This window comes from Streptomyces sp. NBC_01381 (assembly GCF_026340305.1).
Lineage (GTDB): Bacteria > Actinomycetota > Actinomycetes > Streptomycetales > Streptomycetaceae > Streptomyces.
The window spans coordinates 393,653-488,430 of the sequence record NZ_JAPEPI010000004.1 but is presented as its reverse complement, the minus strand read 5'-3'; the positions used below and the strand labels follow the sequence as shown (position 1 = coordinate 488,430).

The 94,778-nt window shown below is 70.0% G+C and carries 95 protein-coding genes, 4 pseudogenes and 1 riboswitch (1 of these 100 cut by a window edge); of the genes and pseudogenes, 31 read left to right on the top strand and 68 right to left on the bottom strand.

Annotation, left to right across the window (positions count from 1 at the left end; genetic code table 11):
- Positions 1 to 362: zinc-binding dehydrogenase (locus OG453_RS43600; protein ID WP_266874354.1), on the top strand; the 362-nt coding region annotated here is incomplete at its 5' end.
- Between the two features lie 129 nt (positions 363 to 491).
- On the opposite strand, the gene OG453_RS43595 is transcribed toward OG453_RS43600, so the two are convergent.
- Positions 492 to 1,136, bottom strand: coding sequence for a hemerythrin domain-containing protein (locus OG453_RS43595; protein ID WP_266874353.1), 645 nt, complete (start codon positions 1,134 to 1,136; stop codon positions 492 to 494).
- A gap of 69 nt (positions 1,137 to 1,205) precedes the next feature.
- On the bottom strand, positions 1,206 to 2,777 hold the full coding sequence (locus OG453_RS43590; RefSeq protein WP_266873289.1) for a DHA2 family efflux MFS transporter permease subunit: 1,572 nt from the start codon (positions 2,775 to 2,777) through the stop codon (positions 1,206 to 1,208).
- 304 nt (positions 2,778 to 3,081) lie between these two features.
- On the opposite strand from OG453_RS43590, the gene OG453_RS43585 reads away from it, so the two are divergent.
- Entirely contained in the window at positions 3,082 to 4,032 is a 951-nt protein-coding gene (locus tag OG453_RS43585; protein ID WP_266873290.1) for an MBL fold metallo-hydrolase, read from the top strand.
- 73 nt (positions 4,033 to 4,105) lie between these two features.
- Here the strand turns inward: OG453_RS43585 and OG453_RS43580 are convergent, their stop codons facing one another.
- From OG453_RS43580 to OG453_RS43565, 4 genes are all read right to left on the bottom strand, one after another.
- Positions 4,106 to 5,047 (bottom strand): aromatase/cyclase, encoded by a 942-nt coding sequence (locus tag OG453_RS43580; RefSeq protein WP_266873291.1) that lies wholly within the window; start codon positions 5,045 to 5,047, stop codon positions 4,106 to 4,108.
- A 38-nt stretch (positions 5,048 to 5,085) separates the two neighbouring features.
- Positions 5,086 to 5,883 (bottom strand): SDR family NAD(P)-dependent oxidoreductase, encoded by a 798-nt coding sequence (locus tag OG453_RS43575; protein ID WP_266873292.1) that lies wholly within the window; start codon positions 5,881 to 5,883, stop codon positions 5,086 to 5,088.
- A gap of 1,166 nt (positions 5,884 to 7,049) precedes the next feature.
- Positions 7,050 to 7,460, bottom strand: a complete 411-nt coding sequence (locus OG453_RS43570; RefSeq protein ID WP_266873293.1) for a transposase — start codon at positions 7,458 to 7,460, stop codon at positions 7,050 to 7,052.
- A 740-nt stretch (positions 7,461 to 8,200) separates the two neighbouring features.
- Positions 8,201 to 8,389: a hypothetical protein gene (locus OG453_RS43565; RefSeq protein ID WP_266873294.1), complete on the bottom strand. Its 189-nt coding sequence runs from the start codon at positions 8,387 to 8,389 to the stop codon at positions 8,201 to 8,203.
- A gap of 978 nt (positions 8,390 to 9,367) precedes the next feature.
- On the opposite strand from OG453_RS43565, the gene OG453_RS43560 reads away from it, so the two are divergent.
- Complete coding sequence (locus OG453_RS43560; RefSeq protein WP_266873295.1) at positions 9,368 to 10,648, top strand: S9 family peptidase; 1,281 nt, start codon at positions 9,368 to 9,370, stop codon at positions 10,646 to 10,648.
- A gap of 228 nt (positions 10,649 to 10,876) precedes the next feature.
- Here the strand turns inward: OG453_RS43560 and OG453_RS43555 are convergent, their stop codons facing one another.
- From OG453_RS43555 to OG453_RS43545, 3 genes are all read right to left on the bottom strand, one after another.
- A complete protein-coding gene (locus OG453_RS43555; protein ID WP_266874352.1) occupies positions 10,877 to 11,467 on the bottom strand; it encodes a DUF6461 domain-containing protein in 591 nt (196 codons plus the stop codon).
- Between the two features lie 340 nt (positions 11,468 to 11,807).
- On the bottom strand, positions 11,808 to 12,068 hold the full coding sequence (locus OG453_RS43550; RefSeq protein WP_266874351.1) for a hypothetical protein: 261 nt from the start codon (positions 12,066 to 12,068) through the stop codon (positions 11,808 to 11,810).
- 296 nt (positions 12,069 to 12,364) lie between these two features.
- On the bottom strand, positions 12,365 to 12,592 hold the full coding sequence (locus tag OG453_RS43545) for a hypothetical protein (protein WP_266874374.1): 228 nt from the start codon (positions 12,590 to 12,592) through the stop codon (positions 12,365 to 12,367).
- Positions 12,593 to 12,712: 120 nt separating this feature from the next.
- Here OG453_RS43545 and OG453_RS43540 point away from each other — a divergent pair, with 120 nt between their 5' ends.
- Complete coding sequence (locus OG453_RS43540) at positions 12,713 to 13,297, top strand: TIGR03086 family metal-binding protein (protein WP_266874350.1); 585 nt, start codon at positions 12,713 to 12,715, stop codon at positions 13,295 to 13,297.
- A gap of 235 nt (positions 13,298 to 13,532) precedes the next feature.
- On the opposite strand, the gene OG453_RS43535 is transcribed toward OG453_RS43540, so the two are convergent.
- Entirely contained in the window at positions 13,533 to 14,771 is a 1,239-nt protein-coding gene (locus tag OG453_RS43535) for an NAD(P)/FAD-dependent oxidoreductase (protein WP_266874349.1), read from the bottom strand.
- Positions 14,772 to 14,869: 98 nt separating this feature from the next.
- On the opposite strand from OG453_RS43535, the gene OG453_RS43530 reads away from it, so the two are divergent.
- Positions 14,870 to 15,874 carry a YafY family protein gene (locus OG453_RS43530; protein WP_266874348.1) on the top strand — a complete coding sequence of 335 codons (1,005 nt, stop codon included), beginning with the start codon at positions 14,870 to 14,872 and terminating at the stop codon, positions 15,872 to 15,874.
- A 585-nt stretch (positions 15,875 to 16,459) separates the two neighbouring features.
- Here the strand turns inward: OG453_RS43530 and OG453_RS43525 are convergent.
- Both OG453_RS43525 and OG453_RS43520 read right to left on the bottom strand, forming a co-directional pair.
- Positions 16,460 to 16,641 (bottom strand): annotated as a pseudogene (locus OG453_RS43525) (iron ABC transporter substrate-binding protein); the annotation flags it as partial.
- 101 nt (positions 16,642 to 16,742) lie between these two features.
- Positions 16,743 to 18,848, bottom strand: a complete 2,106-nt coding sequence (locus OG453_RS43520) for a multicopper oxidase family protein (RefSeq protein ID WP_266874347.1) — start codon at positions 18,846 to 18,848, stop codon at positions 16,743 to 16,745.
- A gap of 294 nt (positions 18,849 to 19,142) precedes the next feature.
- On the opposite strand from OG453_RS43520, the gene OG453_RS43515 reads away from it, so the two are divergent.
- Both OG453_RS43515 and OG453_RS43510 read left to right on the top strand, forming a co-directional pair.
- Complete coding sequence (locus tag OG453_RS43515; protein ID WP_266874346.1) at positions 19,143 to 20,333, top strand: sensor histidine kinase; 1,191 nt, start codon at positions 19,143 to 19,145, stop codon at positions 20,331 to 20,333.
- Positions 20,330 to 21,013: a response regulator transcription factor gene (locus tag OG453_RS43510; RefSeq protein ID WP_266874345.1), complete on the top strand. Its 684-nt coding sequence runs from the start codon at positions 20,330 to 20,332 to the stop codon at positions 21,011 to 21,013. The genes OG453_RS43515 and OG453_RS43510 overlap by 4 nt, the downstream gene beginning before the upstream one ends.
- Before the next feature lie 56 nt (positions 21,014 to 21,069).
- On the opposite strand, the gene OG453_RS43505 is transcribed toward OG453_RS43510, so the two are convergent.
- The 3 genes from OG453_RS43505 to OG453_RS43495 form a co-directional block, all read right to left on the bottom strand.
- A complete protein-coding gene (locus tag OG453_RS43505) occupies positions 21,070 to 23,661 on the bottom strand; it encodes a tetratricopeptide repeat protein (protein ID WP_266874344.1) in 2,592 nt (863 codons plus the stop codon).
- 128 nt (positions 23,662 to 23,789) lie between these two features.
- A complete protein-coding gene (locus OG453_RS43500; protein WP_266874343.1) occupies positions 23,790 to 24,206 on the bottom strand; it encodes a hypothetical protein in 417 nt (138 codons plus the stop codon).
- Positions 24,207 to 24,648: 442 nt separating this feature from the next.
- The gene (locus OG453_RS43495) at positions 24,649 to 26,121 is read right to left on the bottom strand and encodes a toll/interleukin-1 receptor domain-containing protein (RefSeq protein WP_266874342.1); all 1,473 of its coding nucleotides are present in this window, start codon (positions 26,119 to 26,121) and stop codon (positions 24,649 to 24,651) included.
- 90 nt (positions 26,122 to 26,211) lie between these two features.
- Here OG453_RS43495 and OG453_RS43490 point away from each other — a divergent pair, with 90 nt between their 5' ends.
- The gene (locus OG453_RS43490) at positions 26,212 to 26,754 is read left to right on the top strand and encodes an HIT family protein (protein WP_266874341.1); all 543 of its coding nucleotides are present in this window, start codon (positions 26,212 to 26,214) and stop codon (positions 26,752 to 26,754) included.
- Here OG453_RS43490 and OG453_RS43485 read toward each other — a convergent pair.
- From OG453_RS43485 to OG453_RS43440, 10 genes and pseudogenes are all read right to left on the bottom strand, one after another.
- Entirely contained in the window at positions 26,703 to 27,152 is a 450-nt protein-coding gene (locus tag OG453_RS43485) for a hypothetical protein (protein WP_266874340.1), read from the bottom strand. The genes OG453_RS43490 and OG453_RS43485 overlap by 52 nt on opposite strands.
- 103 nt (positions 27,153 to 27,255) lie before the next feature.
- Complete coding sequence (locus OG453_RS43480; RefSeq protein ID WP_266874339.1) at positions 27,256 to 27,465, bottom strand: hypothetical protein; 210 nt, start codon at positions 27,463 to 27,465, stop codon at positions 27,256 to 27,258.
- Entirely contained in the window at positions 27,437 to 27,640 is a 204-nt protein-coding gene (locus OG453_RS43475; RefSeq protein WP_266874338.1) for a class I SAM-dependent methyltransferase, read from the bottom strand. Before OG453_RS43475 ends, OG453_RS43480 begins: the two co-directional genes overlap by 29 nt.
- A 52-nt stretch (positions 27,641 to 27,692) precedes the next feature.
- Positions 27,693 to 28,136: a transcriptional regulator gene (locus OG453_RS43470; RefSeq protein WP_266874372.1), complete on the bottom strand. Its 444-nt coding sequence runs from the start codon at positions 28,134 to 28,136 to the stop codon at positions 27,693 to 27,695.
- Between the two features lie 64 nt (positions 28,137 to 28,200).
- Positions 28,201 to 29,799: pseudogene (locus OG453_RS43465) on the bottom strand (helix-turn-helix domain-containing protein).
- The gene (locus OG453_RS43460; RefSeq protein WP_266874337.1) at positions 29,796 to 30,080 is read right to left on the bottom strand and encodes a helix-turn-helix transcriptional regulator; all 285 of its coding nucleotides are present in this window, start codon (positions 30,078 to 30,080) and stop codon (positions 29,796 to 29,798) included. The pseudogene OG453_RS43465 and the gene OG453_RS43460 overlap by 4 nt, the downstream one beginning before the upstream one ends.
- A gap of 291 nt (positions 30,081 to 30,371) precedes the next feature.
- The gene (locus tag OG453_RS43455) at positions 30,372 to 31,412 is read right to left on the bottom strand and encodes an MASE1 domain-containing protein (RefSeq protein WP_266874336.1); all 1,041 of its coding nucleotides are present in this window, start codon (positions 31,410 to 31,412) and stop codon (positions 30,372 to 30,374) included.
- A gap of 126 nt (positions 31,413 to 31,538) precedes the next feature.
- Positions 31,539 to 32,363: a PP2C family protein-serine/threonine phosphatase gene (locus tag OG453_RS43450; protein ID WP_266874335.1), complete on the bottom strand. Its 825-nt coding sequence runs from the start codon at positions 32,361 to 32,363 to the stop codon at positions 31,539 to 31,541.
- A gap of 170 nt (positions 32,364 to 32,533) precedes the next feature.
- Positions 32,534 to 33,253, bottom strand: coding sequence for a DUF4232 domain-containing protein (locus OG453_RS43445; protein ID WP_266874334.1), 720 nt, complete (start codon positions 33,251 to 33,253; stop codon positions 32,534 to 32,536).
- A 168-nt stretch (positions 33,254 to 33,421) separates the two neighbouring features.
- Positions 33,422 to 33,988 carry a hypothetical protein gene (locus tag OG453_RS43440; protein WP_266874333.1) on the bottom strand — a complete coding sequence of 189 codons (567 nt, stop codon included), beginning with the start codon at positions 33,986 to 33,988 and terminating at the stop codon, positions 33,422 to 33,424.
- Between the two features lie 146 nt (positions 33,989 to 34,134).
- Between OG453_RS43440 and OG453_RS43435 the strand changes: the two genes are divergently transcribed.
- Complete coding sequence (locus OG453_RS43435; RefSeq protein ID WP_266874332.1) at positions 34,135 to 35,412, top strand: MFS transporter; 1,278 nt, start codon at positions 34,135 to 34,137, stop codon at positions 35,410 to 35,412.
- 8 nt (positions 35,413 to 35,420) lie between these two features.
- Here OG453_RS43435 and OG453_RS43430 read toward each other — a convergent pair whose 3' ends face one another.
- From OG453_RS43430 to OG453_RS43415, 4 genes are all read right to left on the bottom strand, one after another.
- Positions 35,421 to 35,783 carry a hypothetical protein gene (locus OG453_RS43430; protein ID WP_266874331.1) on the bottom strand — a complete coding sequence of 121 codons (363 nt, stop codon included), beginning with the start codon at positions 35,781 to 35,783 and terminating at the stop codon, positions 35,421 to 35,423.
- A 15-nt stretch (positions 35,784 to 35,798) separates the two neighbouring features.
- The gene (locus OG453_RS43425; protein ID WP_266874330.1) at positions 35,799 to 36,053 is read right to left on the bottom strand and encodes a hypothetical protein; all 255 of its coding nucleotides are present in this window, start codon (positions 36,051 to 36,053) and stop codon (positions 35,799 to 35,801) included.
- Between the two features lie 42 nt (positions 36,054 to 36,095).
- Positions 36,096 to 37,808 (bottom strand): S8 family serine peptidase, encoded by a 1,713-nt coding sequence (locus OG453_RS43420; protein ID WP_266874329.1) that lies wholly within the window; start codon positions 37,806 to 37,808, stop codon positions 36,096 to 36,098.
- Positions 37,809 to 37,914: 106 nt separating this feature from the next.
- A complete protein-coding gene (locus OG453_RS43415; RefSeq protein ID WP_266874328.1) occupies positions 37,915 to 38,268 on the bottom strand; it encodes a hypothetical protein in 354 nt (117 codons plus the stop codon).
- Between the two features lie 455 nt (positions 38,269 to 38,723).
- Positions 38,724 to 38,918, top strand: a riboswitch (cyclic di-AMP (ydaO/yuaA leader).
- A 4-nt stretch (positions 38,919 to 38,922) separates the two neighbouring features.
- Between OG453_RS43415 and OG453_RS43410 the strand changes: the two genes are divergently transcribed.
- Complete coding sequence (locus OG453_RS43410; RefSeq protein WP_266874327.1) at positions 38,923 to 39,684, top strand: LysM peptidoglycan-binding domain-containing protein; 762 nt, start codon at positions 38,923 to 38,925, stop codon at positions 39,682 to 39,684.
- Positions 39,685 to 39,792: 108 nt separating this feature from the next.
- On the opposite strand, the gene OG453_RS43405 is transcribed toward OG453_RS43410, so the two are convergent.
- From OG453_RS43405 to OG453_RS43355, 11 genes are all read right to left on the bottom strand, one after another.
- Positions 39,793 to 40,785, bottom strand: a complete 993-nt coding sequence (locus tag OG453_RS43405) for a DUF3500 domain-containing protein (RefSeq protein ID WP_266874326.1) — start codon at positions 40,783 to 40,785, stop codon at positions 39,793 to 39,795.
- A gap of 151 nt (positions 40,786 to 40,936) precedes the next feature.
- Complete coding sequence (locus OG453_RS43400) at positions 40,937 to 41,371, bottom strand: type II toxin-antitoxin system Phd/YefM family antitoxin (RefSeq protein ID WP_266874325.1); 435 nt, start codon at positions 41,369 to 41,371, stop codon at positions 40,937 to 40,939.
- A gap of 102 nt (positions 41,372 to 41,473) precedes the next feature.
- Positions 41,474 to 41,782 (bottom strand): hypothetical protein, encoded by a 309-nt coding sequence (locus OG453_RS43395; protein ID WP_266874324.1) that lies wholly within the window; start codon positions 41,780 to 41,782, stop codon positions 41,474 to 41,476.
- A 2-nt stretch (positions 41,783 to 41,784) separates the two neighbouring features.
- Entirely contained in the window at positions 41,785 to 42,903 is a 1,119-nt protein-coding gene (locus OG453_RS43390) for a hypothetical protein (RefSeq protein WP_266874323.1), read from the bottom strand.
- A gap of 120 nt (positions 42,904 to 43,023) precedes the next feature.
- On the bottom strand, positions 43,024 to 44,718 hold the full coding sequence (locus tag OG453_RS43385) for an ABC-F family ATP-binding cassette domain-containing protein (protein ID WP_266874322.1): 1,695 nt from the start codon (positions 44,716 to 44,718) through the stop codon (positions 43,024 to 43,026).
- Between the two features lie 120 nt (positions 44,719 to 44,838).
- Positions 44,839 to 45,465, bottom strand: coding sequence for a HutD family protein (locus tag OG453_RS43380; RefSeq protein ID WP_266874321.1), 627 nt, complete (start codon positions 45,463 to 45,465; stop codon positions 44,839 to 44,841).
- A 111-nt stretch (positions 45,466 to 45,576) separates the two neighbouring features.
- Positions 45,577 to 46,512, bottom strand: coding sequence for a pentapeptide repeat-containing protein (locus OG453_RS43375; RefSeq protein ID WP_266874320.1), 936 nt, complete (start codon positions 46,510 to 46,512; stop codon positions 45,577 to 45,579).
- 74 nt (positions 46,513 to 46,586) lie between these two features.
- Positions 46,587 to 47,699 (bottom strand): ABC transporter substrate-binding protein, encoded by a 1,113-nt coding sequence (locus OG453_RS43370; protein ID WP_266874319.1) that lies wholly within the window; start codon positions 47,697 to 47,699, stop codon positions 46,587 to 46,589.
- Positions 47,700 to 47,799: 100 nt separating this feature from the next.
- A complete protein-coding gene (locus OG453_RS43365) occupies positions 47,800 to 48,582 on the bottom strand; it encodes a class I SAM-dependent methyltransferase (protein WP_266874318.1) in 783 nt (260 codons plus the stop codon).
- A 52-nt stretch (positions 48,583 to 48,634) separates the two neighbouring features.
- Positions 48,635 to 49,141, bottom strand: a complete 507-nt coding sequence (locus OG453_RS43360; RefSeq protein ID WP_266874317.1) for a hypothetical protein — start codon at positions 49,139 to 49,141, stop codon at positions 48,635 to 48,637.
- A 27-nt stretch (positions 49,142 to 49,168) separates the two neighbouring features.
- Positions 49,169 to 49,738 carry a helix-turn-helix domain-containing protein gene (locus OG453_RS43355; protein WP_266874316.1) on the bottom strand — a complete coding sequence of 190 codons (570 nt, stop codon included), beginning with the start codon at positions 49,736 to 49,738 and terminating at the stop codon, positions 49,169 to 49,171.
- A 91-nt stretch (positions 49,739 to 49,829) separates the two neighbouring features.
- Between OG453_RS43355 and OG453_RS43350 the strand changes: the two genes are divergently transcribed.
- Entirely contained in the window at positions 49,830 to 50,456 is a 627-nt protein-coding gene (locus tag OG453_RS43350) for a bifunctional 2-polyprenyl-6-hydroxyphenol methylase/3-demethylubiquinol 3-O-methyltransferase UbiG (protein ID WP_266874315.1), read from the top strand.
- An 89-nt stretch (positions 50,457 to 50,545) separates the two neighbouring features.
- Positions 50,546 to 51,040 carry a DinB family protein gene (locus OG453_RS43345; RefSeq protein ID WP_266874314.1) on the top strand — a complete coding sequence of 165 codons (495 nt, stop codon included), beginning with the start codon at positions 50,546 to 50,548 and terminating at the stop codon, positions 51,038 to 51,040.
- A gap of 14 nt (positions 51,041 to 51,054) precedes the next feature.
- Here the strand turns inward: OG453_RS43345 and OG453_RS43340 are convergent, their stop codons facing one another.
- Positions 51,055 to 51,675, bottom strand: coding sequence for a hypothetical protein (locus OG453_RS43340; RefSeq protein ID WP_266874313.1), 621 nt, complete (start codon positions 51,673 to 51,675; stop codon positions 51,055 to 51,057).
- A gap of 74 nt (positions 51,676 to 51,749) precedes the next feature.
- On the opposite strand from OG453_RS43340, the pseudogene OG453_RS43335 reads away from it, so the two are divergent.
- Positions 51,750 to 52,018, top strand: a pseudogene (locus OG453_RS43335) (hypothetical protein).
- Here OG453_RS43335 and OG453_RS43330 read toward each other — a convergent pair.
- Complete coding sequence (locus OG453_RS43330) at positions 52,015 to 52,977, bottom strand: LysR family transcriptional regulator (RefSeq protein ID WP_266874312.1); 963 nt, start codon at positions 52,975 to 52,977, stop codon at positions 52,015 to 52,017. The pseudogene OG453_RS43335 and the gene OG453_RS43330 sit on opposite strands and share 4 nt — an antisense overlap.
- Positions 52,978 to 53,237: 260 nt before the next feature.
- On the opposite strand from OG453_RS43330, the gene OG453_RS43325 reads away from it, so the two are divergent.
- From OG453_RS43325 to OG453_RS43295, 7 genes and pseudogenes are all read left to right on the top strand, one after another.
- Positions 53,238 to 54,368 carry an iron-containing alcohol dehydrogenase gene (locus OG453_RS43325; RefSeq protein ID WP_266874311.1) on the top strand — a complete coding sequence of 377 codons (1,131 nt, stop codon included), beginning with the start codon at positions 53,238 to 53,240 and terminating at the stop codon, positions 54,366 to 54,368.
- Positions 54,369 to 54,431: 63 nt separating this feature from the next.
- Complete coding sequence (locus OG453_RS43320) at positions 54,432 to 54,875, top strand: Rrf2 family transcriptional regulator (RefSeq protein ID WP_266874310.1); 444 nt, start codon at positions 54,432 to 54,434, stop codon at positions 54,873 to 54,875.
- Between the two features lie 85 nt (positions 54,876 to 54,960).
- A pseudogene (locus OG453_RS43315) lies at positions 54,961 to 55,995 on the top strand (globin domain-containing protein); the annotation flags it as partial.
- 218 nt (positions 55,996 to 56,213) lie between these two features.
- On the top strand, positions 56,214 to 56,990 hold the full coding sequence (locus OG453_RS43310) for a hypothetical protein (protein WP_266874308.1): 777 nt from the start codon (positions 56,214 to 56,216) through the stop codon (positions 56,988 to 56,990).
- A gap of 9 nt (positions 56,991 to 56,999) precedes the next feature.
- Complete coding sequence (locus OG453_RS43305) at positions 57,000 to 57,638, top strand: hypothetical protein (RefSeq protein WP_266874307.1); 639 nt, start codon at positions 57,000 to 57,002, stop codon at positions 57,636 to 57,638.
- A 111-nt stretch (positions 57,639 to 57,749) separates the two neighbouring features.
- A complete protein-coding gene (locus OG453_RS43300) occupies positions 57,750 to 57,842 on the top strand; it encodes a LysR family transcriptional regulator (RefSeq protein WP_266874306.1) in 93 nt (30 codons plus the stop codon).
- A gap of 89 nt (positions 57,843 to 57,931) precedes the next feature.
- Positions 57,932 to 58,189, top strand: coding sequence for a LysR substrate-binding domain-containing protein (locus tag OG453_RS43295; protein ID WP_266874305.1), 258 nt, complete (start codon positions 57,932 to 57,934; stop codon positions 58,187 to 58,189).
- Positions 58,190 to 58,491: 302 nt separating this feature from the next.
- On the opposite strand, the gene OG453_RS43290 is transcribed toward OG453_RS43295, so the two are convergent.
- Entirely contained in the window at positions 58,492 to 59,667 is a 1,176-nt protein-coding gene (locus OG453_RS43290) for a serine hydrolase (protein WP_266874304.1), read from the bottom strand.
- A gap of 176 nt (positions 59,668 to 59,843) precedes the next feature.
- The gene (locus tag OG453_RS43285; RefSeq protein WP_266874303.1) at positions 59,844 to 60,599 is read right to left on the bottom strand and encodes an RDD family protein; all 756 of its coding nucleotides are present in this window, start codon (positions 60,597 to 60,599) and stop codon (positions 59,844 to 59,846) included.
- 166 nt (positions 60,600 to 60,765) lie between these two features.
- On the opposite strand from OG453_RS43285, the gene OG453_RS43280 reads away from it, so the two are divergent.
- Positions 60,766 to 61,455, top strand: a complete 690-nt coding sequence (locus tag OG453_RS43280; protein ID WP_266874302.1) for a DUF899 family protein — start codon at positions 60,766 to 60,768, stop codon at positions 61,453 to 61,455.
- Between the two features lie 9 nt (positions 61,456 to 61,464).
- Here the strand turns inward: OG453_RS43280 and OG453_RS43275 are convergent, their stop codons facing one another.
- Genes OG453_RS43275 through OG453_RS43260 form a run of 4 tightly spaced genes read right to left on the bottom strand, consistent with a single transcriptional unit; the run spans position 61,465 to position 64,074 of the window.
- A complete protein-coding gene (locus OG453_RS43275; RefSeq protein WP_266874300.1) occupies positions 61,465 to 61,857 on the bottom strand; it encodes a VOC family protein in 393 nt (130 codons plus the stop codon).
- The gene (locus tag OG453_RS43270) at positions 61,854 to 62,156 is read right to left on the bottom strand and encodes a helix-turn-helix transcriptional regulator (RefSeq protein WP_266874299.1); all 303 of its coding nucleotides are present in this window, start codon (positions 62,154 to 62,156) and stop codon (positions 61,854 to 61,856) included. Before OG453_RS43270 ends, OG453_RS43275 begins: the two co-directional genes overlap by 4 nt.
- 21 nt (positions 62,157 to 62,177) lie before the next feature.
- The gene (locus tag OG453_RS43265) at positions 62,178 to 62,528 is read right to left on the bottom strand and encodes a hypothetical protein (protein WP_266874298.1); all 351 of its coding nucleotides are present in this window, start codon (positions 62,526 to 62,528) and stop codon (positions 62,178 to 62,180) included.
- Positions 62,529 to 62,568: 40 nt separating this feature from the next.
- A complete protein-coding gene (locus OG453_RS43260) occupies positions 62,569 to 64,074 on the bottom strand; it encodes a SulP family inorganic anion transporter (protein ID WP_266874297.1) in 1,506 nt (501 codons plus the stop codon).
- A 426-nt stretch (positions 64,075 to 64,500) separates the two neighbouring features.
- Between OG453_RS43260 and OG453_RS43255 the strand changes: the two genes are divergently transcribed.
- Complete coding sequence (locus tag OG453_RS43255) at positions 64,501 to 64,905, top strand: MerR family transcriptional regulator (RefSeq protein ID WP_266874296.1); 405 nt, start codon at positions 64,501 to 64,503, stop codon at positions 64,903 to 64,905.
- A gap of 31 nt (positions 64,906 to 64,936) precedes the next feature.
- On the opposite strand, the gene OG453_RS43250 is transcribed toward OG453_RS43255, so the two are convergent.
- The 3 genes from OG453_RS43250 to OG453_RS43240 all read right to left on the bottom strand — a co-directional run bounded on the left by OG453_RS43250 (position 64,937) and on the right by OG453_RS43240 (position 66,927).
- Entirely contained in the window at positions 64,937 to 65,671 is a 735-nt protein-coding gene (locus OG453_RS43250) for a dienelactone hydrolase family protein (protein WP_266874371.1), read from the bottom strand.
- A gap of 107 nt (positions 65,672 to 65,778) precedes the next feature.
- The gene (locus OG453_RS43245) at positions 65,779 to 66,183 is read right to left on the bottom strand and encodes a nuclear transport factor 2 family protein (protein WP_266874295.1); all 405 of its coding nucleotides are present in this window, start codon (positions 66,181 to 66,183) and stop codon (positions 65,779 to 65,781) included.
- 51 nt (positions 66,184 to 66,234) lie between these two features.
- The gene (locus OG453_RS43240; RefSeq protein WP_266874294.1) at positions 66,235 to 66,927 is read right to left on the bottom strand and encodes a TetR/AcrR family transcriptional regulator; all 693 of its coding nucleotides are present in this window, start codon (positions 66,925 to 66,927) and stop codon (positions 66,235 to 66,237) included.
- Positions 66,928 to 67,123: 196 nt separating this feature from the next.
- Here OG453_RS43240 and OG453_RS43235 point away from each other — a divergent pair, with 196 nt between their 5' ends.
- On the top strand, positions 67,124 to 68,353 hold the full coding sequence (locus OG453_RS43235; RefSeq protein WP_266874293.1) for a cytochrome P450: 1,230 nt from the start codon (positions 67,124 to 67,126) through the stop codon (positions 68,351 to 68,353).
- Here OG453_RS43235 and OG453_RS43230 read toward each other — a convergent pair.
- The 4 genes from OG453_RS43230 to OG453_RS43215 all read right to left on the bottom strand — a co-directional run bounded on the left by OG453_RS43230 (position 68,337) and on the right by OG453_RS43215 (position 70,668).
- A complete protein-coding gene (locus OG453_RS43230; RefSeq protein ID WP_266874292.1) occupies positions 68,337 to 68,882 on the bottom strand; it encodes an AAA family ATPase in 546 nt (181 codons plus the stop codon). The two genes, OG453_RS43235 and OG453_RS43230, sit on opposite strands and share 17 nt — an antisense overlap.
- 53 nt (positions 68,883 to 68,935) lie before the next feature.
- A complete protein-coding gene (locus OG453_RS43225; protein ID WP_266874291.1) occupies positions 68,936 to 69,355 on the bottom strand; it encodes a hypothetical protein in 420 nt (139 codons plus the stop codon).
- Positions 69,356 to 69,489: 134 nt separating this feature from the next.
- The gene (locus OG453_RS43220) at positions 69,490 to 69,729 is read right to left on the bottom strand and encodes a hypothetical protein (RefSeq protein WP_266874290.1); all 240 of its coding nucleotides are present in this window, start codon (positions 69,727 to 69,729) and stop codon (positions 69,490 to 69,492) included.
- A 9-nt stretch (positions 69,730 to 69,738) separates the two neighbouring features.
- On the bottom strand, positions 69,739 to 70,668 hold the full coding sequence (locus OG453_RS43215; RefSeq protein ID WP_266874289.1) for a LysR family transcriptional regulator: 930 nt from the start codon (positions 70,666 to 70,668) through the stop codon (positions 69,739 to 69,741).
- Positions 70,669 to 70,793: 125 nt separating this feature from the next.
- Here OG453_RS43215 and OG453_RS43210 point away from each other — a divergent pair, with 125 nt between their 5' ends.
- Positions 70,794 to 72,053 carry an MFS transporter gene (locus OG453_RS43210; RefSeq protein WP_266874288.1) on the top strand — a complete coding sequence of 420 codons (1,260 nt, stop codon included), beginning with the start codon at positions 70,794 to 70,796 and terminating at the stop codon, positions 72,051 to 72,053.
- A gap of 48 nt (positions 72,054 to 72,101) precedes the next feature.
- Here the strand turns inward: OG453_RS43210 and OG453_RS43205 are convergent, their stop codons facing one another.
- Positions 72,102 to 73,853 (bottom strand): PP2C family protein-serine/threonine phosphatase, encoded by a 1,752-nt coding sequence (locus OG453_RS43205; RefSeq protein WP_266874287.1) that lies wholly within the window; start codon positions 73,851 to 73,853, stop codon positions 72,102 to 72,104.
- Positions 73,854 to 73,961: 108 nt separating this feature from the next.
- The gene (locus OG453_RS43200) at positions 73,962 to 74,774 is read right to left on the bottom strand and encodes a DeoR/GlpR family DNA-binding transcription regulator (RefSeq protein WP_266874286.1); all 813 of its coding nucleotides are present in this window, start codon (positions 74,772 to 74,774) and stop codon (positions 73,962 to 73,964) included.
- A 247-nt stretch (positions 74,775 to 75,021) separates the two neighbouring features.
- Between OG453_RS43200 and OG453_RS43195 the strand changes: the two genes are divergently transcribed.
- Both OG453_RS43195 and OG453_RS43190 read left to right on the top strand, forming a co-directional pair.
- Positions 75,022 to 75,969 (top strand): SIS domain-containing protein, encoded by a 948-nt coding sequence (locus tag OG453_RS43195; RefSeq protein ID WP_266874285.1) that lies wholly within the window; start codon positions 75,022 to 75,024, stop codon positions 75,967 to 75,969.
- Between the two features lie 142 nt (positions 75,970 to 76,111).
- Positions 76,112 to 76,948 (top strand): class II fructose-bisphosphate aldolase, encoded by an 837-nt coding sequence (locus OG453_RS43190; RefSeq protein ID WP_266874284.1) that lies wholly within the window; start codon positions 76,112 to 76,114, stop codon positions 76,946 to 76,948.
- On the opposite strand, the gene OG453_RS43185 is transcribed toward OG453_RS43190, so the two are convergent.
- Positions 76,935 to 77,114: a hypothetical protein gene (locus tag OG453_RS43185; RefSeq protein WP_266874283.1), complete on the bottom strand. Its 180-nt coding sequence runs from the start codon at positions 77,112 to 77,114 to the stop codon at positions 76,935 to 76,937. The two genes, OG453_RS43190 and OG453_RS43185, sit on opposite strands and share 14 nt — an antisense overlap.
- 321 nt (positions 77,115 to 77,435) lie before the next feature.
- Here OG453_RS43185 and OG453_RS43180 point away from each other — a divergent pair, with 321 nt between their 5' ends.
- The gene (locus OG453_RS43180; RefSeq protein WP_266874282.1) at positions 77,436 to 78,497 is read left to right on the top strand and encodes a serine hydrolase; all 1,062 of its coding nucleotides are present in this window, start codon (positions 77,436 to 77,438) and stop codon (positions 78,495 to 78,497) included.
- 31 nt (positions 78,498 to 78,528) lie between these two features.
- Here OG453_RS43180 and OG453_RS43175 read toward each other — a convergent pair whose 3' ends face one another.
- The 4 genes from OG453_RS43175 to OG453_RS43160 all read right to left on the bottom strand — a co-directional run bounded on the left by OG453_RS43175 (position 78,529) and on the right by OG453_RS43160 (position 82,972).
- Complete coding sequence (locus tag OG453_RS43175; protein WP_266874281.1) at positions 78,529 to 79,626, bottom strand: NADAR family protein; 1,098 nt, start codon at positions 79,624 to 79,626, stop codon at positions 78,529 to 78,531.
- A gap of 69 nt (positions 79,627 to 79,695) precedes the next feature.
- Positions 79,696 to 80,601: a carbohydrate ABC transporter permease gene (locus tag OG453_RS43170; protein ID WP_266874280.1), complete on the bottom strand. Its 906-nt coding sequence runs from the start codon at positions 80,599 to 80,601 to the stop codon at positions 79,696 to 79,698.
- The gene (locus tag OG453_RS43165) at positions 80,598 to 81,560 is read right to left on the bottom strand and encodes a carbohydrate ABC transporter permease (RefSeq protein ID WP_266874279.1); all 963 of its coding nucleotides are present in this window, start codon (positions 81,558 to 81,560) and stop codon (positions 80,598 to 80,600) included. Before OG453_RS43165 ends, OG453_RS43170 begins: the two co-directional genes overlap by 4 nt.
- Before the next feature lie 107 nt (positions 81,561 to 81,667).
- Positions 81,668 to 82,972, bottom strand: coding sequence for a sugar ABC transporter substrate-binding protein (locus tag OG453_RS43160; protein WP_266874278.1), 1,305 nt, complete (start codon positions 82,970 to 82,972; stop codon positions 81,668 to 81,670).
- Between the two features lie 293 nt (positions 82,973 to 83,265).
- Here OG453_RS43160 and OG453_RS43155 point away from each other — a divergent pair, with 293 nt between their 5' ends.
- Entirely contained in the window at positions 83,266 to 84,306 is a 1,041-nt protein-coding gene (locus tag OG453_RS43155; protein ID WP_266874277.1) for a LacI family DNA-binding transcriptional regulator, read from the top strand.
- A gap of 91 nt (positions 84,307 to 84,397) precedes the next feature.
- A complete protein-coding gene (locus OG453_RS43150; protein WP_266874276.1) occupies positions 84,398 to 85,156 on the top strand; it encodes a hotdog fold domain-containing protein in 759 nt (252 codons plus the stop codon).
- Positions 85,157 to 85,637: 481 nt separating this feature from the next.
- On the opposite strand, the gene OG453_RS43145 is transcribed toward OG453_RS43150, so the two are convergent.
- The 4 genes from OG453_RS43145 to OG453_RS43130 form a co-directional block, all read right to left on the bottom strand.
- Entirely contained in the window at positions 85,638 to 86,282 is a 645-nt protein-coding gene (locus tag OG453_RS43145; protein WP_266874275.1) for a 1,4-alpha-glucan branching protein, read from the bottom strand.
- Positions 86,283 to 86,308: 26 nt separating this feature from the next.
- Complete coding sequence (locus tag OG453_RS43140) at positions 86,309 to 86,743, bottom strand: VOC family protein (RefSeq protein WP_266874274.1); 435 nt, start codon at positions 86,741 to 86,743, stop codon at positions 86,309 to 86,311.
- 61 nt (positions 86,744 to 86,804) lie between these two features.
- Positions 86,805 to 89,201 carry an ABC transporter permease gene (locus OG453_RS43135; RefSeq protein WP_266874273.1) on the bottom strand — a complete coding sequence of 799 codons (2,397 nt, stop codon included), beginning with the start codon at positions 89,199 to 89,201 and terminating at the stop codon, positions 86,805 to 86,807.
- Entirely contained in the window at positions 89,198 to 89,890 is a 693-nt protein-coding gene (locus OG453_RS43130) for an ABC transporter ATP-binding protein (RefSeq protein ID WP_266874272.1), read from the bottom strand. The genes OG453_RS43135 and OG453_RS43130 overlap by 4 nt, the downstream gene beginning before the upstream one ends.
- Positions 89,891 to 90,116: 226 nt before the next feature.
- Between OG453_RS43130 and OG453_RS43125 the strand changes: the two genes are divergently transcribed.
- Positions 90,117 to 91,415, top strand: a complete 1,299-nt coding sequence (locus OG453_RS43125; protein ID WP_266874271.1) for a sensor histidine kinase — start codon at positions 90,117 to 90,119, stop codon at positions 91,413 to 91,415.
- A 50-nt stretch (positions 91,416 to 91,465) separates the two neighbouring features.
- Positions 91,466 to 92,152, top strand: a complete 687-nt coding sequence (locus OG453_RS43120) for a response regulator transcription factor (protein ID WP_266874270.1) — start codon at positions 91,466 to 91,468, stop codon at positions 92,150 to 92,152.
- A gap of 106 nt (positions 92,153 to 92,258) precedes the next feature.
- Here OG453_RS43120 and OG453_RS43115 read toward each other — a convergent pair whose 3' ends face one another.
- Together OG453_RS43115 and OG453_RS43110 are read right to left on the bottom strand one after the other, a co-directional pair.
- A complete protein-coding gene (locus OG453_RS43115; RefSeq protein ID WP_266874269.1) occupies positions 92,259 to 93,959 on the bottom strand; it encodes an immunity 49 family protein in 1,701 nt (566 codons plus the stop codon).
- Between the two features lie 43 nt (positions 93,960 to 94,002).
- Positions 94,003 to 94,778 carry the 3' portion of a class I SAM-dependent methyltransferase gene (locus OG453_RS43110; protein WP_266874370.1) on the bottom strand. It continues 94 nt past the right edge of the window, so 776 of the gene's 870 nt are visible here — the last part of the coding sequence; the start codon falls outside the window, past its right edge — the gene reads right to left on this strand; its stop codon occupies positions 94,003 to 94,005.

Sequence of the window (94,778 nt, the reverse complement as noted above, 5' to 3'; positions counted from 1 at the left end):
GGGCGACGCAGCCGGTGCACGTCCTGGTGGACAGCGTCGGCGGCGACGTGTTCCGCAGCGCCTTCCAGCTCGTCGAGCCGCGCGGCGTCGTCGTCTGTTACGGCAACACCACACGCACCGACCTGTCCCTGCCCTTCGACTGGGGGCACGCCCGCCCCGGCGTCCGGATCCGCTATCTCCACCTGTTCGACGAGATGCCCCGCAGGCCCGTCGGGAACGACCTCGCCGTCCTGCTGCGGCTCGTCGCCCAGGGCGCGCTGGACCCGCACGTCACCCTCGTCGGCGACTGGAGGGACGCGGAGCCCGTCCTGCGCAGCGTCGGCGACCGGCAGGTCAACGGCAAGGCCGTGCTGGTGCTCTGAAATCCCGTCAGAAGGCGACCGCCCCGGACCGCATCGCGCGGTCCGGGGCGGTCGCCTTCTGAGGTGGCCCGGTGCCGGACGCACCGGGGGATTACGCGTCCGGCACCGGGGTCTTGGTGGCCGCCGCTATCAGGCGGCCCTGCCCTTCCAGGGTGAGTTGCGCTCGTACTTGGGGCGCCACACCGCGCGGTACACCAGGCGCAGCGGCGGCGGGACCTTGTCGAGCACGGTGCGCCGTTCGGCGTCCGGCACCCCGTCGAGCAGCCAGGGGAAGAACGTCGCGGCGCCCTTGATGCCGACCTGGCTGCGCTGCCGCGCCACGAAGGCGCCCCACTCGGCCGCCGTGAGCTCGCTCTCGATGAGCGGCAGGGCCTGGGCCTCCTCGTGGTCGAGGTGGTCGGTCAGACAGGCGATGACGTCGTCCATGAGTTCCGGCAGGGCCTTCTCGCCGCCCTCCTGCCCGAGCGCCGCGTCGATCTTCTCCACGGCCTTGTCCAGCTGGGCGTGTTCCAGCTCCATGGCCTGGAGCATCCTCAACTGCTCGTCCTGGCCGTCCAGTTTGGTGCGCAGGACGGGCCACAGCGAGTGGTCCTCGGCGAGGTGGTGGATCGTCAGGTAGTTCTTGAAGAGCTGCCATCCCCGGCGGAAGGCGGCGACGTCGTCGTACTGGGCCGCCGCAAGCAGCCGCAGATCCCGCCGGAAGGCGTGGTGGATCGCGTACATCATCGTCAGGTCGACGGCGGGTGCGCCGCCGGTCTGCGCTGGGGCGTTCACTGCGGACTCCTCAGGGTCGGGTACGGCGTGCGGGCCCGGGTCTGCGGGCCCGGCGGGCATCGGGGCGGCTCAGATCACGACGCCCATCTCGGCGTTCTCCGCGTCCTTGGAGGAGACCCGGATCACCAGGACGGCCAGGACGAACGCACCGAGCAGGACGAAGCCCGTCACCAGGAACGCCGTGCCGTATCCGTGCGCGAGCGAGTCGAAGACCGCCTTGCGGACCTGCGGCGGCATGTGCGCCGCGTCCGCGGGCCCGTAGCCCTCGGCCGCCTTGGCGGCGGCCGGGCCCATCAGCTCCGTGAGCCGGTCCTTGGTGGCGGTGACCGCGATCGTTCCCAGTGCGGCGAGCCCCAGCGCGGCGCCGACCTGCTGTCCGGCGTTGAGCAGGGCGGAGGAGACACCGGCCTGGGCCTTGCGCACCCCTGCCACCGCCGCGAGGGTCAGCGGCACGAAGCACAGGCCCACGCTGCAGCCGGAGAGGACCAGCGGGCCGAGCAGGTCGGCGCTGTAGCTGCCGTCCTCGCTGAGCCGGGAGAACCAGAAGAAGGCGACGGCCGCCAGGAGTGTCCCGGCGCCGAGCAGGATGCGCGGGCCGACGCGCCCCACCACCTGGCTGCTGATCGTCGCGAAGACGGCCGCACCCACGGCGAACGGCAGGAAGGAGAAGCCGGTCTTGAGCGGGCTGAAGCCGAGCACGATCTGCATGAAGAGGGTGAGGAAGTAGAAGAGGACGATCATGCCGGCGCCGAGCGCCAGCATGATCGCGTACGCCCCGGAGCGGTTGCGGTTGCGGAAGATGCTCAGCGGCATGAGCGGGGAGTTGCTGCGGACCTCGATGAAGATGAAGAGGACGAGCAGGGCGGCGCCGACGACGAGCGGGGTGAGCGTACCGGCGCTGCCCCAGTCCTCGGTGGCCGCGTGGATCAGCCCGTACACCACGAGCGACATGCCGACGGTGGAGGTGACGGCGCCCGGCAGGTCCAGGCGCCGCCCTTCGGTGGTGACGCGCTCGGCGGGGAACGCCTTGACGGCGGCCAGGAACAGCAGGATGCCGATGGGCACGTTGACGAACAGCACCCAGCGCCAGCTGAGCGCGTCGGTGAAGACGCCGCCCAGTACGTTGCCCAGCGCGCCGCCCGCGCCGCCCATGGCCGCGTAGATGCCCATGGCCTTGTTGCGCTCGCCGCCCTCGGAGAACGTGCTGGCGATCAGCGCGAGCGCGGCGGGGGCGACCAGCGCTCCGGCGATGCCCTGCACGGCCCTGGCGGCGATCAGCCAGCCCTGGTTGGTCGCCACGCCGCCCAGCAGCGAGGCCACCGTCAGCAGGGCGACGCCGAAGAGGAACGTACGGCGCTGGCCGTACATGTCAGCGATCCGTCCGCCGAGCAGCAGCAGTCCGCCGAAGGCGAGCGCGTAGGCGTTGACCACCCACTCCAGGTTGGTCGCGGAGAAGTCGAGGGCGCTCTGGATGGACGGCAGTGCCACGTTCACGATCGAGACGTCGAGGACGACCATCAGCTGGGCGACCGCGATGGCGGCCAGCGCAAGACCCTTGCGGGAACCGGCGCCTGCCGCCGCGCCGGCCTGTGGGGAAGCGGGCGGGGTCGCGTGAGCCTGCCCCAGGGATCGTTCGGACACCAGATCTCTCCTGCCGATGAGCTGTGGAAATGGGGGGATGCGGGGCCGGCCGTCACATGGATCCGCGGATCCCGGCCCATGGGCACCGGCCCACCGACGAGATACGGAACAACTTGCCCCACAACTGTGGAACAGTATGTCCCGCAGAGATCTCCGGTGCAAGGTGTGCCACACAGCGGAGCCGGCTCCTGCGCCGGTCCTCCTCTCCGCGGCCATCGCGCCACCTCCACCGCTCCAGCGGGACGGCAGATCGTGAGGACCGCACGCGCACTGCCCCACCCCTGCCCCGGGAAGGAATTCCCCGATGACCCAGCCATCGGCCACGCCCCGCCCCGGCGCCCCGCCCGCGCCGGCCCCGCCCCGTCTTCAGGAGCTCGCACCGGGCGTCCACGCCTACATCCAGCCGGACGGGGGCTGGTGCCTGAACAACGCCGGCGTGCTGATCGGCGACGACGCGGTGGCCGTGGTGGACACCGCCGCCACCGAGCGGCGGGCCCGCGCCCTGCGCGCGGCCATCGCCGCCCGCACCCCCCTGGAGGTGCGCACGATCGTCACCACCCACCACCACGGGGACCACCACTTCGGGAACTCGGTGCTCGCCCCGCACGCCACCGTGGTGTCCCACGAGGTCACCCGGACCGAGATGGCCCGGCGCGGCCTGGCGATGCGCGAGGTCTGGCCGGACACGCAGTGGGGCGACATCAGCCTCGCCCTGCCGACCCTCACCTTCCGCGAACGCACCACGCTCCATGTCGGCGACCTGACCGCCGAGTTGATGCACGTCGGCCCCGCGCACACCACCAGCGACATCGTGGCCTGGCTCCCCCGGCAGCGCATCCTGTTCGCCGGGGACGTCCTGCTGCCCGGCTGCACGCCCTTCGTCCTGATGGGCTCGCTGAGCGGCACCCTTAAGGCCATCGAGCGGCTGCGCGCCCTTGACCCGGCCGTCATCGTCGGCGGCCACGGTCCGGTCGCGGGCCCCGAGGTCCTCGACGCCACCCGGGACTACCTGCTGTGGGTACGCGACAGAGCCCGGGCCGGCCTGGCCGCCGGACTCTCCCCCCTGCAGACCGCGCGCGAGGCGGACCTGGGCCCCTACGCCGGGCTCCGCGACCCCGAGCGCCTGGTGGCCAACCTGCACCGCGCCTACGCCGAGGAGTCCTCGCCGGCGCGGGACACCGAGATCCGCTCGGCGCCGGTCTTCGGGGAGATGGCGCAGTACAACGGCGGCCGTCCGGTGGCATGCCACGCCTGAGGCAGGGGCGCAGACACACCCGAGCGGCCCCCCGTCCACGCCACCGGCGTGGACGGGGGGCCGCACTGCGCGGTCAGCGGGCGGGACTGCGCTCGGTGAACTCCTTGGCGTGGCGCAGCGTCGCCAGACTGTTGGTGCCCAGCGCGTCCCGGATGAAGGCCCGCGCGCCGGCCACGGTGGTCTCCGGACCCAGCAGGGTCACCGAGGACGGGTTGATGACGACGGTGTGGCGCGCCACGGCCGTCGTCACCCCCTCCGACTCCTCAAGGAGCCAGGCCCCCACATGCGCGGTGAGCAACGGCGGCACACGCAGCTGCTTGTAGACGATCCGGGAGGAGCCAAGACTCACCCGCACCGACTCGGTGGTGTGCCGCGAGCCGTCCCTGGCGATGGTGTCCATCTCCAGGACCTGGATGTCCTCCTGCGGCTCCGTCAGCTTCACCCGGGCCACATGCGGAAGCCGCTCCTGCCACTGCTCGCCCCGCCACAAAAACGCGTGCACCTCGGCGCTCGGCGCCTCGATGCGCACCCGGTCCTCGAAGGTGCACAGCAGTTCCCCCAGCTGCCCGGCCGACTCCGCGGTGGACTTCATCCGGCCCAGCTCGGCCTCGCTGTTGTGGTCCAGCGCACGGTTGATCCACTCGACGTTCTCGGGGGCGTCGTCCAGGGCCGTGAAGTCGTGCAGGAGCACGACCTCGCACCGGGCCTTGGACAGCGGGCGGATCTGCCACTGGCCCCCCATCGACGTCGCCGGAGCCGTGCTCCTCTCCTGCCGGAAACCGATCGTGAGCGCCTGCGGGTCGAGCCGGCGCCGCGACTGCCAGGACTTGACCTCGTCGTTGGCCGTGGCCCAGACCTGCAGGATCTCCTCACCCTCACCGAGCGGCGTCTGCTCCACGTGCACCGAGGGGGGAAAGACGCGCGGCCAGTCGGCGGCGTCCGCGATGATTGCATACACCGCCTGCGCCGGGGCGTCGATGGTGATCGTGTGCCGAGCGTGATGCGTCACTGCCATGGTGGATCCGGCTCTCCTTCGGTCGGACTGGGCGGGCATCAGTAGTTGCCCAGGCCGCCGCAGACGTTCATGGCCTGGGCGGTGATCGGAGCGGCGGCGGGAGAGGCCAGGTAGCCCACCAGCGCGGCCACTTCCTCCGGGGCGGTGTAGCGGCCCAGCGGGATCTTGGCCTCGAACCGCTTGAGCACCTCTTCCTCGGCGATCTCCCAGTGGCCCGCATATCCCTGCCGGACCGACCGGGCCATGGGGGTCTCCACATAGCCGGGGCACACCGCGTTGACGGTGATCCCGGTCTTGGCCAGTTCCAGCCCGAGCGACTTGGTGAAGCCGACCACCGCATGCTTGGAGGCGCTGTACGGCGCTCCGAGCACCACTCCCTGCTTGCCGCCCGTGGAGGCGATGTTGATGATCCGCCCAACAGACCTGGACCCCATCCCGCCCGCGTTGAGCACCTCACGGGTGACGCGGAAGACACTGGTCAGATTGGTCTCGACGACGTCGTTCCACAACTCGTCCGTGATCTGCGCGGTCACCCCGCCGCCACTGCGTCCCGCGTTGTTGACCAGGATGTCGATGGGCCCGAAGCGATCGACGGCCGCCGCCACGCAACGGGCGACGTCCTGGCCCGAGCGCACGTCGGCCTCGACGCCGTCGACGCTGATGCCGCACTCCGTCAGCTCCTTCACCACCGCCGCCACATCCTCGGCACTGCGCGACGTGATGAAGACCCTGACACCGGCCCTGCCCAGCGTCTCGGCCACCGCACGGCCGATGCCCCGCGTGGCCCCCGTGACCAACGCGACCCGAGACTCCCCGCTCTGCGGCTCCGCCGTCATGATGCTCCCTCCCGACCTGCCCGACACTGCCTGAACAGGTCCGAGCCTGGAGGGCGGCCCTGGAGGATGACTGAAGACCCAGGAGTGCGAACACGGGCCCGCCACAGACAACCGCCCGCGGCCACGAGCCCTGCCGCACCCCGAGTCCCGCCCGGCCCACCCCGCGGCAGAGCACGGCGAGACCCGCCGCCCCCGCACCGGGCTCCACCCCGTACAGGCACAACGCCAGCGAGGGTCTCACCACGGGCCCCCAACACAGCCCGCCCGCCCCAGACACCCCCCAGACACCCCCGGGCAGCACCTCACCACCCGGGGGTGTCACCTCACCACCCGGGGGTGTCACCAAGAACACCGCCCCCCGGACACCGGTCCCCTCCCGATGACGGGCGGCTCGAACCGGACCCGGCCCAGGACACCGCCCCGGCCCAGAGCGGCATCGAGGCACAGCGCGCCGGCCGACACCGCCCCCCGCGCGCGCACCGGCCACTGCCCGCCGCAATCCACCACCAGGCACTCGAACGCCTCCGCAGAGAACAACACCGAAGCGCCGGGCACAACGAAGCCATCGGCCCGGACACCCACACCATCCTCCTCACCACACCCCCAAGCCACACCACCCCGGCAACAGCACACCCGGGCACGGGGCCCGGCCACAGCCGAGCCGGGGCACGAAGGCGGGCAGGCAGCGTTCTCGCCACCGCCGACCGCCTCCGGCACACCCCGCTCCCCGGCATCCGCAGCACGCCCAGCATCCGCGGCAGGCCCCGGCGGCCCCGCGCGGACCGCGTCGCCCACGCCCCAGACACGGCGTGCGGCCCTCCCCCCCCCGGCCTTGCCCGCAACACTTCCGGCAACGCAGAGCGATTCACGTCATGGAGAGTGATTCACGTCATCGGGGGTGAGGGGGTTGCTGCCCGCCCATGCCTCCAGCATCAGACACGTCCGGCGTCACGGGCGCACCCCCCGCCCCTACAGGGAGTTGACGGCGCCTCAGCCCAACCCGCAGTCCCCGCCGCCCAGCCCGCGCGCGGCGGTCATCCTGCCGCCCGGCGTCCTGGCCGCCACCGCCGCGGCGGCCCTGACCGTCCCTGCCCAAGGCACCCCGGCCGGTCGACTCCTCACCGGGGCCGGCCCGTTCACCGCCGGCGTACTGCCCTTCAACACGATCACCGCCTGGCGTCGGCGCCCCGTTCGACGGCGGGGACGCCGGCGCAAGCCATGATGCTCTGCGCGTCGATCACCACCGCGGCCGGCTCCGCCAGGCGGCTCCCGCCCTCGCGCACCCGGCGCCGCATCAGGGCGTCGAGCCGCTCCAAGATGCCGCCCTTCTCCCCGCGGCCGAAGCAGTGCCACACCCCGTTCCAGTGCGGGCCAGTGTGCGGAAAGCAGCGCCAAGCAATCCCGGTGCGAACCACCCAGAGCACCGCATCCAGGAGGCCGCGCAGACCGCGGCGGGGCGGATGGCCGATGCCGAGGCCACGGCCGACCCTGCCCCCCCGCCAGCCCGTCAGGAGCGGCCCGGCCGGCACCCAGCGGGCGCCGGACAGGCCGCCAAGATGGCGACAGCGTGCGCCCATGCCTCCGCCACGGCGCCGGGCCCCGGGCGCCGGTCAGGGCGCAAGGACTGGACGGCCAGGGCATTGGCGAAGCGGGGTCGCCCCCCCCGGCCCGCCCGCAGGTGTTCACGCAGCGCCCGATGCATCGCCGCCAACGACACCAACGACACCAACCGCCCCAGCACAACAGCGCTTTGACCCCGGACCAGCCGGCGGTGCCACCGCGCGACATCCCCCAGCTGTTCGAGACGGGCCCACCACTCATCCGTGCACTCATCCGTCAACACGAACCCGCCGCGCCGCGCAACAGATTCGGCGCACCCCCACCGGCCGGCCACCGCCGGCCGGCACCACACCGTCCGCCGCGACACCCCCGCCACCCCAGCCGCAATCGCCACATGCACCAACGCCGGCCTCCCGGCCTCCCGGCCTCATCCAACCCCGGCAGCCCGGCCACCACCGCCTGCCGCCACAGCCCCCGGCCCTGAGACCCCGAGACCAGCACCACCACATCCCCGACAGGCGGTACCCCCTCAACCGCCGGCGGCCGCACCCGGCAGGCGCAAGGACGGCAATCCAGCAGTCACACCCACCAGCACACACCCACCACCCCGAACAGGGACAGCCCCCACACGTCACGCCCGCCCAGGCCCAGCATGCCCCCGCTTCGAAGCCCTCACGACGGCATGCCACCCCTCACACCACAAACCCGTCGCCCCGCCCGGACCTCTCGACCCGGGCGAGGCGACGGAAACAAACACTCAGGCGTGGTTGTCGTTCATGTCACCGACCGAAAAGTCCACAGCCCCCTGATTGTTGTCATCACCGATCGGCGCCAGCCTGCTCTGGCCGACCGCGGGAGTGCTGGGCGCCGCCGTGGCGGTGGCCGCCGAGCCCAGCAGCGCGAGCGCGGCCAGGCCGAGAGCGGTGACAGAAAGACGGATACGCATTTTGCCTCCAACTGAGAGTGCGGTTGATCTCATAAGCACGATTACCGGGCACACCGTTCGCCGCAACGAATAAAGATCCATTCGGGTGGCGGGACGCAGTGTCGACCCACAGTTCCTTGACATCAGACCCGCAGACCACCCGCGAGCCAGGGCGGCCGAGCCCCCCGGCAGCCGCCTTGAGCCAGGCACTCCCCGCGCGGACAAACCACCAACGACCCAGGCGACCCACAGCACCACTCTTCAACCTCTTGCATCCGCGCCGGTACCGACCTTGCCGCGCAGGCCCACGACGCCAGCCGCTCACCGCCCAGACAGCCACCGAGGACACGTCCGCAGCCGCCGACCCCACCCAAAACCACTGAACGCCGCCCGAGCACACCGGCGTGCACGACGAGACACATGCAGATCTCGTCGACAAGTGAGAAGACCGGCCTCACCCCGAAACCGCGCCACACAACCGCATTCACACGCCGACGCCCGGAAAGCCAAGCGGCCACGCCGGGAACAGCCCGTCCGGCCCCCACGGCTGCATCGACCACGGGACCGGCGCCACACGGACGGGGAACACAGAAACCACACAGTCACCCGCCCCACCAAGAGCCGGGACCGGGGCGCTTCTACACGGGGAGCGTGCGCCCATGGGCGCACGCTCCCCGTGGCACCCTCCAGGTCACCGAGGCGCCCACCGGAGCCGGAAGGTGATCACCGCCTCGAACTCCCGACCACAGCTCACGGCAGGTCAAGACGACCCTCCAAAGGAGCTGGGCCCATCACCGTCCTGCCGGCTCCGCCCTTCCCGGCACAAGAGCCCCACCCAACATCGAAGAGCAGAGGGCGGCCCCCATGCCCACCATCACAAGACGGCACCCGGGGTCTACCCCTCCCCCACGCCCGGGGGTGTGCACCAGTGCGTCCAGCGCCGCCCCCGATGGAGGCTGAACCCGCTTCGGATCAGCCAGAGTCGAGGGAGAACGCACCGTGCCTGTCACTCGAACCCCGCACCGCCACCGCCGAGTCACCACAGCCGCCGTCGCCGCCACGATCCTCGCCGGCGCGGGCGTCGTCAGCACCGGCGCTGCATCAGGGACGTCCGCCGCGCCCTCCCCCAACGCCGCCACCCAGCGCGGCACCCTGCTCTCCGCCGAGTCGCTCTACACCCTCACCTCGGCCAAGGACTCCGCAGCCGAGCTCACCGCCTGCGGGTACGACCCCGGCGCCGCCCGCCACGGCGTGGACGCCTACCGACTCCTCTACCGCACCATCGACACGAAGGGCCAACCCACCACCGCCAGCGGGCTGTTCACCGTCCCGCGCGGGGTCCAAGGACATCTGCGGACCGTCTCGTTCGCCCACGGCACCGGCGTCCACCGCATCGACGCGCCCTCGATGCAGCGGAAGGTGTTCCTGACCGGCCCCTCCATCACCTACGCCTCCGCAGGCTTCGCCACCGTCGCACCCGACTACCTCGCCATGGGCACAGGCCCGGCCAAGCACCCCTGGATGGACGTGCCGTCCCAAGCCACAGCCTCCCTCGACCTGCTCCGCGCCGCCCGCCAGTTCGCCCCGACCACCGGACGCGCCCTTAACCGTGACGTCCTGGCCACCGGCTTCTCCCAAGGCGCATCGGCTGCGCTCGGGCTCGCCAGGGCCCTCCAGGCGGGCGAGGACCGGCACTTCAGGCCCGGCGCCCTCGCCCCCATCAGCGGGGCCTACGACTTCGGGGGTGCCCAGATCCCGGCGCTGCTCGCGGGCGACAGCGAGCTGGAGCCGAGATGGCGCGTGGTGTACGCCGCATACACCCTGGTCGCCTTCGACCGCGTCCACGATGTGTACGACAACCCGGGCAAGGTGTTCCGCGACCCTGCCGTGGAGGAACTGTTCGACGGCATGCACACCGGCCCGCAGATGATCAACGCGCTGCCCCGCACGCCGGACGAACTACTGACGCCATACGGGCGCGATCTGCTGACCCGGCCCAAGAGCGGCCTCACGGCCGGGCTGCGGACCACCGACAGCGTATGCAAACACTGGAAGCCCACGGCACCCATTCGGCTCTACAGGGCACAAGGCGACGAACAGGCGACCGTCCAGAACACCGCCAACTGCGCCGCAGCCTTCCAGGAAAGAGAAATCGGAGTGCCGGTCATCGACCTCGGCACCGCCGACCACCAGAAGTCACAACACCTCGGCTCAAACGTGAAGGCAACAGCAAAGGTCGTGCGCTGGTTCAGCACACTCCCCACGCGCAGCAACCCATGACCCGCCCCCACCCCGACCACCAGAGCCCAGCCCCTCTGGACGCTCGCCCCGACCTGCCGTGAGCTACGGTCAGGAGTTCGAGACAGCCATCACCTCCCGGCCCCGGTAAGCACCACCGCGACCTGCAAGACGCCACGCGGAACATACCCCCATCGGCGCACCCTCCCCGTGCACAAGCGCCCCGGCCCCGGCATTGTCACGTACCCGCCGAGATAATTTAGGACCGAACTAGAAGGCAGTTCGGGCGAGGCCGCCGGTCCAGGGGCCCTCGAAGTCGGCTGCGGTGAGGGTGATGCCGGTCAGGACGCGTACGGCAAGGACGAGGCACCCTTCGGGCTCCTCGGTGCCGGCTTCGCCGGTGGGTTCACAGCCATCGGAGGCGTCGAAGCCGGCCGCGGTGAGGGAGCCGACGACGGGGTGGGTGGTGTCTACGCTGCCGGAGGGGCCGTCGAAGTAGCCGCCGGACAGTTCGAGGCGGCCGAGGACGGCGCCGTCGTGGGCGATGGTGGCCGTCTTCGTGTCGGGGTCGCGGTAGGCGCTGATGGCGGTGTGGCCGTCGGCGGCGAGAGTGCGCAGGACATCGTCATCGAAGCCGATCCAGCTTCCGAATTCGATGGTGAGGGTCCAGCCGCCAGGCATTTCGCGGCCGAGGATGAAGGCGCCTTCACCCAGGTGCTCTTGGAGGAAGTGTGCGGCTTGGTTCAGGCCCTCGGGGCAGGGGACAGGGTTGGCGACGTCCATGAGGTGGAGGGCTTCGGTGAGTGGGTGGGGGGCGAGGGTTACGCACCAGCCTTCGCCGAACTTCTCGTCCAAGTCCACGGTGTGGGGCCTTCTTGTCGGTCCAAGGCCATGGTGTCCAGATGGCTGAGCCCAAAGGGTAGGTGGCGCACATGACATGAGGTGAGGAAGTCCAAAGATCAGTCGTGCCGCAACCGTTCCCACTCGGCATCTGACAGATCACCCTGCCCCATGCCCACAACAACGCTCCAGGCACGGGGCGGTCGCATGATCGCCAGGACAGCTCCTGGTGACACCGTGTCCTGTACCAACGAACCCGGCAGCGCGCACAGCCGGCCAGGGCCCGCGCGCGACTGGCACCGGCCACGGACCGACAACTCCGTCGCAACGCAGGCGAGCCTGAAACGTCCGCCGACCCGGCTCAGGGCATCACCCCCCACTCCCAGACCTCACCGGCGACCAGATCAGTTCCGAAGTACCGGGCAGCGACAGCCACGACGGCCAGGCAGGGAGCGCCCTCGTCGACCTTGAACGTATCGACCACGCACGTCTGCACAGGATGCATCCGCCCGCCCGACCAGCCGCCAGCGCTCGCCTCCAACGACCGGCGCTCCGGCGTGACCAGGGCAAAACACGCCAACACGATGCACTCGCCCTCATACCAATAGCAGTCCAAAACCACGAGGTTACTGAAGTCCAGGCAGTCGAAAGCAACGGCAATGTCCTGCTGCCCATACGGAGCCTGCGCAATGCGGGCACAACGTCGGCGAGGGTCTCGCCGCGGGCCAGGAGCACAGCCCGCTCGACCGAGACGCCCCGGCGAAAACCGCCCACGGCGTGCGCACCAGTCGCTCCCTGCCGAGATCCACCACAAGGCGCTCGAACTCCCCCGCGGGGAGCAAAGCCGGAATGGCGGGCGCAATGAAGATGTCGGTCCAGATACCCATGCCATCGTTCCGACAACACCCCAAAGCCACGTCATCCAGCCGTCTGTACCTCGCGGCCGGCGTTCTCGTGGGCGCCCTCGATGCCGGGTCGGCAGTAGAAGCTCTCGATGCCTAAGTGAGAGCGGAAGGCGATCCAGCGGTCCGTCTCCACCCCGGCTCGGCTGAGTCCCAGGACCTGGGCAACTGCGCCGGTCCGTTCGAGCCGGTGATCGACGAGATCCTGCAGGCCGACCTGGACGCTCCGCGCAAGCGGCGGCACTCCGTCTCTCGCGGATCTTTCACCGGCTGGTCGAGGAGCGTGGGGTGGACGCCTCGGATGTCCGTCGCAGCAGATCAAGCCCAGGCCTGCCTGTCGGTGTGTCCTTGTAGCCTCCCCAGCATGGCAACTGAACTGGCCCATGACCCGCGTCCGGTCTTCTCCCGAGCCCTTGATCAAGCCGGGAAACAGGTTGCGGCGGTGAGGCCCGATGAGCTGAGCAACCGCACTCCCTGTGCCGATTACAGCGTTCGCGCGCTGCTCGGGCATGTGGTTTCGGTGCTGCACAAGCTCGTCCGAGTCGGCACCGGAGGCGATGCGCGCGACGTCCCCGATGTGATCGACGGCATCGCCGACGACGGCTGGAAAGACGCATTTGCCCGGGCCCGTAGCGAGGTCGAGCGCGTGTGGGCCGATGACGAGAAGCTCGACCAAATGGTCACCCTCCCGTGGGCCACGCTGCCCGGCCGGGATGCTCTGGAGGCATACACCCACGAGTTCACTGCTCATTCCTGGGACCTCGCCCGTGCCACCCGGCGGCTTGCCGAACTCGACCCCGACCTTGCCGCGCGGGCGCTCCAGGCATTCTCGAAGTTCGCGCCGCCCGAAGACCGCAGCGAACAGGGCCCGTTCAGCCCGGTCGTAGCGGTGCCCGACGATGCCGACGTCTACACCCGGCTGGCTGCCTACCTGGGGCGCCAGCCATAGCCCGCTACCCGTATCGCGGTCCTGGGCCGGAAGAACCATCGGCTACCGGACGCGCCTCTTTGCGGACCGGCCTGCCCGAAGAGGGTGTGGCGAGCCCACAGCGGCCGGTGGCCGGTGGGACCGAAGCGGCGCCTACGGCGGGCTTGTTCAACGGGTCGATTCGTTCCCGGAGGTCAGGGAACAACCGGAGGGCAGGGAACAAGCTGAGCCGCGGGGCCTGCACCGGCACTGATCGTCAATGACGCAGCCGGGCCGCGGCGGACAGGATCGGGGTGGCCACGACGGTAGCGGCGGCACCCAGTGCGGTGTCGGTCGCCAGCACCAGGCGGACCGTTCGCATGGCAAGGGTGAGGATCTCGCTGCCGCGCCGGCGCATGCCTGCCTCGAACCGGTGCACAGCATCGGCAGGCGTGGTGGTGCCGTCAGCGACGTCGCCCAAGTGCTGAAGCAGGGCGGCGGCATCGCGGATGGCCGCGCCGGCCCCCATTCCGGCGGTGGGCGGTGTCGCATGGACGGCGTCGCCGAGCGCGGTGATACACCCCGCGGGCCAGGGAGCGAGCTCGGCGGCGCGGGTCGAGGCGGCGTTGAAGCGGTACGCCGCCACGCTGTGCGGGTCCGCGCGGGCGATGACCTCAAGGGGGCGCTCGGCCCAGCCGCGCTCGCGGAATCGTTCGAGCAGCGCGGCCTGCAACTCGCCGCCGCGCAGGGCGCGCAGGGAGTCGGTCGCGGCAGATTCGGGGAACATGGCGCCCCAGATGTAGGTGGGGCCGGTGGTGACGGACATCCGCAGCTCGGGGGCGTCGAGCACGGCGTTGCCGACCGGGTCGAGGAAGCCGACGTACAACGCCGCCCCCCGTGGTCCCATTGCCAGCCCCGATCGTGGGCCGAGCCGTTGCTGTTCACCGGGGCTCAGGTCCCCGCGGAGGGTACGGCCGGAGAAGCCGACGATGCCCGCCGGGCTGTTGGTCGGGCCTCCCGCCAGGTGCCGGGCGACCACGGAGTGGGCGCCGTCCGCGCCCACCACCAGATCCGCCGAGACCGGTTCGGCGTCGGTGAACAGCACTCGGGGCATGCCGTCGTCGCCACGGCTGACCTGGGACACGGTCCTGCCCAGATGCAGGTCGTCGCCGACCGCCTCGGCCAGCAGTCTGCGCAGGGTGATGCGGTCGACGTCGATACCGGGGTGGCCGGTGAGATCGGGACCGTGGCCGAGCAGCCGGCCGCGACGGTCCCAGAACGCGTCGCGGTCACGCAGCCGCAGCGCCGAGGCCGACGCAAGGAGTCGCCTCATGATCTCCGGCGCCACCAACTCACGCAGCGCCGACTGGGCCCGCTCGTCGAGGGTGATGTGGTAACCCCCGGTCGCCGCCACGTCGTTGTCGCGGTCGAACACCGCCACCTCGTACCCCCGGCGGCGCAACCCCGCCCCCAATGCGAGTCCACCGATCCCGCCACCGACCACGACCACACGCATACCCATTCGTCCTTTTCCGTCACTGTTCGCCTGCTCGGGCGCTCCACCGTGACACCGGTAGGGGACACCGAGTGGCCACTACCGGTCATGCTGGGACGATGACGAACACCTCACGACGGGCCTTGCGACTCCTGTCTCTGTTCGGATCGCGCCGCCAGTGGTCGCTGCGCGAGTTCGCCACCGCGCTCAAGGTCAGCGAGCGCACCGTCCGCCGCGACATCGAGACGCTGCGCGAACTCGGATACCCGATCACCACCGTCCACGGACCCGATGGCGGTTACCGGCTCGGCGCGGGGCACACACTCCCCCCGCTGGTGTTCGACCACGACCAGGCGCTCGCGGTCGCGGTGGCCCTGCAGACCGCACCCAGCACGGTGTTCGGCCTGGGAGAAGACGCGGCACGGGCACTGGTCACCCTGGAACAGGCCATGCCCGCCGCGCTGCGGGAACCCATGAAGTCCCTCCGCCTGACCAGACTGCCGAACTACTGGGAGTTTCCGGCACCCCCCATCGACCCGACCGCGCTCACTGCCGTGGGAGCCGCGGTGCGCCACCGCCACGTACTGGTCACCGAAACGCTGCGCGCCGACGGCTCACGCCCCGCCTCCACTGACGACGACTTCCTGCCCGCCCGCCGCATCGAGCCCCACCATCTGGTCGTCTGGGCCGGCCGGTGGTACGTGGTCGCCTACGACCCCGAAGACGATCAGTGGCGAGTGCACCGCGTCGACCGGCTCCGCCCCCGCCCCACGACGCACCCCTTCAGCCCGCGCGAACTCCCCCACCACGACCTCGCTCGCTTCGTCATGAGCAGTCACGACCGCGGTGACACCGCCGCCGACTGGCCGTGCACCGGCAGCGCCCGACTGTGCCTGCCGGCCGACGTCGTCGCCCGCTTCGCACCGGGCGGCTCAGTCGTCGAACACCTCGACACCGAGCACTGCCGACTCACCCTCGGCGCCTGGTCCTGGGCCGGCATCGCCGGGATCCTCGCCACCTTCGACACCGAACTCACCGATCTGCACCCACCCGAACTCGCCCAGGCATGCCAACGCATCGCCCACCGCATGGCCACCATCAAGGACACCGAAGGAAGACCGTAGCCATCTCCACAGACAGCCCTGCGCCCCAGACCAGTCACAAGGCAGAGCTTCACGCATAGTCACTTGCCGCTGCGGCGCAGCTTCGGGAACCCAGGGTCTGCATCGACGGCCGACCGGACGGGCGGCCGACCGGCCGTCGAACGCGTTCGCGACTCGACAGTGCCGTCATTCCTCCTCCGGGATTCACCTTCACGTCGCCTCCGGCTACTCAGCCCGGTACGGCGCCTCGCTCCCCCACGACCCTTCCGGGGTCGACCTCGCCGTCGCCCCCGCCACCGAGCCGGACCGCTAGAGGCGAGGCTGGAGATCGCCTGAGCCGTGTACGGCGGGCCACGGATCGGTCATCGCAGCGACGACGCCCGGAAGGCTGTCCACGATGGGAACGCCCCTCGCACGTCGTCGCGGGGTTGATCGACTCGCAGTCCGTCGACGTCGCCTCGACCGTTCCGCGCCCCACGTCCGGATACGACGCGGGCAAGACGCGGGGAAGAAGACGCTGCCCACCGGCGATGTCACCGCCCAAACCGAAGCAGGGCTTCGAGCTGTCGCGCGCGGGTACTGCTTGTCTGAGCCGGCTGGATGAGGCTTCTCGATGGCCGCGGCCCGGCCGGGGACCTCGGAGCGGCCGTACGTCTGCTGGTTGGCGACGATGCGGTCGCCGAGGCCGAGCGCCGACAGCGCGTGACCTCGGCGACGGAGGCGCCGTTCATCACGACGACGCACTCCGGCGGTTCGGTGTACGTGGTGGTACACCCGCAGTTCTCGAGCGCGGTCGTGGCGCTTCCCGCGAGGTCCGCCTTCGGCGGTGGCGGCGGTGAGACACGGCCAGCACGGCGGCCACGACTTGTTTCCGGCGCATCAGAACTCCTTACTCGGGCTTGTTGCCGACGGGGCCGCCGATCTCGTACGGCGTGGTGACCTTGTCGTACGCGAGGTGCATGACCATGCCGAGCTTGCTGTGCCAGAAGTTGTGGCAGTGGTCCATCCAGATGCCGGGGTTGTCGGCCTTGAAGGCGACCTGGACCTCTTCGCCGGGCCGGACGAGCACGGTGTCCTGCCACATCGGGCTGCCGGATGCCCGCTTGCCGTTCTTGCTCAGCGCCAGCATGTGGTGGCCGTGCAGATGCATCGGATGGTCCTCGTTCCCGCGGTTGATGAAGGTGGCGCGGGCCAGGTCGCCTTCCTTGATCATCAGCATCGGGGTGTCCGGGAAGACACGGCCGTTGATGGTCTGCTTCAGCCCGAAGGTGCCGTCGTAGAAGCCCAGCCACTCGTCGAAGACGAGCTTGTAGTCGCGGTCGAAGTCGCTGTCCGGGCGGAGTTCCGTCTTCTTCGGGCTGCCGTAGCTGTACGGGTCGAATTCGGGTCCGCTCAGGTCCGCCTTCAATTCCCCCTTGCCGTTCGGCGAGTACACGATGCCCGCGTCCGGCGCACTGCCGTCGGTCACCCGCACCGGCCCGTCGGGCATGGTGAATTCGACGTCCATCCGGTTGCCGCCGCCGAGCACCAGCTTCTTGCCCTTGAGCGCGGTCGGCTTGTGCACGTCCGTGCCGTCCAGGGCAGTGACCTTGTACGGGACGCCGTCAATGGCGAACTCGCGAGTGGTACCGCTGGTGTTGGTGAGCCGTACCCGCACCTTCTCGCCCGGCTCGGCTCGGCGCCGCTCCAGCTCGTCGGAGGCGCCGATCGCGGACACCAGGCCCTTGTCGGTCTGCCAGTCGTGGGCGAGGACGCTGACGTCCTTGTCCACCGGCCGGGTCTGCTTCTTCGGCGCGATGATCAGGGCGCCGAAGAGGCCGCGGTCGACCTGCTCGGAGGCGGCCTGGTGGGAGTGGTACCAGCGGGTGCCGGATTCCTCCACGCGGAAGCGGTAGGTGAAGGACTTGCCGGGCAACACCGCGTCCTGGGTGGCGCCGGCCACGCCATCCTCGCCGTTGGGGACGTCGACGCCGTGCCAGTGGATGGTGACAGGGGTCTTGCCGGGCAGCTCGTTCCGGAGCTTGATCTCGACCAGATCGCCCTCGGTGACCCGCAGTTGAGGGCCGGGGACCTGGCCGTTGTACGTCCAGGCGTCAACCGTCTTGCCGGAGGCCAGCTTTTCCTTCTTGGCCTGCGCGGTGAGGGAGAAGCGCCGGTCGGGCGTACCGCTTCTGGGACCGCGCAGTTTATCGACGGACACCTCGTCCGCCCCGCTGGTGCCCGAGGCCATGTGGTGGCCGCCGGCCATGTCGTGGTGCTGCCCGGCGGCACCGCCGCCCCAGTCGGCTCTGCCCTTCATCATCGAGAAGGTGTGCGGAAGCCGGCTGTCGGCGATCCCGTAGTTGACCAGCCCCACCACGGTGCCGAGCGCCACCACGGCCGTACCCAGCCGGACCGCCAGTGCCCGTCGCCGGGGGATCTCACGGCCCGTGAACAGGCGTTGCAGCCGCGCGTTGGCACGCCAGACCAGCAGCCCGGCGACTGCGGCGGTGATCAACCCGTAGGCGACGAGACTGATCCAGAACGACCGGTCCGGTGGCAGGAAGATCTGCGCGAGGCAGGCGAAGCCGCCGAAGGCCGCGACCCTGGGCGGCACGACGTGGCGCGGGGACCGGGCGCGCGACTGCTCATCCAGCGGCACCAGCGCATCCCGGTCGGGCAGCCGCATCCGGGCGGCGGATATCAGCCACGGCACCGTCCAAGCGACGGTGGCGATCACGGCCGGGAGCAGCATGACGAAGGTGGTGAACAGCCGCCGGTCGCCGACGAACGCCCACCCATGAAGGGCGAGCAGCCCGTACGTGACGAGCCTGGCCGCGGTGAGCAGCAGGGCGAGGGCCACCAGCACCAGCGCGATACGGGACATCCGCCGCATGCGGCCGGCGGTGCGGCGGCCTGGCTGCAGGCCCGTCGTGACGGCGGCGATCAGCCAGGCGGGGAGCAGGACGATGCCCAGCGCGAGCTCAAGTCCGGCTGCGGTTACGTACATGGCCATGACCGTCACCCCCGGCCCTGCGACCGTCGGGCCGTGGTAGACGGCGGCTGTGTTGGGCGTCTGCGTGGCCGGCGGAGGTCGCGGGTGATCTGGTCGGCGAGGAGCCGGAGGCGGCGGCGCTCTGCTGTGGTGGATTCGGTGATCTCAGGCATGCCGGCAGCGTGGCGATCACCGCACCGGCCGGGCATCCGCCGATCCTCGCTCTCTTCCTCGGCGGAAAGTTGCGGGCCGGGCGATGCTGCGTACAACTATCGATTGACGCGTGCCCTCCCGCACCGCCGCTAGCCTGCAGCCATGACATGGGACAGTCGCCTGACGGGCCACCGGGAACGCCTGCGGCCGGTGGAGGGCGCCCTCGTGGCGCTGGCCTTCGCCGCGGCCACGGCCGCCATCGACGGGATGCCCGCGCAGTTCGACTACCTTGCCGCGCACCCGCCGCTCTTCGTGGCGATCCCGGTCGGGCTGGTCGTCGGCCTCGCGTCATGGTTCCGTCAGCGCCGTCCCGAGCTGCTTCTGCTGGCTGCGCTGGGCGCCTATGTGGTGCTCTCGGCCTGGATCGCCGTGGTGTTCGCGCAGTACACCCTGGCCGACCGCGCCGCCTCCTGGCGCCGGGTCGCCGTCGCCTCCACAGTCGCCGTCACGGTGGTCGCCCTGCCGATATGGCGGGGCGGCGGCTTTGACGCAGCAATCATGAGCGTGGGCATCTGCGTCTTCCCGGCCCTGCTCGGCCTGTACATGGGCGCCCGCCGCCGCCTCATGGCCGAGCTGCGCGAGCGCGCCGAGCGGGCCGAGCGCGATCAGCAGCAGCGGGTGCTGCAGGCCCGCAGCGACGAGCGCGCCCAGATCGCCCGGGACATGCACGACGTCGTCACCCACCGCGTGTCCCTGATGGTGCTGCACGCGACCGCCCTCGAGGCGACCAAGGGCGCGTCCGCCGTCGACATGGGCAAGCAGATCGGCGCGATCGGCCGCGAGGCACTGACCGAGCTCCGCTCGCTGGTGGAGGTTCTGCACACCCGATCCGAGGCGCCGCTCGCTCCGCAGCCCGGCCTGGCAGAGCTGGAGACCCTGATCGCCGACTCCCGCAGCCTGGGGACGCCGGCCACCCTCGAACTGACCGGAGAGCACGGCACCAACCGCCCACCCGAGCTGCCGGCCCTGATCGAGCACGCCGTCTACCGGGTGGTGCAGGAGGCCCTGACCAACGTCCACAAGCACGCCGCCGACGCCGAAACCCACGTCCGAGTCCACTGCACCCGCCGGCTGCTGCACCTCACGGTGATCAACCAGCACGGTATCGGCGGCAACCCCTCCGGTCTGCCCAGCGGCGGCCACGGCCTGCTCGGCATCGCCGAACGGATACGGCTCGTCGGCGGCGAACTCACCGCAGGTCCGACCCCGGAAGGCGGCTTCGAGATCGCCGCCGAGATCCCGCTGGACGACGTACCCCAGAAGCAGCCCACCCGCATGGAAGCCACGCGATGAGCGAGACGACGACCCGGGTCCTGATCGTGGACGACGAGTGGATGGTGCGCTCCATGCTCAGCACCATCTTGGCGTCCGCCCCCGACATCGAAGTGGTGGGCGAGGCATCGGACGGCAATACGGCGGTGTCGATGGCCGCCGCCCTGGAGCCGGACGTCGTCCTGATGGACATCCGGATGCCCCGCTCCGACGGCCTGACCGCCACAGAGCGCCTCACCCGCTCACCCCGCCCGCCGCACGTCGTCGTGCTGACCACCTTCGACCTGGACGAGTACGTCCAGACAGCGCTACGTCACGGGGCGGTCGGTTTCCTGCTGAAGGACGCCACCGCGGATGACATGATCGCTGCGGTGCGCAGCGCGGCCCGCGGCGACGCGATGCTCTCCCCGAAGGTGACCCGCCGCCTCATCCGCCGCTTCGCGGAGGACGACGACGGCCCCTCCGCCGGGCGGCAGCGCCGCCGCTCCGAGGCCCGCAGCCGCCTGGAGGCCCTGACGGAAAAGGAGCGCGAGGTCCTGATCGCCCTGAGCGGCGGCCTCTCCAACACCGGCATCGCCGCGGCCCTGCACGTGAGCGAGGCCACCGCAAAGACCCACATCAGCCGGATCCTGTCGAAGCTCTCCCTCACCAACCGCGTCCAGGCGGCGATCCTGGCGCACCATGCGGGGCTCGTGGACTAGGGACTTCTTCGCCCATCCATCGACAGCGGTGTCCCCGGCGGGCTCTTTGGTTCTCGTCAAACCATTCCAACAGCCGCCGGGGGCACCTCAGTTACGTCCGGCCGCTGTACGGGGGGGGGAGGCTCCAGCTTGCCCCTCACCCCGGCATCCATGCCCAGCACTTCGCCGATCTGCCGGGTAGAGGCCGGGCCTGCGGCCAGCAGTACGGCGGCAAGGATCGCAGACGCGGAGTGAGCCGACCGGGTGCCCATCTGATGGTGCAGATGGGCAGCCTCCACCCAGCAGGAAAGCGCGAGACGCTGCTGGCCTCTGTACTGATGACAGCGTGCCGCGCCCTCGAGAGCGTCGACTTGGTCCTTGGGGCTTTCGGCCTTCCGCGCGAGGCACAGGGCTTGTTCGTAGGCGGACAAGGCGCGGGGGACATCTGTCACCGCCAGTAGGTCACCGCTGCTGTTGATGGCTTCTGCCTCGCCCTGGACATCCTTTGCCGATCTGAAGAGTTCACGGGCGCGAGCCAGTAGCACAGTGGCTTCCGCGTGATGGTGCGTCAGGGCTTTTGCCCGGCCCAGTTCCAGGAGTGCGTTGGCTTCGCCGTGTTGATTGCCGAGTTCCCGGTACAAGCAAAGGGCCTGCTGCGCCAGGTCCTCGGCGGCCGTCACCTCGCGTGCCGCCAACAGGATCCGGCTCAGCAGCCACAGTGCGCTGGCCTCTCCCAACCGATCGCCCAGATCCTGGTAGAGGGTGAGAGCTTGCTGAGCAGAACGGCCGGCTGACAACGGATCTCCTCTCCCGCACGCCACTCGGCCAAGCTCCCACAGTGCGTTTGCTTCACCGGTGCGTTCTTGCAGCGCGCGGTGGATCTCCAGGGCCTGCCTGGCCAGTTGTTCGGCCTCTATGTAATGGCCGGTCATGTGGCGGATCCGGCTCAACAGCCACAGAGCTTTTGCCTGCCCAGGCTGGTAGTCGGCCGAGGCGTGGATATCCAGTGCCTGTTGGGCGAGGTGTGCGGCTTGCGCGAAGTCGCTGGTGATGTCCTGTACGCGGCCGAGCTCCCACAACACGTCTGCTGCGCCGAGCTGGTCGGCACACGCTTGGCGAAGCTTCAGTGCTTCGCGCAGGTGACGCGTCGCCTCGGCGTAGTTACCGGTGGCGAAATGCACCTGTCCCAGTGCGCACAGGGAACCGGCCCGCACGGAAGGAGTTTCGGCACCGGCGAGTTGGGCCGAACTCCGCAGCAGGGATGCGGCCTGCTCGTAGTGGCCCGTCGCCGCGCGGATGCGGCCCAGGTGGTACTGGGCGGTTGCCGTGGCTCGCGGATCGTGAGCTTCATGGGCCGATCGGACGGCGATCTCGTGGAGTCGGGCACCCTCGTCCCAGTGACCACTGTCGTAGAGAAAGTCGGCGATGGACTCGGTGAGCCGGACGAGGTGCGTGTGTCGGTGCGTTTCGGCCGCATAGAGGACGCATGCTCTGAGGTTGACGTGCTCTGTGCGCATCCACTGCACAGCGCGCTGGCGTGTGGCGTGCTGAGGGAGAGTAAACAGTGGTTGGCCAAGAGGTAGTGGATCCTGGCAGCCGGTGGCTCGATGGCGGGCGGCTGCGGCAGTGAGGCCGTAGTAGTCCAGCAGCCGGTCGACGGCGGCAGTGCGCTCGGCTGCGGGGTCGGTTTCTGCCAGGTCGCGCGCGTACATGCGGAGCAGATCGTGGAGGCGGTATCGGCCGGGCGTCGGCGAGTCGATGAGGTGGTCGTCGTAGAGGGCTTCGAGATCCCGTTGGACGACGGGCAGAGGCGCACCGGCCAGTGCGGTCGCGGCGTACACGTCGGTGTCGGCCCCAGGGCTCAGGCCCAGGAGGCGGAAGAGCCGCTGCCGGTCAGGTGGCAGTGTGCGATAGGACATCGTGAAGGCGGCGGCGGTGGCGAGGTCTCCTGTGGCCAGTTGCTCCAATCGGTCCTGGGCGCAGGCCAGGTCGTGGGCGAATGTGGTCAAGTCCCAGTGCGGTCGGTGGGAGAGGCGGCCTGCGAGCAGGGCGATTGCGAGTGGCAGGCGTCCGCACAGCCGATTGATGTCAGCTACAGCGTCAGCCTGGGACAGGTCTGTGGATCGATCGGCCAGCCGTGTGAACAGCAGGCTCGCATCCTGAGCCGAGAGCACGCCGAGGGGAAGGGCTGCGGCTCCTTCGAGAAGGGTCAGACGACGCCTGCTGGTGATCATGACCAGGCACTGGGGTTCCCCCGGCAGCAGTGGCTCGACCTGTGAGCTGGACGCGGCGTCGTCGAGGACCAGCAGCATCCGCCGTCCGGCCAGGCGGTCCCTCCAGAGATCTGACCGCGCGTCCAAGCCGTGGGGAATGTGCCGGGGTTCCACGCCCAGACAAGTCAGAAGCGATTCGAGCACGTCGGCGGGGTCGGCCGGGGCGCGGCCAGGGGTATGGGCATGGAGGCGGACGAAGAGCTGCCCGCTCGTGTAGGAGGTCGCCAACCTGTGGGCGACGTGCACCACCAAGGCGGTTTTGCCCACTCCGGGCATGCCGCTGACGATGTGGATGCCGTGTCCCTGTGTCGACGCTGCGCGCGTCAGCAGGCATTCCACCTCGTTGTGGCGGCCGGTAAAAGTGATGGTGTCCCGTGGCAAGGTCCGCACCGCCACAGCTGCTACTGCTGGTGGGGGCGAACCGACGTAGAGGTCACGTCCTGCCGCATAGATGCGCGCTGCGTCTGTCGCATGGACATCGAGGCATCGCCCAGGGCCGACATCACCGCTGCAAGAGCAGGCGTTCAATGACCGGTGATGTGTTGGTCCCGACCGGCTACATAGATACGTGCACTGTCTCTGGCCTCGGCTTGCACCGTCACCGGCGCGGTCTCGGGGCGCTCGTGGGATGCGGCGGCGGGGCGAAGATGGTCGTCGAGGAGCTCGCGCAGCCCCGTCATCACTTCTGGAGAATCCGACAACAGCTGATGCAGCCGCACACACCAGGCCCCCACCAGCGCCTGTTCCACATCCTCGTTGCCACGCTCGCGGGTTGTAAGAAGTAGCGAGTGAGCCTCTTCCAACTCGTGGTGCACCTCGGCTTCCTGCTCCGGCCTGACGCTGCGCCACCATGTCACGGCTGCTGTTTTGGCATGCAGCCAGGCGTCTGTGGCCATGGCACCTACCAGCGCCGTTGCCGCTGCCAGCACCAACGGATCCATCAACGCCCCCCGTGACTGCCCGATTACCTACCCGCGAGGACCAGAGTGCACGGCTTGGGGACTGCCAGTGCGCCTGGAAGCGCCCCGTCACCCAGATGAGGGCATTGCCGCAAGGAAGGCACCCGGCTGCGATCGCATTGGCCCCTCAAGCCTCTCTTTCGGATTGTTCAACCGACCGAATGAGAACGGTCAAGCGCACTGGTGTCACCGACTGTGTACGCACTGGCGGTGAGCGGTGTCGCCCGGTCAGCCGACCCTCGGCAGGGCCTTGCCTCGGTACATATGAGCCTGCACCTCGGCAACCCCACACCCACAGGCCCCACACCACGGGGGCTCAGCCTGCCCATCGCGCAAGTCCACCAAGGCAAAGCAAGAAGACATACCGCTCCAACCTCCGTCGCGAGGGCAAACCCCACAGATTGATCACGACTCGATACGCGGCCTAGTCGGGCTCGGGGTACTCCTCGGGGCGGGGTGCCGGGGCGGACGGCTTGGTGCGGGCGTGGGTGCTCAGGGTGGTCACCCGGGCGGCGAGCTTGTCGATGCGGTCTCTGGCCTCCCGCACCAGTTGGGTGCGCTGCCGGCGCTGGAGCCGGTGGCCGAGTTCCGCGGTGGCCAGCGCGAGGGCGGCGCCGATCAGTGTCACGATCGCGAGCGCGACGTGGACGCGTGTCGTCCCGTGTTCCGCCCTGCTGAAGGCGAGCCCGGACGCCAGGGCCGACGCCGCGGTCAGGGCCAGCCACAGCGCGTAGAAGCCGAACAGCCACGGGTGGTCCTGCCGCAGCCACGCCCGACGCGACCGTTCCGCCTCACCCGTCACCCGGCGCAGCGCCTTGCTCAGGTCGGCCAGCTCCCACCGCGCCTTCTCCCGCTGTTCCCGGGAGAGTGGCGTCCGCATCTCACGCAGGCGGAGGTCCAGCCGCGCGACGGCCCGGCGTAGCACCATGCGGGTCGCCGGCGCGGGCAGGCAGTGCGGCCAGCGCTCCCACAGGTCGTTCTCCCGCCGTTGGAGACGGATATTGAGGGCGGCAGTGCGCACGATGGCGAACCCCAGGACCAGCAGCAGGGCGAAGGAGGCCAGCGTGCCGCCGTCGCCCCACATCGACAGGGCACCGAACACCGCGATCAGCAGGAGGCCCGCGGCGAGCGGCCAGGTCTGCCGGACGTACGTCTGATGCTTGACCGCATGCAGGTCCCGCTCCCAGATGTCGAGAGGCCGGCGGAACAGGAGGCGGACGACGGTGACCGCGATCAGCGGCGCGAGCATCAGCAGACAGGAGAACATGGTGGCGTAGAGGGTGAAGGGGAGGCCGTCCGTGCGGACCCAGCCGTCGTCCTGGGGCAGCGCGGGGACCGTGACCAGCACGGCGCAGGACAGCACCGCGGTGACGACGCCCAGCCACCGGCCCGGCCGGTACGGCGGCGAGGGCGGCGGAATCGGCTCCCAGGTCTTGGACACCTTGTCCTCCAGTGCCGCGATCAGCTCCGCCAGATCGGAGTCGTACGCCCCCTGCCGCAGCCACTGGCCGTTCTTGACCTCCAACTTCTGGATCCGCTCCGGCAGTTGCTCGGCCGTCGGCGGCTCGGCGCCGTCCAGAAACAAGGGGATGACGGTCTTGCCGTCCTGCAGGGCCTGGTCGATCTCCCGGCGGACCCAGTCCGTCTCCAGGTCCAGCCGCCGCGCACCGGTCGCTTCGTCCCGCGCGTCCGCCCACCCCGGGTGGACCACGACGAGCAGCACCTCGCAGTCGGCCACCCGTTCCCGCAGCACATCCGAATACTGCTGCCCCGGCACGATGGACTGACGGTCCAGGAACACCTGGTCCTCGCCGAAGTTCCCTGTCAGCTCCCGGTACAGCCGGTGCACGACGTGCTCATGCCCACCCCTGCGGTAGTTGATGAAAATGCCGCCCATGCCGCCGTCCCCGCCCCCATTCGTCCCCGCCACGCCCCGCCCGCCAGAGATCATTGCCAGCGTTCCTACCAGAGAGGCGAGGAGCGCGACGTGCCGAACGTGACCGATCCAGCCGTACGAGGGAGCATGGGACCCATGGACGACGAGGCCTGCGCCTTCTGCGGCATCGTCGCGGACCCGAGCCGGGCACGCGTGCTGTACGCCGACGCGCACACCTTGGCCTTCTTCCCGCTGACCCCCGCGGCAAAGGGACACACACTGGTCGTGCCCAGGGTGCACTCGGCGGACCTGTGGGCGATGGACGAGACTGGCGTGCGGCGGCTGATGCAGTCGGTGCTGGTGGTGGGCCGGGCGTTGCGCGCGGCGCTGGAGCCCGAGGGCCTGAATGTCATCAACTCCACGGGCGGGGCGGCCTCGCAGACCGTGTTCCACACCCATGTGCACCTCGTACCGCGCTGGCCCGGCGACGCGATGGGCGCGATCTGGCCGCCGAAGGGAGAGGGTCCCCCGGACGACGCCGCAGTGATGAACGAACTCGCCCGCCGAGTAATCGACATGACGGATCCTCAGGCACTCTGGTCTCAGAGCGCGATGACGACGATCGCCAACTCCGCCCCCAACAGCGACCCGTAGAACAGCAGCAGCGTCTGCGAGAACGTGATACCCGCCCACGGCGTCTGATCCAGGTACGGGCCGACGTTCATGGACAGCGGCTCAACCCGACTGTCGGGGCGGCGTACGTCGTCGTAGAGGCGGCGGAAGAGCCGTTCCTGGCGCAGGAAGAAGCCGTCGAGATACCAGAAGCAGAGCAGCGGCACCACACCGACGGCGCCTATCTGCCAGCTCAGGCGGCTGGCGGAGAGAGCGAGTAGACCGGCGGCCAGGGTCAGGGCCCAGCCTTTGACGAGGAAGGAGTTGGTGCCCATGCGGGTGATGACCGCCTGGATGAACTCCAGATGCTTGATCCGGTCCGCGTCCAGCGACACCCGGCCGCCGACTCCGGCGTTCGACCCCTCGCTCAGCGCAGTCACTGGCCCGCCCCCTCGGTGAACTCCCGTCTGGCGATCGTAATACCGGACCGTCCGGACGGCCGCGGGGACGAGGAATGGGCCGGCTTTAACCGGGCGGGCGGGGTCAGCGTGGGCGCCAGGTGCGTACCTCGAGGTGGGTGATGTGCGCTTCGGGGTGGATCCGGCCGCTGTCCACCAACCACCGGTGGACAGCGGCCGTCACGTCACCCCCCATGGCATCCACGCGGCGGGCGAAGTCGGCGGCCTCGAAGCCCCCGGTGGTGGCGGAGCCGTAGGAGCGTTCTTCAGTGTGGTCGGCGCGTTGGATGGGCACGGGCGTGCTGTGTCGGTGAGCTGTCGATGGCCGTGACGCGGGCCGGTGCGAGTTCCTGGGCGACGTACGCGGCCTGCGTCCCGGCACCCGCGCCGACTTCCACCACAGTGCGGCCGGCGACATCGCCCAGGAGCTCAGTGCCGTACTCCCCGCGCTGGTACCAGTCCCAGCGCAACCGCCCCAGCGTCCGATGGCCGCCGCCGGCGTTGTTCTGACCGCCCTGGGCGTCAGGCGGCGAAGCCGACGTTGGAGACGTACTCGTACTGGCCCCAGTCCGAGCCGAGGCCGACGATCTGGTCCACCCACGCGTCGTCGAGTCCCTGCTCGTCTCTATCCGCCCAGGCCCCCACGATGCGGTCCCAGCGGCGGATGTTGAGCGTGCGGAACTGCAGGACCCGCTGGTGAGGCCGTGCGACCTGGGACTGGTTGAGGGGGTGCAGCTCGACGCGGGAACCGCGGCCGCGGGCGTTGAGGCGGCCCAACAGGTAGCGGGCCACGTTCTGGCGGCGCACGGTGCGATAGGCCGCATCGGCCTTCTCGAGGTTCCTCTTCGACGGGCCGCGCTTTCCGTCGAGCCAGGCCTTGATCATGCGGTCGGTGACCGTCAATCCCACGGCCCGTGCTGCGGCACGGGCGTGGTCGGTCTTGGTGAGGTAGTGCAGGCGGGCCAGACCGCGGGCATCGAACTTGCCGAAGTCGTGTGTGCGCTAGGGCACTTCGCTCTCCTTCCCCCTCTCAGTCCTGACTGGCCGGCGCGTCCGCCGGGGCGGGGGTGCCGACGGTGTAGTGGTCCTTGACCTTCACTTCGGTAACCGCACGTCCCTCGGGGAAGACACCCTGCCAGGCACCGGCCACGTGCAGTTCGTCGGTGCCCATCGCACGCACCACCATCAGGCCCTCCTCATGCGCCTTGTAGGCCTTCATCCACAGGTTCGAGAACGCCTGGGAGCGGATGAGGTGCATCCAGTCCGTGCGATAGATCTGGCGGTTGTAGTTCGATTCACCGAGGGTCGAGACGAACTTGGAGTACATCGCCTTCACGTACTCCAAGGTCACCTCATCGTCCTCGGCGATCGCCGTGTCGCGGGCGTCCTTGAGGGCGATGCGGAACTTCTCCAGCAAGCCTTCGGTGGCGCCCGAGGTGTAGGACTCGTGGATCTCAGGGGGGGTCGCACAGACCGTATTTCGGCGACGAGAGCCGCAGCAGGAGGCGCAAGGTCGGCTCAGTCACCCACAGCGGGCCGGGTTCGTCGCGGTTGCCGATGGGGTTGGGCAGTACGTCGTTGTGCGCCCAGTGAGGCGGGGTGATCAGGTGGATGCCCGCACGGCGGCGGTCGTGGTCGAAGCCTGTGCTGTGCTCCAGCTTGCCGAGCGGCAGGTGCGTCTTCAGTGCGGAGAGGTAGGCCCCGTTGATGTCGAGCGCGGTCACCGCGTGGGCGCCGGGCGGCAGTTCGGGGCGGGTCCATTTCGAGCGGCCTCCCAGATCTGGTCCGCTCCGCGGGCCGACTGCTTGCGCAGCACGTCGGGCATCCACGGGTGGGCGACGATGTCGTAGCGGCCGCCCTTGCGCGTCTCGTCCAGCAGCGCCATCGCGTCCGGGATCGCCCGCTTGACCAGCGCCGCGGTCGCTGCCTCCACATCGCCCGCGTGCTCGGCGAGCGCCGCTGCGACAGCCTCACCGATCAGGTCCGGCATGTCCGATGCCGCCCGCACGCGACGCCCGACCGGCACGACCTTCACACCTGGAGCGGGGGTGCGTGGCGTGCTCGACGTCGACTCGGAGGCCTGCTGCACCGGCTGCTCGGCAGCCGCGGGCTCGGCCACAGAGGCACCCGCCGCGATCGGCCGACAGTCAGAGGGATCCAGGTGCTGGACGAAACCCGCCACCCGGTGCCGGGCCGGAGCCCCGCACAGCACGCACGGCTCTTCCACCGCGAGGACCTCCACCTCGTCGGCGTGCTGGTCGCACTCCGGCGAAGGAACATCAGCTGCCGGGGAAGCAGCCGGGGCCGGAGGCTGCTGCTCGGCAGCGGACGGCCCGACCTCGTCGGCAGCGGACTGCCCGCCCACCGGCTCGGCCTCGGTGGCGAGTTTGGCGCTCAGTCCGTCCAGCAGATACGCGTACTTGGTACGGATCTCACCGACCGGATCCCTGCCGGACTCCCACCCGGCAACCGTCGACGGGCTCACCCCCAGCGCCCGCGCCACCTGCGCCTTCGACAGCCGCGCCAGCTCCCGCAGCTCCTGCCGCCTCGCCGGAGCCGGGAGCCCGGCTTCCGGACCGACCGCCGCGAGCAGCGAATCGATCGCATCGAAATCACCGACGCCACTCACCGCGCTGCCCCTTTCGCCGTGCCGGCACGGCTATCTTGGCGGGCCATCAGTGCCTCACATGCCCTGGTCGGACCCGCCAACAGATCCAGCACGTCGATACCGTAGAACCCGGCCAGGGCATCGGCATCACGCAAAGTCCACGAACTGGCGCCCGACTGACGACGCGAAACCTGCGCCTGCGTCAGCCCCAGCACCCCCGCAACCACCCGCTGCGACTGCCCCGTCGCCTGCATCAACGCCGCCACGGAAAGCCGCAACGACTCCTCCAGACCCACAACCATGGCGGCCGCCCTACCCCACCACCATGCATAAACGCATCAAAATCCCGGCCTCGCATCACACATGCAAACAGCACCTCGCCCCCACCCTCGACGCGTCCGCACGCCCCGGCATCCCGCGGCCCACCAGGCGAGATCGTGTGGTCGATCGAGAGGGTGTCGAGCGCGACTATGGCTCGCAGACAGGATCAGCGGGGGCGCCAGGTGCGTACTTCCGGATGATTGATGTGGGCCTCGGGGTGGATGCGGGCGGCCGGACTCTGCGAGCCGCGTCTGCCTGAGTCATCAACGCGGTCAACGCACGTCCCGGTAGCTCCCCGTCCCCGGCGCCGTGTCGTCGGTGTGGAGGCCGGCGGCGTGCCTGGCGGGCTGTTCGGGTGGGGATTCTCCCGCGGCTAGGTGCTCCAGTACCTCGGCGAGTTCCTTACAGGCGCTCTCTACCGATCGGCGGGTGGCGCGCTGTTCGGCCGCCATGGCGGACAGCAGGAGCGCCGTCAGCGCAGTGGCACCGTTGAATGCCTGAAGTTTGGTCATGACCTCGATGGCCGACAGGTGGAGGAAGGCGCCTTGCTGCGTATTCGCCTCGAAGGTGGTGAGCACGGACGCGAACAGCGCGCACACCATGCTCCCGGCCAGCTGGAAGCGCAACGCCGCCCAGATGAGCAGCGGAAAGACGAGGAAAAGCAGGCTCAAATCGCCGAGCACAGCCAGAGGTATGACGATCACGGCCGCGATGGCGAGGCACAGCATCTCCTTCCAGCGCCTCAGTTGCAGTGGTCCAGTGGCTCCCGCCAGCACGAGCAGGAGCGGAGTGACGAGCAGGACGCCCATCGCGTCGCCCACCCACCACGCCAGCCACACGGACCAGAACTGCCCCGTCGCCAGTCCGCCGGTGACCACCTGCAGCCCGACCCCCGCCGTGGCACTGATCAGCATGGCAACGAGCCCGCCGAGGAAGACCAGGGCGAGACCGTCCCGCAGACGTGAGATTCCGACCCGGAAGCCGACCCCGCGCAGCATCAGATAGGCGCAGAGCGGGGCGAGGGTGTTTCCCGCCACGGTGACGAGGGTGGTGGGCTGAGGGGTGGTGAGGGACGCGATGACGAGGAAGGACCCGATGGCGATCCCGGGCCAGACCGACATGCCGTAGACAAGCAGGGCGGCGACGGCCACGCCGGTGGGCGGCCAAATGGGGGTGACGATCACTCCTTCGACAGTGAGTCGACCGAGCAGGCCCAGCCGCCCGGCCACGTAATAGCAGGCGGCAACGGCCGCTGTCTTGAGGACTACCTCCAAGGACAGCCGGAACCGCCGGGTCAGCAACACAGCAGCCATCAGACACCGAGCGGACCATTTCGGCCATGCGAGCGCCCGTGTCGGTGTCCGGGCTCGTCCGCAGTCTTCAGGGGGCGCTCATCCCCCCTCCCCCCGTCTGTCTCCTCTGGTGCGCGGTGGGCAGGTCTACAGGTCGCTGTCGTCGTGGCCGATGATGAGGACGGCGGCATCGTCCTCATGGCCCACCGTGTCCGCCAGCCGCATCACACCGCCTGCGAGAGCGTTGATGCCCAGTCCGGCAGCGGCAGTGATCTCGGCGAGCCGCATCACCCGGTGCAGGCCTTCGTCGAGGCTCAGTGTCGGCCCCTCGACCACCCCGTCGGTCAGCAGCACGACGACGCCACCCGTGGTGAGCCGGTGGCACACCACGGGATACTCGGCGCCTTCGAGTACGCCGAGCGGGGGACCGCATTCTCCTTCGTCGACACCGGACCGGCCGTCGGCCGTGGCCCAGATGTGGGGAATGTGGCCGGCCCGAGCGCACTCCAGGACGCCGGTGGCCGGATCGAGCCGGAGAAACGTACATGTGGCGAAGAGGTCCTCGCCCAGGGAAACCAGGAGATCGTTGGTACGCGCGAGCAGTTCCCCAGGGTCTCCCGTGACCGAGGCCAGCGCACGCAGGCCCACCCGGACCTGCCCCATGAACGCGGCGGCCTTGATGTTGTGCCCCTGCACGTCTCCGATGGACAGGCCGATACGGCCGTCGGGCATGGTGAAGGCGTCGTACCAGTCTCCCCCGACGTTGAGGCCGTGATTGGCGGGCATGTAGCCCACGGCCAGCCGGACGCCGGGAGGGTGCGGAAGGTCGTGCGGCAGCATGCCGCGCTGCAGGGCCACTGCCAGCTCGACCCGGGAGCGCTGCATCTCCGCGAGTTCCCGGGCCCGGGAGGTCAACGCCGCGAGCCTGGCGAGCAGCTCGTCACCGTCTTCGGCCGCCTGCGTACGGAACATTGATCGCGCCCCGGTTCCGCGAGAGCACCTCGCGTCAGTTCAGCTGTCTTTCACCACGTGCGTCATTGGCATGACCTCGCGTTCAACTCTGCCCGGAGATGACGGCGGTCGCACCCTGTCGCCGTCGGGCGTAGGAGATCAGCCCCTGAGGATCGCGATGGTTGTGGGGGTCAGCCGCCCTGGCCGGCGCTTCCGATCGGGCCGACCTTCACCGGGGAGCCGGAGCCGTCGGTGACGGGCAACGTCTTTGCGCCCGGCCACTCCAGGGAGACCGACTTCGTCTCGCCCGGCGGGGTCACCACAAGACCCGTGACGCTGACACCGGAACCGCCCGAGTCGTTCATCGGGTAGTTGATGCCGAAGGACACCGATTCCCCGTCCTTGAGGATCATCCGCTCGGCCGGCTGACCACTGCGCTGCGCGGACAGCGCCCCCTCACTGGTCTTCAGGTCGACACCCGCGAACCCGGACAGCGCGCAGTCCCGGCCGCCGCCGTTCTCCAGAGTCACGGCGACGGTGCCCTCGGTGTCGCCGCCGATGGTGCTGTCCATCGCCGTGATGTCCAGCTCGTCGGTGCGGCACTTGCCGGTCTTGCCGTTCTCGTTGGAGCCGGTCCCGGCGGCCGTGCCCTGCCCGCCGGAACTCCCGGAGGAGTCCTTGCCGCCGCCCTGATCCGAACCGCCCGAGCCCGAACCGCCCTGATCCGAGCCGCCCGTACCCGAACCGCCGCTTGAGGAAGACTCACTGGACGCCGACGACGGGTCGCCCTGCCCCGTGACGTCATCGCCGTTGCAGGCCGTGAGGGAGAGACCCGCGGCCACGCCCAGGGCCGCGGCGGCAACACGCAGAGTGCGGCGACGAGTAGCACGGACAGTGGTGTTGGAACGCATGGCAGATCCCCCGTAGGTAGTGGGTGTTGTTCGCTCCTTGGAACAACACCCACTCTGATCGGGGCCACTAACGCCGAGCTCCCACCCCACTAACATCCGCCTAACGGACGCGTGAGCAGGCACAGAGGGCGGAGCCGGTCGGGCGGCTACGCGTACGGTGCGTCGGGTTCACTCGGTGATGTACCAGTCGTTCTTGAGGTACTCCAGGGTGTAACTGCCGAGGTCGCTCTCGGAGAAGGTGACCGAAGCCCTGACTGATTCGACCGGCATTTCGATCTTGACGGGCGTGCGCACGGCGACGCGCTGCGGGTCGACCGTCGCCGTCTTCAGGGCCTTCTTCTGCGCGGGCGAGATCATCTGGAACACGGTGGCGTACGTCGACGTGCACGGGCCAAGACCTTGGTCCTCTGCCTTCTTCGCGGCGGGCCGGGCCACTTCGCAGACCGTGTCGATGTCCTCACGGCCCAGCGCGTGGAGGTACTGCTCGTACCGCTTGATCGCGCCCGCCTTCGTCCTGGGCGCGGGCTGGTCGCCGGTCGGCTCTGCCGACGGCTTCTCGGTCCGAGCGGAGGCGGACGGCGTGGCCGACTGCTCTTCGGCCGGTGGGGACGTGGACGTGGACGGCTGCGAAGACTTCGCGTCCGTGTCCTCCTTCGCTTTGTCAGGACCGCACGCGCACGCCACCAGCACCACACAGGCCGATACCGCCACGCTCGCCATCGTCCGCGCTCTCATTCGATCCCCTCATCACCAGCCGACAACACGTCAAAGACGTCACGCAAGATCTGGGGAAACGGTTCCCGAGTTCGGTTCAGGCAGGACAGCAGCCGGTTCAACTTCGCGCCACTGACGGTGTGTGCGGCCGCTGTTAGCCTGCGGCCATGATCAAGGGGAGATCGCCCGGCCGAATAGCGCAGCGCATAGCGGGGGACAGCAGGTCGGAGCGTGTACTGATCCTGGCCAGCTTCGTGAATCGCGTCGGCAATGGGCTCTTCAACACTGCGTCGGCCCTCTACTTCACGTTGGTCGTGGATCTGCCGGCGGTGCAGGTGGGTGTCGCCCTCACCGTCGCCGGCTTGATCGGGCTGCTCGCGGGGATACCGGGAGGTCACCTGGCCGATCGACGTGGGCCGCGCACGATCATGATGGTCGCTCTGATGGTTCAAGCAGTGGCGATGTCCGCTCTTGTGCTTGTCGAGAGCTGGGCCGCCCTCACGGTCATCGCCACCATTGACCAGCTTGCCGCAGCCGCCGGCGGCGCGGCCTGGGGAGCCCTCGTGGTCCGGGTCGGCACTGACCGCCCGGCGCTGTTCAGGGCAAAGCTCCGAACTTACGTCAATTTGGGCGTCGTTCTGGGGACCGTGGGTGCTGGATTTGCGGTTGCCGCGCATACTCGCACTGCCTACCTCGTACTGATTCTCGGCAATGCGGCCAGCTTTGCGCTGTGCGCCCTGCTCCTGTTCTTGCTCCCCAACTACAGGGCATTGGCGCCGCCGTTGCAGCAGCGCCGCTGGATCGCTCTCACCGACCGTCCGTTCGTGACCTTCGCAGCCCTCTATGGTGCGATGGGGCTGCAGTACCCGGTGGTGTCGCTGCTTCTGCCGATTTGGATTTCAGAGCACACGGACGCACCGCGCTGGACCGTGGCCGCGGTAGCCGCGATCAATTCCGGAGTCTGCGTCCTCCTGCAGACCAGAATCGGATCCCGCATCGAAACGCCTCGCGATGGCGGCAAGGCGTTCCGCACGGCAGGACTGCTCTTCCTTGTCAGCTGTCCGATGATGGCCCTGGCCGCGCACGCTCCCGTGTGGGCGGCTGCCGGCCTCGTGGTCGCAGCGATCTTCGTCCACAGCCTCGGGGAGATATGGGAGTCCTCGGCCGGCTTCGCCCTCGGCTTCGGCCTGGCACCAGACCATGCCCAAGGCCAGTACCAAGGGCTTCTCGGGCTTGGCTTCAGCGCGGGCCAGGCGCTCGCCCCTGCCATCCTCACCACCGTCGTGCTCGGCATGGGCACCATCGGCTGGCTGCTCCTCGGTGCGTTCTTCGCCGCTGTGGGCGCCGTTGGCCCATCGCTTGAACGCTGGGGTACGCGAACCCGATCCCGACTGGGTCCCGCAGCTGCGGGACCCAGCGGAGAACCGGACGAGGCGCGCGTATAGCCGCTCGCTCAGCCCGGAGCCGGCCCCGCGCTGCCGGCGTCCATCGTCAGGCCCGCCGAGGATTGCCGGGCCTCCTGCGACTCCTCACCAGGGCGGGCCACCTCGCCGGCGTCGGCGAGCCGGACGAGTTCGGCGAGCCAGGCCGGGGCTTCGCCGCCGTCCATGACGGAGCCTGACGGACGTATCGACGGACGTATCGATTGCGCTTGTTCGGTGGTGGTGAAGAAGTCGATCGGCATGGCCTGTTCAGTCCCCGCCGCGGCGGCGGGCCCTGCGTTGGCGGCGGCCTCCCGTGCTACGGAGAGCTGCCGCTCGGGCCCGGCCGCCGGGGCCGCGCCCGCGTCCTCCGTGACCGTGATGTGCACCTTCATGGCCGTTCCCCTCGCCTAGTTGAGGACCGCGTACCGGCCTTCGAAGTTCATCTGGGTGCTGCCGACGTTCTTCACCGTCAGCCAGTACGTGACCGTCGTGGCCGTGGCCCGTTCGACCTCGGTCTCCCACTCGATCTGCGGGCTGCCCGTCTGCGGTGTCGTCGGCATGAAGTACCAGATGACGTGCCAGCCCTGCGGCCAGTTGAAGGTGAACCAGCGCCCGGTCTGGCCGGGGTTGAGTGTTCCGGTGAACTGTGTGCCTACTCGCATCGTCGTTTTCCTCTCACATCCGAGAACCGGGAGAACCGCGCGTCACCATCCGAGAACCGCGAACCGGGCCTCGAACTCGACCGAGTCGGCCACCAGGTTGGTCACGTCGATCCAGTACGTCGCGTACGTGTCGTTGGCCCGCTCGACCCGGACCTTCCAGCCGATCTGCGGGGCGCCGGTGCGGACGCTGGTCGGGACGACCGTCCACACCACATGCCAGTGGGCGGGCCAGTTGAAGGTGAACCAGCGGCCGGTGCGGTTCCCGGCGAGGGTGCCCCGGAACTGGACGCCGACCCAGCTGCTCGTCTGGAGGGCCGCCGGGATGAGCTGGCGCAGGTCGGGACGCCTGCCGATGCGCTGGGTCGCCGGGCGTCCCGGCGCGTCCTGCTGCGGTGAGCCGGTGGAACGCAGCAGCTGCCGGGCCCGAGAGGGCGACAACGGGATACGGCCGTTCGCCCGCAGGACGCCCTGGGTGCCGGCCAGCGCGCCCACGACGATCGGCGAGGCACTGGACGTACCGCTGAACCGGTCCGTGTACCAGAAGTCCTGGTTGTCGCCAGCCTGGAGGTCGCCGTAGCCGGTCGTGGTCACCTCGCGTCCCCAGCCCTGTGCGTCCACGCAGGCGCCGTAGTTGGAGAAGTCGAGGCGGGACCGGTCCGGGCCGTGCTGGCGGCCGTGGGTGCCGGGCGGCGGCGCCCCGGCACCCACGATCACAGCGCCGGCGTCCAGCGCGGTGCGCCGGAAGGGGTTGCGCCACCAGGAGGGGAAGCCCGCCCTCGGGGTGTCGTAGTCGGCGTGGTCCAGGTCCTCCGCGCCGTTGCCCGCGGCCTCGACCACGGTGATGCCCTTGTTGACGGCGTATCGGATGGCCAGGTAGTCGTCCGGCCACCACTCGACGGCGATGTACCCGACCTGGCCGACGCCTGTCGCGTGCGGACCGGCGCGGTGGATCTCCAGCAGGATGATGTCGCCGGGGCCGAGGCGGTCGGCGGCGTTCCGGATCGCCGTGGCCGTGGGGATGGAGAAGGCGGACGCGCTGGTGACCGTGTCCGGCGCGATCCCGGTGATCCCGAACGCGTTGACGTCGCCGCCGATCTCGCCGAGCACCGCGGTGCCGTGATCGGTGTCCGTGCTCCCGGTGCCGGAGACGATGCCGCCCTGGTTCAGGCGCAGGTCCTCATGGGTGAAGCGCCAGCCCCACTCGCAGTCGATCACGCGGACGCCGGCGCCGCGCCCGCCGGGCAGGGTCCACGCGTAGCGGGCGTCGACGCCGCCCGGAGCCGCGTCGAGATAGCCCTGTCGGGCGGTGAAGTCCGGGGAGACGGGCGGTGCGTCGGCGCCCGTCGGCTGCATGTCGTTGAGCGGCGGGAGTTCGGTCTCCTCGCTCTCCTTCTCCTTCTTCGGTACGACCTCGGGGACGGCGAGGGCGGCTGCGGGCTTGACGTAGGCGCCCTCCACGGCGTCCGACGCGCGGAGCCGCTCGGCCAGCGCGTCCAACTGGTCGGTGGGAGCGTCGACATGGAAGAAGAGCCCCATCCGGTCGAGGATCTCCAGCGTGGCGTCGTCGGCACCGGCGCCTTCCGAGGGGGCACCCGCCTGGGCGCGCAGCCTCTCCTGGTCCGCGCCGAACAGCGGGCTGAAGGTGACGTCCTCCTGGGCCGCCACGGCGTCGAGACCGCTGACGGAGATGTCGGCGGCGGCGGTCGCGCCGGTCGGGGTGATGCGTACCCCGGCGTCGGCGCGCGTGATGCACACCAGCTCAGGGCGTCCGAAGAGTGGTTCTGGTCCTGGAGCCGGGCGGTTGTTCCCCCGGCTGTTCCCCGCACCTGATCGCTGTGGCACAGCTGACTCCTTCACCACGTTACGGAAGGTCCGCCAGTGGTTTCACGTAGGCGGCCTCGACTGCCGGGTGGTCGCGCAGGGCCGTGGCGACGGCCTCGGCGTCCCTGTCGGCGGGGACGGCGACCCGTTGCCATCCGATGAGGGCCGGGTCGTCGGCACCGGGGTGCAATGGCTCCGCCGTGACGCCGAATCGCCGCTCCAGAAGGTTCCGGACGTCCAGGACATCCGCGGTGGCTGCCGTCGCGGGAGGCGGCGGCGTACGGAGTTGAACACGGAGCAGGACGATGACTTCGGCGGCGTCGGCCACAGGTCGGCCCTCCCCCTCCTGCCGGACGCGTCCGGTGCCGCGTCCGAGCGGCGCGCTCGCGGTCACCGGCCCGCCGACTCTAGTGAGGGGCCGTCACCGGATCGTCGCCATGGCGTCACCGCGTCCGGGGCCACCGGGATGGCACTGGCGGCGAAATGCCCGCTTTGAGAGGGCGATCAGCCTCAGCGCTATGTCCAGATTTACGGCTAAAGTTGCACATTTAACTTGTTTATGGCGTGAAGGAAATTCTGTCACCATTGCGGGATAGTCGCGCCAAATTGCGCGCTCTGATACGCCGCCAAGCCGTAAATCGACCTGCGCCCAATTCGGTGAAATGAGTCACACCGGCGGCCGTGGGTTTCGAGAGCCGCCGAGCGCACTTCCGTTCTGCGCAAAGAAAGTTGGGCTTTTCGATCAAAGGGGGCCGGGCATTCTGGTCGCCAAGGGCGGACCTCAGACATTCCCTATGCGAATTCGTGTCTTGTTCCGTCCGGGCTTTCTCGCCTAACGTCACCGTCAATCCGGATGGAACGCCGAATCCTGCCGCCGTCCGGCAACTCTTCCACCCACTCACATACGCACGGCAGGAGCGGGGGACCCAGGTAAGCCGCTGATCCGCATTCCGGATCGGCTCGGGGTGAAGTCGCATTCCCGGTGCGACCGGACATCTCCCGTCCGAACCCGACAGCTCACCTCGTAGGCGACGGAGAGGAATTCGCCATGCCTGCAAAGGGCAAGCACCGCCGTCCCAAGTCCAGCCCGCTCACCCGGGGCATCGCCGCCGCAGGCACGGGCGGGGCCGTCCTCGTACTCCCGGTGCTCGGCGCGACCTCCGCAGGCGCGGCGCAGGCCGCCCCGGCCGCCAAGCCCGCCGCCGCCGCGAAGACCTACGTCGTCGTCGCGGGCGACTCCCTCTCCAAGATCGCCCGCGAGCACTCCCTGAGCGGCGGCTGGAAGCAGCTGTACAAGGACAACCGCAGCGCCCTCGGCGACGACCCGCGGCTGATCCACCCCGGCCTCAAGCTCACCCTCGGCAAGAAGGCCTCCGCCGAGCCCGCGGAGAAGTCGGCCGCCTCCAGGGCGTCCGCCGAGCGGGCGGACCGCTCCGAGCGCAAGAGCACGTCCGCCGAGCCCGCCGCCGCCCAGGCGAAGAAGTCGTACACCAACGACCTCGACGGCTGGATCAAGGAGTCGCTCGACATCATGGCCCAGCAGGGCATCCCGGGCACCTACGAGGGCATCCACCGCAACATCATGCGCGAGTCCTCCGGCAACCCGCTGGCCATCAACAACTGGGACTCCAACGCTGTCGCCGGAACCCCGTCCAAGGGGCTCCTGCAGGTCATCGCCCCCACGTTCGAGGCCTACCACGTGCCCGGCACGTCGACGGACAGCTACGACCCCGTCGCCAACATCACCGCCGCCTGCAATTACGCGGCCAACCGGTACGGCTCGATCGACAACGTGAACGGCCCGTACTAGACCGCACCCCGTCTCGTCCGCTGTGAGCCCCGGCGCGCCATGTGTCCGGGGCTCAGGCCTGTCCGAGGCCGGACCAGGTGCCTGGTCCAGGCCGCGCCGAGTGCTCAGTCACCCGTGCTGTTCCGTGTAGTGCGCGCGGAGAAGGTCGGCGCCCCAGTCGTGGCGGACGTGCCGCCAGACCGAGTGGGCGTGGTTGCCGCCGTCCTGGGTGTTGTCGTACTCGATGAGGAAGTCCGGGGCCCGAACGCAGTAATAGTGCCGGTCCCCCGGTGCGCGGCCACCGGCCCAGGCGAACGAGAGGGCGTCCAGTCCACGCGCCACGGCGTCGGACCAGCACTCCTGCGCGTACGCCGTGGGCGCGCGGTCGAGGTAGCGGCGCACCAGACGCTGAAGCAGCCGCTGCTGACCGGGCGTCATGTCGCCGTACGGGAGGCCGGTCGGCAGCAGGTCTGGATCGGCGAAGGGGTCGGCGCGGGTCAAGATGTCGTCCGGAGGCGCGGCGGCGAAGACCGCCTCTGCCCGTCGGCCGACATCTAGGTCCGTGACCAGCTCCCGGGCCAGATCCTCCTCCGGCCCCAGCAGCCTGCGGCCGGCCTGCGGACCGTGTGTGATGCGCGCCGGCTCCGCACCGATGAAGTGTGGCGTCACCCGCATCCCGGCCGCCGTGATCAATACGTGTACGGCGAGGTGGTGGCCGTTCATCCGCCAGCCCCAAGGTCCGTCGCCCTCCGGGTCGCCCAGCAGCCGCAGCCAGTAGCGGTCGGCACCCGTGGCGCCGACCATGGCTCGGCGGTGCCGTTCCACCTCGATCGCCCCGTGCGCCAGCGCCGCTCCCGCCGCGCTGTGCGCCGTGGCGAGGAGCGCGTCGACAGCCTCGCGCTGCCGGTCGCCAAGACCCTCGGTGGGCAGCCCAGGGCGCCCGCCCGGCAGATACGTCCACTCCCGCAGCTCGGGCGCGTCCAGCCGGGCGGGCCCCGCGCGCAGCTCGCGCACCTGCTCCGGGTCCAGCACGGACAGCAGTGCCCGCACCACCTCTCTCATCTCCGCCGCCAACGCCGTCGTCATCGCCGTCGCCGTCGCCTCTGATCGATGCCCGTCCACCGCTTCTCCTCCTCCCCTCGGTGCCCGATCCGGCGCACCCGCGGGGCAGCGTCACCCCCTGCGGCCCATGGTGCGTCATCCAGCAGCGACGCAACACCGGAACTCGATCCGCCGCGTGGCGTGGCGGGGGCGCGCCCACGCCAGCGGCTTGCTACTGCTCGCCCACCGGGGGCTGGCGGGCGAGGAACTCGGCGAACGCCGCCGCCTGCTTCGGGCTCATGTACCCCTGACGTGCGTGCAGCGCCTGCTCCTCCAGCCAGTCAAGCCACGCAGCATCGCGCAACTCGGCCACCAGCACGCGGTCCCGGGTGAACGTCATCTGCCCGCCGTCCACGTGCACATACCGCATGTACGGGCCGTGTTGTGCCGGTCCTGGTGGCCATTCCTCGGCTGCTTCAGGCAGGGGTATCGGAGCGCGCAGCCCGCGCTGCGCCCAGTACTCCAGCTCAGCCAGCTCAGCTGCCGGGAGCAGCACGCTCACCGGCGTACCGTCCTCGGTGAGGATCACACGTTCACCCGTCTCCTCCACGAGACCGGCCAGGCGGCCGAAGTCCTCTACGCCATCGGTCAGTTCAACGCAGGTCATGGACGCCGACGCTACCGGCCGCTTGAGACAGCGGGCCCGGCTGCCTCATGGTGGCCGGGCCGCGCTCCCGTGTTCAGCTGTCGATCATCTCCTGACGGTGTCTCAGCAGACCGCGGTCCGGTCGTACCGTCCACCCGGCGTCTGGAAGAACGCACCGTGCTTGTTCGGTATGGACTGGCAGGAGGTGTCACGCCAGTTGTGGACGATGATCCTGATCCGCATGGTCTTGCCGCAGTTGTTGTACGGCCAGGCCTGCATTCCGCCGTCGGCGTTGTTCACGTAACTGCGCTCGATACACGCAGGCGCGGTACCGCCCGCGGCGGCCTGTGCAGGAGCAGCCACTGCCGAAGTCGCGCCCAGTGCACCTGCCACTACGACAGCGGCCGAGCCGATCATTGTCTTGTGCTTCATCGTCAGCATTCTCGTATCCCCCATTTCTGTTCCGTGCTTTCTGTTCCGTCCGTGCGCGCTGATTCCCGTCCACACGTACGGAACTGGTCGCCACCGAAACTACGGAATGCACAGACCACTGGCGTCACATCCAGGTTTGACATTCGCCGTAAACCATTGCGGTAGGGCCGTACCGCAATGGTTGGAGGCCCAATAGCGCCAGGGATTTGGGGAGTTGCGGATACCGTCGTCAAGGGATGTTGCTGCCGGAAGGGGCGAGCCGCTCGATGGCCGTGAGGACTTGGCGTGTGCCGTCTTCGCGGGCGAGGGCGGCGGCGATGTCCCGGGGCCCAGAAGTGCTGGTCCAGCTGGACCGGGACGGGGTCAGCGTGCAGGCCGCTCCAGCCGGCCTGGATGATGCCGCGTACTCTCGCGCGGCGCATGGCGTCGGCGAGCAGGGTGCTCAGCCGTTCGACGTCGGCGGTGACGAAGCTGCCGAAGCCGGCGAAGACCGGTGGCGGGCCCGCGTCGAGGAAGTCCAGCAGCCGCTGGTCGGGCTCCCAGCCGGGTGGAGGTTGGGGCCACCAGTAGCCGCAGACCTCGTGTCCTTGGGGCCAGTCCGTCGGGCGGGGGACGATCCGCGGGCTGAAGCCGTGCAGGACACTGCGCCCGCGTGGCAGGCCCGGCATGCCGCCGAACCTCCGGCGCGGCAGCCCCAGTTCGCGGCGCAGGGCGCCGACGGCGGGGGCGAAGGTGTGGTCGGTGCCGGCCCACAGGGCGTAGGCGGCAAGGCGGTTGCCGTGCGATCCGAATGAGCGGCCACCGGTGAGCACGGGGTCGGTGACCGTGGAACTCGGCACAACGTCGGCGCCTTGCCGTACGGCGTCTGCGACGCCGCGGGTCAGCCGGGGCATGAACGACCGTGCCATACGTGTCACTCGCGCCATGGCCACGGGCGGGCTGACCGCTCGGGCCAGCCCTTGGCCGACCTGCGAGGCCAACTCCTGGCGCAGATCGACGGGCAGGGCCCGGAAGCCGAGTCCGTGGGCGGTCACCGCCTGTTCGAACCGCTCATGGGTGGCCAGGGTCACCTCAGGCCCCACGGAGCGCAGCCGCACGCCAAGTCCCGTATAGGGGGCCACATGGCCCCCGGCGGATCCGTTCGCAGCCGCACAGCGGCAGGTCGAGGCGGGCGTGCAGGCAGTCCATGCAGGAGCTGTTCATGGAAGAGCTGTTCATGGAGGGACGCTCGCGTGCGAGGGTCAGCATCTGCGGCCACGGCGCAGCTCCAGCCGCTCACCCGGGAAGCGCTCGCGGAAGTCGCGGTCGTGCGAGACCGTGACCACCGCCCCCGGGTACGCCGCGAGCGCCGCCTCCAGGTCCTCGACCAGGTCGAGCGCGATGTGGTTCGTCGGCTCGTCGAGTACGAGAAGGTCCGCGGGCCGGGTCACCAGCCTCGCGATCTGCAGGCGCCGCTGCTGCCCCGCGGACAGCAGCGCGACCGGGACGTCCAGATCCTGCTCACGGAACAGCCCCAGCGCCAGCAGCTGATCGGCGTACTCCTCCGGCGGCCCGGGATGTCCGGCCGCGTAGGCGGCGAGCAGCGGGAGCCGTGTGGAGCGCGCGGGCAGCTCCTGCGCCAGATACCCGATGCGTGCCGGTCGGCGCACCGCCCCTGTGTCCGGCTGGAGGTCGCCCGCCAGGACGCGCAGCAGTGTCGTCTTGCCTGCCCCGTTCTCGCCCGTGACCAGCAGCCGCTGCCCGGGCGCAATCGTGAGGAGCCCGTGCAGACGCAGCCGCTCGCCGACGCTTACGCCGTCGAGCTCGGCAATGGGTTGTCCTTGTCCGCTGCCGCTTGAGCGAAGACGAGCGCTTTGGGAAGGGTCCTTCCCTGAATGCGTGGCGCCCGCCGCCGTCAGCGCCGCCGTGAACCGCAGCGGTTCGGGTGGCGCCGCCACCGGGTTGCGCCGCAGGTGGGCCAGCCGCTCCCGGACGGAGCGCACCTGCCCGCCGAGCTTTGCCTCATGCGAGCGGCGGTGCTTGCCGAAGCCCTGCTGTGGGTCCTTGCCGGTGGTGGCCAGTCGCTTCCCGGCGGCCTCAAGCAGATCCTCTGCGCGGGCCACCTCCTCGAGCCAGGTGGCGTATTCCTGTTCCGCGCGGCGTCGGGCGCCGGCCTTCGCGGTGCGGTGGCCGGCCCAGCCGTCGCCGTACCGGTGCACCGTGCGGGCATCCCGGTCGACCTCGAGGATCGTGGTGGCGGTGCGTTCCAGGAAGCCGCGGTCGTGGGTGACCGCGACGACGGTGCCGCGGTGCGCGCGCAGGTGCTCCTCGAGCCAGTGCACGGCCGCCGCGTCGAGGTGGTTCGTCGGCTCGTCCAGGAGCAGCAGTTCTGGGGCTGCGGCCGGCACGCAGGCGAGTGCGAGCCGCGACTGCTCGCCGCCGGAGAGCGAACCGAGCACGCGCTCTCGGGTGATCCCGGCGAGCCCGAGCCCGTGCAGGGCGGCGTCCACGCGGACGTCCGCCTCGTATCCGCCGCGTTCCTCGTACGCGATCAGCAGCTCGCCGTACGCGGCGAGTTCCTCTTGCGATGCCTCGCCGAGGTGCTCCTCGGCCGTGCGCAACTGCCGCTCCATGTCGCGCAGTTCGGCCAGCGCGAGATCGACGGCGTCCTGCACGGTGCAGTGGGGGTCGAGGTCGAGGGTCTGGGCGAGGTGGCCGATGCCTCCGGAGAAACTGACGGTGATCTCTCCGGCGTCCGGCACCTCGGCAGCGGCGAGGAGCCGCAGCAAGGTGGACTTGCCGGAGCCGTTCTCGCCGATGACGGCGGCCTTCTCGCCCGGGCGGACGGTGAAATTGACCTGGTCGAGGATGATCCGGGTGCCGTAGGACTTGGTGACGTCTTTGACGGACAGCTGCGCCACGGCAGCGGGCACAGCGGTATAGGCGCGTTCGCGCATGTGACTTTCCCTGGGAATGCGAAGGGTCTACGGGCAGCAGAAACGGCGTCGTCGGCCGTGCCCGGACTCAGAGAAAGTAGAAGAAAGCCATGCCCGCACTATACAAGACGTTTCGTCTCGTCACCACTCGTGGGAGCCGCCAACCGTCAGCGCCGCGGTGATCCTGATCTCGGCCACCGAGCCGTCTCCCCGTAGCGTCAGCGCCCCCGGGCCCTCGTGGCGTACGCAGTCGAGACGGCCGAGCGCGGTCTCCCGCCCGTCCGCTCCGCCGACGGCGATCCCCTCGGTGGCGGTCATGACGAGCAGGGTCTCGCCCTCGGCGCACGCCATCTCCGCATCCTGTGCGGCGGCGACGGTGACCATCCGCACCCGTGCCGTAGCCCGGCCCCTGCGGGTCATCACATTCATGTCGCGCACCGCGCCCGCCTCCAGCCGGCAGTCCGTCACCGCGTCGCCGGAGAAGGCGAAGGGGCTCAACGGCCCGACCGATTGCGGGGTCCCGTCCACGGTCAGCACCATGCCTTCGCCCTCGACCAGGGTGATCACGCGGTCGATTCCGGGAAAGGAGGAGAAGGGGCCTCCCGCATCCACGTCCGCGATGCTCACCCGCCAGTCGAAGCCGTCCGCGGGCTCCGCCGAAGCGAGCGGCGCCTGTACGGCGCCCGACGCGACCTCCCGGGTCGTACCGCCGCCGTTCTTCCACGGCATGCTGCGGTATTCGCTCCAGCGCAGAACATCTCCGCCCATCCGACGCCGCCTCCCTCTTCCGTCGTACGTTCGGCCGCCAGCCTACGTGCCGACCAGGGCTGAGCAGGCCGCCGGTGACTGTTGGTTCCTGGGCGTGCTGCCGTCGCCGGTTCAGTCCTCCGCCCTGTGCTTTCGGGTGATGCGGTGAACGAAGGCATCGGCTTCTGCCGGTGTGATCTCGACGTGGTCGACGTCGTTGTGGCCGAGTGCGTAGCGGCGCAGGTACTCCGTCGGTTCCCAGCGCAGGTTTCGGGTGAAGGCGTCGTCGCGGACGGTGGTTCCGGCCCGACGGCGGCGCACGATGCCTGCCGGATTGCTGCGCGGGAACTCCTCACAGATGCGCGCGTAGTACGTCGTGGTGTCTGCGGGCGAGTTGAGGACCTCCACCGTTGCGCCTCGATCAGCGAGCCACAACTCGAGTTCCAGACCGGCCAGTTGGCGTCGGTCGGCGTGGTCGGCGTGGTCGGCGTGGTCGGCGACGAAGGCGGGCCCGAAGATGCTGCCGTGCAGACCCCGGAGCTCGGTGCGTTCGTCGAGGACGACCTGGAAACTCGTGCGGGCCACGCCGGCTCCGGTCAGGTCGGCGCCTTCCAGCCGAGTGGCGCCGAGCAGCGAGGCGCCGTCGAGGCGCGCTTCCCTGAGCCGCGCTCCGCGGGCATCGACCGCGTACAGGTCCGCGCTGCCGAGGTTGGCTCCCGTCAGGTCGGCATCGCGCAGCACGGTCTCGGTCAGCTCGGCCTTGACCAGGCAGGCCCCGGTCAGCACCGCGCCGGTGAGGTCCGACCAGCCGAGGTTCGCCCGGTAAAGATCCGCTTTCCGCAGCAGGGTGCCGCGGGCGGTCGACGGGCAGAACAGCGCGCTGCACAAGTCGGCGCCGGACAGGTCGGCCCCTGAAAGGTCCAGATGCGTGGCGTCCAGGGTGACATCGGCGTCGGCTGCCGCCCACTGGGCAAGGACCTCAGCTGCCGCGGCGTTGACCGGCGGCACGCGCACGTGCCGCCCTGCAGCGCCGGCCGGTGTGGGCGAGGCCTCTCCTGTATCCGTCACTCCCCGAATATACGAACCTCATCGCCCGGCGGGAGTTCGGCCTTCGCGAACATCCGGTGCGCCACGCGAGACTCTCAGCCCGCGTGAAGGATCCGAAAGCGATCGGGTTCCGCCGGATCTCGGTCAACGACTTGGATGGGCGGCCGATCCCATTGCCACACGCTGATGCCTGGCGTGCGCGAGAACTGGATCTGGCCGCGGGTGCCTTCGACTGCGACGTGCGGCCAGGATTCCGCAGTGCGTGCCCGGTTCACGCCATGAGTACGCAGCACGTCCGCGAGGACGGCGATCGTGTCGTAGCCCTCGAAGGCGACGAAGGAGGGTGCTTCGGCCAGCTGTTCGCGCAGGGCCTTCTCGACTCGTACGCCGAGTGGGGTGAGGCTCTCTGGCAGGTAGCGCAAGAACGGGATCGCGGCGCCGTCGTCGCCCAGCAAGGTCGCCCATTCGGCGAACTCCGGTTGCCCGGCGGGAGCGCCGATCATGATCTCGGCGAGGCGCTGGTCGCGGCGGACGGACTTGACGATCGGCACTGCCGGCTCCGGGTGGCCGACCAGGAGGAGAAGGGCTGTCGCGCGATGAGCGACGAGTTCGTCGCACAGGGCCGTCGGGTCGAGCGCGCTCATGTCGAGTTCGGTGACGGTGCCGCCGCGTGGAGCGAGGTGGTCCCGCAGGATGCGGGTCCCAGTGGCCCAGTAGACGCTCGGCTGCGTTGCTACTGCGATGCGGCTGTGGCCGGTGCGGAGGAGGAAGTCCGCGTAGATCTTCCAGCCGCGGGACTGTGGCGGGGCGAGGCGCGCCACCCATTCCGTCGGTTCGTCGGTGAGCGCGTCGAGCACCGCTGACGAGCAGAGGAACGGCAGGCCGAGGGCGTCGGCCCTGGCGGCAGCGGCACGGGCGACGACGCTGTGGTACTCCCCCGCCAAGGCGGCCACGCCCAGGCGAGCCAATTCGTCGACGGCCGCCGCGGCCCTCTCCGGATCAGCTGCCGTGTCCCGGACCACCAGCTCGACTGGCTTTCCGAGGATCCCTCCGGCTTCATTGACATCGCGTACGGCCAACTCGACTCCAGCGAGCAGGTGTTGGCCCGCCTCGGCCCAGCCAGGGCGGGTCAGCGGAACGAGAGCGCCGATCTGGACGGTTGATCCGTCAGGCCGCTCCGCTGCCGGTGGCGATGGTGGCGTGCTCATGCGTCTGTCTCCCCTATGTGACGATGCGGTTGCCGTCGGCCCGGACCACAGTGCGGCAAGGCCCTGCAGTACGCCACCACTTAATGGTCCGCAGGGGCCTTCACAGCTTCCGGGCGCGCAGCACACCCGTCAGCATCGGCAGGGTGAACTCCCCGCGGGCGGTCTCCGGTGTGCCGGCGAGGAATCCGCGGATCCGGGCCAGCGTGGCCTCTTGTTCCTGTCCCGGCATGACCAGCATCCCCGCGCGCGTCGCGATGGTCGCGACGAGAGAATCGGCGGTGCGGCGCTGCCCGTGCGGGAACTCGGCCTGCTCCGGCGAGCCGAAACGGGCGGCCATGCCGGTCCTCTTCGGCAGGTGCATGCCGGCCGTCTCGGCGCGCCAACTGGCGGGCGTGTCACGTGGGCCGATGGCCGCGCTGCCGCTGACCCGTGCGAGCCCGGCAATCCACTCGACGTTGTCGTCCATGAGGTTCCACAGGCCGGCCAGAATGCCGCCGGGTGCGAGGACCCTGGCGATCTCCGGTCCCGCGACGGCCATGTCGAACCAATGCATGGCGTTACCCGCCAGCACGGCATCGACGGACGCGTCCGGCAGCGGGATCGACTCGGCACTGCCCGACACGGCACGGACGCCCGGCAGCGAGCGGCGCAGCTCGGTCAGCATGGCCGGGTCGGGCTCCACCGCGATGGCTTCGACACCCAGCGCGACCAGCGTTGCGGTCAGCTTGCCGGTTCCGGCGCCCAGGTCGAGCACGCGCGGGCCGGGCGCGGGGTCGAGCGCCCAACGCACCGCGGCCTGCGCGTAGTCCGGGCGGTGCTCGGCGTAGGCGACGGCCGCTGCGCCGAACGACGAGGCGTGACGTAGCACTTCATCCTGATCCACACGGTCACCGTATCCGTGCCGGAAGTCGCGAGCGGGGCGATCGAGAGTCTGGTCAGTTCCGGCTGTCGGCGACCCGTCGGCCGATCTGTTCAAGGAATTCCTGGATGGATGCTGCGGCGACCTCGAAATCGTGGAACCAGGAAGCCGTGGTCGACCTCCAGACTCGTCCACTGCCTGCCACCGCGAAGAGATGGCCGCCACCATCGCTGGCGAACACGATGCCAGGCGATTCGTCGTCGACCTGGACGGCGCCGTACTCGCGGAAGTGCGTGGCGACCGTCGATGCTGGGTGAATGAAGTATCCGTTCTCGACATCGGGCCAGGAGATCTCGCGAACCACCCAGTAAAGGGTGGTCAGGTCGGAGGGGATCGGCGTCAGGTCCACGAGTGCGTCCGTCGCCTCGTGGCTCTCATCTGTCGCGAGGATGATGGCGTTCTCGTCCGGTGGGAAGCCATGGGTACTGAGAAACGACGACATCAAGAGCCCGAGCACCGCGGACGTCTGCTCGCACCAGCCTCGCAACCACTCCAACTCGAGCCGCTCACCAGACACGTTCATGCTCCTTGGCGCGCCCCCTCAGGCCCGTCATCCGCGAGCCTGGGCGCGCGGACCCTGCATGTCGAACAGGACGAGAAGTTCCACCGCTCCGCCGTCCGCGCTTCCCAGCCAATGCGGCAAAGACGTATCCCACTCGGCGACATTGTCCGCTTTCACCGTCAGATCGCGTTCTCCGACCACCAGTCGCAGAGTGCCATTGAGTACGTAGACCCATTCGAAGCCCTCGTGCGTCTGCAATGTCGGTTCGAGTGGCTCCGGCCGTGCCGGAATGAGCATCTTGAAGGCTTGTGTTCCGCCCGGCCGCCGGGACAGGGGCACGAAGGTCATGCCGAACCGCCGGATCGGCTTCAGGTGGATTCGGGGGTCGCCGGCGCGCGGGGCGCCCGCGAGATCGTCCAGCGGGATGTCGTACGCATGGGACAGATGCAGCAACAGTTCAAGGGTTGCCCGGCGCCGGCCGCTCTCCAGGCGGGACAGGGTGCTTTCCGACACTCCGGTGGTCGCGGACAGATCAGCCAGGGTGATACCGCGCGCCAGCCGCACCGCCCGCAGCCGCGGTCCGACCGCGTCAAGCACTTCTTCCATTGCAGGGTCCATGGGGCCAGCTTGCCGAAACGGCAAGGAGCGACGCCACATTGCGACACGTCGACTGAGACTGGCCCCACGGAAACCGAGCGGAAGGAACGCCATGGAGACCTCTGACGCGGCAACGTACTGGGACAAGGTGTACGCGGAGCGGCCGGCGTCTGCTGACCCGCAGCCGAACGCCCGCCTCGTCGAGACAGTCACCGAACTGCCCCCGGGCGACGTGCTGGACCTCGGATGCGGTGGCGGGGGCGACGCACTGTGGCTCGCGAGCCGGGGCTGGCGGGTCACCGCCCTCGACGTCTCGGCCGTGGCGGCGACGCGGCTCGCCCGGCTGGCCCGCACGCGCGGCCTCAGTGACCGGATCACCGCCAAGCAGCACGACGTTCGCGCCTCACTGCCCGGACTGCACTTCGATCTGGTCACCGCCCACTACTTCCACACTCCCTACGGGCAAGACAGGGCCGGCATCCTCCGCTCCGCGGCGCACCTGCTGCGTCCCGGCGGGCGACTCCTGGTCGTCGATCACGGGTCGACTGCGCCGTGGTCGTGGAATCAGGACCCGGACGTCCACTATCCGACTCCTCAGGAGGTCGCGGCGCTGATGCGCCTCTCTCCCGCGCAGTGGACGGTCGAACGCGCGGATGCGCCACGTCGCACCGCGGTCGGCCCCGACGGGCGCACCGCCGAGGTCATCGACCACGTTCTGCTCATCCTCCGGAGCGAGTGACACCGCCCCGCCAGGCACCCCACACCAGCGAGCACTCCACACGAGCGAGCGCCTCACAAGAGCGAGCACCCCACGAGAAGGAGCAGGCCGTGCCCACTGCCGCCCGTCGCAATGACACCCCGCCGCCCCGCACGGCGAACAGCGAGTCTGACGTCCTGCGCGGATTCCTCGACTATCTGCGCGCCTCGATCGCCGCCAAAGTCGACGGAGCCGCAGAACCTCAAGCCCGGGCGGCAGCAGTGCCGTCGGGCACGAGCCTGCTCGGACTGCTCAGCCATCTGATCGCCGTCGAGAGCGCGACGTTCCTCGGCGAAAGGGTCGCTGACTGGCAGGCGACGCTCCAGCCGGACCCTGCGGACAGCGTCGCCGACGTCGTCGCGCGCTACCGGGCAACCGTCGACCGCGCGAACGAGGTTCTCGACGCCTGTGCCGATCTCGGCGCACCGCTCCCCCGTCCGGGGCGTTCAGGCCGCCCGTCGCCGAGCGTTCGCTGGGCACTCACCCACATGATCGAGGAGACCGGCCGCCACGCGGGGCACGCCGACATCATCCGCGAACTCATCGACGGCGCCACCGGACGCTGAGCCACGGGAGATGCTCAGAAGCGGAAGCCGATGACGCCGAACCCGGGCCGTTCCGCCGCATGCCGCAGCCACCCCAGGCACTGCATGACGGCCTCGACGATCTCGGGCTCCAGGGGCGGGGCCTGACCCGAGGCATCGACAGCCTGCTTGGTCGCCTCGAACTGCTCCAGCGCCCGTACGCACTGTTCGTGTGTCCACTCGCCGCAGCTCGGGGTGTCCGTCCACGGCAGGGGTTCGGGCAGCGAGCCGTAATCGAAGTCCGCCACCGACACCGCCGTGATGCCCAGGGCGGTCAGTCCTTCGTCCACGTCGGACAGCCAGCTGCCCCGGTGCGGAGTGAAGCAGGAGTTGTCCAGGAACGAACCCGTCAGATCACACACCCGCTGGTAGGCGTAGCCATATTGGAAGGCGTGGTTCTTGTCGTCGCTGAAGGGCCCGCCGTCCACAACCGCTGTCAGCGCCTCGAACGCGGTGGGTGCGCCGTTCCGAATCGCATGGGCGAACTCGGAGTCGGCATGGGCCAGTTGGTCGCCGAAGCTGTCGCGTATCACCGCGAGCAGCTCGCCGTCGCGGGAACCGACCAGGGCGCGAGTCGCGGTCACATCGAGCAGGTACACACTCAGGGAGGAACTCATGTCACAACCCTAAACACGGCCACTGACACTGACGCCGGCGCTCACGGTGAAGGAGACCTGAACTCTGCGACGACATCCCGGTTCTGCGGACCGAGCTCTACGACGACGTGGTCAACGGCTCGCGGGCCGAAGGCTCGCCGTGGCGGCCGATCACGCCCGACTCGAAGGATCCGCGCCTCGTGGTGGACGACACGAACCAGGGAATCGTCCAGTTCTCCGTGATGGAGCTGGAGGGCGACACCCTGGCGTACTGCGCTCCTCGGCCTGGGTGTTGGGCGAGTTCCTGGACGAGGTGCTGCTCGGGCTGTTCGCGCAGGACTGGAAGCCGGACTCGAAGGGCTAGGCCGAGTCCCTGCCGCGCCCAGGAGTCTTGCCCGCACGCTCCGGGAGCAGTTCCGCGCCGTGGTCGGCGACTTCCTGTCGCAGGGCTGCACGCACGGCCCGTACGGCGGGGTGGGTGACCGCCTCACGCCGCAGGGCCAGGGTGATGGGCAGCCGGATGTCGACCTCGTGGGCAAGCAGCCGCAGCAGCTGCGCCCGGTGGGCCAGGAAAGCCGGCAGTACGCCGATGCCGGCGCCCAGGCGGGTGGCCTCTGGCTGGGCGAAGACGTTCGTGGAGGAGAACGCGGGGGCGGCACCCGGCAGATGGCGTTCGATGTCGAGATCGCCGACCTGAAGCATCGACTCGATGTAGAAGATCAGCGCATGCTCCCCCAGGTCGGCGCGTGTCCTGGGGGATCCGCACCGGGCGAGGTACTCGTCGCTGGCGTACAGGCCCAGCGTGTAGTGCCTGAGGTGTTCGGTCACCAGGCGGTTGCCCGGCGGCCTGCCGATGGCCAGGGCGAGATCGAAACCGGACGGGTGCAGGGCCAACTGCCGTGTCGCCGTGATCAGTTCGACCTGCAGCCGGGGATGGTCCCGGCGGACGCGGGCCAGCGCGGGCGTGGCGAAGACCGTGCCGAAGCCGTCGGGGGCGCACACCCGCACCGTGCCGTGCAGCGACGGCGCCTCCTGGCCGGAGACCGCGTCGGCGACCCGGGCCAGCGCCTCCTCGATCGCCCGTGCGTCCTCCGAGACGGCCCTGCCCGCATCCGTCAGGACCCACCCTTCGGCGCCCCGTTCCATCAGACGCACGCCAAGACTCTTCTCCAGCGCGGCGATCCGGCGGGAGACGGTGGTGTGGTCGACGCCCAGCGCGTCGGCCGCCGAGACCAGACGTCCCGTACGGGCGACCGCGAGAAGGTGGCGAAGATCGTCCGCGCGCAGCTTGCGCGGATCGACCTCCGCACGGCCGGACTGCACGGGCAGGGTCGGCTCGCTCGCAGCCGGCTCGGGACGTGGACAGGGGCACACGAGAGCAACGTATCTGCATAAGTGCACACCGTGTGTGCGTCATTGGCGATTGAACGCACACCGGCGCAGGGGGCACAGTCGAACAGACCCGGCCAACTCGTCTGCCCCAGGCGCCTCTCCTCCTCTCCTCCTCTCCTCCTCTCCTCCTCCCCCCTTCCTCCCAACGTCGCGAGGTCTGCATGGTTGCCAGCCCGTCCCTGCCAAGGATCATGCGCGTCGGCCGCGGCGCCACCGACGAACTGGGCGACGTCATCACGGGGTTGGGGCTGAGCCGGCCCCTCCTGGTCACCGACGCGTTCCTGGAGCAGACGGGCGCGGCGGAACGCATGCTGGCGACACTGCAGAAGGCCGGGCTGCGTCCGCGGCTGTTCTCCGGCACGGTGCCCGACCCGACGACCGACGCCCTTTCCCCTGGACTGCGGGCGCTGCACGACCACGAGGCGGACTCGGTGATCGGGTTCGGCGGCGGCAGCCCGATGGACACCGCCAAGGCCCTGGCCCTGCTCGGCGCCCAGGGCGGCCAGATGCGCGACTACAAGGCGCCATGCGTCAACCTCGGCCCCGCGCTCCCCGTCATCGCGGTCCCCACCACCGCCGGCAGCGGATCGGAAGCAACCCAGGTCACCGTCATCACCGACAGCGCCACCCAGGAGAAGATGCTCTGCCTGGGCCCGGCGTTCCTGCCGCTCGCCGCCGTCCTCGACGTCGAGTTGGCCCTGTCCATGCCGCCGCGGCTGACCGCCGACACCGGCATCGACGCCCTGACGCACGCCGTCGAGGCGTACGTCAGCCGCAAGGCCAACCCCTTCTCCGACAGCCTCGCCCTCACCGCGATCGCCACCATCGGCCGCCATCTGCGCCACGCCTACGCCGACGGCGGCGACATCCGGGCCCGCGGGGCGATGATGCTCGCCGCGACGCAGGCCGGCATCGCGTTCTCCAACTCCGGCGTGGCCCTCGTCCACGGCATGAGCCGCCCGATCGGCGCGCACTTCCACGTCGCCCACGGCCTGTCGAACGCCATGCTCTTCCCTGCCGTGACCGCCTTCTCCCTCCATGCGGCGACCGCGCGGTACGCCGACTGCGCCCGCGCCCTGCAGGCCGCGACGCCCGCGGACGGCGATGCCACCGCGGCCGCCAAGTTCGTCGATGCCCTGCACAGCCTCTGCCGCGACCTGCACGTCCCCAGCCCTCGCGACCACGGCATCGACCAGGACGCCTGGAACCGCGTGACACCCCTCATGGCGCAGCAGGCCTTGGCCTCCGGCTCCCCCGCGAACAACCCCGTCGTACCCACCACCGAAGAGATCCAGGACCTCTACGCCCAGATCTACGCCTGACCTGCCGGCTCCCCCGCCAGGCGATAACTTGCCTTTCAGATGCAACTTTAATAGCTTGCCCTCATGCGGCTGACACGGTTCACGGATCTGGCTCTGCGCGTGCTGATGCGCCTCTCCGTCGAAGAGGGCGAACTGCCCACCACGCGCGAGGTCGCCGCCGCCATGGACGTGCCGTACACGCACACCGCGAAGGTCGTCGCCAAGTTGCAGCACATGGGACTGGTCGAGGCGCGTCGCGGCCGGGGCGGCGGGCTTGCGCTCACCGCAGCCGGACGCCACGCCTCGGCCGGCGGTCTCGTGCGGGAACTTGAAGGGCCCGGGGATGTCGTGGACTGCGAGGGCACGACACCGTGCCCACTGCGCTCCGCCTGCCGGCTGCGCGGCGCGCTGCGCCAGGCGCAGGAGGCGTTCTTCGCCGCGCTCGATCCGCTGACCCTCAGCGATCTCACCAAGGCGCCGACCGGCCCGCTGCTGGTCACACTCTCCGCCACGCCCCGGGCGGACTGACCGCACCACCACCACCGCCGCCGACGGCCCGCGCCGCCGCGTACCGCTTAATACGAATCTCACATGCACATTAAGGGGCCCGTTGATGCTCACCGAGTCTTCGGCCGCCGTCGTCCGCGCCACGCTTCCCGCCGTCGGCGCCGCCATCGAGGACATCACCGAACGCTTCTACGGGAAGCTGTTCGCGGCCCGGCCCGAGTTGCTGCGCGACCTGTTCAACCGCGGCAACCAGGCCGCCGGCACACAGCGCCAGGCGCTCGCGGGATCCATCGCCGCCTTCGCCACGTATCTGGTCGAGCACCCCGACGAGCGGCCCGACGTGATGCTGAACCGCATCGCACACAAGCACGCATCGCTCGGCGTGCGGGCCGACCAGTACCCCCTCGTGCACCGGCACCTGTTCGAGGCCATCGCCGAGGTGCTCGGCGACGCGGTCACGCCCGAGGTCGCCGCCGCCTGGGACGAGGTGTACTGGCTGATGGCGAACGCCCTGATCGCGATCGAGACGCGGCTGTACGCGGAGCAGGGCGTGGCCGACGGTGATGTGTGGCGCCAGTGGGAGGTGGTGGCCCGCACCGAGGAGACGCCCCATGTCGCGTCGTTCCTGCTGCGCCCGGCCGACGGTCACCCGGCGCCCGCGTTCAGGGCCGGGCAGTACGTCTCCGTGCAGGTCCAACTGGCCGACGGCGCACGGCAGATACGCCAGTACAGCCTCACCGGCGCGCCGTCCGCCACGACCCGTGCGATCGCCGTCAAGCAGGTCACGGGCACAGGTGGCGACCCCGACGGAGAGGTCTCACACCACCTGCACACGCACGTCCGGCAGGGCGACCAGCTGCGGGTCTCGGCGCCCTACGGCGACCTCGTCCTCGAGCCCGGCGACGCGCCCCTGCTGCTCGCCTCCGCGGGCATCGGCTGCACGCCCATGCTGGCCATGCTCGAGCAGCTCGTTGCCACGGGGCACCCGGGCCCCGTGACGGTCGTGCACGCCGACCGCGCCCCCGGCGACCATGCACTGCGCGCCGACCACGAGGCACTCACGGCCAAACTCCCCGCCGCCACGGCCCACTTCTGGTACGAGGACCCCGACTCCGGCCACCGCACCGGACGCGTCGACCTCACCGACGTACCTATGAGGTGTTCGGCCCGGACCTGTGGCTCGCCCAGGCGTAGCCGGCAGGGAGGCTTTCCCGCGCAAGCGTTTCGCTCGTACGAGGCAATCGAACGTGCCCGGGCTTTCGGGCGTCGCAGAGCAGGTCATGATCACGGCGGATTCCGCAGCGGCGGGGTCTTTCGCCTGCTCAGGAGGTATCCGTGGTCCTCGTTATCGTCGTCGCTGTGGTCGCTCTGCTCGCAGGTCTTGCGGCGAACCGGTTCCTGCGACCACGGCTGATGAGCGACGACGACGCCGGCATGGCCGTCAAGGACCTCGTCGGCCCGTCGCTGACACTGACCGTCCTGCTGCTGGCCTTCGTGCTGGTGACCGCATCCGGCTCCTACGGCAAGGCCGAGGTCGCCTCGCGCGGTGAGGCCCGCGCGCTCGACCAGCTCACCGAGATCGCCGAGTACACACCGGCGTCAGAGCGGGAACGGATCCAGGCGGACGCCGTGTGTTACGCACGTGCCGTGAGCGCCCAGGAATGGCCCGCCATGGCCGACGACGGCAGTGGGTCGGCCGCACCCAGCGTCTGGTCGACCGACCTCCGCCATTCCTTCCGGGACGTGGAAGGCAAGCCCGTCTTCGGCATGCTGATCGCCGCCGACAACAAACGGGCCGACGAACGCGAGGAACGCCTCACGCAGGCCACTGCCAGCATCCCGAGCGCCATCTTCTGGTTCCTGCTCGCCACCCTCACCATCACCGTCGTGGCCCTCGCCGTCTGCCTGCCCCGCAGGAACAACCGCGGCCAGCTCATCGTGCTCACCGTGATCACCGCGCTCCTGACGACGACGCTGTGCATCATCCGTGACGTCGACCGGCCCTTCGGCGGCGTCATCAATGTCGAACCCACCGCGATCACAGAGGTCGAACGGCAGGCCACCCGCGACTTCCTCGCCCACCACGAGGCCGCGGACCTGCCCTGCGACGACGACGGCAACCGGCGTTCCGCGTAGGTTGTGCCGATGTCCGAATCCCTGCCGCCCGGCGGCGATGTGCTCACCGTGGACGAGCTGAAGGCCCGTTGGGGGGACGCCTGGCGTCCGGAACGCGTCGCGGAGCGCCTGGACGGGGTCGGTACGCCCTGGTTCATCGCGGCGGGGTGGGCGCTGGATCTGTTCCGCGGGGAAGAGTCGCGGCCGCACGGCGATCTGGAGATCGCGGTGCCCGCGGCGGAGTTCCCGGAGATTCGGGACCGCTTCCCCGAGTACGTGTTTGACGCGGTCGGTTCAGGGCGGGTCTGGCCGGAGGCGGGAGCGGAAGTGCTGGCGGCCACGCATCAGACCTGGCTGCGCGATCCGGCGAGCGGGCAGTTCCTGTTCGACGTCTTCCGCGAGCCGCACGAGGGCGGGACGTGGATCTGCCGGAGGGACGAGAAGTTGCGTCTGCCGTACGACGCGATCATCGAGCGAACGCCGGACGGAGTCCCGTATCTGGTACCGGAGTTGGTGCTGCTGTTCAAGGCGAAGGCGCTACGTCCCAAGGATCAGGCGGACTTCGACGGGGTGCTGCCGCTGCTTGGCCGGACGCGACGGGGTGCCCTGAGCGGATGGCTCGAACTCATCCACCCCGGGCATCCGTGGCTGGCGGAGCTGGCGGGGTGAATGGTGCGGGCCGAACGCGCCAGTGGATGGACGAGGGCCGACCAGCTTCACGGTCCCGGCTGCCGAGAGGTAGCGTGACGCGTCGCCGAACGGGCGGATGAAGGGGGCGCTGTGGAGTTGCGGGACATCGAGATTCTGGTGGTGCTCGCCGAAGAGCTGCACTTCGGGAGAACCACGCAGCGACTGCACATCACCCCTTCCTGATCAACGACCTGGGAGCGGCCCACCGCCAGATCCAAGAGAGCCTGCGGCGCGCCGAGCAGGCGGCCCGGGGGACGCACGTCGTACTGCGCGTGGGCATGATTGCCGCCAATGTGGACGACCTGCGGCCCTACTTCGACGCGTACGCCGCCGTCCGCCCCAGGGTGGAAGCGCAGATCCGCTCCATCGGCTTCTCCGACCCGTACGCCGGGCTTCGGGCCGGAGACCTCGATCTCGTCATGGTGTGGTCCCCCATCCAGGAGCCCGAACTGACGGTGGGTCCCGCCATCCACGTCGAACCGGTCGTGCTCGCCGTCTCCTCCAACCACCCGTTGGCGCGCCAGGGGTAGGCGCCCCTCGAGGATCTCGCCGACCAGGTCACCATCGGCGGCGCCGCACCCGCGTACTGGCGTGCGGCCATGGTGCCGACGCACACTCCCGCCGGCCGTCCCGTCCCGGCCGGGCCGACCGCCCGCGACTTCCTGGAGATGCTGCCCATCCTGTCCACCGGCAAGGCCGTCTCACCGGTCCACCTCCAGGCCACCCGGTACTTCGCCCGGCCGGGACGTCGCCTACGTACCGCTCCGCGACGCCCCGCCCGCCCGCTGGGCGCTGATCTGGCGCACCTCGGCAGCAGCGCTTTCCGCCGGGCTCACTTGCCGCAGAACTCGGCGTCGATGACGGCCTCGATGTCGCCGGCCCATTCGCCGTTGAAGTTGGCCGCCAGTGCGTGGCTGCCGTCGCGGGTCGTCGCGCCGACCGCGACCGTGCCGTGGAAGCTGCCGCCGTGTGCCCAGACTTCCTTGCCGCAACTCGCCTTGGACCGGCGGAGGCCGAGGCCGTAACGGAGGTCTGGGTTCTCCTCGTCCATCGGGACGGTCGTCATCATCTCGGCAAGCTGCTGCTTCGGCAGCAGCTTGCCGCGCATCAGTGCCGTGAAGAAGCGGTTCAGATCCGCCGAGTCGGAGATCATCTCGCCCGCCGTGCCGGCGACGGACGGGTTGTACTCGGTGACGTCGTACGTCTTCTTCCCTTCCGGGTCCCGCAATGTCGAGTAGGCCCGGCTGCTCGGCTGCGGCAACTGCGAGTCGGTACCGGGCAGGCTCGTGGCCTTCAGGTCGAGTGGCTCGATGATGCGCCGGCGGATCTCGTCCCCGTACGACTGGCCGGTGACCTTCTTGATGATCATTCCGGCCACGATGTAGTTGGTGTCGGAGTAGTTCCAGCCCTGGCCCGGCGCGAATCTCGGCTCATGGCGCATGGCGATCCGCACCTGCTGCTCGGGGGTCCAGGTGCGATGGCGGTGTTTGAGGAACTCCTTGCCGAACAGCGTCCGTTGGATCTCCGGGTCCAGGGTCCAGTTGTAGATACCGCTGGTGTGGTTGAGGAGTTGGCGTACGGTGATCTTGCCGCCGTCATGGCCATGCCCGTGGACGACGCCGGGCAGCCACCGCTCGACGGTGTCGTCGAGCCGGATCTCCCCCTCCGCCTCCAGCTGGAGCAGCACGGTCGACACGAAGGTCTTGGTGGTGCTGGCGACGCGGTAGCGGTCCTTGGCGCCGCGCGGCTGCTGGGTCTTCAGGTTTCCGACGCCCGAAGTGCCGTTCCAGGTCCCGTACTTGTCCATCGCCTGGCCGGTCACTCCGGGCACGCCGTCCTTGACGGCGGCGTCCATGGCCTGCTGGGTCGACCGGTGGCGGTCTCTGTCAGGGGCGAGGGCGGAGGCAGCAGCGGGGTCCGCCACGGCGGGCGCTGCGAATGACGACGCCGTCATGGCTGCTGCCGCCGCCGTGGCCGCCAAGCCGAATCTCATCGTGCGGGTTGCCATGTGCCGTCCCTCTCGCTCGTTGATGACGATCGACGGGAGGGACCCGGGCGGTGTGCGCGAAGGTTGCCCGCCCACAGGGTGGTTGAGTGGCTTTCAGCCTTCTGCCGGGGGCCGGGACGGGACGGCCCGCTGCCCGGGAAGGGCGGCGGGCCCTCGAAGCTGCGGGTCTACAGGGTTCAGTGACCCCGCTGCCAGGCGGCGAGGTCCTTACGGCGTACGGCGCGGAGTCCGGCGATGTCCGTGTCGTAGAGCTCGCCGGTCCAGCTCTTCTTCACCGAGTTCTCCGTACTGCCGCCGAAGTTCTCCCGGAGCCAGTACCAGGGCTGCAGCGGAAGCCAGCACAGTCCGGCGAGCCAGCGGTTCAGGGCACGGATCGGGCCGGGGCGACCCGCGTCGGCGGCACGCATCACGCGGATGCCGAAGAGCAGCTTGCCGACACTGCCGCGGAACAGCAGCGTCAGGACGCACTGATTGGTGAAGGACACCGCCGGTATGAGGGCGTACAGGGTCCACCACGGGCTGGACTCCGGGACCAGGCCGGCGATTGCCACCGCGCCGTACAGGGCGACTATCAGGTCGACGGTCACTGCGAGGTACCGGCGCGCGTCCCCTGCCAGGGCCGGCAGCCGGCTCGACGGGTTCTGCCCTGAAGGGGGCGTCGAGGCTGGGGAGTTCGGCGTTCCGTACGCCGGCGGGTCTCCGTACGCCGACGGGTCTCCGTACGCCGACGGGTCTCCGTACGCCGACGGGTCTCCGTACGCCGGCGGATCTCCGTAAGGTGCGGGTTGCCCATAAGGCGCGGGTTGCCCGTAGGGCGTTTGGTGTGCGTACGGCGTCTGCCGCGCGTAGGGATGTGGTGCTGGTGGCGCCTGCCCGCCGTGCGGTGTCTGTTGCTGAGCATGATGCTGGTAATGCCCCCGATGATCATTCATGCCAGCATGATGCCTCACACCGACGGCACTCGGCTGACCCGGACCTCCCGCATGCGCCTGCCGTGCAGGGGACAGCGACGGGAATGACCTGCCACCGATGAGTTCGACGAACGGGCGGGGTCTACACCCACACACCGCAAGCCGTACACAGGATCAGTGAGGGACCATGAGCGCAAACGCACTACCTCCCGTCGCCGACGCCGACACCTGGCAGCACGAGCTCGATGCCCTGCGCATTCGGGAGAAGGCCGCGACACGGGAACTCGACGCGATCGCCGCGCAGCGCCGCCGTCTGCCGATGGTCAAGATGCCCGACTACACCCTTGAGGGCGAGGGCGGACCGATTCGGCTGGCGGACATCTTCGAAGGCAAGCCGCAGCTGATCGTCTACAACCACATGTGGTTTCCCGGCGAGCAATGGCAGTGCCCGGGCTGCACGGGGCTCACCTCGCAGTTCACCCGGTTGGAATTCCTGGACAATTACGATGCCCGGTTCGTCATCGTCACCCAGGGCCCGATCGACGAGGCACTCGCCTACAAGCGACGGGTCGGGAACAAAATGACCTGGTATTCCACCGCGAACAGCCCGTTCGGAACGGATGTCGGCGCACCGCCCGGTGGAGGATTCGCCTTCAATGTGTTTCTGCGCGACGGCGACACCGTCTATCGCACCTGGCACACCACCGGCCGTGGAGCCGAGCAGCTCAGCCACACCTTCCCGCTGATCGACCTGTTGCCATACGGTCGGCAGGAGGAGTGGCAGGACTCGCCCGACGGCTGGCCGCAGGAACCCGCCTCCAGCCGGTGGGCCTCCTCCAAAGACATCGCCGCGCACTACGGCCCGGGCACCGACTGAGCCGGGCGGCTACTGCGGCTGCGTCGCGATCTGGATCAGGTTGCCGCAGGTGTCGTCGAAGACGGCGGTGGTGACGGGGCCCATCTCCAGGGGCTCCTGGGTGAAGCGGACACCGAGGCCGTGCAGGCGCTCGTACTCGGCCCGCACGTCGTCGACGGCGAACTGGGCGAGCGGGATGCCGTCCTGGACGAGCGCGTCGCGGTACGTCTTGACGGCCGGGTGACCGGCGGGCTCCAGGAGGAGTTCGGTGCCGCCGGGCTCGTCGGGCGATACGACGGTCAGCCACCGGTCCTTCTCGCCCAGCGGGACGTCGTACTTCTTCACAAAGCCGAGGACCTCGGTGTAGAAGCTCAGGGCCTTGGCCTGGTCGTCGACGAAGACGCTGGTCATGTGGATCTTCATGGAGTGCTCTCCTGCGGTCCGGGGGGATCGGGCGCGGGCCATCGCTCGGCGATCTGCCGCAGCGGGGCCGTGTTCAGGTCGTGGAACTTGTAGCGGCCCTCCCGCCTGGTCTCGACGAGCCCGGCGGCCTCCAGCACGGCAAGGTGCTGGGAGACCCCCTGGCGCGAGATGCCCAGCTGATGCTTCATGCTCAGCCGCGAGCAGATCTCGAACAGTGTCTGTCCGGACTTCTCCGTGAGCTCGTCGAGGATGATGCGGCGGGTGGGGTCGGCCAAGGCTTTGAAAAGGTCGTCGGCCACGACCCCAGGATAGGCAAACACTCACTTGCCTATCAAGTCGGGGAGCATCTCGTCCGTGTGCTGACGGAGCGGGCGGAGGGGGCGGGAGAAGAGGCCCGATCGGGGCGATCCGCAGGTAGCTCCGACGCGACGCTCAGGACATAACCCACGCCCACGCCCCGGAAGTATCTCGATACGCCGGTCCACGCGCGCCCGGTAGTACGCCGTGTCGCCCTCCCGCACCAGCGCGAGCGGACTCACGCACCACAGCGGGACGAACGGCACGCGGCCCAGCGTGGCATCGAGCACCCGTACCGCGCCGTTCTCGGCGCGCGGCACGACGTACACGATGACCTCGGCCACCGTCGCCGCGCCGTAGAAGACGACCGCCAATAAGACCAGGCGGCAGTGGCCAGCCAGCCCGGGGCATCGGTCATTTGCTGCCCGTGAGTTCGCCGCTGAGCTTTTCGTGGATCTGGGCGCTCGGGCTGTTCAGGCCGATGATCTCGACCTTCTTGCCGCGCTGGGCGTACTTCGTCTCGATGGCGTCCAGCGCGGCCACGGACGAGGCGTCCCAGATGTGGGCCGCCGTCAGGTCGATGACGACCTTGTCGGGGTCGGTGGCGTAGTTGAACTGGCCGACGAGGTCGTTGGACGAGGCGAAGAACAGCTCGCCGGTCACGGAGTAGACCACGCTGTCGCCGTCGGGGTCGGTGACTGAGGTGACGTTGGCGAGGTGAGCCACGCGCTTGGCGAAGATGACCATCGCGGTGAGAGAGCCGACGACGACGCCGATGGCGAGATTGCCGGTGGCGACCACACAGACAACCGTGACGACCATGACGGCGATCTCCCCCGCGGGCATCCGCTTGAGGGTCTTGGGGGCGATGGAGTGCCAGTCGAAGGTCGCGAAGGACACCATGACCATCACGGCGACGAGAGCGGCCATGGGGATGTCGGAGACGACCGGCCCGAAGACGATGCACAGCACCATCAGGAACGCCCCCGCCAGGAAGGTGGACAGGCGGGTGCGCGCGCCGGACACCTTCACGTTGATCATCGTCTGGCCGATCATGGCGCAGCCGCCCATGCCGCCGAAGAATCCCGTGACGATGTTGGCGATGCCCTGGCCGATGGACTCGCGGGTCTTCGAGGAGTGGGTGTCGGTGATCTCGTCGACCAGCTTGGCCGTCATCAGCGACTCCATCAGACCGACCAGCGCCATGGCGAGGGCGTACGGCGCGATGGTGGTGAGGGTGTCCATGGTGAAGGGCACGTCGGGCAGGCCCGGCACCGGCAGTGACGACGGCAGCTCACCCTTGTCGCCGACCGTGGGCACCGCGATGCCCGCGGCGACCGTGATCACGGTGAGGATGACGATGGAGACGAGCGGCGCCGGGATCGACTTGGTGACCTTCGGGAAGAACACCATGAGTGCGAGGCCGCCGGCGAGCAGCGGGTAGACGGGCCACGGCACGTCGTGCATTTCCGGGACCTGGGCCACGAAGACGAGAATGGCGAGGGAGTTGACGAAACCGACCATCACCGAGCGGGGTACGAACCGCATCAGCCTGGCGACGCCGAGCGCTCCGAGGACGATCTGGAAGACACCGGCAAGGATGACCGCCGCGACCAGGTAGCCCAGGCCGTGTTCGCGGTTGAGCGGGGCGATGACCAGGGCGACGGCGCCGGTGGCTGCGGAGATCATCGCGCGGCGCCCGCCGACGATCGAAATGGTGACGGCCATGGTGAACGAGGCGAACAGGCCGATGGCGGGGTCGACTCCGGCGATGATGGAGAAGGAGATCGCCTCGGGGATCAGTGCGAGAGCGACGACGAGGCCGCCCAGGATCTCGGTGCGCCAGACCTTCGGGTCGTTCAGCCAGTCGGGGCGCAGGCCACGCAGGCGCGCGGCCGGGGACAGTGCGGACGTGGACAAGACGGGTACCTGTCGTGCTCGGGCACACCCGGCCGTCGTCGGGGGCGTGCGGAAGGCGCCGGATGGCCGGGGTGGCCATCTGCGAAGCCCACGTACGGGTGCGGGCCGAAGTCAGAAGGCACAGCGGGCGCGGGCAGGAGTGTGCGCGGCTGCTTCAGGGGCGAACGTTCACGGCGGGCAGGCGGCGGCGCTGGGCGTCTGGGGCATGCGCACGCGCTCTCTCCTGCAGGCATCGGTCTTCGCCGGGGGCATCATCGGCCCCGACACGGCTGGCGGTGAGGGGGTCGGTCCGACCCGCACCGTGGCGCGGGGCAGCTTGGAGCCGACCCCGACGACCCCGTACTCTACCCTAACGTTACGGTAGAGATCGACGTCGGCCGGCGGCCGCCTGCGGCCTTGGCGACAGGAGAGAAAGGTGTCCACGTAGTGAGCGGCGAGCACATGCAGATCGGCGAGGTCGCCACGCGGACCGAGCTTTCGCTGCGCACCATCCGGCACTACGAGGAGACCGGCCTGGTCATCCCCTCCGCCCGCTCCCAAGGCGGCTTCCGCCTCTACACCGAGGCCGACGTCGCCCGCCTCATGGTCATTCGCCGCATGAAGCCGCTCGGCTTCACCCTGGACCAGATGCGCGACCTGCTGGACGCCACCGACCGCCTCGACTCCGGTGAGGAACTGGCGGCCGGTGAGCGGGAAGCCCTGCTGGAGCGTGTGCGCGCCTACGAGCTGAGCGCGTCCGAGCAGATGGAGAAGCTGCGTACGCAACTGGCGCGGGCCGAGGAGTTCGCCGCGAACCTGCGTGAACGGCTGGACCGGGTCACCACGGCTTAGCCTGACCGCCGGCCTCTGGCGCGGTCTCCACCTAAGGGCAACTTACGGGCAGACACTCGGCGAGCAGGCCGACGACGTCGTGCCAGGCTCGCTGCGCGTGCCGCGGGTGGTGGCCGACGCCGGGGAGCACGGTCTGCTCGTGGTCGACCGGCGGGTGGTGGAAGGCGTGCAGGGCTCCGCCGTAGACCATGAGGCGCCAGTCGACGCCCGCGGCCTGCATCTCGGCGGCGAAGGCGTCCCGTTGCTCGGCGGGCATGATCGGGTCCTCCGATCCGACCCCGGCCCACACGGGGCAACGGATGCGCGCCGCCTCCCCCGGTCGGCCCGTGGTCAGTGCGTTGACCGTCCCGATCACCCGCAGGTCGACCCCGTCGCGGCCAAGTTCCAGCGCGATCGCGCCCCCGGTGCCGTAGCCGATGGCGGCGATCCGGTCGGGGTCGGTGCGCGGCTCGGCGCGCAGTACGTCGAGTGCCGCATGGCCGATGCCCCGCATCCGGTCGGTGTCGGCGAGTAGCGGCGTCACGTGCGCCAGCATCTCCTGTGGGTCGGTGAACCAGCGCCCGCCGTTGATGTCGAAGGCCAGGGCCACGTATCCCAGTTCGGCCAGGGCGTCGGCCCGGCTGCGCTGGAAGTCGTTCAGGCCCGGCCCCTCGGGCCCGATCAGGACCGCGGGCCTGCGGTCGGCACCGGCGGGGAGCGCGAGGCGCCCGATCATCGTCAGGCCGTCGGCCGGGTACTCGACCGTGTGCGTCGTAATCGTCGTCATCGTCGTCATGAGACTGGACGGTAGTGATCGCCGAGCCCGGCCGGGCCGGGATTAGCCGTCGGCAGAACAGCGCGGGCGAGCCAAGTCTCAGCGAGCCCGCCTGACGATCAGTCGTCGAAGTAGGCCCTGGCAACGGCGTAGCTGTCCTCGTAGAGGTGGTAGCGGGTGATCCGTCCGTCCCGGACCGTGGTGTGCAGGGCGAACGCGGTGTCGATGTCCCGACCCGTCTTCTTGACCTCGGAGACCATGCGCCCGATGAGCACCACGTCGTCGCCCTCGGCGATGACCTGGCGGAGGTCGAACTCCTTGGCCTGCACGTGGGTCCGCAGCAGTTCGAAGAACGCCCGCATGCCCTCTGCCGAGTCGACCTCCGGTACCCACGGAATGCCCGGCGGGTGCGGGATCGAGAACGACACCGAGTCGGCGAACAGGGCCGCCGCCTCCGCACTCTTCCCCTCGGCGAGCAGCGGGAACAAGCGTTGCACGGTCTGCGCCGGTGACTCTGCTGCCATGTCTGCCGACCTTACTGGTCGGATCCGTGACAACTCAGCTACCAACGCCGGTCATTCGCCCGTCAATCCTTTACGAGGCATGCGATGCGGGCCCAAGTCCTCAAGGACGTAACCGAGTTGGGCGGCGGTCAGAGCCGAGCCAGGGAGGGGCGGCGTGGCCGGTGAGGCGTGCAGGCCGTCGAGGAACAGGGCCAGGGGGCGGCGCCAGGCCTCGGGCGTGGTCGCGGCGGTCAGGGCGGGGATGGCGCGGCCGAGGGCGGCGAGCGAGAACAGGACGTCTTCGGTGGTGACGTCGGCGCGCACCGTGCCCTGCTCGCGGCCGCGGCTCAGCAGGACGTCCACCGTCTGGCGATTGTGGGCATGGACGGCCTCCAGCGCCTCGACGCCCCGCAGGTGCGTGGTCATGAGGTCGTTGGTGCCGCGGTCGGCAGCCAGGGTGACGAAGACCGCCTGAAGGTAGCCGTTCAGCGCCGACCAGGCGTCCGCCGCGGCCCTCGCCTGTTCGCCGGCGGCCATGGTGTCCGTCAGGACGTCGTGGAACACGGCGTCGATGAGGGCCTCTCGGGTGGGGAAGTTCCGGTAGAGCGTCGCGTTTCCCACGCCCGCCCGGCGGGCGATCACGTCCAGCGGCGCTTCGAGCCCCAGCTCGGTGAACACCTCGCGGGCAGCCCCGACCAGGAGTTCCCGATTGCGCCGCGCGTCGCGTCGCCGCGGAGGCGTTGCGTGGTGCGACTCGTCGGCCATCGTCGTCATCCTCCGTACGAAGTAGGGGCCGCCGAGTGGGGACCACCAAGTGGGCAGCACCAAGTGGGGAGTGCTCCCCGGTCTGATGTTATCGTCCCGGGCAGGAAGTGGGGACTACTCCCCGCTTCTGCTTCATAGAGGGGCTTCACGCCAGTCGGCGCGAGGTCCCGGACGTGACTCCGACGGAAGGGATGCCATGCAGGCGCCCACCCTGGAAGACCTGGCGGCCCACAGCGGCCTCGACCTGGCGACCAACCCCTATCCCCTCTACGCGGCCCTGCGCACCAAGGGCCCCGTTCACCGCATCCTCGTCCCGGAAGCGGGAGAGAGCTGGCTGGTCGTGACGCGCGACGCGGCCCGTGCCGCGCTCACCGATCCTCGGTTGCGCAACGACATCAGCCACTCCTCGTCCTGGCAGAGCGACGGCGGCCACGCCATCGGACGCAACATGCTGCAGAGCGATCCCCCGCACCACACCCGGCTGCGCCGCCTGGTGGCCGGCCGCTTCACACCCGGACGGATCGCCGAGCTCCTGCCGAAGGTCGAAGCCATCGCCGACAAACTGCTCGCCGCACTGCCCCGGCACGGGACCGCGGACCTGGTGAGCCGGTACGCGCTGCCGCTGCCCGTCGCGGTGATCTGCGACCTCCTCGGCGTCCCCGCCACGGCGCGAACCGCCTTCCACACCTGGTCGAACGAGCTGGTCATGCCCACCTCGAGCGAAGCCGCTGCCTCGGCGGCCACCGCGCTCACGGGTTTCCTCACCGAGCTGATCGACCGGAAGAGCGCCGCCCCCGACGACACCCTGCTCAGCGATCTGGCCGCGGCCGCCGCTCGACCGACCACCACCGACGACGACGACGTCACGGAAGAAGACCGGTCATCCCTCAGCCAGGAAGAGCTGCTCGGCATGGTCTTCCTCATCCTCGTCGCCGGTCATGAGACGACGGTCAATCTGATCTCCGGAACACTCCACAGCCTGCTCAGCCACCCGGACCAACTCGCCTTGCTCCGCTCCGATCCCAGTCTGGTGGGCGGGGCCGTCGAGGAGTCGCTGCGCCACAACTCCCCCGTCCACGCCACCGCGTTCCGCTTCGTGGCCGAGCCGCTGGATCTGGCGGGCACCCGCATGGCCGCCGGTGACTCGGTCCTGATCTCGCTCGCCGCGGCCTCCCGCGATCCCCTTCACTTCCCCGACCCCGACCGCTTCGACCTCACCCGCCGCGCGCAGGGCCACCTCGGGTTCGGTCACGGCCTGCACCACTGCCTCGGTGCCCCGCTGGCACGCGCGGAGGCCACGATCGCCGTGCGCCGGCTCCTGGCCGACCGCCCCGCGCTGGCCTTCGCCACCGATCCGGCCCAACTCACCTGGCGGACCAGCACGTTGCTGCGCGGCCTGGCCGAACTGCCTATGCGCTTGGGCTGAGGTGGACCCGCGCCAGCACCTGTTCGGCCAGCTCCCGAGGGGGCAACCCGCCGTCCAGGAAGACCGTGTCGCCGGGCAGGGTGTCGGCCGCGGCCATGCACGCCTCGATCCTGTCCTTGGCCCAACGCCGGACCCGCTCCTCCCGCTCGGGATCGTCAGGAAAGAAGGTCCGGCCGTCGATCCGCCTCTCCAAGACGTCCCGGGACACCTTGAGGAAGAAGTGGTGCACGTCGATGCCCGCGTCCTTCAACGCGCTGAAGATCTCACCTACGTAGTCGGGGTTGACCAAGGTCATGGGAACAAGGACCGGACGCCGGTACTCCTCGACCAGTCCCACCGCCAGGTCGGCAACCTGCCGCCGCCACAACCGGAGATCCTGGAAGTCGCCGGTCGGCACCTCCACGATCTCCCGCAGTACGAAGCCGACCATCTCCGGGTCATAGACCAAGGCTTCGGGCCAGCGCGGGCGCAACTCCTCCACCAGTGTGCTCTTTCCGCTGCCGAACGCACCGTTCACCCAGACGATCAACGCGATCCCCCCGCTCCGTGGCCTTGCCCGCGCGTCGGGCCTGGCACCTCGGATCAGCATGCCAGGCGGCTGCCGGCTAGTTGGAGATCGCTTCCACGACACTCGCGATGCCGCTCGTCCCGTGGCCGTCGGCCGCCGCGCGCTTCAGCAGAGACTGGAACAGGTCCGGCACCTCGGTGCTCCCCCATCAGGGAGGTCACGAACGGCATGTGGCCCTTCGCCACCGCTGCGAAGACGGTGGGGTCGACGCCCGCCGCGCCCGCCAGAGCGACGGAGTGGTAGAAGCCTGCCAACGCGCCCCAGGCGAGGCCGAACAGCGCGGTGTCGTACACCGGGGCAAGGGCCGGGTCCGTGCCGAGGTGCACGGCGTTGCCCAGGCTCGCCAGCTCCTCCCGGTGCGTGACGAAGGCGTCCTGGGAGCCGCTGAAGACCGTCGACTTTCCCCGCGCCGCCGAGCTCCATCGCAAGGCCATGGCCCTCGCCGCCGACCATGGGTACGCGGCCGGCGAGATCCACGCCGAGGTCGGTCTAGCGCTCGGGGCCCACCGGGGCGGACTGACGCACCGGTCGGCCGCCCTCCCACCTTTCGACGCCAGCAGCTCGGCAGCTACTCCGCAGGGTCCTCCTCCGCGTGCCGGACGGCCTGCCGCACCGCATGCCCGACCTCGGAGCTGTCCTGCCCTGTCGCCCTTGCGTGGTGCGTGACGGCTGTCTGCGCCATCGCCGATGCCTCACGCCACCGGCGCTGCTGCACCGCGTACTCCTCGCCCTCAAGGCCCGCGAGCTTCGCGCGCTCTTCCTCGGCCCAGCGTTCCAGCCTGATCAATTCATCCGAAATGTCTGCCACGCCCGGATCCTAAGTCCCGGCCCAACTCGGCGTCCACGCGTCGGCCGGTGGCGTCGGTCGTGCCTCGATGAGATGCCTGCGCAGGGCCGCGAGGATCGGGTGCGGGTTGGCCGTTCGGTGCAGGAACGAGTGGGGGTAGACCGGCGTCGGTCCTTCGACCGGGATCCGTCGCAGGTCGTGGGCCGCCGGCCACACGTATCTGTCCCGGGTTCCGATGAGGGTGGCCAGTGCGGTGGAGTCGGCGATGGAGTCCATCAGTGCTTCGGTGCCGAAGTCGGGGCCTACCGCGTCGATGCGCAGGTCGAAGGTTTCGGTGAGCTCGTCGTAGTACGCCGCCCACTCGGTGCCCTGCTTGATGCCCGGGATCCAGATCCGGTGCCCTGCCAGGTCCGCCGGGGTCAAGGACTTGGCCGCCGTGAGCGGGTGGCCCGGTCCGACGAGCAGTTGCAGCGGGTCGTCCAGGACACGCTCGGCGCTGACTCCCTCGGGCAGGTCGCCCGCGGGTACGGCACGGAAGGTCGCGTCGATCTCGCCTGCCAGTACGGCCTCGATCGCTGTGGTCGCGTTCGCGTCCGAGAGCGTGACCACGTCCAGGTCCGTGCCCGGGTGGGACTGGTAGAAGCCGCGCAGGGCAAGGGCCGGGGCGATGCGCCGGTGGAGTACGTCCACACGCAGCGCCCGCTCACCAGGACGTACGGAAGCGGCCGCCCTCTCCACGGCCCGCAGCACCTCGCGGGCGTGCGGCAGGAACGCCTGGCCGTCCAGGGTGAGGCGCGCGCCGCGTGCGGTGCGGACGAACAGGGTCACCCCGAGCGCGCGTTCCAGGCTCGCCACGCGCTTGGAGACGGCCTGCTGAGTGATGCGCAGCTCCACGGCAGCCTCCTGGAACTGTCCGGTCTCCGCGACGGTGACGAAGGTGCGCACGGCTTCGATGTCCACGCCGCAGACCCTAGGTGAGCACAACCTGCGGTTGTGGCTCGCCGAAGGTGTGGTTGTTGGATCGCAGGCCGGTCCGCCTGGTCGAATCCTCGCCGTCAATGGTGGGTTGTGACGGAGGGTTCTTCATGGCACGGCAGAAGCTCGGGCGATCGTTCGGATGGCTGTGGTCGGCGTTCGCCGCCTCGACGGTCGGTACGTGGTTGGGGTTCGGTGCGTTCCCCCTGATCGCGATCCAGGTGCTGCACGTCGGCCCTGCGGCCGTCTCGGCGCTTGCGGCGGCAGGTCTGGCGGTCGGCGCGCTCCTCGCGCTGCCGTTCGGCCCGTGGGTCGAGGCACACCGCAAGAAGCCAGTCATGATCGTCACCGACCTGGTGCGGTTCGCCGCCCTCCTGACGATCCCGGCCGCCTGCTTCGCCGACCGGCTGACCTACACCCAGCTGCTTGTCGTCTCCGTGATCAGTGCGGCGGCGAACATCGCTTTCACCTCCGCCAGTGGCGCCTACCTCAAGCAGCTCGTGCGCCCGGACCATTTGCTGGTGGCCAACGGCCGCTTCGAGTCGACCACTTGGACCGCCACGGCGGTCGGCCCGACCCTGGGCGGGGCGGCGATCAGCCTGCTCGGCCCCGCGGTCACCGTGATCGCCAACGCCGTCGGCTTCCTGCTGTCCGCGGTCGGGATCGGCGCGATCCGGCAGCAGGAGACCACGTCCGAGCGGGCCGGGGCCGCGAAGGTCCGGGCTTCGGACCTGGTCAAGGGGTGGAGGTTCATCCACGACGACCGGCAGCTGCGCCCGCTGTTCTGGAACACCGTGGCCGTCAACGCACTGATCATGGCCACCGAACCGCTGATGGCCGTCCTGCTGCTGCAGGACCTCGGCTGGATGGCGTGGCAGTACGGGCTCGCGTTCGGCCTGCCCTGCGTCGGCGGATTCGCCGGCGCTCAGCTCGCCCCGCGCCTGGAGGCCCGCTACGGGCGCCGTCGCGTCCTGATCACCTCCGGAGCGCTGCGGGCCCTGTGGCCCGTCGGTCTCTTCTTCGTCATGCCCGGGACCGCCGGCGTGGTCCTGGTCATCGCCGTGGAACTGGTCCTGATCACCTGCATGGGCGTGTTCAACCCGCTGTTCGCGACCGAGCGGCTCCAGCGGGTGCCCGCCGAGCGGGTCGGGCGGGTCCTGGTGGCCTGGAACGTGACCGGCACCGGCGCGATCGCCGTACTGACCGCCCTGTGGGGCGTCCTGGCCGCCGTCACCGACGCCCGCATCGCGATCGGCATCGCCGGCGTACTGCTCCTGGCGACCCCGTTCCTCCTCCCGCGCAAGGACAAGAGCGGGCACCAGCCCCTCGCCACCGGTCCGGACGAGCCCGCCCTGACCACCACGGTCTGACACCACGGTCTGATACGAGCGTGTGCCGGTGCGCCCGCCTTCGACGCGTCACGGGGAGCCCGTCGGCTCCTTCCGTACGGGGACGCGTCGGAGTGCGAGCAAGGTGGCGTCGTCGGCGCGGTGGGGTCCGTCGAGCCGGTCCAGGAGGCGCTCCGCGTACTCCTGCAGCCCGTCGTGGCCGCGCGGGGGTCTCGCCCCGCCCAGGCAGTTCTCCGCCTCGTTCAGCAGGCGGGTCGTGTCCTCGTCGGGGTCGGTGTCCCGCCGCTCGGTCAGCCCGTCCGAGTAGAGGAGGACGATGTCCGTGTCGTCGAGAAAGGTCTCGACTGCCGTGTAGCCGATGCCCGGCATGACGCCGAGGGTGACTCCGGGGCCGCCCTCCGGAGCGGGCAGCTGTGTGGCGCGGCCGTCCCGCAGGAGGACCGGGCGCGGATGTCCCGCGCAGGTCCAGCGCAGCAGCGAACGCTCGGGGTGGTAGCGGGCGATGACGGCGGTCGCGGTCGACTCGGCGCCGTCGTCGCATGCGACCTCGTTCAGCCATCGGGTGAGCTGCTCCACCGGCGCCTCGGTGTAGGCGAGGCCGCCCAGGGCGTAGCGGAGCTTCGCCATGAGGGTGACCGCGTCGAGGCCGTGCCCGCGGGCGTCGCCGAGGGCGATGAGGATACGTCCGCCCGGGAGCCCTCGCGCCTTGTACCAGTCGCCGCCGACGCCTGATCCGGTGGCGTCCGGCCGGTACACGGCGACGGCATCGAGGCCGTAGGACACGAGTTCGCCGGCGAAGCGGGGCAGTACCGCGTCCCGGAGCGCGTGGGAGACTTCGGCCAGGGCTTCGGCGCGCCCGCGCTGGCGGCGCGCTTCCTCGTCGGCCGCACGGGCCTGACCGCGGCGGCGGCGGTCGTCGGTGACGTCGACGAGGACGGCCCGCACCGCCCACACCGGTCCCCCTCCTTCAGGGCGCACCGGTTCGGCGACCATGCGGATGACGCGCTTGTACGGGCCCGGGCCCGGCATCCACAGCTCGCACTCGGACCGGTGCTCGCGCAGCAGCACTTCGTACAGGGTGCGGTACAGCTCGGGCAGGCTCTCGGGGGCGACGAGCGCGGCCATCCCGAGGAGGTCGGGAGCGGGCGCGGTCTCGTCCAGGCCGAGTACGTAGCCGAAGCCCACGGAGGGTTCGACCGTGTCGTCGGCCAGGTTCCATTCGGCCCAGCAGGTCTTCACCAGTTTCTGGGCGCCCATCGCCATGCGGAGTCGGTGTCCTGGCTCCCAGCTCACGAGGAGATGCTCGCCGCACGGGGCGACGTGCACCTCGTTGCTCAGCCGGGCCGGCGGATCGGACGGCCTGGGGATGAACCACTCCACCGCCTCGGGCCCCTGCGGTGTGCACTCGCGGTGGGCGGCGGCGAGCATCCGGGGAAGGCGCGTGTGCTTCAGGAGGGGAAAGCGCTCGAACAGACGGACCGGTCCGGTCCACCGCGGCACGGCGTCCAGCGGCACGTGGGTGGTCGAGTAGGCGCGGGCGTGCTTGTTCTGGGCCAGGTACAGGATGTCCTCGACCTCGCCCCGCTCGTCGAGCACGGGCGTCACCAGCATCGCGGCCATCGGCATGGCCTCCAGAAGCTCCACGACGGCGTCAGGGATCACATCGGGGCGCCGTTCGAGCGGCCGCTCCGCGTCGTGGGGGTGCGGCCTGTGGGCATGGGCGTAGACGCCGATCCGCTGCCGCTGGGCCGACAGCAGCGCACCGACGGCCTGGAGATCCAGCCGGGTGCGCGCATCGCGCTCGCGAGGGACCTGCTCCATGGACGCTGCCTTCCGTGGATCGCGACGTCTCGCGAACATCCTCGCCCCGGCCCGGACCTGCGGCGAGCCGGCAGCGGGACGGCTCCCCGCCGCTGCCAGGACCCGGCGTCACACCGCGATCACCTTCACGCCGGCCTCCGTGAGGCGTGCGGAGGTCTCCGGGGAGATGTTGACGTCGGTGACCAGGGTGTCCACCCGGTCGAGGTCGCAGATCCTCGCGAAGGCGCGCTTGCCCAGTTTGGACGAGTCGCTCACCACGATCACGCGGTTGGCCCGCTCGGTGAAGAGTCTGCTGACGCCTGCCTCGTCCTCGTGGTGCGCCATGGCGCCGAGCTGCGGGTCGATGCCGTCGACGCCGAGAACGGCGGCGTCGAGCACGACCTCTTTCAGTACGCCGCCGGTCAGCGGCCCGACGAGTTCGTAGGACTGCGGGCGGGCGACGCCGCCGGTGGACACGATCTTGATCTGGGGGCGGACGGCGAGTTCAGCGGCGATGTTCAGGGCGTTGGTGACGACCGTCAGCGCGGGTGCGGAGGCGGCGGGGGCTCCCGCGTCGGCGCCGTCCCGCCGGCTGCCGCCGACCCGCAGCGCGAGCACCCGGGCGACCTCGGTCGTGGTCGTACCGCCGTTGAGGCCCACCACCTCGCCGTCGCCGATGAGGTCGGCGGCCGCCGCGGCGATGCGCTGTTTCTCGGGTGCGCGCCGGGACGTCTTGTAGCGCAGCGGCAGTTCGTAGGAGACGCCGTGGGCGACCGCGCCGCCGCGCGTGCGGACCAGCATCTGCTGCTCGGCCAGTTCGTCGAGGTCTCTGCGGATGGTGGCGCTGGAGACGTCGAGGGCGCCCGCGGCCTCCTCGACGTCCAACCGGCCCTCGGCGGCCAGCAGTTCAAGCAGCGCGCTCCAGCGGTCGCGTTTGGACATTGTTCTCGGACTCCTGCCCGCTCTGTCTGATCCACCGGCTCAGTCACTGATCGTAGTGACCGGCCCCGGCAGAGGGCCGGCACGGAACCCCACCATGAACAGTGCACACACTCACTATGCTCGATTCTGCATTCTTTGGCGCCTTAACGAGCAACTATTGACATCATGCATGTCGATACGACAGCGTGCTCGGCGCAGGAGACGTCTTGTCGCCGCCCGTCTGTCCCCTCACCAAGGAGCACCCGCCATGGCCGCCCCGCACACCTGCCGCACCTCCGTGGAGATCGCTTCCCAGCCCGACGCCTGGCGCCAGGCCGCCGCTTCCGCCGGATCGCTCTCCGCGGCCCTGCCCCGGCGCGGTGAGCGCATAGCCGTCGTGGGCTGTGGCACCTCGTGGTTCATGGCCCTCGCGTACGCGCAGCTGCGGGAGACCGGCGGGCACGGCGAGACGGACGCCTTCGCCGCGTCCGAGTTCCCGACCGGGCGTGCCTACGACCGGGTCCTCGCCATCACGCGGTCCGGCACCACGACGGAGGTCCTGGACCTGCTGGCCCGTCTCAAGGGCACCGTGCCGACCTCGGCGATCACCGCCGATCCCGCCACCGCCGTCATGGACCTGGCCGACAGCGTCGCCGTCCTGGACTTCGCCGACGAGGAGTCGGTGGTCCAGACGCGCTTCGCCACCTCGGTCCTCGCCCTGCTCCGCGCGCATCTGGAGGCGGAGGGCGCCCTGCCGGACGGGGTGCGTCCGATGGCCGGCGCGATCGAGGACGCGCAGCGCGCCGTCGACGCCCCGATCGGCGAAGACATGCGTGGCGCCGAGCAGTTCACCTTCCTCGGCACCGGCTGGTCCTACGGACTCGCACTGGAGGCCGGGCTCAAGATGCGTGAGGCGGCGGGCGCCTGGACCGAGGCGTATCCGGCGATGGAGTACCGCCACGGACCGATCAGCATCACCGGGCCGAACCGGGTGGCGTGGCTGTTCGGAACGGCTCCGCAGGGCCTGGCCGACGACGTCGCAAAGGTCGGCGGTGCCTTTGTCGCCGGTTCCGAAGGTGCGGGCGGCCTCGATCCGCTGGCCGACCTGATCCTCGTACAGCGTCTGGCGGTCCTCATCGCGCAGGACCGCGGATACGACCCGGACCGCCCCCGCAACCTGACCCGCTCGGTGATCCTCGACGACGGCCAGTCCTGAACCGACCGGGCGGTGGCGGCCCGCGTTCGTGGTGAGGCGTCGGGCCGTGTGCACGCGCCCCGCCCGACATCTCACCCTCCCTTCCCGGCCAAGTCCCTGACGCCCCGCACCCGTTCAGCCGTCATTCCTCTGGAGAAGCCCCATGCCCCTCTCCCCCACCGGCACCATCACCCACGCCGCCCGCCAACAGCGCTCGGGCGTCGGTGCCTTCAACGTCGTCCAGATCGAGCATGCCGAAGCCATCGTCACCGGGGCGGAAGCCGCGCAACGGCCCGTCATCCTCCAGATCAGCGAGAACACCGCCCGCTACCACGGCGCCCTGACCCCGCTCGCCCTGGCGACCCTTGCGATCGCCCGCGCCGCGCACGTCCCGGTGGCCGTCCACCTCGACCATGCCGAATCGGCCGACCTGGTCCGTGAAGCCGTCGAACTCGGCTTCACCTCCGTGATGTTCGACGCCTCCAAGCTCCCCTACGAGGAGAACGTCGCCGCCACCCGCTCCATCACGGAGTACTGCCACCTCGCCGACATCTGGGTCGAGGCGGAGCTCGGCGAGATCGGCGGCAAGGACGGCGCTCATGCCCCGGGCGTCCGCACCGACCCCGACGAGGCCCGTGCGTTCACCGACGCCACCGCCGTCGACGCCCTCGCCGTCGCCGTCGGCAGCTCGCACGCCATGCACACCCGCGACGCCGCGCTCGACTTCAACCTCATCCAGCGGCTGCACACCGCCCTCGCCGTCCCGCTCGTCCTGCACGGCTCATCCGGCGTCAGCGACACCGACCTGGGCAAGGCCATCGCGGCCGGCATGACGAAGGTGAACATATCCACCCACCTGAACAGGCTGTTCACCAGTACGGTGCGCGCCCGCCTCGCCGCGGCGCCGGACCTCGCCGACCCCCGCAAGTACCTCGGCCCCGCGCGCGACGCCGTCGCCACGGAAGTCACCCGGCTCCTGGGGATCCTCAGCCACCCCTGACCGTCTCTGTTCGGCTGACCTCCTGGGTGTCGGTGAACGCGCCGTCCGCCATCACCCCGCCCACCACTGCGAGCAGCAGCGCCGCGGCGCCCGCCCACGCCGAGACCGAGCGCCGCGACCGCCGCCCTCGCGGCTGTCGCGGCTTTCGCGGCGCTTCAGCGCGCATGGGCGGGAGCGTCGCAGGCCCGCACGCGATGGTCCTGCGCGCATCCGCACATGACCGGCCTGTGCCGCACGCCGCTCCAGCTGCCGGTAGCTCAGGCCCGACCAGGCCTTCAGACGTCGCAACTCCGCCATGAACGCGGCCGCATCCGTGTTGGGCGGCGTGGGTGGCGTGGGCGGCGTGGACGGTTCGCTGGTTGCCATTCCGGTCCCCCTGGATGAGCTGGACGTACGCGGGCTCGCACAAGCTCGAACACCCTGACAGCTTGAGGAACGGCGACGGCGGCGGTCAACCTCGGTGCGCATCACCGACGTTGGAGGTCACATGGGACGTACTCATCCCGGTCACCGCCGCCGCGGCGGCGCCATTTTGCTCGCCGCCCTGCTGGCGCTTTCGCTGCTCGGCGGGTGCACCGCAGAACACACCAGCCGCTCCCCGGCCGCGTACGACAGGAAAACGATCGGTAGGAAATCGTTCGGCTCGGAATCGATCGCGGGCTTTCTGCGCCGCACCTTGCCCCAAGGTGCGAGCGGCACCGTGATCGCGGCGCGCGGCGACCGGCTCGTCCACTGCGCCGGCTTCGGGTCCGCCGACCGCGCCGCCGACCGCGCCGCCGGCATCCCCGCCGGCTGCCGCACCGTCTACGACGTCATGTCCGTCACGAAACAGTTCACCGCGGCCGCGGTCCTGAAGCTGCAGACGATGGGCCGGCTCGACGTCGACGACCCCATCAGCCGGCACCTCGGGCCCGTGCCCGGGGACAAGAAGAGCATCACCGTCGAGCACCTCCTCACCCACACCTCGGGCCTGCCCGAAAGCCTCGGCGACGACTACGCGCCCGTCTCCCGCGACCAGTTGGTCCGTCGCGCCCTGGCCTCGAAGCTCGGCTCGGCCCCCGGCAAGGAGTTCCACTACTCCAACACCGGCTACAGCCTGCTCGCCGCGATCATTGAGAAGACCTCCGGTCAGGGTTACGAGCCCTTCCTGGCCCGGCACCTGTTCGCACCGGCCGGGATGAAACACACCGGATACGTCCTGCCCCGCTGGCCACGGCACCGGATCGCCGTCGAGTACGACAGCCGGCAGCACAGCAATGTCCTGCCCGCCCACGCCCGCCGCCAGTTGTTCACGCCACGCGTCCCCATCCCGGGCAGCGCCGACTCCGCCGCCTACGGATGGATCATCCGCACCACCCCTGAGGAGCCACTGGCCTGGCACGACGGCGGCAACGGCTGGTCGCTGGCCATCCTGACACGCTCCCTCCGCGACGGCGTCCTCGTCTACTGGGTCAGCAACCACGCCTACCGGAAAGGGAAATGGAACTTCGAGGACCTCGCCGAAACCCTCACCGAGGGGGTCGCCGAACGCTCCCGGACTGGTGGCTGAGCACCAACTTTCCGCCCGCAGCCAGCCGTCACTACGGGAACACCCGTCGCGCGACGAGCCGGGCGCGGGTCAACTCCAGCAGGCGGCCCACCCAGTTGCGCCCGCGGCCGTCGCCGGCATCCCTCCAGAAAGGGGAGTCCGACAGGCCGGTGTAGCTGATCACGCTGTCCCCGGTGGCCAGCAGGATCTGGGCGAGCTCGGGGTTCTGAGTGAACTTCACCTCCAGGAGGCCCTCCATGACCGCCAGCCGCACATCGGGCCAATCCGCTCTCCGCTCCACCCGGCCGCCCATCTCGCGCGCGTCCCGAACGCTCGGCGCATCCCGTATCCGGTCGTGGTCGCGAGGGTCGGCCGCCGACAGCGCCCAATAGCCGTGGATCACGCAGGGGTAGGTTTCCCCGGCGAACTCCACCGGCACCGGGTACTCGTTGCGGAGAACGAACGGGCCGAGCGCCTCCGGCCAGCCCCGTGGACAGACGGTTTCCAGCGAGGTGAAGGCGGCCTGGCCGGCCTCGGCCGGATCGTCGGCGTATCGCTCCGCGCGCTGCTCCTGCGCCTGTGCGACCGCCTGTTCCAACCGGTTGAAGTAGTCCAGGGCCTGCTGGTGCATGTCCGCCGTCGCCACCGGGCCGTCCCCGTCGACGGCCTCCCCCAGCTCGGTCAGCAGAATCCGCAGCGGGCGGTCCTGGTGGTCCATGTCGCCGAGGACGAAGACCCGCAGGTGCGGTGGAACCGCGAGGTAGGCCTCTCGCAGCACGGTGCGGTTGGGTTCGCTCGGATCCTGCTGGAAGTGCCGGATCGCCTCCTGGCAGCGCTGCGCGGCCGTCGGCCGCCCGCTCAACTCTTCGACCTTGTCGGCGACTTCGAGCAGGAACCCCTGCGGGGTCAGTGGTTCGCCGTAGCGGGCACGCCACTTCGACGGCGGGGCGGGAGCCGCTGGCGCTCCCGGCTCCGTGACCGCGATGTCGCCCGATTCCAGGAGCTTCTCCAGGCCGGGCAGATCGGTCCACTCCTCGCACTTGACGGCGCCGTCCGCGAAGACGATCAGGTCGTCGAGGACGTGCCTGTCATCCCACGGCCTGCGCCGCCAGACGTGGCACCAGGCCCCGTCGATCGTCTGCCCGTCCACTCTCCGATGCGTTGGTTCTCGCCATGTCATCGGAGCACGCTATCGCCCGGAAGCGGACCGCCGGCCACGTCACTTGACCGCGCCCGCCGTCATCCCCGCACGCCAGAACCGCTGCAGCGCCAGGAACGCCACGATCAGCGGGACCACCGACACCAGCGAGCCCACGACGACCAGTGACGCCGGAACCGCCACTCCATGAGCCGCGTTCCACCCCACAAGACCCACGGTGACCGGCTGCAGGCGGTCGTCCCCCAACACCATCGCGGGAAGCAGGTAGTTGTTCCAGATCTCCACGAACTGGAACAGGAAGATCGTCACCAGCGCCGGCAGCATCATCGGCAACGCGATCGTCCGGAAGATGCGGAACTCCCCCGCGCCGTCGAGACGTCCGGCCTCGATCACCTCGCCCGGCACCGCCTGCGCGGCGAAGACCCGTGCCAGATAGACACCGAACGGGCTGACGATGCTGGGCAGCAGCACGGCGAGCGGATTGTTGATCAGGCCGACCTCGGAGAACATCAGGTACAGCGGCAGCGTGAAGAGGATCTTCGGGACCAGTACGGCCGCAAGGACCGCCCCGAACAGCGCGCCCTTGCCCCGGAATTCGTACTTGGCAAGGAGGTAGCCGGCCATCGCCGACATCAGGGTGGCGCCGAGCGCACCGATCCCGCAGTACAGGACGCTGTTGAGCATCCAGCGCCAGAAGATGCCGTCGCTCTGCGCGGTCAGCCGGCTGAGGTTGTCGAAGAGGCCGAAGCCGTCGAACCAGAGTCCGCTGCCGCTGAATTGGCGGCCGAACGGCTTGGTCACCGAGACCAGGAGCCACCACAGCGGGAAGAGGAAGTACGCGGTGGAGATCAGCAGCAGGGTCAGGACGACGCCACTGCTTGCCGCCGTGGTCTCCCGACGCGCCGCGGCCTTTGCGGTGCGGCGCGCCTTGGACGGGGCGGCGGGTCGCGTCACGGTGGTGCTCATGCCTTGTCACCCCGGTTGGTCAGCTTGAAGAAGACGAAGGACAGCACGCCGACGGCGACGGCGAGGATCACCGACTGGGCGGCGGCGTAGTGGTAGTTGCCGGCCGCCACCGCCGACTGCGCGGACATGATCGGTGTGAACGTCGAGGAGACGGAGCCGCCGGAGATGGGCTGGAGCACCGTCGGTTCGTTGTAGAGCTGTGCGGAGCCGATGATCGAGAAGACCGCGGTGAGCACCAGTGAGCCGCGTACGGCCGGGATCTTGATGTTCCAGGCGATCCGCAGGGCGGACGCGCCGTCCATCTTCGCGGCCTCCAGGACCTCACCGGGGATCAGCTGCAGCGCGCTGTAGATAATGATCATGTTGTAGCCGGTCCAGCTCCACGTGACGATGTTCGCCACCGACCACAGGACCGAGCCGCCGGAGAAGAACGGGATCTGGATGCCGAGCGGCTCGAGGAGATTGTTGATCGGGCTGGACCCGGAGGAGTACATGAACGACCAGACCAGGGCCGCGCTGACGCCCGGGATCGCATAGGGCAGGAACGACGCGAGACGGAAGAAGCCCTTTCCGCGCGCCGACTTGGCGTCGATGAGCAGCGCGAGGCCGAGTGCGAGGCCCAGCATCAGGGGGACCTGGACGACGGCGAACAGGCCCACCCGGCCAAGGGCGGCGAGGAAGTCGTGGTCGCCGAAGGCCTGCGCGAAGTTGTGCAGCGGGTCGAACTCCTTTGTCGGCGCGGTCAGTCCGAGGCCCGAGCGCTTGACGACGTACAGGCTGCTCACGGTCGCGTAGACGATGGGCGCGATGTACATCGCCGCGAACAGGGCCACGAACGGACCGCCGAACAGCAGCAGGGTGCGTTTGGTGAGTGCCGTCTCCCGGCGGCGGCGCCTGGGCGGCCGGGCTTCCTGCCGCGGCGGTGCGGCGGGGTCGGCCGCGCTGAGTGTTGTGGTCACGAGCTCTCTTCCGGTTCGACGCCTGGCGGGGGCGGCCGGTCCCAGCGGCCGGCCGCCCCGGGTGGATCGGGAGCAACGAGTGCATCGGGAGCGACGGGGCGTCCGCCCTACTCGGTCACCTTCAGGCCCTGGTTCTTCAGTTCGCGGACCGTCTTGTCCTGGGTGGTGCGCAGGGCGTCCTTGAAGGTGCCCTTGCCGGCCCAGGCCTTGCCCAGCGCGTCGTCCAGGTCCGCGGAGGTCTTGGTCATGACCGGGCCCCAGGTCCAGTCGGAGTTGACCTTGGGTGCCGCCGCCGCGAAGACGTCGTAGATCTTCTGGCCGCCGAAGTACGGGTCCTTGGCCTTGAGCTGGGGCAGGTCGAGGAGGGCGGGCGCGGCCGGGTAGAGGGATGCCTTGTCGACGAGGCCGCCGTACGCCTTGCGGTCGGTGCTCAGCCAGTGGGCGAAGGTCCACGCGGCCTTGGTGGACTCGCAGCCCTTGAGGACCGCGGTCGCCGAGCCGCCCGCGTTGCCGACCGCGGTGTCGCCCGCCTGCCACTGCGGCATCGGCGCGACGGCCCAGTCGCCGGAGCCGTCCTTGGCGCCGCCCTTGATGACGCCGGCCTGCCAGACGGCGCCGACGACGGAGGCGATGTTACCGCTGCCAATTCCGGTGTACCAGGACTGGTCGTACATGGGGGCCTTGCTGATCAAGCCGTCGTCGGCCAGGCCCTGCCAGTAGCCGGCGACCTTCTCATTGGCCTTCGAGGCAAGGCCCACCTGCCACGCGTCGCCGTCGATGCCGAACCAGCTGGCGCCCGCCTGCCAGGACAGGCCCGCGTAGTCGTAGTTCAGATAGGGCGAGGAGATGTAGCGCTCGGGGTCGGAGGCGTGGATCTTCTTGGCCTGGGTCTTGTACTCGGACCAGGTCTTCGGGGGCTTCAGGTCCAGCTCGTCGTAGACCTTCTTGTTGTAGAAGAGGGCCATCGGGCCGGTGTCGACGGGCGCCCCGTACACGGCGTCCCCCAGGGAGACCGAGCGCCAGGCCGCCTGCTGGAAGTCGTCCTTGTCGCCGTTCGCGTACTTCGATACGTCGCCGAGGGCGCCCTGCGCGGCGAAGCTCGGCAGGGTCTCGTAGCCGACCTGGGCCAGGCAGGGCGCGTTGCCGGCCTGCACCGCGTTGAGCATCTTCTGGTAGCCGCCCTTGGCGCCGGGCTGCACTTCCTGGTACTCGACCTTGATGTCGGGGTGCGCCTTGTTGAACGCCTTGACGGCGTCGGCGTACCCGGGCGACCAGCCCCAGAACTTCAGCGTCCCGGTCCCGTCACCGCCTCCGCCGGCGGAATCCGAACCGGACGACGAGCATCCGCCGAGCACCAGCGTGAGAGTGGCGGCTGCGGCGATGCCCGCCGTGCGCATACGGGTCCTCTGCACGGCCCCTCCTTGTGTTCGTGGGCAGGGATCAGACCCGGACACCGAGGGCGGGGCCTGCTGTGGGATCGATGCACCATGGGCCGCATGGGGCCTCATTCAGCGCGCCGATGGCCGGAACTATGGCAGAGAATGTTATCGATGCCAATAGGTCTTTCCCCTTGAGCTCTCAGGCCGGTGCGGCGGCGATGAGGCCGGTATCATCCGGCGCACGGAACGACGTACGGAACCACGTACGAAACGACGCATGCATCGATGTACGGAACGAAGCGAGGACGCGTGGAGACAGTGGACGCATGGATGCGGTGAACGGTGGCGAGGGCGGCGGACGGCCGCCCGGCATGGCCGATGTGGCCCGGGTCGCGGGAGTCTCCGCGCAGACGGTCTCGCGCGCCCTCTCCGACCATCCCAACGTCCGGGAGGAGACGCGGGCCAAGGTGCTCGCCGCCGTGGAACGGCTCGGGTACCGCAAGAACAGCGCCGCCCGGATCCTGTCCTCCGGGCGCAGCCGGACGATCGGCGTGGTCACGCTGCAGACCACGTTCTACTCCCGCCTCACGCTGACTTTCGGCATCGAGAGCGCCGCGTACGAGGCCGGCTACTCGGTGTCCACCGCCTCCACCGCCTCGCTGGACACGTCCGCCGTCGAGGCGGCGCTCTCCCGGCTCGCGGACCAGCGCGTCGAGGGGATCATCCTCGCCATCCCGCTCATCCATGTGAGCCCCCGCATCGAGCAGTTGACGGACTCCCTGCCCACGGTGACCGTCGACGGGTCGCGCACGGCGGCCTCCGAGGTCGTCGCGGTGGACCAGGTCCAGGCCGCGCGCCTGGCCACGCGCCATCTGCTCGACCTCGGGCACGAGACGGTCTGGCACGTCGCGGGCCCCGGCGAGTGGCTCGACGCGGCGAGCCGTCTGCAGGGCTGGCGGGAGACCCTGGAGGCGGAGGGCCGCACGGCCCCGCCCGTCCTGGAGGGCGACTGGTCCCCCTCGTCCGGCTACCGCAACGGCCTCATCCTGGGCCGCATCCCCGACGTGACGGCGGTGTTCGCCGCCAGCGACGAGATGGCCTTCGGCGTGATCCGCGCCCTGCATGAACTGGACCGGCGCGTCCCGCAGGACATCTCCGTGGTCGGCGTCGACAACATCGACCTCGCCGAGTACTGCTCGCCGTCCCTGACCACCGTCGCCCAACCCTTCGCCGAGATGGGCGCGTTGGCCTTCGGCCATCTGCTGCGGCTGATCGAGAATCCCGAGGCCGAGCATGAACCGGCGTCCGTCGAACCGAAGTTGATCGTGCGGACGAGTACGGCACCGGTCGGCCGCGGGACGGTGTGAGCACGGTGGGGCCGGGTGCGATCCGCGATCTCCATCACTGTTCCTCTCCGTGCCTCGCCTGTCGCGCGGTGGTGTGGTGGGGTGGTCGACCATGACAGCGAGCCGGATTCTGAGCGTCCCCACCCATGCGACGGGCTACCCGGGGGTGGCCTTCGGCGGCTATGTCGCGGGGCTGCTCGCCGCCCGCGCGGAGGCCAAGACGGTACGCGTCGACTTCCGTGGCGCGGTGCGTCCCGACACCCCGCTCCAGGTCACGCAGACCCCGGACGGCGGCTGTCTGCTCGGCGACGCCGAGAACGGCGCCTTGGTGGCGTGCGCGCCGGCCGAACTGCTGCTCGATCCGCCGGAGATGCCGACCTGGGAGCAGGCGCAAGCAGCCACCGAGGACTACCTCAGGCACATCCGCGAGTCGCCGCCGCCGATTCCCGACTGTTTCGGCTGCAGCCCGGTGCCGGTGGGACTCGGCGTACGGGTCTTTCCGTCCCGCGTCCCCGGGCGCGAGCTGCTCGCCGCGGCCTGGGTCCCCGACGCCGAACTCGCGCTTGACGACGGGACGTTGCCACCTGAGATGGTCTGGTCGACCCTCGACTGCCCCGGCGGCTGGCTGGGCATCAGGTTCGGCCTGACGAAGCCGGGCGCGGTGACGGCCGCGCTCACCGGGAGGCAACTGCGGCCGGTGCGGGCGGGCGAGCGCCATGTGTCCTACGCCTGGCCCATCGCCGCCGAGGGCCGGAAGGTCACCGTGGGGGTGGCGCTCGCGACGGTGGCCGGCGAACTGTGCGCGCTGGCCGAGGCGCTGTGGATCAGCCCTCGGGAGCGGCGGGCCGCCGATCCGGGATCAGGGGCCTGACGCCACGACGCAGCCGCCGCGCGCGCCCTGCGACGCAGCGTTCCCGTTCCGGCGTTTCGGTGCCGGGGACGGGAACGTCATGCGTGGCTCAGGCCGGCGCAGGTCAGGGAATGCACCACGCCGGAGCAGCGGCGCTGCGGCTGCCGTCGTCACCGACCAGCGGAATGCACCAGGCGGGAACGGCTTCGCCACTGGCCCTGCTCACTGGTGCCCACCTTTCACTTGTAGCCGCCTGGGCGGGAAGCGCCAGGCCGTCCATGGCGAAAGTCGCCACCGCCGAGGTCGTCCCGCCACCGACGCCATCCAGTGCATCAAAAGGGGCCAGGCCCAGAGCAGTTCACCTGCCCGCGGATGTGTGCCTGCGGGAGTTCCTGGCGGAGGCGGTCCCGCAGGCGAGGCCCTCGGCCGCTCCCGCGGCGGGCCGACCACGAAGGTCCGCCTCGCCGCGGACGGCAAGTGCCGCCCGATGCAGATGCAGAGGCTACGCCCGGGTGCCGGTGTGCAACACGGCGAACACCCCCCGGGCACGGGTGTCACCGGGCGTCTGCCAGGAGGCGGTGAAGTGGCCGATCGCTCCCTGCGGAGGGGTGGTGGGCTGCAGGACCCGGTGCAAGCGGAGGGTCATGCCATGCGGCGTAGTCAGCCGGGTGCCTTCTTGATCGTCGGTGGCGGTGAAGTCTGTGGGGATGGAGCCTTCACCGACGTAGGAGGCGATGACCTCCCGGTCGGGGACGCCGGTGATGTTCTGGTCCTGGGCCTGTGCCCGCCCCTCGATCAGGGCCGCCAACTGGGCGACCGACACGGGGTCGTGGCAGCCGTCATAGGCCCATCGCCGCCCCAGCACCCCGTGCTCCATGGTGCCGACGAGGGCGTGCTCCGCCCCGTCGAGCGGGGCACCGCGATAAGCGAGCGGCACCAGATAGGTGGTCGGGTGAGGGCCGGAGGCGTCGGTGACCACGATGAACTCGATCCCCACCTCGCCTTGCGGGTCGTCCAGCCGGAAGCCGCCGGCCTTGGCCAACTGCGGTTCGGCCGCGCCACCGCGGTACCACGGACGGGAAGGCAGCCAGGAGGTGAGCAGTTCCAGCTTGGTCGGCTTGAGTACGGTGTGGTGGATGACGGCCATGCCGAAGGTTCCCTTCCGTTGAGGCTCTAGTCGAGACAGAACTCGTTGCCCTCGATGTCCTGCATCACGAGGCACGACTCGTCGAAGCCATCGGCAAGCAGTAGTTGCACGCGTGAGGCGCCGAGTGCGATCAGCCGTGCGCACTCGGCCTCAAGCGCGGCCACGCGCTCTTCGCCCACGAGCCCGGTGCCGACCCGCACGTCAATATGCACCCGGTTCTTGACGACCTTCCCTTCGGGAACGCGCTGGAAGAACAGTCGCGGGCCGACACCTGACGGATCGATGCAGGCGAACGCCGAACCCTGACGCTCGGGCGGCAGTGCGCGATCGAAATCGTCCCAACTGGCAAACCCCTCTGGGGGCGGCGGTACTACGTACCCCAACACCTCGCACCAGAAACGGGCGACGCGCTCAGGTTCCGCGCAGTCGAAGGTGATTTGGAACTGCTTGATCGACGACATCGGTCCATCGTAGAGGCGGGTCTTTCGGCACCTCCACGGGCCCGGCACGGCGAGCGGGACGCTACTCGGTGCGCAGCGCCGTGGCCGTACGGGCCTTGGCCGCCCAGCCGGCCGGGAGCAACGCGCCCAGCATCGCGAGCATGATCCCGCCAAGGCCCAGCAGGAGCAGCTGAACAGGGTCGTACACATCGAGGACCGCCGACGGCAGGCCGGTGCCCACGGCACGCCCCATCGCCGGCATGACGAGACCGTGCAGCGCGTACCCCGCCGGCACGCCGATCAGCCCGCCGATCATGCCGATCACGGCAACCGAGGCGAGCACGAGGCTCATGGTCTGGCGCGGCGACATGCCGATCGCCTTGCAGACGCCCAGGTCGTGGACGCGTTCCCGGGTGTCGAGGACCACGGAGTTGAGTACACCGAGGCCGGCCACGGAGACCAGCATCAGGGTGAGCAGCACCGCCATCGCGGACATGATGAGGATGACGCCGTCCTGCCCCGACGAGGCGTTGATCATGGCGTCGCCGCCCAGCGGCCGTACGACCGCGGCGAGCTTCCGGGCGTACTCGTCGGCGGCTACGCCGGACTTCACCTCGACGAGGAAGGAATTGGGCGCGGCCGACGCGAAGTCGGCCATGTCCGCGTGGATCTGCGGCTCGCGGCCCGACGTGTCGAAGGACTCGCCCACGATCCGCAGGTCCGCGGCTTCTTTCTCGTACGTCACCCGGACCGTGTCACCGATCTTGGTGCTGGTCCTCTCCAGGAAGCGGGTGGGCACCACGACCTGCCCCGTACCGGTGAGCCAGTGCCCGGAGATCATCTCGTAGCTGCCGGAGCGCGCCTCGCCCTCGTAGAGGCTGACCTGAACCGAGCCGGAGATCCCGGCCACGGCGGCCTCGGTCTGGGATGTGCCGTAGTACGACCCTGTGCCCGCCTGCGACTTGATGGCGGACCGCACCTTCGCCGGGTCGGCGACCTTCGGTTTGTACGTGCCGGCCACGCTGCCTCCCGCATGAGCATGAGGGGGCGGCGGAGGGGGAGCGACGTTGGCCGGCTTGGTCGTCGTCACCGTGACCGCGGCACGGTTCTCCGGGTCCTGCGAGGTGCCGATCGCGGTCAGGGACGAGGTCAGCCCCACCGCGAAGGTCGCCGCGACCGTACCGAACGCCACCGCGAGCAGCATCGCGAGGGTACGGACCGGATGCGTGAAGGGGGTGGCCAGACCGTAGGTCACCGGTCGCGGCAGCGGCAGTCGCCCCATCGCCCGGTGCGCCCACTGGCCGCGCCCGGTGCGCGGCGACCGGCCGACCGCGATGGCCTCGACCGTGCGCAGCCTTCCGGCCCGCAGTGCGGGGATCAGCGCCGCGAGCCCCACGACGACCAGGGCGGCGGCCGGCACGGTGACGTCCACCCACCAGGCCACCGAGAGGGAGACGGTGCCGTACACCTCCTCGGTGTCGGACAGCAGCGGCACTGCGAGGAGGTTTCCCAGGACGACCCCCAGGGCGACGCCGGCGCAGGACGGGATCAGCGCCTGGGCCACGTAGGCGTGTACGACCTCGCGGGGAGTGAAGCCGATGGCCTTGAGAATGCCGATTCTGCGCAGGCTGGTGCCGACCGCACCACTGATCACACTGCTGACGATGATCACCGACATCACGATGCCGAGCACGCCGAAGGCCATCACGAACGGGACGGTCGCCGCCGCACCCTGATCAGCGGCGCGCTTGGTGTCCAGCCAGGACTGGGTGCCAAGGAGCGCCCCGGACTCCACGGAGGCCGCCACCCTCTTCCGGTCGGCGAGGATCTGCTCCTTCGTGCTCGCGGAGTCGAAGCGGTAGAGCATCTGGCTCGTCACTGGGTTCTGCTCCGACGCCAGTGCGTCGACCTGCGCGGGGGTCACCCAGGCGTCGGCGGTCTTGCTTGCCGACACGGCGAAGCCGACGATCGAAAGGGTCGGGGCCCTCGCACTGTCCGAAGCCTTGAGCCTGGCGCCGATCTCGATGGCGGGTCCCTCGAACGACGCGGCGAGCACGATCTCGCCCGGCTTCTGCGCCCACCGGCCGGACTTCAGATCCACGCGGTCCACGTCGCCGTCCGGACCGGACCGCCCGACCAGGGTCAGCGTCGGCAGGGGGAAGCCCGCCCGATCCACCGGGCGGAACGCCGTGGACGGGTACGGCCCCGCGCTCGCGGTGACGCCGGCCGCCCCGCCGCTCTCTGCCAGCTGCGTGGCACTCGCCTTGGCCGGATCGAACTGCGCGGTGATGTGCGCACCTTGCTGCTTGCCGAAGGCGTGGTCGAAGGGCGCGGCCGCGGCGACCATCAGCGATCCGGCGACCACGGCCGAGGCCACCGCCATCATCGTGGCCATGGCGATCACCACGGTCTGCACCCGCCGCCGGCCGACGCCGGAACGTACGACACGGCCCGTCGCGCCGGTACCGAACAGCCTCATCGGACGGCCTGCGTCGACGAATCGAGGGCGACGCGACCGTCGACCAGGTGGATCGTGCGGCTCGCGCATGCCTGCGCCAGCGTCAGGTCGTGCGTCACCAGCACGATGGTCTGTCCTGCGCGGTGCAGATCCGTCAGCAGATCGCGGACGTCGTGGCCCGAGGCGGAGTCCAGCGCACCGGTGGGCTCGTCGGCGAGCAGCAGCGCGGGCCAGTTGACCAACGCCCGGGCTACCGCGACCCGTTGGCGTTCGCCTCCGGACAGGCGGCCCGGGTAGGCGCGGGCATGCTTCTGGATGCCCAGCATCTCCATGAGCTCACCCGCGCGGGCCGCGGCCTTGCGCCGGCCGGTCCCGGTCAGCTGGGCCGGGAGCTGGATGTTGTCGGCGACGGTGAGGTCGTCGAGGAGGTTGAAGAACTGGAAGGCCATGCCGATGTGTTCGCGGCGGAACCTGGCGAGGGCGTGCTCGCTCAACTGGTCGATCCGCCGCCCGGCCACCATCACGGCGCCGTCGGTCGGCTTGTCCAGTCCTGCGACGAGGTTCAGGAGCGTGGACTTGCCGCTGCCGGAAGGGCCCGTGACGGCGAGGGCCTCCCCCTCGGCGACGCTGAGCGTGAGCGGTCCGAGGGCGGGCGCGCCGACGCTGTCGTAGCGCTTCGCCACACCCTCCAGTTCGATCACTTGACGCATATGAGTTGTCCGTCCTTGAGGTCGGTCGCGAGAGGCACATGCCGTTGTCGGCCCCGCGAACCTAGAAGCCGTCGCGCCGGGGGCGCGTCGGCCGAGGAACCAACATCAGGCCCTCCCCGCGGAGGATTCGGCCGCGGAGTCCTACCTGCGGATGAGTACCTCCGGAGCAACGCTCTGATCGAACAGGTGGACGCGGACCGGGCGGTGAGCGCAGCACAATGTGCGGATGGAGACGGAAGACCGGCTCAGCCGGCATCTGCGGCTCATCGACGCGCTGCGCCCGGAGGCGAAGGCCGCCCCGCTGTCCCGTCGAGCGGTGCGCGCCGATGTGGTGCTGGCAGTCGTACTGACCGTCATCGCCCTGTTCGTGGCGGTGCGCTATCCCGGCGACGGGCCGGTCAGCATCAACCCCCCGACGGCCGACACCGGAACCGGGATCCCGGCTCCTCCCCCGCCGCCCGGCGCTGGTGAGGTGCCCGTGGAGGAGGAGCCTTCCGCCGTGCCCTGGGCCCTGGTGATCCTTTCGACGCTGCCGCTGGCCGGGCGGCGCCGGTATCCCCTGACCCTGTTCGTGGTGGTCCTCGGGGCGGCACTGGCCATCGGCGGCTCCGCCTCCTGGATCACCGTCCTGGCCTGTGTCATCGGCGCCTACAGTGCCGTCGTGCACAGCCGTTACCGGACAGCGGCGATTGCCGTCCTGGTGATCGCCGCCGCGCTGTCCGGTTTCGCGTTCCGCAACGCGGACCCCGTGCTCCCCGGATGGTCCAGCCCCGGATTCATCCTGCTGGTGGCCGGGATGCTGGCCAGCCTCGTCCGCTTCCTGCAACTGCGCCTTGCGTCCAGCCGGGACCGGGTCACGGAACTGCAGTCCGCCCAGGAGGAGGCCACGCGCCGAGCCGTCGAGGAGGAGCGGGCCCGCATCGCCGCCGAACTGCACGACGTGGTGACCCACAATGTGAGCGTGATGGTGATCCAGGCCGGCGCGGCCCGCAAAGTGATGGACGTGGTGCCCGAACAGTCGAAGGAGGCTCTGCTTGCCGTCGAGGCGGGCGGTCGGGCCGCCATGGCCGAACTGCGCCATGTGATGGGCCTGTTGGCCGCCCCGGACCACGAGAGGCCCGACGGTCTGGAGCCCCAGCCCGGGCTCGCGCAGCTCGACGCGCTGGTCGCACGGGTACGCGCCGCCGGGACGCCCGTGAGCGTCGGGGTGTCGCTGCCGCCGGATCCGCTGCCTCCGGGTGTGGACCTCGCGGCGTATCGCGTCGTACAGGAGGCACTGACCAACACGATCAAACACGCGCGCGGCGCGCAGGCCTCCGTCGCCATCGGTTACACCGACGACTGTCTGGAGATCGGCGTCACGGACACCGGCGGCGCCAAGGATTCCCCGCCGGTGGAGGGCAACGGCCGTGGCCACATGGGGCTGCGCGAGCGATTGGCGGTATACGAGGGCGAGTTGACGGCCGGGCCGACGACTGCCGGCGGCTACCGGGTCACGGCGCGCATCCCGCGGAGCACCGTATGAATGCGGAGCACGGTATGCCTGCGGAGCAAGGTAAGCATGCGGAGCACGGTATGCCTGCGGACCAGCCGCCGCTGCGCGCCGTCATCGCCGACGACCAGGCCCTCGTACGCACCGGTTTCAAGATGATCCTGGCCGCGGACGGCATCGACGTGACCGCCGAGGCGGCCGACGGGGCCGAGGCTGTCGCGGCGGTCCGCCGTACGCGGCCCGACGTCGTCCTCATGGACATCCGGATGCCGGAGATGGACGGCATCGAGGCCACCAGGCGCATCATCGGCGAGGCAGGATCGGGCGGGACGCGGGTCGTCATCCTCACCACGTACGACCTCGACCACTACGTCTACGCCGCGCTCACGGCCGGCGCCAGCGGCTTCCTGCTCAAGGACGTGTCACCGGAACATCTGGTCGCCGCCCTGCGCCTGGTGCAGACCGGCGATGCCCTCCTCGCACCCACGATCACTCGTCGGCTGATCGAGCGCTTCGCCCATCACGAGGCACCCCAGACCGTCGCCCCGCACCGCGATCTGTCCGGCCTGACCCCGCGCGAGCTAGAGGTCCTCCGCCTGCTCGCGACGGGCCTCAGCAATGCCGAACTCGCCTCCCGGCTGTTCCTCAGCCCGACCACGGTCAAGAGCCACGTCGGCCGCATCCTGTCGAAGCTGGACCTGCGCGACCGTGTCCAGGCCGTCGTCTTCGCCTACGAGACGGGGCTGATCGCCCCGGGCGGGGGCGCCTGAACGCTCCGCTGGACGTGCGGTGATGAAACCGCGGGCCGGTGGGGGCTGGTCGCGCAGTTCCCCGCGCCCCTTACGGGGCGCGGACCGCCGCGCCGGTTCCAGGCCCTCAGCCGGGGAACTCCTCGATGCGCTCCCGGTTGAGGAGGTACGTGGGCAGGTGCGGCTGCTGCAGAGCGACGGGGAATCCGTAGTCGTAGGCCAGGCTCGCCATCGCGAGCGGGCCGAGCGCGACTTGGGCGCGGGGCGCCGCCGAGTCGCCCCAGTACGCGCCGTGGTGGGCGACCGCTTCGGCGAGGGTCTTGGCGAAGGCGTCGTGGTCGCGTGCGATGAAGCGGTGGAAGAGAGCGACGGGCTGGTAGTCGATCTGGTTCACGAAGTCCATCGGCGCGTGGGTCACGGTCTCGGGCATGGACGTTTCCATGGTCGCCAGGAGTTTCTGTACGACGTCGTCCATGGGGCGCTGGGACCAGTAGGTCTGCAGCGTGTCGATCCAGTGCAGGACGTATGCGTCGACCGAGTCGTCCTGCCGCAGCGCCTCCAGCGGCACCTGGCACAGCCGGTCGGCCCGGTCCTGCCGGCGGCACGCGAGAGCGAGATAGAAGGCGTCGAGCCAAGCGCGGGCGTCCGCGGGCGGCTCGACGGGAAGGTCGGGCAGCTGCGGCTCAATGTCCTCGCCAAGGCGGCATTTCTGCGCCTGCGCGCCGGTGAACAGCGCGGAGCCGAGCTGTACGGCGGTGGCCCAGGCGTCCCACGTGTCGATGTGCGCCACTCGGGGGTCGGCGGCGCAATGGCTGTGGGCGAGGGTGAGCGCCGAGGCGAAGGCGTCGCGCAGCCCGGCAGGCTCCTGGGCGAGCCGGGTTATCGACTCGGCTGTGGTGTGGGTGAGTTCGGCCGTGTCGGGAGCCTTGGCGGTGGTGCTCGTGGCGAGCCGTCCAGCACCGTCGAGGCGGACCAGGCCCTTCATCAGGCTGAGCAGCTCCGGCGGGGGCTGCAAGGAGAAGGTGCGGGTTTCGGGGTCGATGACCGTGAGCGACGTCAGGGCGCCCTTGTGCCACCAGTAGACCCGCGGGGACAGGGCGCCCGGTCCGTCCTCGTGAGCCCCGAGGGCGTACGAGGCAAGGCCGTTGACGGCATCGACGACGGAGCCGTCGGTGATCGGGTGGTAGGCAAGGAGATTGCGGTTCGGCATGACGACGAGGGCCCCGGCGTCGGGCAGTGCCTCGCCGGTGATCTGCCGGGCCGCTTCGGACAGGAACAGCGCCTTGCTCGCGATGAATGGGGAGTCGCCGTACACGGAGTGCAGCAACGCCCTTCCCTGGACCGAGACTTCGTCGTGCTCGACGGGCACGCGCATCAGGTTCGCGTACGCCGCCTGGCCCAGTTCCTCCAGACCGGCACGCTCCACGTCGGCGTCGGTCAGGATCCGCACGCTGGTCGGCATGTCGAGGGCGTACGCGAAGACAAGCCCTTCGGCCACCACGCGTGCGTAACGCATGGCACCGGCGAGCTCAGGGCCGATCGAATCCGCGGGCAGCAGCCGCGCGTGCACACCGCGCAGCAACTCCGCGGCGCTCTCGCCACCCCGGCTCCCCTCCCGCAAGGCGGCGAAGTGCTCGTCCACCAGGGCCGGCCAGCGGTCCTGTGGTGCATGGCGGCACTGCTGCGCCAGGTTGTGCAGGGAGTAGCCGCGACCGTCCTCGCAGTACGGGGCGGCCAGTGCGCGCAGGCGTTCGGCCTGCGCGACGGTCAGCATCGGCAAGTCGGGATCGGGGGTTGCTGGCGCGGCGAGGGCGTCGTCGTGATTCACCCCTCTGACCCTACGAGTTGGCAGTGCGACGGCTGACGCCGGGTCATGCCGCACCGCATCGCGGCTTCGGCTCGGCGGAGCCTTTCGCCCACACAAAGAACTCGGTGCCCGGTTGGCGCTCGGAGAAGCGGCCGGACGGGGAGCTGCCCAGGAGCAGGTGGCGCAGGTCCGCCTCGAAGGCGTCGCGGTCCTCGCCGAAGAGGTGCGGTGCCGAGAACGACATCGAGAACACCCCCGCGACCGCGTCGTCGACCGTGCGCACCAACTCCTGGCCTCCGGGCACGACGTGACGCCGGGGGCCGGTGAATCCCGCGCGGGCGAACACCAGCGCCTCACCGCCGGGTGTTCCCTGGGGCAGCACGCCCCGGCCGGCCCTGCGGACCGGTCCCAAGTAGCGTCTGACCAGCTCGTCCATCGCCGCGTAGGGCACCGCCGGATACGCCATGCCCTCGGTGGTCCGGGGCTCCGCCTTCTCGTCCGAGATGTGTACGAGGACTCCGCCGGGCCGGAGCATGTCCCTGATCGTCGTCGCCACCAGGTCGCGGTCCATCCAGTGGAAGGACTGCGCGAAGGTCGCGACGGTGAACGTACCGAGCCCCGCGGGGAGTTCCTCGGCGCGGGCCCGCACCCACCGCGTCTTCCCGGCCACTCCGCGCTCGGTGGCCGCGCGCCCCGCCTCGGCGATCATCCCGCGGTCCGGGTCGACGCCGACGACCTCGGCGAACAGGTGCGCCAGTGTCAGGGCGATGGTTCCGGGCCCGCAGCCCACATCGATGAGGCGTCCGCGTCCGTCCAGGTGCAGAACCTCGGCGAGTTCGT

Coding starts and splice junctions, on each gene's coding strand:
- OG453_RS43585 (WP_266873290.1), top strand. CDS start 3,082: ATGACCCAGCCATCGGCCACGCCCCGCCCCGGCGCCCCGCCCGCGCCG.
- OG453_RS43580 (WP_266873291.1), bottom strand. CDS start 5,047: ATGGCAGTGACGCATCACGCTCGGCACACGATCACCATCGACGCCCCG.
- OG453_RS43575 (WP_266873292.1), bottom strand. CDS start 5,883: ATGACGGCGGAGCCGCAGAGCGGGGAGTCTCGGGTCGCGTTGGTCACG.
- OG453_RS43570 (WP_266873293.1), bottom strand. CDS start 7,460: ATGGGCGCACGCTGTCGCCATCTTGGCGGCCTGTCCGGCGCCCGCTGG.
- OG453_RS43565 (WP_266873294.1), bottom strand. CDS start 8,389: ATGCGTATCCGTCTTTCTGTCACCGCTCTCGGCCTGGCCGCGCTCGCG.
- OG453_RS43540 (WP_266874350.1), top strand. CDS start 12,713: ATGGCAACTGAACTGGCCCATGACCCGCGTCCGGTCTTCTCCCGAGCC.
- OG453_RS43535 (WP_266874349.1), bottom strand. CDS start 14,771: ATGCGTGTGGTCGTGGTCGGTGGCGGGATCGGTGGACTCGCATTGGGG.
- OG453_RS43530 (WP_266874348.1), top strand. CDS start 14,870: ATGACGAACACCTCACGACGGGCCTTGCGACTCCTGTCTCTGTTCGGA.
- OG453_RS43520 (WP_266874347.1), bottom strand. CDS start 18,848: ATGGCCATGTACGTAACCGCAGCCGGACTTGAGCTCGCGCTGGGCATC.
- OG453_RS43515 (WP_266874346.1), top strand. CDS start 19,143: ATGACATGGGACAGTCGCCTGACGGGCCACCGGGAACGCCTGCGGCCG.
- OG453_RS43510 (WP_266874345.1), top strand. CDS start 20,330: ATGAGCGAGACGACGACCCGGGTCCTGATCGTGGACGACGAGTGGATG.
- OG453_RS43500 (WP_266874343.1), bottom strand. CDS start 24,206: ATGGATCCGTTGGTGCTGGCAGCGGCAACGGCGCTGGTAGGTGCCATG.
- OG453_RS43495 (WP_266874342.1), bottom strand. CDS start 26,121: ATGGGCGGCATTTTCATCAACTACCGCAGGGGTGGGCATGAGCACGTC.
- OG453_RS43460 (WP_266874337.1), bottom strand. CDS start 30,080: ATGGTTGTGGGTCTGGAGGAGTCGTTGCGGCTTTCCGTGGCGGCGTTG.
- OG453_RS43455 (WP_266874336.1), bottom strand. CDS start 31,412: ATGGCTGCTGTGTTGCTGACCCGGCGGTTCCGGCTGTCCTTGGAGGTA.
- OG453_RS43450 (WP_266874335.1), bottom strand. CDS start 32,363: ATGTTCCGTACGCAGGCGGCCGAAGACGGTGACGAGCTGCTCGCCAGG.
- OG453_RS43445 (WP_266874334.1), bottom strand. CDS start 33,253: ATGCGTTCCAACACCACTGTCCGTGCTACTCGTCGCCGCACTCTGCGT.
- OG453_RS43440 (WP_266874333.1), bottom strand. CDS start 33,988: ATGAGAGCGCGGACGATGGCGAGCGTGGCGGTATCGGCCTGTGTGGTG.
- OG453_RS43435 (WP_266874332.1), top strand. CDS start 34,135: ATGATCAAGGGGAGATCGCCCGGCCGAATAGCGCAGCGCATAGCGGGG.
- OG453_RS43430 (WP_266874331.1), bottom strand. CDS start 35,783: ATGAAGGTGCACATCACGGTCACGGAGGACGCGGGCGCGGCCCCGGCG.
- OG453_RS43425 (WP_266874330.1), bottom strand. CDS start 36,053: ATGCGAGTAGGCACACAGTTCACCGGAACACTCAACCCCGGCCAGACC.
- OG453_RS43410 (WP_266874327.1), top strand. CDS start 38,923: ATGCCTGCAAAGGGCAAGCACCGCCGTCCCAAGTCCAGCCCGCTCACC.
- OG453_RS43400 (WP_266874325.1), bottom strand. CDS start 41,371: ATGACCTGCGTTGAACTGACCGATGGCGTAGAGGACTTCGGCCGCCTG.
- OG453_RS43395 (WP_266874324.1), bottom strand. CDS start 41,782: ATGAAGCACAAGACAATGATCGGCTCGGCCGCTGTCGTAGTGGCAGGT.
- OG453_RS43385 (WP_266874322.1), bottom strand. CDS start 44,718: ATGCGCGAACGCGCCTATACCGCTGTGCCCGCTGCCGTGGCGCAGCTG.
- OG453_RS43380 (WP_266874321.1), bottom strand. CDS start 45,465: ATGGGCGGAGATGTTCTGCGCTGGAGCGAATACCGCAGCATGCCGTGG.
- OG453_RS43370 (WP_266874319.1), bottom strand. CDS start 47,699: ATGAGCACGCCACCATCGCCACCGGCAGCGGAGCGGCCTGACGGATCA.
- OG453_RS43360 (WP_266874317.1), bottom strand. CDS start 49,141: ATGAACGTGTCTGGTGAGCGGCTCGAGTTGGAGTGGTTGCGAGGCTGG.
- OG453_RS43355 (WP_266874316.1), bottom strand. CDS start 49,738: ATGGACCCTGCAATGGAAGAAGTGCTTGACGCGGTCGGACCGCGGCTG.
- OG453_RS43350 (WP_266874315.1), top strand. CDS start 49,830: ATGGAGACCTCTGACGCGGCAACGTACTGGGACAAGGTGTACGCGGAG.
- OG453_RS43340 (WP_266874313.1), bottom strand. CDS start 51,675: ATGAGTTCCTCCCTGAGTGTGTACCTGCTCGATGTGACCGCGACTCGC.
- OG453_RS43325 (WP_266874311.1), top strand. CDS start 53,238: ATGCGCGTCGGCCGCGGCGCCACCGACGAACTGGGCGACGTCATCACG.
- OG453_RS43320 (WP_266874310.1), top strand. CDS start 54,432: ATGCGGCTGACACGGTTCACGGATCTGGCTCTGCGCGTGCTGATGCGC.
- OG453_RS43305 (WP_266874307.1), top strand. CDS start 57,000: ATGTCCGAATCCCTGCCGCCCGGCGGCGATGTGCTCACCGTGGACGAG.
- OG453_RS43290 (WP_266874304.1), bottom strand. CDS start 59,667: ATGGCAACCCGCACGATGAGATTCGGCTTGGCGGCCACGGCGGCGGCA.
- OG453_RS43285 (WP_266874303.1), bottom strand. CDS start 60,599: ATGAATGATCATCGGGGGCATTACCAGCATCATGCTCAGCAACAGACA.
- OG453_RS43280 (WP_266874302.1), top strand. CDS start 60,766: ATGAGCGCAAACGCACTACCTCCCGTCGCCGACGCCGACACCTGGCAG.
- OG453_RS43275 (WP_266874300.1), bottom strand. CDS start 61,857: ATGAAGATCCACATGACCAGCGTCTTCGTCGACGACCAGGCCAAGGCC.
- OG453_RS43250 (WP_266874371.1), bottom strand. CDS start 65,671: ATGACGACGATTACGACGCACACGGTCGAGTACCCGGCCGACGGCCTG.
- OG453_RS43245 (WP_266874295.1), bottom strand. CDS start 66,183: ATGGCAGCAGAGTCACCGGCGCAGACCGTGCAACGCTTGTTCCCGCTG.
- OG453_RS43240 (WP_266874294.1), bottom strand. CDS start 66,927: ATGGCCGACGAGTCGCACCACGCAACGCCTCCGCGGCGACGCGACGCG.
- OG453_RS43235 (WP_266874293.1), top strand. CDS start 67,124: ATGCAGGCGCCCACCCTGGAAGACCTGGCGGCCCACAGCGGCCTCGAC.
- OG453_RS43225 (WP_266874291.1), bottom strand. CDS start 69,355: ATGGCCTTGCGATGGAGCTCGGCGGCGCGGGGAAAGTCGACGGTCTTC.
- OG453_RS43210 (WP_266874288.1), top strand. CDS start 70,794: ATGGCACGGCAGAAGCTCGGGCGATCGTTCGGATGGCTGTGGTCGGCG.
- OG453_RS43205 (WP_266874287.1), bottom strand. CDS start 73,853: ATGGAGCAGGTCCCTCGCGAGCGCGATGCGCGCACCCGGCTGGATCTC.
- OG453_RS43200 (WP_266874286.1), bottom strand. CDS start 74,774: ATGTCCAAACGCGACCGCTGGAGCGCGCTGCTTGAACTGCTGGCCGCC.
- OG453_RS43195 (WP_266874285.1), top strand. CDS start 75,022: ATGGCCGCCCCGCACACCTGCCGCACCTCCGTGGAGATCGCTTCCCAG.
- OG453_RS43190 (WP_266874284.1), top strand. CDS start 76,112: ATGCCCCTCTCCCCCACCGGCACCATCACCCACGCCGCCCGCCAACAG.
- OG453_RS43185 (WP_266874283.1), bottom strand. CDS start 77,114: ATGCGCGCTGAAGCGCCGCGAAAGCCGCGACAGCCGCGAGGGCGGCGG.
- OG453_RS43180 (WP_266874282.1), top strand. CDS start 77,436: ATGGGACGTACTCATCCCGGTCACCGCCGCCGCGGCGGCGCCATTTTG.
- OG453_RS43170 (WP_266874280.1), bottom strand. CDS start 80,601: ATGAGCACCACCGTGACGCGACCCGCCGCCCCGTCCAAGGCGCGCCGC.
- OG453_RS43155 (WP_266874277.1), top strand. CDS start 83,266: ATGGATGCGGTGAACGGTGGCGAGGGCGGCGGACGGCCGCCCGGCATG.
- OG453_RS43150 (WP_266874276.1), top strand. CDS start 84,398: ATGACAGCGAGCCGGATTCTGAGCGTCCCCACCCATGCGACGGGCTAC.
- OG453_RS43145 (WP_266874275.1), bottom strand. CDS start 86,282: ATGGCCGTCATCCACCACACCGTACTCAAGCCGACCAAGCTGGAACTG.
- OG453_RS43140 (WP_266874274.1), bottom strand. CDS start 86,743: ATGTCGTCGATCAAGCAGTTCCAAATCACCTTCGACTGCGCGGAACCT.
- OG453_RS43135 (WP_266874273.1), bottom strand. CDS start 89,201: ATGAGGCTGTTCGGTACCGGCGCGACGGGCCGTGTCGTACGTTCCGGC.
- OG453_RS43130 (WP_266874272.1), bottom strand. CDS start 89,890: ATGCGTCAAGTGATCGAACTGGAGGGTGTGGCGAAGCGCTACGACAGC.
- OG453_RS43125 (WP_266874271.1), top strand. CDS start 90,117: ATGGAGACGGAAGACCGGCTCAGCCGGCATCTGCGGCTCATCGACGCG.
- OG453_RS43120 (WP_266874270.1), top strand. CDS start 91,466: ATGCCTGCGGACCAGCCGCCGCTGCGCGCCGTCATCGCCGACGACCAG.